This is a genomic window from Curvibacter sp. GW821-FHT09D12 (assembly GCF_059416245.1).
This window is the reverse complement of sequence record NZ_JBWKOU010000013.1, coordinates 1-113074: the sequence shown is the minus strand read 5'-3', so window position 1 is coordinate 113074 and position 113074 is coordinate 1. Positions and strand designations below refer to the sequence as shown.

At 67.9% G+C, this 113074-nt stretch carries 94 protein-coding genes and 2 pseudogenes (1 of these 96 cut by a window edge); 50 read left to right on the top strand and 46 right to left on the bottom strand.

The features are described from left to right. From AC07PT_RS20140 to htpG, 7 genes are all read left to right on the top strand, one after another. Positions 1-213, top strand: partial view of a PilZ domain-containing protein gene (locus AC07PT_RS20140; RefSeq protein ID WP_494657859.1) — the 3' portion only. It extends 138 nt beyond the left edge of the window; only the last 213 of its 351 coding nucleotides appear in the window; its start codon lies beyond the left edge, outside the window; the stop codon is at positions 211-213. A 124-nt stretch (positions 214-337) separates the two neighbouring features. Further along, on the top strand, positions 338-937 hold the full coding sequence (locus AC07PT_RS20135) for a methylamine utilization protein (protein ID WP_492350724.1): 600 nt from the start codon (positions 338-340) through the stop codon (positions 935-937). Beyond that, complete coding sequence (locus AC07PT_RS20130) at positions 937-3291, top strand: putative bifunctional diguanylate cyclase/phosphodiesterase (protein WP_492350736.1); 2355 nt, start codon at positions 937-939, stop codon at positions 3289-3291. The genes AC07PT_RS20135 and AC07PT_RS20130 overlap by 1 nt, the downstream gene beginning before the upstream one ends. Positions 3292-3358: 67 nt before the next feature. Further along, positions 3359-4663 carry a pseudouridine synthase gene (locus tag AC07PT_RS20125; RefSeq protein WP_492380291.1) on the top strand — a complete coding sequence of 435 codons (1305 nt, stop codon included), beginning with the start codon at positions 3359-3361 and terminating at the stop codon, positions 4661-4663. A 130-nt stretch (positions 4664-4793) separates the two neighbouring features. Further along, positions 4794-5726 (top strand): exopolyphosphatase, encoded by a 933-nt coding sequence (locus AC07PT_RS20120; protein ID WP_492350224.1) that lies wholly within the window; start codon positions 4794-4796, stop codon positions 5724-5726. Positions 5727-5795: 69 nt separating this feature from the next. Continuing rightward, a complete protein-coding gene (locus AC07PT_RS20115; RefSeq protein WP_494657857.1) occupies positions 5796-6770 on the top strand; it encodes a 1-phosphofructokinase family hexose kinase in 975 nt (324 codons plus the stop codon). A 161-nt stretch (positions 6771-6931) separates the two neighbouring features. Beyond that, entirely contained in the window at positions 6932-8878 is a 1947-nt protein-coding gene (htpG, locus tag AC07PT_RS20110; protein WP_494657856.1) for a molecular chaperone HtpG, read from the top strand. A gap of 95 nt (positions 8879-8973) precedes the next feature. Here the strand turns inward: htpG and AC07PT_RS20105 are convergent, their stop codons facing one another. From AC07PT_RS20105 to AC07PT_RS20095, 3 genes are all read right to left on the bottom strand, one after another. Beyond that, entirely contained in the window at positions 8974-9603 is a 630-nt protein-coding gene (locus tag AC07PT_RS20105; RefSeq protein WP_494657855.1) for an HVO_A0114 family putative DNA-binding protein, read from the bottom strand. Continuing rightward, a complete protein-coding gene (locus AC07PT_RS20100) occupies positions 9591-9941 on the bottom strand; it encodes a hypothetical protein (protein ID WP_494657854.1) in 351 nt (116 codons plus the stop codon). The genes AC07PT_RS20105 and AC07PT_RS20100 overlap by 13 nt, the downstream gene beginning before the upstream one ends. Before the next feature lie 248 nt (positions 9942-10189). After that, on the bottom strand, positions 10190-16813 hold the full coding sequence (locus AC07PT_RS20095; protein WP_494657853.1) for a type I polyketide synthase: 6624 nt from the start codon (positions 16811-16813) through the stop codon (positions 10190-10192). Between the two features lie 509 nt (positions 16814-17322). On the opposite strand from AC07PT_RS20095, the gene AC07PT_RS20090 reads away from it, so the two are divergent. Further along, a complete protein-coding gene (locus tag AC07PT_RS20090; RefSeq protein ID WP_492350218.1) occupies positions 17323-17865 on the top strand; it encodes a GNAT family N-acetyltransferase in 543 nt (180 codons plus the stop codon). A 12-nt stretch (positions 17866-17877) separates the two neighbouring features. Here AC07PT_RS20090 and AC07PT_RS20085 read toward each other — a convergent pair whose 3' ends face one another. Continuing rightward, positions 17878-18477 carry a GNAT family N-acetyltransferase gene (locus AC07PT_RS20085; RefSeq protein ID WP_494657852.1) on the bottom strand — a complete coding sequence of 200 codons (600 nt, stop codon included), beginning with the start codon at positions 18475-18477 and terminating at the stop codon, positions 17878-17880. Between the two features lie 233 nt (positions 18478-18710). Between AC07PT_RS20085 and AC07PT_RS20080 the strand changes: the two genes are divergently transcribed. The 5 genes and pseudogenes from AC07PT_RS20080 to AC07PT_RS20060 all read left to right on the top strand — a co-directional run bounded on the left by AC07PT_RS20080 (position 18711) and on the right by AC07PT_RS20060 (position 22866). Further along, a complete protein-coding gene (locus tag AC07PT_RS20080; protein ID WP_494657850.1) occupies positions 18711-19667 on the top strand; it encodes a sterol desaturase family protein in 957 nt (318 codons plus the stop codon). After that, a complete protein-coding gene (locus AC07PT_RS20075; protein ID WP_494657849.1) occupies positions 19664-20197 on the top strand; it encodes a phosphotransferase-like protein in 534 nt (177 codons plus the stop codon). The genes AC07PT_RS20080 and AC07PT_RS20075 overlap by 4 nt, the downstream gene beginning before the upstream one ends. 322 nt (positions 20198-20519) lie before the next feature. Then, a pseudogene (locus AC07PT_RS20070) lies at positions 20520-20648 on the top strand (type I restriction-modification system subunit M N-terminal domain-containing protein); the annotation flags it as partial. Between the two features lie 36 nt (positions 20649-20684). Continuing rightward, positions 20685-22400 carry an RNA/DNA-binding domain-containing protein gene (locus AC07PT_RS20065; RefSeq protein WP_494657847.1) on the top strand — a complete coding sequence of 572 codons (1716 nt, stop codon included), beginning with the start codon at positions 20685-20687 and terminating at the stop codon, positions 22398-22400. A gap of 214 nt (positions 22401-22614) precedes the next feature. Further along, positions 22615-22866: a phosphotransferase-like protein gene (locus AC07PT_RS20060; RefSeq protein ID WP_494657846.1), complete on the top strand. Its 252-nt coding sequence runs from the start codon at positions 22615-22617 to the stop codon at positions 22864-22866. A gap of 155 nt (positions 22867-23021) precedes the next feature. Here AC07PT_RS20060 and AC07PT_RS20055 read toward each other — a convergent pair whose 3' ends face one another. Further along, positions 23022-23486: a GNAT family N-acetyltransferase gene (locus AC07PT_RS20055; protein ID WP_494657845.1), complete on the bottom strand. Its 465-nt coding sequence runs from the start codon at positions 23484-23486 to the stop codon at positions 23022-23024. A 146-nt stretch (positions 23487-23632) separates the two neighbouring features. Then, positions 23633-25036: a putative bifunctional diguanylate cyclase/phosphodiesterase gene (locus AC07PT_RS20050; protein ID WP_494657844.1), complete on the bottom strand. Its 1404-nt coding sequence runs from the start codon at positions 25034-25036 to the stop codon at positions 23633-23635. A gap of 213 nt (positions 25037-25249) precedes the next feature. Here AC07PT_RS20050 and AC07PT_RS20045 point away from each other — a divergent pair, with 213 nt between their 5' ends. Continuing rightward, positions 25250-26956 (top strand): Na+/H+ antiporter, encoded by a 1707-nt coding sequence (locus AC07PT_RS20045; protein ID WP_494657842.1) that lies wholly within the window; start codon positions 25250-25252, stop codon positions 26954-26956. Here the strand turns inward: AC07PT_RS20045 and AC07PT_RS20040 are convergent. The 3 genes from AC07PT_RS20040 to AC07PT_RS20030 form a co-directional block, all read right to left on the bottom strand. Next, on the bottom strand, positions 26950-30975 hold the full coding sequence (locus AC07PT_RS20040) for a PAS domain S-box protein (protein ID WP_494657841.1): 4026 nt from the start codon (positions 30973-30975) through the stop codon (positions 26950-26952). The two genes, AC07PT_RS20045 and AC07PT_RS20040, sit on opposite strands and share 7 nt — an antisense overlap. Before the next feature lie 81 nt (positions 30976-31056). After that, positions 31057-32226: a response regulator gene (locus tag AC07PT_RS20035; RefSeq protein WP_492350210.1), complete on the bottom strand. Its 1170-nt coding sequence runs from the start codon at positions 32224-32226 to the stop codon at positions 31057-31059. 244 nt (positions 32227-32470) lie between these two features. Beyond that, positions 32471-33535 (bottom strand): serine/threonine protein kinase, encoded by a 1065-nt coding sequence (locus AC07PT_RS20030; protein WP_494657840.1) that lies wholly within the window; start codon positions 33533-33535, stop codon positions 32471-32473. Between the two features lie 157 nt (positions 33536-33692). Between AC07PT_RS20030 and AC07PT_RS20025 the strand changes: the two genes are divergently transcribed. Continuing rightward, entirely contained in the window at positions 33693-34064 is a 372-nt protein-coding gene (locus AC07PT_RS20025; RefSeq protein WP_492350208.1) for a potassium channel family protein, read from the top strand. 5 nt (positions 34065-34069) lie between these two features. Here AC07PT_RS20025 and AC07PT_RS20020 read toward each other — a convergent pair whose 3' ends face one another. From AC07PT_RS20020 to AC07PT_RS20010, 3 genes are read right to left on the bottom strand one after another with little or no spacing between them, the layout of a single operon-like run. Continuing rightward, a complete protein-coding gene (locus tag AC07PT_RS20020) occupies positions 34070-35044 on the bottom strand; it encodes a Bug family tripartite tricarboxylate transporter substrate binding protein (RefSeq protein ID WP_492350207.1) in 975 nt (324 codons plus the stop codon). 32 nt (positions 35045-35076) lie between these two features. After that, a complete protein-coding gene (locus tag AC07PT_RS20015) occupies positions 35077-35412 on the bottom strand; it encodes an AtuA-related protein (RefSeq protein WP_492350206.1) in 336 nt (111 codons plus the stop codon). 41 nt (positions 35413-35453) lie between these two features. Continuing rightward, a complete protein-coding gene (locus tag AC07PT_RS20010) occupies positions 35454-36824 on the bottom strand; it encodes an acyclic terpene utilization AtuA family protein (RefSeq protein ID WP_494657839.1) in 1371 nt (456 codons plus the stop codon). A 61-nt stretch (positions 36825-36885) separates the two neighbouring features. Here AC07PT_RS20010 and AC07PT_RS20005 point away from each other — a divergent pair, with 61 nt between their 5' ends. From AC07PT_RS20005 to AC07PT_RS19985, 5 genes are all read left to right on the top strand, one after another. Then, the gene (locus AC07PT_RS20005; RefSeq protein ID WP_492350204.1) at positions 36886-37812 is read left to right on the top strand and encodes a LysR family transcriptional regulator; all 927 of its coding nucleotides are present in this window, start codon (positions 36886-36888) and stop codon (positions 37810-37812) included. Positions 37813-37849: 37 nt separating this feature from the next. After that, positions 37850-39583, top strand: coding sequence for a ClcB-like voltage-gated chloride channel protein (locus tag AC07PT_RS20000; protein ID WP_494657838.1), 1734 nt, complete (start codon positions 37850-37852; stop codon positions 39581-39583). A gap of 71 nt (positions 39584-39654) precedes the next feature. Next, on the top strand, positions 39655-40425 hold the full coding sequence (locus AC07PT_RS19995) for a transporter substrate-binding domain-containing protein (RefSeq protein ID WP_492350202.1): 771 nt from the start codon (positions 39655-39657) through the stop codon (positions 40423-40425). Beyond that, the gene (locus AC07PT_RS19990) at positions 40422-41174 is read left to right on the top strand and encodes a substrate-binding periplasmic protein (protein ID WP_494657837.1); all 753 of its coding nucleotides are present in this window, start codon (positions 40422-40424) and stop codon (positions 41172-41174) included. The genes AC07PT_RS19995 and AC07PT_RS19990 overlap by 4 nt, the downstream gene beginning before the upstream one ends. 10 nt (positions 41175-41184) lie before the next feature. Next, a complete protein-coding gene (locus AC07PT_RS19985) occupies positions 41185-42462 on the top strand; it encodes a GGDEF domain-containing protein (RefSeq protein WP_494657836.1) in 1278 nt (425 codons plus the stop codon). 47 nt (positions 42463-42509) lie between these two features. Here AC07PT_RS19985 and AC07PT_RS19980 read toward each other — a convergent pair whose 3' ends face one another. The 4 genes from AC07PT_RS19980 to AC07PT_RS19965 form a co-directional block, all read right to left on the bottom strand. After that, positions 42510-42938 (bottom strand): organic hydroperoxide resistance protein, encoded by a 429-nt coding sequence (locus tag AC07PT_RS19980; protein ID WP_492350201.1) that lies wholly within the window; start codon positions 42936-42938, stop codon positions 42510-42512. A gap of 76 nt (positions 42939-43014) precedes the next feature. Beyond that, a complete protein-coding gene (locus AC07PT_RS19975) occupies positions 43015-43476 on the bottom strand; it encodes a MarR family winged helix-turn-helix transcriptional regulator (RefSeq protein WP_492350200.1) in 462 nt (153 codons plus the stop codon). A gap of 78 nt (positions 43477-43554) precedes the next feature. Continuing rightward, positions 43555-44397 (bottom strand): crotonase/enoyl-CoA hydratase family protein, encoded by an 843-nt coding sequence (locus AC07PT_RS19970; RefSeq protein WP_494657835.1) that lies wholly within the window; start codon positions 44395-44397, stop codon positions 43555-43557. A 98-nt stretch (positions 44398-44495) separates the two neighbouring features. Then, the gene (locus AC07PT_RS19965) at positions 44496-45344 is read right to left on the bottom strand and encodes a 3-hydroxybutyryl-CoA dehydrogenase (RefSeq protein ID WP_494657834.1); all 849 of its coding nucleotides are present in this window, start codon (positions 45342-45344) and stop codon (positions 44496-44498) included. Positions 45345-45694: 350 nt separating this feature from the next. On the opposite strand from AC07PT_RS19965, the gene AC07PT_RS19960 reads away from it, so the two are divergent. The 12 genes from AC07PT_RS19960 to AC07PT_RS19905 all read left to right on the top strand — a co-directional run bounded on the left by AC07PT_RS19960 (position 45695) and on the right by AC07PT_RS19905 (position 62539). Continuing rightward, positions 45695-47599, top strand: coding sequence for a YhgE/Pip family protein (locus AC07PT_RS19960; protein ID WP_494657833.1), 1905 nt, complete (start codon positions 45695-45697; stop codon positions 47597-47599). Positions 47600-47747: 148 nt separating this feature from the next. Next, positions 47748-48626, top strand: coding sequence for an alpha/beta fold hydrolase (locus AC07PT_RS19955; RefSeq protein ID WP_492350196.1), 879 nt, complete (start codon positions 47748-47750; stop codon positions 48624-48626). Positions 48627-49200: 574 nt separating this feature from the next. Further along, a complete protein-coding gene (locus AC07PT_RS19950) occupies positions 49201-50913 on the top strand; it encodes an aldehyde dehydrogenase family protein (protein ID WP_494657832.1) in 1713 nt (570 codons plus the stop codon). 8 nt (positions 50914-50921) lie between these two features. Beyond that, entirely contained in the window at positions 50922-52058 is a 1137-nt protein-coding gene (locus tag AC07PT_RS19945; RefSeq protein ID WP_494657831.1) for a porin, read from the top strand. A gap of 41 nt (positions 52059-52099) precedes the next feature. Further along, a complete protein-coding gene (locus AC07PT_RS19940; protein WP_494657830.1) occupies positions 52100-53539 on the top strand; it encodes a carotenoid oxygenase family protein in 1440 nt (479 codons plus the stop codon). 27 nt (positions 53540-53566) lie between these two features. Continuing rightward, positions 53567-55261 carry a class I adenylate-forming enzyme family protein gene (locus AC07PT_RS19935; protein WP_494657829.1) on the top strand — a complete coding sequence of 565 codons (1695 nt, stop codon included), beginning with the start codon at positions 53567-53569 and terminating at the stop codon, positions 55259-55261. Positions 55262-55271: 10 nt separating this feature from the next. Then, positions 55272-56294: a Bug family tripartite tricarboxylate transporter substrate binding protein gene (locus tag AC07PT_RS19930; RefSeq protein ID WP_494657828.1), complete on the top strand. Its 1023-nt coding sequence runs from the start codon at positions 55272-55274 to the stop codon at positions 56292-56294. A 55-nt stretch (positions 56295-56349) separates the two neighbouring features. Further along, a complete protein-coding gene (locus tag AC07PT_RS19925) occupies positions 56350-57111 on the top strand; it encodes an alpha/beta fold hydrolase (RefSeq protein WP_494657827.1) in 762 nt (253 codons plus the stop codon). Continuing rightward, the gene (locus tag AC07PT_RS19920; protein ID WP_494657826.1) at positions 57111-58076 is read left to right on the top strand and encodes an NAD(P)H-dependent flavin oxidoreductase; all 966 of its coding nucleotides are present in this window, start codon (positions 57111-57113) and stop codon (positions 58074-58076) included. Before AC07PT_RS19925 ends, AC07PT_RS19920 begins: the two co-directional genes overlap by 1 nt. After that, complete coding sequence (locus AC07PT_RS19915) at positions 58073-59293, top strand: acetyl-CoA acetyltransferase (protein WP_494657825.1); 1221 nt, start codon at positions 58073-58075, stop codon at positions 59291-59293. Before AC07PT_RS19920 ends, AC07PT_RS19915 begins: the two co-directional genes overlap by 4 nt. A 1-nt stretch (position 59294) precedes the next feature. Continuing rightward, positions 59295-60605 (top strand): MFS transporter, encoded by a 1311-nt coding sequence (locus AC07PT_RS19910; RefSeq protein ID WP_494657824.1) that lies wholly within the window; start codon positions 59295-59297, stop codon positions 60603-60605. Between the two features lie 365 nt (positions 60606-60970). Further along, positions 60971-62539: an MFS transporter gene (locus AC07PT_RS19905; RefSeq protein WP_494657823.1), complete on the top strand. Its 1569-nt coding sequence runs from the start codon at positions 60971-60973 to the stop codon at positions 62537-62539. Positions 62540-62564: 25 nt separating this feature from the next. On the opposite strand, the gene AC07PT_RS19900 is transcribed toward AC07PT_RS19905, so the two are convergent. Both AC07PT_RS19900 and AC07PT_RS19895 read right to left on the bottom strand, forming a co-directional pair. After that, a complete protein-coding gene (locus tag AC07PT_RS19900) occupies positions 62565-63416 on the bottom strand; it encodes an ABC transporter permease (protein WP_494657822.1) in 852 nt (283 codons plus the stop codon). A gap of 65 nt (positions 63417-63481) precedes the next feature. Beyond that, entirely contained in the window at positions 63482-64405 is a 924-nt protein-coding gene (locus tag AC07PT_RS19895; RefSeq protein WP_492350184.1) for an ATP-binding cassette domain-containing protein, read from the bottom strand. A 107-nt stretch (positions 64406-64512) separates the two neighbouring features. Here AC07PT_RS19895 and asd point away from each other — a divergent pair, with 107 nt between their 5' ends. From asd to AC07PT_RS19880, 3 genes are read left to right on the top strand one after another with little or no spacing between them, the layout of a single operon-like run. Continuing rightward, positions 64513-65373 carry an archaetidylserine decarboxylase gene (gene asd, locus AC07PT_RS19890; RefSeq protein ID WP_494657821.1) on the top strand — a complete coding sequence of 287 codons (861 nt, stop codon included), beginning with the start codon at positions 64513-64515 and terminating at the stop codon, positions 65371-65373. A gap of 59 nt (positions 65374-65432) precedes the next feature. Further along, positions 65433-66650 carry a formate-dependent phosphoribosylglycinamide formyltransferase gene (gene purT / locus AC07PT_RS19885; RefSeq protein ID WP_492350182.1) on the top strand — a complete coding sequence of 406 codons (1218 nt, stop codon included), beginning with the start codon at positions 65433-65435 and terminating at the stop codon, positions 66648-66650. 34 nt (positions 66651-66684) lie between these two features. Beyond that, positions 66685-67389, top strand: a complete 705-nt coding sequence (locus tag AC07PT_RS19880) for a sce7726 family protein (RefSeq protein ID WP_492350181.1) — start codon at positions 66685-66687, stop codon at positions 67387-67389. Here the strand turns inward: AC07PT_RS19880 and AC07PT_RS19875 are convergent. Beyond that, the gene (locus AC07PT_RS19875; RefSeq protein ID WP_492350180.1) at positions 67368-68432 is read right to left on the bottom strand and encodes a beta family protein; all 1065 of its coding nucleotides are present in this window, start codon (positions 68430-68432) and stop codon (positions 67368-67370) included. The genes AC07PT_RS19880 and AC07PT_RS19875 overlap by 22 nt on opposite strands. 116 nt (positions 68433-68548) lie before the next feature. After that, positions 68549-70510 (bottom strand): sigma-54-dependent Fis family transcriptional regulator, encoded by a 1962-nt coding sequence (locus AC07PT_RS19870; RefSeq protein WP_494657820.1) that lies wholly within the window; start codon positions 70508-70510, stop codon positions 68549-68551. Between the two features lie 378 nt (positions 70511-70888). Here AC07PT_RS19870 and adh point away from each other — a divergent pair, with 378 nt between their 5' ends. Beyond that, positions 70889-72409 carry an aldehyde dehydrogenase gene (adh, locus tag AC07PT_RS19865; RefSeq protein ID WP_492350178.1) on the top strand — a complete coding sequence of 507 codons (1521 nt, stop codon included), beginning with the start codon at positions 70889-70891 and terminating at the stop codon, positions 72407-72409. 118 nt (positions 72410-72527) lie between these two features. Further along, on the top strand, positions 72528-72884 hold the full coding sequence (locus tag AC07PT_RS19860) for a DUF779 domain-containing protein (protein WP_492350177.1): 357 nt from the start codon (positions 72528-72530) through the stop codon (positions 72882-72884). 10 nt (positions 72885-72894) lie between these two features. Here the strand turns inward: AC07PT_RS19860 and AC07PT_RS19855 are convergent, their stop codons facing one another. From AC07PT_RS19855 to AC07PT_RS19845, 3 genes are all read right to left on the bottom strand, one after another. Next, the gene (locus AC07PT_RS19855; protein ID WP_494657819.1) at positions 72895-74175 is read right to left on the bottom strand and encodes an MFS transporter; all 1281 of its coding nucleotides are present in this window, start codon (positions 74173-74175) and stop codon (positions 72895-72897) included. Further along, positions 74172-74876: a hypothetical protein gene (locus AC07PT_RS19850; RefSeq protein WP_494657818.1), complete on the bottom strand. Its 705-nt coding sequence runs from the start codon at positions 74874-74876 to the stop codon at positions 74172-74174. The genes AC07PT_RS19855 and AC07PT_RS19850 overlap by 4 nt, the downstream gene beginning before the upstream one ends. A gap of 214 nt (positions 74877-75090) precedes the next feature. Then, entirely contained in the window at positions 75091-75939 is an 849-nt protein-coding gene (locus AC07PT_RS19845; protein ID WP_494657817.1) for a helix-turn-helix domain-containing protein, read from the bottom strand. A 113-nt stretch (positions 75940-76052) separates the two neighbouring features. On the opposite strand from AC07PT_RS19845, the pseudogene AC07PT_RS19840 reads away from it, so the two are divergent. Further along, positions 76053-76250, top strand: a pseudogene (locus AC07PT_RS19840) (DUF1493 family protein); the annotation flags it as partial. 72 nt (positions 76251-76322) lie between these two features. On the opposite strand, the gene AC07PT_RS19835 reads toward AC07PT_RS19840, so the two are convergent. From AC07PT_RS19835 to AC07PT_RS19815, 5 genes are all read right to left on the bottom strand, one after another. Next, positions 76323-77516 carry an HD-GYP domain-containing protein gene (locus tag AC07PT_RS19835; protein WP_494657910.1) on the bottom strand — a complete coding sequence of 398 codons (1194 nt, stop codon included), beginning with the start codon at positions 77514-77516 and terminating at the stop codon, positions 76323-76325. Between the two features lie 129 nt (positions 77517-77645). Continuing rightward, a complete protein-coding gene (locus AC07PT_RS19830) occupies positions 77646-78062 on the bottom strand; it encodes a VOC family protein (protein ID WP_494657816.1) in 417 nt (138 codons plus the stop codon). Positions 78063-78092: 30 nt separating this feature from the next. Then, positions 78093-78566, bottom strand: a complete 474-nt coding sequence (locus AC07PT_RS19825) for a hypothetical protein (protein WP_494657815.1) — start codon at positions 78564-78566, stop codon at positions 78093-78095. Between the two features lie 56 nt (positions 78567-78622). Further along, positions 78623-78985 (bottom strand): TfoX/Sxy family protein, encoded by a 363-nt coding sequence (locus AC07PT_RS19820; protein ID WP_494657814.1) that lies wholly within the window; start codon positions 78983-78985, stop codon positions 78623-78625. A gap of 133 nt (positions 78986-79118) precedes the next feature. After that, entirely contained in the window at positions 79119-80615 is a 1497-nt protein-coding gene (locus AC07PT_RS19815; protein ID WP_492350171.1) for an AMP nucleosidase, read from the bottom strand. A 929-nt stretch (positions 80616-81544) separates the two neighbouring features. Between AC07PT_RS19815 and dbpA the strand changes: the two genes are divergently transcribed. Further along, complete coding sequence (gene dbpA / locus AC07PT_RS19810; protein ID WP_494657813.1) at positions 81545-82960, top strand: ATP-dependent RNA helicase DbpA; 1416 nt, start codon at positions 81545-81547, stop codon at positions 82958-82960. Beyond that, the gene (locus tag AC07PT_RS19805; RefSeq protein WP_494657812.1) at positions 82957-83721 is read left to right on the top strand and encodes an SDR family NAD(P)-dependent oxidoreductase; all 765 of its coding nucleotides are present in this window, start codon (positions 82957-82959) and stop codon (positions 83719-83721) included. The genes dbpA and AC07PT_RS19805 overlap by 4 nt, the downstream gene beginning before the upstream one ends. An 8-nt stretch (positions 83722-83729) precedes the next feature. On the opposite strand, the gene AC07PT_RS19800 is transcribed toward AC07PT_RS19805, so the two are convergent. The 4 genes from AC07PT_RS19800 to AC07PT_RS19785 form a co-directional block, all read right to left on the bottom strand. Beyond that, complete coding sequence (locus AC07PT_RS19800; RefSeq protein WP_494657811.1) at positions 83730-84305, bottom strand: hypothetical protein; 576 nt, start codon at positions 84303-84305, stop codon at positions 83730-83732. Between the two features lie 10 nt (positions 84306-84315). Next, entirely contained in the window at positions 84316-84684 is a 369-nt protein-coding gene (locus AC07PT_RS19795) for a hypothetical protein (protein WP_494657810.1), read from the bottom strand. Between the two features lie 379 nt (positions 84685-85063). After that, positions 85064-86299: a citrate synthase gene (locus tag AC07PT_RS19790; RefSeq protein ID WP_494657809.1), complete on the bottom strand. Its 1236-nt coding sequence runs from the start codon at positions 86297-86299 to the stop codon at positions 85064-85066. Between the two features lie 23 nt (positions 86300-86322). Continuing rightward, on the bottom strand, positions 86323-87717 hold the full coding sequence (locus AC07PT_RS19785) for a CoA transferase (RefSeq protein WP_494657808.1): 1395 nt from the start codon (positions 87715-87717) through the stop codon (positions 86323-86325). Between the two features lie 158 nt (positions 87718-87875). Here AC07PT_RS19785 and AC07PT_RS19780 point away from each other — a divergent pair, with 158 nt between their 5' ends. The 3 genes from AC07PT_RS19780 to AC07PT_RS19770 are packed head-to-tail and all read left to right on the top strand — an operon-like array spanning position 87876 to position 90546. Next, the gene (locus AC07PT_RS19780; protein WP_494657807.1) at positions 87876-88646 is read left to right on the top strand and encodes a GntR family transcriptional regulator; all 771 of its coding nucleotides are present in this window, start codon (positions 87876-87878) and stop codon (positions 88644-88646) included. A gap of 32 nt (positions 88647-88678) precedes the next feature. Beyond that, positions 88679-89683: a tripartite tricarboxylate transporter substrate binding protein gene (locus AC07PT_RS19775; protein WP_494657806.1), complete on the top strand. Its 1005-nt coding sequence runs from the start codon at positions 88679-88681 to the stop codon at positions 89681-89683. Between the two features lie 5 nt (positions 89684-89688). Next, a complete protein-coding gene (locus tag AC07PT_RS19770) occupies positions 89689-90546 on the top strand; it encodes an amidohydrolase family protein (RefSeq protein ID WP_494657805.1) in 858 nt (285 codons plus the stop codon). A 12-nt stretch (positions 90547-90558) separates the two neighbouring features. Here AC07PT_RS19770 and AC07PT_RS19765 read toward each other — a convergent pair whose 3' ends face one another. Further along, a complete protein-coding gene (locus AC07PT_RS19765) occupies positions 90559-91182 on the bottom strand; it encodes an OmpA family protein (protein WP_492350342.1) in 624 nt (207 codons plus the stop codon). Further along, positions 91179-91739, bottom strand: coding sequence for a FecR family protein (locus tag AC07PT_RS19760; RefSeq protein WP_492350341.1), 561 nt, complete (start codon positions 91737-91739; stop codon positions 91179-91181). The genes AC07PT_RS19765 and AC07PT_RS19760 overlap by 4 nt, the downstream gene beginning before the upstream one ends. Before the next feature lie 164 nt (positions 91740-91903). On the opposite strand from AC07PT_RS19760, the gene dtd reads away from it, so the two are divergent. Beyond that, positions 91904-92359, top strand: a complete 456-nt coding sequence (dtd, locus tag AC07PT_RS19755; RefSeq protein WP_492350340.1) for a D-aminoacyl-tRNA deacylase — start codon at positions 91904-91906, stop codon at positions 92357-92359. 1 nt (position 92360) lies between these two features. Here dtd and AC07PT_RS19750 read toward each other — a convergent pair whose 3' ends face one another. The 3 genes from AC07PT_RS19750 to AC07PT_RS19740 form a co-directional block, all read right to left on the bottom strand. Continuing rightward, positions 92361-94046, bottom strand: coding sequence for a SulP family inorganic anion transporter (locus tag AC07PT_RS19750; protein WP_492350339.1), 1686 nt, complete (start codon positions 94044-94046; stop codon positions 92361-92363). A gap of 116 nt (positions 94047-94162) precedes the next feature. Then, on the bottom strand, positions 94163-94615 hold the full coding sequence (ybeY, locus tag AC07PT_RS19745) for an rRNA maturation RNase YbeY (RefSeq protein WP_492350338.1): 453 nt from the start codon (positions 94613-94615) through the stop codon (positions 94163-94165). A gap of 43 nt (positions 94616-94658) precedes the next feature. After that, entirely contained in the window at positions 94659-95621 is a 963-nt protein-coding gene (locus tag AC07PT_RS19740; RefSeq protein WP_492350337.1) for a PhoH family protein, read from the bottom strand. Positions 95622-95670: 49 nt separating this feature from the next. Between AC07PT_RS19740 and ruvA the strand changes: the two genes are divergently transcribed. Beyond that, a complete protein-coding gene (gene ruvA, locus AC07PT_RS19735) occupies positions 95671-96246 on the top strand; it encodes a Holliday junction branch migration protein RuvA (RefSeq protein WP_492350336.1) in 576 nt (191 codons plus the stop codon). Positions 96247-96525: 279 nt separating this feature from the next. On the opposite strand, the gene AC07PT_RS19730 is transcribed toward ruvA, so the two are convergent. The 4 genes from AC07PT_RS19730 to AC07PT_RS19715 all read right to left on the bottom strand — a co-directional run bounded on the left by AC07PT_RS19730 (position 96526) and on the right by AC07PT_RS19715 (position 100787). Further along, the gene (locus AC07PT_RS19730; protein WP_492350335.1) at positions 96526-97305 is read right to left on the bottom strand and encodes a Crp/Fnr family transcriptional regulator; all 780 of its coding nucleotides are present in this window, start codon (positions 97303-97305) and stop codon (positions 96526-96528) included. Positions 97306-97578: 273 nt separating this feature from the next. Beyond that, positions 97579-98010 (bottom strand): MarR family transcriptional regulator, encoded by a 432-nt coding sequence (locus AC07PT_RS19725; protein ID WP_492350334.1) that lies wholly within the window; start codon positions 98008-98010, stop codon positions 97579-97581. A 45-nt stretch (positions 98011-98055) separates the two neighbouring features. Then, the gene (locus tag AC07PT_RS19720; RefSeq protein WP_494657804.1) at positions 98056-100317 is read right to left on the bottom strand and encodes a xanthine dehydrogenase family protein molybdopterin-binding subunit; all 2262 of its coding nucleotides are present in this window, start codon (positions 100315-100317) and stop codon (positions 98056-98058) included. Between the two features lie 8 nt (positions 100318-100325). Beyond that, a complete protein-coding gene (locus AC07PT_RS19715; RefSeq protein WP_494657803.1) occupies positions 100326-100787 on the bottom strand; it encodes a (2Fe-2S)-binding protein in 462 nt (153 codons plus the stop codon). A 294-nt stretch (positions 100788-101081) separates the two neighbouring features. On the opposite strand from AC07PT_RS19715, the gene AC07PT_RS19710 reads away from it, so the two are divergent. Genes AC07PT_RS19710 through AC07PT_RS19700 form a run of 3 tightly spaced genes read left to right on the top strand, consistent with a single transcriptional unit; the run spans position 101082 to position 104007 of the window. Next, on the top strand, positions 101082-102455 hold the full coding sequence (locus tag AC07PT_RS19710) for a cytochrome C (RefSeq protein ID WP_492350331.1): 1374 nt from the start codon (positions 101082-101084) through the stop codon (positions 102453-102455). Between the two features lie 15 nt (positions 102456-102470). Continuing rightward, positions 102471-103100: a c-type cytochrome gene (locus tag AC07PT_RS19705; RefSeq protein WP_492350330.1), complete on the top strand. Its 630-nt coding sequence runs from the start codon at positions 102471-102473 to the stop codon at positions 103098-103100. Between the two features lie 4 nt (positions 103101-103104). Next, positions 103105-104007 carry an ABC transporter substrate-binding protein gene (locus tag AC07PT_RS19700; protein ID WP_492350329.1) on the top strand — a complete coding sequence of 301 codons (903 nt, stop codon included), beginning with the start codon at positions 103105-103107 and terminating at the stop codon, positions 104005-104007. A gap of 61 nt (positions 104008-104068) precedes the next feature. On the opposite strand, the gene phnX is transcribed toward AC07PT_RS19700, so the two are convergent. From phnX to AC07PT_RS19675, 5 genes are all read right to left on the bottom strand, one after another. Next, positions 104069-104896, bottom strand: a complete 828-nt coding sequence (gene phnX / locus AC07PT_RS19695; RefSeq protein WP_492350328.1) for a phosphonoacetaldehyde hydrolase — start codon at positions 104894-104896, stop codon at positions 104069-104071. A gap of 19 nt (positions 104897-104915) precedes the next feature. Further along, on the bottom strand, positions 104916-106040 hold the full coding sequence (locus AC07PT_RS19690) for a TIGR03364 family FAD-dependent oxidoreductase (protein ID WP_494657802.1): 1125 nt from the start codon (positions 106038-106040) through the stop codon (positions 104916-104918). A gap of 177 nt (positions 106041-106217) precedes the next feature. Next, positions 106218-107951 carry a putative 2-aminoethylphosphonate ABC transporter permease subunit gene (locus AC07PT_RS19685; RefSeq protein WP_494657801.1) on the bottom strand — a complete coding sequence of 578 codons (1734 nt, stop codon included), beginning with the start codon at positions 107949-107951 and terminating at the stop codon, positions 106218-106220. After that, complete coding sequence (locus AC07PT_RS19680) at positions 107948-109033, bottom strand: ABC transporter ATP-binding protein (RefSeq protein ID WP_494657800.1); 1086 nt, start codon at positions 109031-109033, stop codon at positions 107948-107950. Before AC07PT_RS19680 ends, AC07PT_RS19685 begins: the two co-directional genes overlap by 4 nt. Before the next feature lie 32 nt (positions 109034-109065). Further along, on the bottom strand, positions 109066-110085 hold the full coding sequence (locus AC07PT_RS19675; protein WP_494657909.1) for a putative 2-aminoethylphosphonate ABC transporter substrate-binding protein: 1020 nt from the start codon (positions 110083-110085) through the stop codon (positions 109066-109068). A 208-nt stretch (positions 110086-110293) separates the two neighbouring features. Between AC07PT_RS19675 and AC07PT_RS19670 the strand changes: the two genes are divergently transcribed. Together AC07PT_RS19670 and AC07PT_RS19665 are read left to right on the top strand one after the other, a co-directional pair. After that, positions 110294-111148 (top strand): LysR substrate-binding domain-containing protein, encoded by an 855-nt coding sequence (locus AC07PT_RS19670; RefSeq protein WP_494657799.1) that lies wholly within the window; start codon positions 110294-110296, stop codon positions 111146-111148. A gap of 135 nt (positions 111149-111283) precedes the next feature. Continuing rightward, the gene (locus AC07PT_RS19665; protein ID WP_494657798.1) at positions 111284-112891 is read left to right on the top strand and encodes a diguanylate cyclase domain-containing protein; all 1608 of its coding nucleotides are present in this window, start codon (positions 111284-111286) and stop codon (positions 112889-112891) included. Positions 112892-113074: the final 183 nt, after the last annotated feature.

The window sequence follows — 113074 nt, the reverse complement described above, 5'->3', positions numbered from 1 at the left end:
GCCTTGAGCAGCCCTTTGAACATCAGGCCCGGCGGCCGTTGCCTGGTTCGCATCGCCCTGCCGGCCCAACCGCCTCAGCCCATGCTCGCCGTGCAGGGCGTGGTCACATACAGCGTGCTGAGCCAGCGCGATGGCGGTTTTCGGGTCGGTGTGCAGTTTCAGGCCCTGCCTCGGGGCGCGCAGGAACGGCTGCAGGCCTTCATGGGTGATTGAGCCTCGGGGGCTTCGCCGATCCACCACCAGCGGGACGGCGCTTGCTTGTAGGATGGAGACCTGTAACAAAGCTGGTGCGCACGCAGGGGCTGCGCGGGGCATTTGGGCTTGGCTGGAGAAGGCAATGAAAAGCGTTTGGGTCGGGGTCGGGGCTTGCTTGGCTGCTGCGGCGTGCGCCGCCGCCAGTGTTCAGGTCGAGTTGCGCGACGAGGCCGGCAAACCCTTGTCCGACGCCGTGGTGTTTCTCGATTCGCCTGAGGCGGCGCGGGCCGTCAAGCCCCTGCAGGGCGCCGAGATGGCGCAGCAGGGCAAAGAGTTCGTGCCCCGGGTGCTGGTGGTGACCAAGGGCACCGAGCTGGCGTTTCCCAACCGTGACAAGGTGCGCCACCACGTCTATTCCTTTTCGCCCGCCAAGAAGTTCGAGCTCAAGCTGTATGCCGGCACCCCGGCCAACCCGGTGCTGTTCGATCAGCCGGGGGTGGTGCTGTTGGGCTGCAACATCCATGACTCGATGGTGGGCTGGGTGCTGGTGGTCAACACCCCGTACCACGGGCTGAGCCAGGCCGGTCGCCTGACGCTGGACAACGTGCCGGCGGGCAACTACCGCCTGCGCAGCTGGCACCCCGGCCTGCCGGTGGGGGCGGCCGCGCTGGACCAGGCCCTGGTGGTGCCGGCCAGCGGCAGCGTCACGGCCAGTGTGCGCATGACGGGGCTGACGCCGTGATTCCGCGTCTCCAGCGCGGTGCTGCCAGCCTGATCACCCGGCTGGTGGGCTTGTCCCTGTTGCTGCTGCTGGTGGTGCAGATCGCCGGCTTTGGCGTGGTGCGCCAGAGCATCGAGGCCAACGCGCGGCGCCAGGTGGCCCGCGAGCTCGACATTGCCGAGCACGTGTGGGAACGCATGCTGGCGCAAAAGGTGGAGCAGTTGCGCGACAGCGCCACCCTGCTGGCTGCCGACTACGGCTTTCGTTCGGCCATCAACTCGGGCGATGTGCAGACCGTGCAATCGGTGCTGGAGAACCATGGCAGCCGCATTGGCGCCACGGTCACGGCTTTCCTGGATCCACAGTTCAAGGTCACGGCCTCCAGCCTGGCCGACGAGCACATGGGCCTGGATCAGCAGCTCATCGCCGATCTGCCGGCCTACCTGAGCCGAAACCCCACCGGAGCCCCGCTGATCGTCATCAAAGGCGTGCCCCACCAGTTCGTCATGGTGCCCATGCGCGCCCCGCTCACCATCGGCTGGGTGCTGATGGGGTTTCCGGTGTCGCAGGACCTGGGCAAGGAAATGGGGCTGCTGCTGCAGGTCGAGGTGGTGCTGGTCACCCAATCCGAAGGCCGGCGCACGCTGGCCTTTTCCACCGCCGCCTCCGAGGTCACCGGGCGGGCCCTGGCCCAGGCGGGTGGGGCGGAACTCAGCGGCAGCGGCGAGCTGGTGCTGACCCGCCACGTGCCCATGAAAAGCCGCAACGGCGAGGTCGAGACGATTCTGCTGCGCTCGGCCGAAGAGGTGCTGGCCCCCTACCGGCGCCTGCAGTGGCTGCTGGCGCTGATCAGTGGCGGCGGCCTGTTGCTGGTGGCGCTGGGCAGCTCGCTGGTGGCGCGGCGCATCACCACCCCGCTGCGCGACCTGCTGCTGGCCACCCAGCGCCTGGCCGTGGGTGAGTACCAGACCCCCATCGCCCACCTGGAGCGGCGCGACGAGATCGGCAACCTGGCGCGCGCCTTCGACCACATGCGTGTCGACATCGATCACCAGCAACGCGAAATTCGCCACCTGGCCTACTGGGACCGACTGACCGGCCTGCCCAACCGCGAGCGTTTCCGCGAGGCGCTGGAGCAAGCCATCCGCGACAGCACCCCGCTGGCCCGTCCGTTGGCCGTGGTGTCGCTGGACCTGGACCGCTTCAAACACGTCAACGATGTGCTGGGCTACGCTTTTGGCGACCGCCTGCTGCAGGCCGTGGCCGGGCGGCTGCAGAACCTGGTCACCCAGCCCGGTGACCTGGTGGCCCGGCGCGGCGGCAACGAATTTGCCGTGCTGCTGCAGGGCAGCGACGCCAAGGCGGCCCTGGAGTTCACCCAGCGCATCGCAGGGGCTTTTGAAGTCCCCCTGGCGTTTGACGATCAGACCATCGACTTGAGCGCCGGCATGGGCGTGGCCTGCTGGCCCGCCGACGCCGACAACGCCGACCTGCTGCTGAGCCGCTCCGAAATCGCCATGTACACCGCCAAGCGCAAGCTCAGCGGGGCCTTGTTGTACGACCCCGCCTTCGATTCGGCCAGCGGCCAGATGCTGTCGCTGCTGACCGAGATGCGCCGCGCGGTAGAGCAAAACGAACTGCGCCTGTTCCTGCAACCCAAGGTCCGGCTGCCCGGTGGCGAGGTGCTGGCGGCCGAGGCCCTGGTACGCTGGCAGCACCCGCAGCGCGGCCTGGTGCCGCCCATGGACTTCATCCCCTTTGCAGAGCAGACCGGCTTTGTGCGCCAGCTCACGCTGTGGATGTTCGAGGCCGCCACCCGCCTGATCGCCGGTCTGCCCGAAGCCCTGTCGGGGCTGCGCGTCTCGATCAACCTGTCCACCCGTGACCTGCTCGACCCCGAACTCAGCACCCGGCTGGGGGCGCTGCTGCAACGCCACGAGGTGCAGCCCGCGCGCTTTTGCCTGGAGATCACCGAGAGCGCCATCATGGACGACCCGCAGCGGGCTGAAACCATGCTCAACCGCCTCTCCGAGCAGGGTTTCAAGCTGTCGATCGATGATTTCGGCACGGGTTATTCGTCGCTCGCCTACCTCAAGCGACTGCCGGTCGACGAGTTGAAGATCGACAAATCTTTCGTCATGGGCATGGAAAAAGACGAAGACGATGCCAAGATCGTGCGCTCGACCATCGACCTCGCGCACAATCTGGGCCTCAGCGTGGTGGCTGAAGGCGTCGAAAGCGCCGCCATCATGGAGCGGCTGGGCCAGCTCCAGTGCGATGAAGCCCAGGGCTATCACATCAGCCGGCCCCTGCCGGCCGAGGCGTTCCTGACCTGGTGCGCACAGCAGACGGCAATGGCAGCCACCGCCGCCTGAGTTTCCCGATTCCAACACGCAGCCATCTGGCCCGAGAGGCAGGTGCTGCGGCTTTCACCTCATCAGCATGTCCGATTCCAAACCCCGACTCACCCTGCGCGCACCGCGCCCCGAAGGCGACAAGGCCGCCAGCCCCCGCAGCGGCGGCGCAGCCCGCCCGCCCTCGGCCGGCCGCCGTGGCCCCGCCCCGGGCGGCAACCGCGACGCGGGCGACCGCCGCGGCCCAGGGGCCGGCCCCCGCAGCGGCCCGGGCGGACGCCCCGGCCCCGGCGGCCCGGGTGGCCCCTTCGGTTCGCGCGGCCCTGGTGGCCCGGGCGGCCCCCGCACCGGCGGCGCGCCCCGCGGCGGCCCGCGCGATGACCGTCGTGACGACCCCCGCGGTGGCCGTCGCGACGACCGCCAGGACAGCGCGGCGCAGGACGACCAACGCTTCAGCACCCGCACCGGCATCCGCACCTACAACGTGCCCGCCGAGCGCACCCCCATCCCGGTCAAGCGCCCGCTGCCGGCCCCCGGCGGCGAGCGCCGCCCCGACCGAGGTGAACGCCCTGACCGGGGTGAGCGCCCCGCCCGCACCGAAGGTGCCCCGCGCACTGAGGGTGGCATCGAAACCGTGCGCCTGAACAAGCGCATGGCCGAACTGCGCCTGTGCTCGCGCCGCGAGGCCGACGACTGGGTCGAAAAAGGCTGGGTGCGGGTGAACGGCGAAGTGGCCGAGATGGGCCAGCAGGTCAAGCACAGCGACCGCATCGAGATCGCCCCCGAGGCCCTGGGCCAGCAAGAGCAGCAGGTGACCATCCTGCTGCACAAGCCCATGGGCTACGTGAGCGGCCAGGCCGAAGACGGGCACGAGCCCGCCGTGGTGCTGGTGCAGGCGGCCAACCACTGGCATGGCGACACGGCCCGCACCCGCTTCAACCACTCGCAATTGCGTGGGCTGGCGCCGGCCGGGCGGCTCGACATCGACTCGGTCGGCCTGCTGGTGCTGACCCAGGACGGGCGTGTGGCCCGCCAACTGATCGGCGAAGACTCGGACACCGAGAAGGAATACCTGGTGCGCGTCACCTACGCCGCCGTCACCGGCGATGTGGCCCTCAATGTGCAGGCCGCCTTCCCGACCGAAAAGCTCGATCTGCTGCGCCACGGCCTGAGCCTGGACGGCGAGGCCCTGCGCCCGGCCCAGGTGGACTGGCAAAACCCCGAACAGCTGCGTTTTGTGCTGAAAGAAGGCAAAAAGCGCCAGATCCGCCGCATGTGCGAGCAGGTGGGCCTGAAGGTGGTGGGGCTGAAACGCATCCGCATCGGCCGCGTGGTGCTGGGCCAACTGCCGGTGGGGCAGTGGCGCTACCTGGCCCCGGGCGAGCAGTTCTGACGCCACAACCCCCGCCCGCCAGGCGGGCGGCGGGCGCATTTTTTGCGCCAGCGCACCGAATCGCTAAATACAGTCTGTAACATGTGGCCTTGACCCGAATCGGGTCCTGAACGATCTGCCGGAGATGCCGATGAGCTCGAACAAATACCGACTTGTGACCCGCAGCGACTTTGACGGCCTGGTGTGCGCCGTGCTGCTCAACGAACTGGATCTGATCGACGAGATCACCTTTGTCCACCCCAAGGACATGCAGGATGGCAAGGTGGCCATCAGCGCGCGCGACATCACCACCAACCTGCCTTATGTGCCCGGCGCCTACCTGGTGTTTGACCACCACGAGTCGGAAACCGTGCGCAACACCGGCGAGCGCGCCAACCACATCATCGAGGCCCATGCCCCTTCGGCGGCCCGTGTGGTCTACAACCACTACGGCGGCAAGGCGGCTTTCCCGCGCATCACCGACGAGATGATGGCCGCCGTCGACCAGGCCGACTCGGCCCAGTACTCGCGCGACGACATCCTCGACCCCCAGGGCTGGGTGCTGCTGAACTACCTGATGGACTCGCGCACCGGCCTGGGCCGCTTCCGCGAGTTCCGCATCAGCAACTACACGCTGATGATGGACCTGATCAAGTACTGCCGCGACCACACCATCGAGCAGATCCTGCAACTGCCCGACGTGCAGGAGCGCGTGACCCTGTACTTTGACCACGCCGCCCGCGCCAAGGAACAGATCCTGCGCTGCGCCACCCAGATCGACAACCTGGTGGTGCTGGACCTGCGCCAGGAGGAAACCATCTGGGCGGTGAACCGCTTCATGATCTACGCACTGTTCCCCACCGCCAACATCTCCATCCACGTGATGTGGGGCCTGCAGAAGCAGAACACCGTGCTGGCCACCGGCAAGTCCATCCTCGACCGCAGCAGCAAGACCCATGTGGGCAACCTGATGCTCGAGTACGGCGGCGGCGGCCACAATGCGGCCGGCACCTGCCAGATCGCCAACGACCGCGCCGACGAGGTGCTCAAGACCCTGGTGCAACGCATCAACGCCGACGGCTGATGCCTGCCTGACGCCAGCCGATCCTGGCCCTCTGGCCCCCTGGCGCTGTTTCGGGGGGGTGGTCGACGCATGCCTGACATCCTTACCCTTACCCTGAACCCCGCGCTCGATGTGCTCAGTGCCATCGACCGGGTCGAACCCACCCACAAGCTGCGCTGCAGCGAGGCCGTGATGCACCCCGGGGGCGGCGGCATCAACGTGGCTCGGGTGCTGCACCGTCTGGGCGCCGACGGCCTCGCCCTGTACACCCAGGGCGGCGTCACCGGCCACGAACTGGCCACCCTGCTGGCCCAGGAGGGCGTGCCCGCCCTTGGCCTGCCGATTGCCGCCGAAACCCGTGAAAGCTTCTCGGTGCACGAAAACAGCACCGGCCTGGACTACCGCTTTGTGCTGCCCGGCCCCCGCCTGCAGCCCACCGAGGTCGAGCAAGCCTTGCAAAGCGTGGCATGCCACGGTGCCGCGGCGCGCTACTGGGTACTGAGCGGCAGCCTGCCGCCCGGCGTGCCCGACGATCTGTACGCCCGCCTGGCGGCCCAGGCCCGTGCACTGGGGGCCCGGCTGGTGCTGGATTCGTCCGGCCCGGCTCTGCGCGCGGCGCTCAGCGCCGGGGTGTTTCTGTTCAAGCCCAGTCTGCGCGAGCTGGCTGAGCTGGTCGGGCAGGCCCTGCCCGGCGAGGCCGAGCAGTTGCACGCGGCCCGCCAGCTCATGGCCGCCGGTCAGGCCCAGGCCGTGGCCCTGACCCTGGGCGAGCAGGGCGCCCTGCTGATCACCCCTGAGCAAGCCTGGCGCGCCCCGCCGCTGACGGTGGCGGTGGCCAGCACCATCGGGGCCGGCGACAGCTTTGTAGGCGGCCTGGTGGCCTCCCTGGCCCGTCAGGCCCATCCGCCTCATCCGGCCCACCGGACCGATCTGATTGACTGGCCCGCAGCCCTGGCCATGGCCATGGCCACCAGTGCCGCGGCCCTGCTGCACCCGGGCACCGCCCTGTGCCAGCCCGACGATGTGCGGCAACTGTTGCCCCAGGTGCAGCTGCAAGCCCTTTGATCGGCGCTTTTCTGCCCCCCGCCGTGCGATCTGGTCACCCCTTTGGGCCCAGGTTTGCCGCTGGCTCTTGAAAGCTGGCGCAACGCCCATAATTCACGCCTGCCGGGGTGGCCTGCCCACCCCCGAAGATCTTCACTGCAACAGTCCACCCTAGAAACACCATGAGCAAACAGACCCTGTCATTCCAGGCCGAAGTGGCCCAACTGCTGCACCTCGTCACGCACTCGCTGTACTCCAACCCCGAGATCTTTCTGCGTGAGCTGATCTCCAACGCCAGCGACGCCTGCGACAAGCTCCGCTTCGAGGCCCTGAACAACAGCGCCCTGTTCGAAGACGCGCCCAACCTCGAAGTGCGCGTGGCCTTCGACAAGAGCGCCCGCACCATCACCATCACCGACAACGGCATCGGCCTGTCGCAGCAAGAGGCCATCGACAACCTGGGCACCATCGCCAAGAGCGGCACCAAGGACTTCGTCAGCAAGCTCAGCGGCGACCAGAAGGCCGACGCCCAGCTCATCGGCCAGTTCGGCGTGGGCTTCTACTCGGGCTTCATCGTGGCCGACAAGATCACCGTCGAGTCGCGCCGTGCCGGCCTGCCGGCCGCAGACGGTGTGCGCTGGATCAGCGGCGGCACCGGTGACTTCGAGGTCGAAGCCATCAACCGCGCCCAGCGCGGCACCAGCATCACCCTGCACCTGCGCGAAGACGCCGAGGAATACCTCAACCTCTGGAAGCTCAAGTCGGTCATCAACAAGTACTCCGACCACATCAGCCTGCCCATCCTGATGGAGAAGGAAGAGTGGAAAGACGGCGAGAACGATCAGCCCGGCGCCATGGTGCCCACCGGCGAGTGGGTGGCCGTGAACAAGGCCAGCGCCCTGTGGACGCGCAACAAGAAAGACATCAGCACCGAGCAGTACAACGAGTTCTACAAGGCCATCAGCCACGACTTTGAAGACCCGCTGACCTGGTCGCACAACCGGGTGGAAGGCAACACCGAGTACACCCAGCTGCTGTACATCCCGGCCAAGGCCCCCATGGACCTGTGGAACCGCGACAAGAAGGCCGGCGTCAAGCTGTATGTCAAGCGCGTCTTCATCATGGACGACGCCGAAGCCCTGATGCCCACCTACCTGCGCTTTGTGAAGGGCGTCATCGACTCGGCCAACCTGCCGCTGAACGTGAGCCGCGAGCTGCTGCAGGAAAGCCGCGACGTGCGCGCCATCCGCGAAGGCTCGACCAAGCGCGTGCTGAGCATGCTCGAAGACCTGGCCAAGCACGACAAGCACGACGCCACGCCTGGTGCCGACGGTGTGACTGACGTGGTCGATGCCGACGACCAGGCCAAAGAGGGCAAGTACAGCCGCTTCTACGCCGAGTTTGGCGCCGTGCTGAAAGAAGGCCTGGGCGAAGACTTCGGCAACACCCAGCGCCTGGCCAAGCTGCTGCGCTACGCCAGCACCCAGAGCGACACCGTCAGCGTGAGCCTGGCCGACTACAAGGCCCGCATGAAGGAAGGCCAAGAGGCCATCTACTACATCACCGCCGACAACCTGGCCGCCGCCAAGAGCAGCCCGCAACTCGAAGTGTTCAAGAAAAAGGGCATCGAAGTGCTGCTGATGACCGACCGCGTGGATGAGTGGTCGCTCAACTACCTGCACGACTTTGACGGCACCCCGCTGCAAAGCGTGGCCAAGGGCGCGGTCGACCTGGGCACGCTGCAGGACGAAGCCGAAAAGAAGGCCGCCGAAGAGGCCGCCGAAGCCTTCAAGCCCCTGCTCGCCAAGCTCAAGGAGGCCCTGAAAGACAAGGCCGAAGACGTGCGCGTGACCACCCGCCTGGTCGATTCGCCAGCCTGCCTGGTGGTGCAAGACGGCGGCATGAGCACCCAACTGGCCCGCATGCTCAAGCAAGCCGGCCAGAGCGCCCCCGAGGCCAAGCCCGTGCTCGAAGTCAACGCCGAACACCCCCTGGTCAAGAAGCTCGACGGCAGCGTGCACTTCAACGACCTGGCCCACATCCTGTTCGACCAGGCCCTGCTGGCCGAAGGCGGCCTGCCGGACGACCCGGCGGCGTATGTGAAACGGGTGAATGCGCTGCTGGCTTGATCGATCGGCTTGATTTTTCCGATCTGCCTGCAACGAGAAGCCGGGGCCCTGACGGGCCCCGGTTTTTTTGTTTGACTGCCTGCCTGTAGGGGCCGTCAGGGGGCGGCTGCAGCCCGTTCCAGCTTCATGGCGGTCGACTCGACCCAACCCCTGACCACTTTTTCCATCTCTGGCAGGTCGCTCATGACACCGCCGCTGGCCCGGCTCTTCAAGGCCCGGGCAAGGCAATAGGCCTGAATCCAGTCCAGGTCTTCGCCTGCAGACGACACCTCGTGCAGCCGCCAGACGGGGCGCTTCGATCGAGCGTCTCTGGCGCTGCCGTCGAAGCTCACCAGACCATAGGCCGCCATCCTGGAAAGCGTGCGGGACACATTGGGTAATTCCCGCCCAAGCGCTGCGGCCAGGTCTGACACCGTCGAAACCTGGCCTCCTTGGATCAGCTGAATCATCTCGTGGTTGTCGGAAATCAGGCGGATCACGGCCATCAGATCATCGATGACGCTGGGCGGGGCCAACGGCTGGCTGGCTTTGTCTTGCTCGGCAATTTCACGCGAAGCGCCCGCGAGAAATTGCTTTTGAAGGCGGTTTCTTGTGCTTGTGGGCTTGCTTGGCAGTGGGTTGGGTCCACGTCCCGACAGAAATGCCAGCACGGAGCTGTCTGGCGTGCTGGAGGTCTTTGCGCTCATGAGAATCTCCTTTCTTGACGGGGTCTTCACAGGCGCCATGCCCGCTTTTGTTCCGAGTCCAGGGCACCTTGCATGCGACGGAAATCTGCTTCTGACAGGTGGCTTTGCATCAATGCTTCTTCTTGGGGCATCTCCAGGCCCAACTCGCTGAGAACCTGCTCCAGGCAATCCACGCAATCCAGCCAGAAGGCCTGCGGCGTTCGGGGTGCCTGCACCAACTGAACGCCAGGACCGGCCACGGGCCACTCTTGGTCGTCAATGATTTTGATTTGCTTCCAATCAGGGGTGTGTCGGTGGGCCCGATGCTTGGATGATTGAGCGTTGATGTTGATTTGCTCCCTGACATGTTTGTCGTCGTTGTTGTCGATGCCTGCCATTCTGTGCCCGCGCAACTTCGGCGGTATGCCCGGGGCCAGCACGGCCCAGGCATAGCCATACCCTTCCGGGCAGGCCTGCGACATCGCTGGGGTCTTTGAGGGGGGCGGCGTGGAGGGTCAGCACAGCCCAACATCTGCCAGGAAGCGCATACACCCCCACCAGCGCTTTCAGCGCTTGCGCACTGCTGGCGTCCCATGGCATCTTGGCAGTGTCCTGATGGTTGTCAAGTGGGTGATAAGCTTTTGCCTCAACCCGCCCGCGCCGCAGCCTCTTCCATGCGGCGCAGCAGGCGCGCCGCCAGGGCGTTCAACCCGCCGCCGCGGGTGAACTCCAGTGCCGGCACCTCGACCCCCAGTGCGGTGGTCACGCGCAGGTTCAGCTCCACGGCCATCAGGGAATCCATGCCCAGTTCGGGCAGCGGCGTCTGCCGGTCCACCGACTCGGCCGGGATGCCCATCACCGAGGCGATGTGCCCGGCCAGCAGCTCGCTCAAGGCCTCCGCACGGGCCTCGGGCGGCAGGGCGGCCAGCTGGGCCATGACCTCGTTGCCGGCCCGGCTGCCGGCCCGCGCCGTGCTGACCAGATCGGCAAAGCGCCGCACCGAGGCCGAGGCGGCATGGGCCCGGCCCCAGCTGTCCCAGTTGATCTCGCAGATCACGGCCTGGGTGGCCTGCAGCGCCAGGGCCGCGTCCAGGTAGTCGCAGGCCCGCGCCATCGGCGTGGTCTGGAAGCCCATCAGCGCCAGGTAGCGCGCCACCTCGTCCGAGGCCTCGGCCATGCCGCCGCCGCTCAAGGCGCCCCAGTTCACGGCCGTGGCGGCCAGGCCCAGCGAGTGGCGGTAGGCGGCCAGGGCGTCCAGCGCGGCATTGGCGGCGGCGTATGCCGTCTGGGGTACGGTGCCCGTGATGGCCGCCACCGACGAGAACAGCACGAAGTGGTCCACCGTGATTCCGGCCTGCAGCAGCCCCCGGTGCAGGTTGAAGGCGCCCTGGGCCTTGGGCGCCAGCACGGCCCGCAGCGCCTGTTCGCTCAAGGCGCTGAAAGGCCCGTCCTGCACCACCCCGGCGGTGTGGAACACGCCCCGCAGCGGTGGCTGGCTGGCCTGCAGGGATTGCAGCAGCGCCAGCACCTCATCGGGGTGGGTGATGTCGAGCTGCCGGCTGATCACCTCCACCCCCTGGGCCTGCAAGGCCGCCACGGCCTGGGTTTGTGCGGGCAGCGTGGCACCGCTGCGCCCCACCAGCACCAGGTGGCGTGCCCCGCGGGCAGCCAGCCAGTGGGCGGTGGCCAGGCCAAAGGCGCCAAAGCCCCCGGTGATCAGGTAGCTGGCCTGGGCTTCGATGCGGGTGTACGGCAGGGCGGGGCGCACCAGGGCGGTCGCGTCGTCAAAGCCCAGCAGCACCCGTCCCACATGCGCCGAGCGCTGCACCTTCTCAAAGGCTTCGGCCATGCGCGACACCGGGATCAGCTCGCCCGGCAGCGGGCGGTAGTGGCCTGCCGCCAGTTGCCCGAACACCTCGGCCTGCAACTGCTGCACCAGCGCGGGCCGGAAGGCCGACATGCGATCGATGTCGATGGCCTGAAAGCTCAGGTTTTTCTCGAACGCGGCCAGGGCCAGCGGCCGGTTGGTGAAGATGTCGAGCTTGCCCACCTCGACCACCCGGCCAAACTCGGCCGCCACCGCCAGGTTGGCACCCAGGATCTCGCCCGGGGCCGAGCTGATCACCACATCGGCGCCGCGTCCGGCGGTCAAGGCCCGCACCTGATCGACAAAGTTGAGCGAGCGTGAATCGAGGGTGTGCTCGGCGCCCATCTGCCTTGCCACCGCCTGCCGCTCGGGCGTGCTGGCGGTGGCGATCACGGTGGCGCCTGCGGCCCGTGCTGCCTGGATGGCCGCCATGCCCACGCCACCGGCGCCCCCGTGCACCAGCACCACCTCGCCGGGCTGCACCCGCGCCGCGTGCACCACGCTGTAATGCGCCGTGAGAAAAGGCACCATGGCCCCCAGCTCAGCGTGGGGCGTGCTGGCCGGCACGGCGAGGAAAAAGCCATGGTCCAGGGCCGTGGTGACATAGCGCTGCGCCATGCCGCGGGTGCCGAACACCACCGTGTCGCCCACCTGCAGCCGCACTACTCCGTCGCTCATCCCATCCGCCACCCCGGCCCCCACCCGGGTCACCACGCCCACCCCGCTCATGCCGATGTTCATGCCGAAATACGTGCCGCCCAGCTCTTTTTCGCTCAGCAGGCCGATCACCTTCATGGCGTCTTTGTAGTTGAGCTCCAGGGCTTCCAGGCGCAGCTCCACCTCGCCCGTCTCGGGGGCGCGGCGGGGCGCTTCGCGCAGGGCCAGGTCGGCCAGCAGCCGCGTGCCAGGCAGCTCGATGGCAAAGTTGGTCTCGGGGTCCGGCAGCCGCCGGCCTTGCTCATAGCCGGCCCGTCGTTGGGCCAGGGTGCGTTGCAGCTGCGGGGCCAGGGCCCGGCCGCCGTGCAGCTTCAGTTCGTCGATCTCGGTGCTGCCCTGGGTCATGGTGTGCCAGGCTGCCAGCACGTCGGCGGGGGTGGCTTGTCGGTCCACGTCCAGCCAGCGCCAGCGCAGGGCTGAGTTCTCGTTGCGCAGCGTGCGGCGCGCGCCGACCAGGGACGCCAGGCTGAGCCCGGGCGGCGCGGCGTCGGGGACTGAGGGCGTCGCTGGGGCGTTGGCGCCCATGGCGCCCATGGCGGCCATGCCTGCGTTTTGTGTCAGCACCAGCCCTTGCACCAGGGGCAGGTGCACCAGGGTTTCTTCGAGTTCGGCCAGCACCTCTTGCACGGCGGTGGCCACCCCAGCCAGCGCGGCCGGGCCGGCCATGGCCTGGCTCAGGTCAAAGCCGTCGGTGGGGCTGCCCGCCGCGGGCGCGGCGCCGGCGGCCGTGGTGGCGCAGATCACCACGGTCACCGCGCCTGAGGCTTCGGCCAGCATGCCGCGCAGCCGGGGCGCCACCGCCTCGGCAATGGCCCCGGGCTCGCAGCCCTGGGCCGTCACCGAGCGGTTGGCCGGGTGGGTGGCCTCCAGGGCGCGCACCCAGCTGCGGCTGTCCGGGCCCAGGCCGACGATGAACAGGGGCGGGGTTGTTGCTGTGACGGCCGTGGCTGTTGCGGCTTCGGCGCTGAGGTCCGCCGTGGGCGGCTGTGCCGGCGCTTCATCCGCTGGGACAGCAGGCGGCCCATCAAGCGGTGCATCAAGCGGGGTGTCCACCCATTCGTACCAGTGCGGCTGCAGCTCGTCGAGCAGAGGCTGGCGCGGCGTGATGGGGCGAAACTGCACGCGGGCCAGTTCCATCACGCAGCGGCCGTCGGGGGCTGACAGCGTGATGTGGGCCACCAGATCGGCCTCGTGCGCCTCGGGGGCCACCCGGGTCACGCTGACCCGCAACTGTTCGGGCAGCGGCCCGAACTGGCGCACCGCCTGCACGGCGGCGGGCACCAGAGGGCCGCTCGCGGCGGCGGCCCCGGCCTCGGCTGACGATGCCGCGGCGCTGGCCCAGGCGGCCATGCACTGCAGGGCGCAGTCGAGCACGGCCGGGTGGGCCTGGTGGCGCTGCTGGCTGAGGCGCCCGTCCACCCAGGCCTCCACCCGGTCGCCGCTCACCGTGGCCCGCTGGATGCGTTGAAACTGCGGGCCGTAGCTCAGCCCGGCCGCCTTGAGCTGTTCATACAGTCGGGGGCCATCGATGGGGTGGGTGTTGTCTTCGGCATCGGGGGCCGGGTTGGGGGGCAGGTCTGGGGCCTTGGCCGGCGGCGGGTTGACCCGGGCGTCCACGATGCGGCCTCGGGCGTGCACCACCCAGTCGCTGTCGTCGTTCAGGCGGCTGCGCACCGTGAAGCGGCGGGTGTCCTCGTCGACCGACAGGCGCAGCACCGGCGCCTCGTGCTCGCCCACGATCAGGGGCGACACAAACACCACGTCTTGCAGCGCCGGGTGCTCGCGCCCCGTGATGGCCATCGCCGCGGCCAGGGCCGCGTCCAGGTAGGCGGCGCCGGGCAGCAGCACCATGCCGGCCACCACGTGCTCGTGCAGCCAGGGCAGGGCGCCCACGCTGATGTCGCACTCCCATTCGGGCTGGCTGGCCCGGGTGCGCAGGCCTGGCAGCACGGGGGCGCCTTCGTCGCCCAGGCGGTCGCGCCGCAGGTCAGGCACTTCGGCCCACAAGGGCACGCGCTGAAACCGATGCACCGGCAGATCGCGGTGCGGCACCGGGCCCAGCAGCCCGCCGGGTGGGGCGGCATCGCTGAGCAGGCCCAGCGCATACAGCTCGGCCAGGGTGGCGCGCAGGCTGGCGTCGTCAGGCTGCTGGCGCACCAGGGTGGGCACGCTGGCGCCGGGCTCGCCGCGCCGGCTCAGAATTTCGCGGATGTTGCCCGACAGCACCGCATGCGGCCCCAGCTCCAGAAAACCGCGGTAGCCGTCGTTGACCAGCGCGTCGAGAGCCGCGGCAAAGCGCACGGGTTGGCGCACGTTGGCGGCCCAGTAGTCGGCATCCCACAGCTCGGGGGCGGTCTCGGTGCTCACCCGTTGGCCGCTCACGGTGGAGTACAGCGGCCGCTGCGGGGCCTGCGGATTCAGCCGGGCCAGGGCATCGCGCAAGGCCGGCAATATCGGATCCATCCGGTGGCTGTGATAAGGCACCTCGACCTGCAGCAGGCGGTTGAACACACCCGCCTGCTCCCACTCGGCGGCCAGTTGCTGCAGGGGTTCGGTGGCACCGGCCAGCGTCACGCCGGTGGGGCTGTTGACGGCGGCGATCTCCACCCCCTGCAGGTGGGTGATGCGGGCCTGCACGGCGGCCTCGGGCAAGCCCACGGCCAGCATGCTGCCCGTACCTGCCTGCTGGGCCTGCAGGCGTGCCCGGTGGTACGACACGGTGACCGCCTCGCGCAGGCTGAGCATGCCCGACAGGTAGGCCGCGCTCACTTCACCCACACTGTGGCCCACCAGGGCCGCCGGGCGGATGCCCAGCGCGGCCAGTTCGGCCGCCAGGCCCACCTGCACCAGAAAATTGCCGGTTTGCGCCACCCGCGTGCTGCCCACCCTGGATTGCGCCTCGTCGCGCAGCAGCTCATCGATCAGCGACCAGCCCGCCAGCGGTCGAAAGATCGCATCGATCTCGCGGGCCACCTGGGCAAACGGCCCCTCAGCGGTCAGCAGCTGGCGCGCCATGCCCCACCACTGCGGGCCCATGCCGCTGAGCACAAACACCAGCTCGGGCTGCGCGCCCTGCTGCGGCAGCACCCGTTGTGGGGCCTTGCCGCGGCCCAGGCCCAGTTCGCGCAGGCGCTCCAGCAGCTCGTCGCGATCGGCGTAGGGCACGGCAAAGCGGCAGGGCTGGTGTTGCCTCCGTGTCCACAGCGCGTCCACCCAGGCATCCACCTCGTCGGTGCTGCTCAGGGCCGCCACCGATTCGGCCAGCGCCTGGGCATAGGCCCGGGCCCCGGCCTCGTTGCGGCCCGACACGGGGCAGAGGCGGGCCAGGGGGGATCGTGCCCGGCGTGGCGCTTGCGCCAACGCCGTGGGGGCGGTGGCGGCCGTGGTGACGGCGTCGGGCGCACCCACCAGCACCGCGTGGGCGTTGGTGCCGCCATAGCCAAAGCCGTTCACCGATGCCGCCGGCTGCGCGTAGCCGGCCGGAAACGGCTCGGCCTGGCGCGGCACCTGCAGGCGGTAGTCCTCAAAGGGGATGGCAGGGTTGAGTTCGTTCAGCCCGGCCTGGGGCGCCACCGTGCGGTGGTGCAGGGTGAGCGCCGCCTTGATCACGCTGGCCACGCCCGCGGCCGCCTCGGTGTGCCCGATGGACGACTTGATCGAGCCCACGCGCAGCGGCACCTGGCGCCCCGCCACCGCGCCCAGCATGCGGCCGATGGCCGCCATCTCGATCGGGTCGCCCACCGAGGTGCCGGTGCCATGCGCCTCGACATAGCCGATCTCGGCCGGTGCCAGGCCGGCCCGCGCGGTGACCTGGGCGATCAGTTCGGCCTGGGCCTGCTCGCTGGGCACCGTGATGCCGGGGGTGCGACCGTCCTGGTTGCAGCCCGTGGCCCGCACCACCGCGTAGATGCGGTCGCCATCGGCCAGGGCGGCTTGCAGCGGGCGCAGCACCACCATGGCCGCACCTTCGCCGCGGGCGTAGCCGTCGGCGGCCTTGTCAAAGGTCTTGCAGCGCCCGTCGGGGGCCAGAAAGTGGCCCTTGCACATCGAGATGAAGGTCTCGGGCCGCAGCATGGCATTGACGCCTCCCACCAGGGCCATCTCGATCTCGTCGCGCTGCAGCGCCGCCACGGCCTGGTGCAGGGCCACCAGCGACGACGAGCAGGCTGTGTCCAGCGTCATGCTGGGCCCGCGCAGGTCGAAGGCAAACGACAGACGGTTGGACAGCATGGTGTAGCTGCTGCTGGTCGGGGTGTGCATCGAGATGGCGCGGCGCGTGGCCTCGTTGTGTCGCGCCGCCATGTTGTCGGCCGTGAACCCGCCCACATACACCCCCACCGCCCGCCCGGCCACCCGGCTGGCGTGGCCCGCGTCGTCGAGCGCCTCTTGGGTCACCTCCAACAGCAGGCGTTGCTGCGGGTCCATGATGGCCGCCTCACGCGGCGAGATGCCAAAGAACTCGGGGTCGAACTCTTCGAGCGAGGCCTGCAGAAAGCCACCGCGCCGGGTGTACAGGCGCCCGGGCACCTCAGGGTCGGGGTCGTAGAAGCGCTCCTGGTTCCAGCGCTCGGGCGGGATGTCGACCATGCCGTCGCCCTGGCTGAGCAGCAGGTTCCACAGGTCTGCCGGGCTGCGCACGCCCCCGGGCAGGTGGCAACCGATTCCGACAATCGCGATCTCACGCATGAAGAACTCCCTTGGTGTGAAAACAAAGCAAAAGGCAAAAGAAACCCCGCCCCGCGGCGGGGGCCGCAGGGTGTACAGAAGAGGGGGGGGGGAGGGAAGACGGGGCGGGGTCACCCGCCAGGCGTCAGCCCGGCGGCACCGCGCGCCGTGGCGCCACCGGTGGCCCGGAGGGTGCCCCTGGCTGCGGCATCGACAGGCTGCTGAAATTGACATGAGTCAACGATTTGCCTGCATTGGCGCGCATCAGGTGGTCAATGGATGTCATCGTTTCACTCTAATGGCCGGCCTGCCGAAACTCGGAGGCCTGGCCCGCCAGTCATCGACTGGGCCAGCCCGGCCAACCGATGGCTGGCTGGGCTCGCTCGCGACTGACCGCTGAGGGGGCTGCACCCAGCCGCTCATGCGCCCCCCCAACCCCGCCGGTGATCGACGCCCACGCCGCCCGGCCCGGTGTGCGCCAACGGCCGCTCGATACTGCCGCAGCATCCCCCTTAGCCCTGCCACTCACCATGCTCCCCACTCCCTCAGACCTGTGCATCTCCGAGCTCGACCTGAGCGCCCCCGAGCGCCTGGCCGTCTATGAAAAAGCCCTGTACCAGGCCTTTCGCAAGCACCCCCCGGGCACCTTCGACACCCTGTGGGCCTTCGATCCCGAACCGCAGCGCGCCCGCATCCTGGTGCCCTATGCCGGCCAGCGCATCGTGGTGGCCGAGGTGGCGGGCGAGCTGATCGGCGCCGTGGCCCTCAACTTCGACATGGGCGTGACCCTGCAGCTTGAGCGCTATGGTTTTTCGGTGCCCAAGGAGCAGGGCCAGACAGCCGAGGGCCTGGTGCTGTTTTCGTCACGCATCATGGTCGGCCGCCGCTTTGTGCTGCCCGCCCTCATCGAGGCGACAGAGCCCCTTTTGCGCGCCAGCGGCATCCGCCTGCTGTGGGCCAGCTGCGACAAAAAGCACCTGCTGGGCTACCTGCAACTGGGCTTTCGCAGCATCGACAAAGTGCAGTTCAACCAGCAGCCCGAGTTTTTGCTGCAGCGCTCCATCGTGGCTTGATGGGGGCATGGCCTACGGCAGGGGTCGGCGCCACATGGCCGTCACCACCGGGCAGCCCGGCACCGGCGCATAAGTTTCAAGGGCCTCAAAACCCAGGCGGCTGTACAGCCCCAGGTTGCGCGGGTGCGTGTTCTCCAGAAACACCGGCAGCCCCTGTGCATCGCACTGCTGCAGCGTGTGGCTGATCAGCTGGTGCCCCAGGCCCTGCCCCTGTTGCCCGGGCAACACCCCTACTGCGAACAGGTACAGGTGCGGCCGCGCCGGCCGCCGGGCCTGCAGCGCCTGGTCCAGCTGCCAGGCGCGCCAACTGTGGCGCGGGTGGGCCCGCCCCAGCAGCCTCAAGCCCAGGCCCAGCGTGGCCGCCAGCGGCAGCTGCTTGTGCCCTCCCGGCGGCAACCACAGCGCCGCGGCCTGCCCATCCCCCAACAGCGTGCAATGCCCGCGCGGCAGGTACACCTGGGCGATCAGCGCCGCAAACGTGTCGACCACCAAGGCCGCCGAGCCCATGGCCCACAGCGACACGGGGTCGTCGGCGAAGGCGCTGCCGATGATGTGGGCCAGGGCGGGCCGGTCGTCGGGGGTGGCGGGGCGGATGGGGCAGGGGGGTGGCATGGCCTGTGGCATGGGGGCAGCCGGGCGCGAGGGGAGTGCATTGGGCCCCGGCCGGTGTTTCAGATTCTTGGGGGCCAGGCCGCGCTGGCGCGGGCCCTTGGGGGGTGGTGGCTGGCCGTTGGTCGGGCTGCTAGGCCATGCTGATGCCGTGAGAGCTTGCGTGACCCCGCAAGCCGTTTGGCGCCCTTGGTGCAAAATCCGCGCACATCCAATGCAACCCAGCAGGAGTGGCCATGACCGCGATGTTGATGGTTCTGAAATTTGCCGTGGTCACCGTGCTGGTGGCTTCGCTGCTTGAGGCCGTGGTCTTGTCGCTGTGGAAGGGACGGGGCCCCTACGACTGGAAGGCCGCCGGCATCTCGCTGATCGATTTTCTGGTGCGCGAGTACTTTTTGCGCTGGGCCTTGCCGCTCAGCTTCTGGTTTGGCGCCATGCAGTGGATCTGGGCGCACCGCCTCTTCACCCTGCCCATGGACCATTGGACCGGCTGGGCCACCTGCTTCATTGGCCAGGAGTTTTGCTACTACTGGTACCACCGCGCCGCCCACCGCATCCGCTGGTTCTGGTGCACCCACGCCATTCACCATTCTTCGAACCAGCTCAACCTGTCGGCGGCCTACCGTTTTGGCTGGACGGGCAAACTCACCGGCACCCTGCTGTTCTTCATGCTCGCCCCCTGGCTGGGCATGCCCCCCAGGGTGATCCTGGTGATGCTGTCCTTGAACCTGCTCTACCAGTTCTGGATACACGCCACCTGGATCCCGCGTCTGGGCCCGCTGGAATGGATTCTGAACACCCCCTCGGCCCACCGCGTGCACCACGCTTCCAACCTGATCTACCTTGATGGCAACTATGGTGGCGTTCTGATCGTGTTTGACCGCCTGTTTGGCACCTACATTCCCGAGCAGCAGGGCGTACCGATCCGCTACGGCCTGGTCAAACCCAGCACGGGCTACAACCTGTTCAAGATCGAGTTTGAGCATTGGCTGTCGCTGTGGCGCGATGTGAAAGCCGCCCCTTCGGCCCGTGCCCTGCTGGGCTACCTGCTGCGGCCCCCGGGCTGGAGGCCGGGCGGCGCTGGGGAGACCACGGAAGAGCTTCGCCAGGCAGCCCAGGCCCAAGGCTTTGCGGCCGAACCCGCTGTGCAGGCTGTGGCCTCGCAGACTGGCAAGCCGGCGGCAGCGGCGTGAGCCGAGGCCATGGCCGCCAACTAGCGCGGAAGCCCTTCGCCATCGTTCTGCACGGCCCCACCAGCGCGGGCAAATCGAGCATCGCTGCGGCCCTGCAAGACAGCGCCCTGGTCCCCTCGTTTCATGTGAGCCTGGACGCCTTTGTCACCATGTCAAGGCGCCGCGACATGCGCAGTGCCCAAGAGCAGGCGCTGGCCTACCGCATCCACTGCGAGAACTTGCGCGCCACGCTTCGCCGCCTGGTCGACTCCGAGTTTGAAATCATCCTGGACACCGTGCTGCGCGATGAGGCCGAGCTGCAGGCCTGCCTTGACGTTTTGTCAGCCCGCCCGCTGTGCCTGGTGGGGGTCCAAGCCCCTCTGGCCACGCTGGAGCAGCGCGAGCGACTTCGTGATGACCGCGCGACGGGCATGGCGCGGGAGCAATTCGGGCATCTGGCGTTTGTTCGTGGCTACGATCTGGTGGTGGATACGTCGACGGGGTCGGCTGCGGAGCTTGCTGCTGAGATTCGGCGGCTTTTGGGTGGTTAGCTAACGTGCCCAGGCCTGATGACGAGATCTACCTTGTGCACTGGCTCCTCCGTGAAGGCTGCCGGGCTTCCCCCCCCCCGCCGGTCCCGCTTGGCCGCTTCAACAAACCGGAAGCCCCGTCAGCTTCTAATTCTTCATGTGTTGCATGAATGTCGAGCAGAGGATCCGGGCCAATTTGGCGACAGGATCAGGCTTGATGATCTTGGGTCACATGCTTCACGATGGTCCTGTAAAGCTGTGTACCATCATCCCGCATCAACGAACAAAAAAACTGCAGGGAGTGTGCCGATCCAATGGATGAGGCGACCCTGGTGACGACCGCATGCTGGAAGACATCAAAAAGACCCTCTGGGCCACCGCCGACAAGCTTTGGGCCAACATGGACGCGGCCGAAAACAAGCACTGGGTGCTGGGCCTCATCGTCGTCAAATGTATCTCTGACAATGGTGCCCCCTGAGGCCGAGTCACAACTTGCCGCGGCCTTGTTATGAGCATTCCTAGCGCCTCCGAGATCGTTCAAATCGTGGATCAGTTGGATCACCACGTGGCCGATGACCTGGAAGGCCAATACCTGGATTTCAAACCTTCACTGGGGCCCAAAGAAGATCTCAGGGTGGCCTGCGAGTACGCCGTGTGCTTCTCCAATGCGGGTGGTGGCGCGGTGGTCTTTGGCGTTGCGGACAAGGTGAAAGGGCGAGCCCAGGCCATTCAGGGTTGTAAGGGGCACGATCTGGATGTTTTTCGACGGGGTATATACGACGGCACGATTCCAGGGATCGACGCCGAAGTGTTTGAGTTACTGGTGCCGGAAGGCACAGGCCGCTTGCTTGTGATGCGTGTGGCAGCGGGGCAAAACAAACCCTATGGTACGGCGGCTGGTCTGTTCAAGCAGCGGATCAGCAAAAACTGCATGCCTCTGGATCCCAGTGCGTTTCAGCACGCACAGGTGAGAACCGCCGCCTTGGATTGGAGTGGTGCGGTGGCACAGGGGTTGACGCTGCAGGACCTAGATCCGCTGCAAATCGAACGGGCGCGGCAGATTTTGCGAACCAAGGCGCCTTCGTCAGGTTTATTGGAGTTGTCTGAGTCCCGCTTTCTGCAGGGCTTGGAGGCCGTGCGGGATGGACGGGTGACACACGCCGGTATGTTGTTGTTTGCCAGGCGTGAAGTGCTGACTGCACATTGCCCCCAAGCCCAGTTTCATTACGTGCTGCACGACAGTGAGACCACTGTGGCACGCAATGACATCGACCGCTTGCCCCTGCTGGAGGCGGTGGAGCGCATGGAGCAGGTGTTTGTCGGGCCGCTGAACCCCGAGCGTGAGGTGGAGTTGGGCCTATTCAAGGTGCGCATTCCACAGTTTCCGGTGGAGGGGGTGCGTGAGGCCGTGTTGAATGCCCTGACGCACCGCGACTATCTGAACCCGGGGGAGATTCTCATTCGGCATTCCTCCAAAGAACTGGTTGTGACCAGCCCGGGTGGTTTTGTTGCGGGCATCACGCCTGAGAATATCCTGCGGCATGAGGCCGTGCCCCGGAATCGGACGCTGGCGAACGCCTTGGTGAAGCTGAGGTTGGTTGAGTCGTCTGGTGTGGGCCGGCGCCGCATCTTCAGATCTGCACTGATCTATGGCAAACGCCGCCCTGTCTATCAAACAGATGGTTTTTCGGTCACCTTGCGCATGTTCAACCGCGAGACCCATGAAGAGTTGGCTCAGTTGGTGGCGCGACTCGATGCGCAAGGGGCCGACGTGTCGCTGGACCACCTTCTGGTTTTGGACACATTGATGGGGCAGTCATTCATTGATGTAGCAGAGGTCGCCGAAGTCTTGCAATTGCAAAAAGACGAGGCCAAGCAGGTTTTGGAGGCCATGTGCCAACCACCCCTCGACCTGATGGAGCGCAAAGGCCATACCTCTGCGGCCACCTACCACCTAGCCAAGGGGGTAGCCAAGGCATTGAAGGGCAAAGCGGCTTACACCCGCACGCGTGGGCTGAACCCGGTCCGGTACGCCGAGATGGTGAAGGTCTATCTGGCGGATCACCAACGCATCGACAACGCGCAGTTGCGCGACCTCCTCGGGCTGGGTGAGTCGCCCTCTGCGTCGGTTGAGGCGTCTCGCTATCTAAAAAAATGGAGTGGTGGTGATGGCTTCCTGGTCAAGCAGGTGGCCCGAGGAAAGCCTTTCTACACTTTGAAATGAGCGTTTAGCAAACTTCTTTCTAACAATCTGGATGAGAAAAAATCTATTTAAATCAATGGGTTATAGGGATTTTTGCTAAACGCTTTGCTAAACGGTCCGGATGCTTCTCGGAAACTTCTCAAAAAAGCGCCGAATTGGGTGCGTGCCAACAGCCATCTGGATTACAAAGGCTGCTTTTCTACGCCTATCAGGGAGAGGCACGACGGAAGCCACCGTGCTGCGCGATGAGGCCGAGCTGCAGGCCTGCCTTGACGTTTTGTCAGCCCGCCCGCTGTGCCTGGTGGGGGTCCAAGCCCCTCTGGCCACGCTGGAGCAGCGCGAGCGACTTCGTGATGACCGCGCGACGGGCATGGCGCGGGAGCAATTCGGGCATCTGGCGTTTGTTCGTGATTACGATCTGGTGGTGGATACGTCGATGGGCTCGCCTGAGGAGGTCGCTGCTGAGATTCGGCGGCTTTTGGGATGAACCGGGCCGCCCATACAGCGGCCTGTGCGACCCGCCCTTTTAGCGCTTCCAAGAGCGGCCCTCGCGGCTCGAAGTGACGCCTCTCCGCCGCACCGGGTGACGTTCGGCAAATGAGGGCACTGTCTTTTCGGGCCTTTCATCCTCATCCCGTTCTCTCATCCCTCGGCACCCATCGGGGCCGGTGGCTTGGCGATGAAGGCCTGCTTTTCATGGCGATCAAAGCCCGCTGACTCATAGAAGCGCAGCGTGGCGGGGTCTTTGCGGCCGGTCATCAGCATGACCTTGTAACAGCCCGCCGACCAGGCCTGTGCGAGCGCATGTTGGAGGATCGCCTGACCGTGACCTTGACCTCGATGTTCGGTATGGGTGACGACGTTCTCGATCACGCCACAGGGTCTGCAGCCCCGGGTGAGGTTGGGAATGAGGGTGAGGTTGCAACTCGCGATCAACTGCTCATTCAGGTAGCCGCCAAAGTACCGATACCGAGGGTGGCTCAGCAACTCGTGCCACACGCTTTGCACGATGTTGGTTTCAGGCAATGGCTCGTCTGTGGTGTGCAGGTGTTTGTACAGTGCCAGCAGGTCGTTCAATTCGCTGGCGTCAATCAGTCGGATCTTCATGTGTTGTGCTCCTGGTGTCTGAAGTCGCCCCGGTTCGGGCCCCTTGAGCCGATTTTGTGGGGCCCCACCCTAGCGCAAGCCGGGCACAAGGGGCCCTTTCAACGGGGCCCAGGCCAGATGCCCCCATGTGCTCGCCCCCTGCGATTTCACTTGGCCAATACCCCGCCACCCACCGCCCCAGGCCACCCGGCGCGCGCTGATCCCTGCCAGGCCTCCAGCTCCCGCACCGGCACAGGCCGGCTGAACAGGTAGCCCTGAAATTGCTGGCAGCCGTTGTCCACCAGAAAGGCGTGTTGCTCTGGGGTTTCGACGCCTTCGGCGATGACCTGCAGGTTCATGGTGCTGCCCAGGGCCAGCACCATGCGCACGATGGCGGCGCTGTTGGCTTCGGTCAGCACGTCGGCCACAAAGGATTGGTCGATCTTGAGTTTGTTCAGCGGCAGGCGTTTGAGGTAGTTCAGGGACGAGTAGCCGGTGCCAAAGTCGTCCAGCGAAAACGTGACACCGTGGCTGGCCAGGGTGAGCATTTTGGTCTTGATGTCGTCGATGTCTTCGACCAGCATGGTTTCGGTCAGCTCCAGTTCCAGTCGGCTGGGGCTGAAGTGGTGGTGCTGCAGCAGTTCCAGCAGTTTGGGCACAAAGTCGGCCTGGCGAAACTGGCGCTGGCTGATGTTCACGGCCAGGCACCACGCGCTGCGCTCGGGGTGTTCCGACCAGGCCTGCAGTTGGGTGCAGGCGGTCTCCAGCACCCATTGGCCGATGGGCACGATCAGGCCGGTCTGTTCGGCCAGGTCGATGAACTGGCCGGGCATGACCAGGCCGCGCGTGGGGTGGCGCCAGCGCAGCAGGGCCTCGGCGCCCAGCACCCGGCCCGTGGTGTCCAGTTGGGGCTGATAGTGCAGCTCGAACTGGTGCTGCACCAGGGCCTGCACCAGGTCGGCCTCCAGCTCGGATCGCTCGGTGGCGTCGGTCAGCAGCACGTTGACCAGCAGGGTGAGCATGGTGGTGGCGGCCAGGGTCTGCAGCCAGGTGCCGGGCACGCGGATGTCGTCGGGCAGGGCGTAGCCAGGCACGAAGTTGGCGGTGGTGGCGGCCAGCACCACAAAGGTGCTGAGGCAAAGCAGGGCCACGCCGTAGCGCAGGCGCGGGTCGTCGTCGCGAAAAGCCACCAGCGCGGCCACACCCAGGCCCAGCAGGTACAGGTGGGTGGATCGCGGGGCCAGGGCACTGGGTGGGTCCAGCAGCACGGCATTGCCGATGACGATGATCAGCAGGCTGCCAAAGATGACCAAGTTGGCGGCCTGGCGCCGGTTCAGGCAGGTCAGGGTCAGGCTGATCAGCCCGAAGAAGAAGAGCATGGCGTCCATGCCCACCACCAGCCACAGGTTCTTGGAGACGAAGAACGCGCCCCACACCAGGCCCATGGTCATCATCATGACGCTGGTCAGCAGGCGCACGCGCCGCTCTCGCCGGTGGTACAGCAGCCCCAGTTCGGGGGCCACCCACAGGTGACGCAGATTGCGCATGAGACGTGCGGCGGCGTTCGGCATCGTTTCCTTCAACCTCCCTTGTTTATTCTGGCAGCAACCGTGGGGCTTGTCTTGCTCTCAGGCAAGACTGGAATGCTGAGCGGGTCTTGGTCTGGGGCGGCCTGTTAATATTTTTGCCCCCGCTTTGCCTGGGCTTCACCCCAAGGGGGTGGGCTTGGCGTCTACAGTCGGGGCCTCCGGTCGCGGGCCGGAGGCGGTTTGTCTGGGTTGTCGATGCAGAGTGTTCTTTCTCTTTTGGCCTTGTTGCTGTTGGTGGCCTGTTCGGGCGTGATGGCGCGCTTCTGGCCGCGGCTGCCGCAGCCGCTGCTGCAGCTGTTGATGGGGGCGATGGCGGCCTGGCCGGCCTCGGGCCTGCGGGTGGAGCTGGACCCCGCCACGTTCATGTTGCTGCTGGTGCCGCCGATGTTGTTTGCCGATGGTTGGCAGATGCCCAAGCGCGAGTTCGGCGCCAACATGTGGCCGATCCTGCTGCTGGCGGTGGGGCTGGTGCTGGTCACGGTGTTGGGGGTGGGGCATGTGATCCACTGGCTGCTGCCGGCCATGCCGCTGTCGGTGGCTTTTGTGCTGGCGGCGGTGTTGTCGCCCACTGATGCCTTGGCCGTGTCGGCGGTGGCGCATCGGCTGCCGATGCCGCCGCGGTTGCAGACCATTCTCGAGGGCGAGTCGCTGATGAACGACGCCTCGGCCCTGGTGGCGGTCAAGTTTGCGGTGGCAGCCACGCTCACCCAGCAGTTCTCGCTGGGGCGTGCCCTGCTCGACATGGTGTGGATGTCGGGCGGCGGGGTGCTGGTGGGGCTGGTGTTCGCGCGGGTGTTTGCCGCCTTGCACGACCGTTTTCTGTTCTGGCGCGAGGGGGCCGAGGCTGCCCCGCCCGTGCTGGTGATTCTGCTGATGCCCTTCGGCCCCTATCTGCTGGCCGAGCATTTCGGCCTGTCGGGGGTACTGGCCGCGGTGGCCGCCGGCATGGCGGCCAGCCAGTTCGATGTGCGCAGCACGCGCTTCAATGCCTTTCATGTGCAGGCCCAGGGCACCTGGGAGGTGATCCGCTTTGCCTTCACCGGCCTGGTGTTCGTGCTGCTGGGCCAGCAATTGCCCGAGCTGCTGCAAAACCTGCAAGAGCCGCTGCAAGACCTGAAAGAGGCCGGAGCCCCGGTGCACCACGGGCATGCGTTGGGGCCGTTGCTGGTGAGCACGGCCGGCATTGCCCTGGCCTTGCTGGCGGTGCGGTTTGTCAGCCTGGCCGTGGGCGCGGCCCTGCCGGCCTGGTTGCCCAGGCGCTGGCGCCGGGGCACGGTGCGGCCGGTGCCGCTGAGCTGGGTGGGGGTGGCTTCGCTGGGCGGCATCCGCGGCGGGATCACGCTGGCGGCGGTGCTGGGCTTGCCGGTCTTGCTCTCCGATGGCACGCCGTTTCCGGCGCGCGAGCTGCTGATTTTTCAGGCGACGATGATCATCGTGATCTCGCTGCTGGGGGGCAGCATCGGCTTGCCCTGGCTGTTGCGGCGCCTGGGCACGGCCAGCGGGCCGGGCAGCCTGCGGCGCAACCGCGAGCTGCGCTGGGCGCGCAAGCGTGCCTCGCGTGCCGCTTTGCTGGCCCTGCGCTCACCGGAGGTCGATGCGGAGGTCGACCGCGTGGCCGACGCGGCGCAAGGCCCTGCCCGCGAGGCCGCCGACGAGGTGCGCCAGCGCGTGCAGCACCTGTACCACCACCGCCTCAATGAAGCGGTGGGCGATGAAGAGTCACGCCTGGTGTCGCAAGGTGTGCTGGCCCTCGAAAAGCACCTGCGCCTGATGGCGCTGCAGGTCGAGCGCGAAGAGCTGGCCGGCCTGCGCGAGCGGCACCAGATCAACGACGAGACCTACCGCGTGCTGATGCGCGAGATCGACCTGGTCGAACTGGTGCTGCGCGGCGCCATTCACTGACGCAACGCGGGCTCGGCGGCCAGCAGGGTGTCGAGCGTGATCAGGGCCTGATCGAGGGCGTAGTCGCCCAGTTGCCGATCCATCTGCTCGGCCGCCTGGGGGTGCAGGGTGCGCAGCTCGTCCGCCAGCGCGGCGTAGGCCGTGGTGGCGCGCACGTCGTCGGTGCGCAGCAGCTCGCGCAGGCTCTGCAGGGGCGCAGCCAGGCTGGCCGGATCGATCGCCGGCCGGGGGGCTCCAGGTGTGGTGGCGGGGGCCGCCAGAGCCCGCAGCCAGGGGGCCAGGGTGTTGAGCTGGGTGGCCAGTTGATTGAGTTCTGCCGGCTCGGTGGGGCAGCCCGGCTGCTTGATCCGGTGCTCCAGGGCTTCAGCGGTGTGCTGCACCGCACTCAGGCCCAGGGTGCCGGCCAGGCCCTTGAGGGTATGGGCCGTGCGCTGGGCGCCTTCTGTGTTGCCGGCCTGCAGCAAGGCCTGCACCGATTGGGCATCGGCACCGTGCTCCAGGCCAAAGCGGTGCAGCAATGCCATCAGCCGCTGCGGGCGGCCCAGCACGTTGCGCAGGGCCTGGCTCAGCGACAGGCCGGGCACGGCGAGCAGGGCAGGGGGCAGGTCGGGCGGCAGGGCCTCGGCTGGGTGGGCTTCAGGCGTGGTGGCGGGTGCCGTGCCGACGGGCTCGGCGGTCGACGGCGCAGGGGTGTCCGCGAGCTTGGGGGGCAGCCATTGCAGCAGGGTGCGGTACAGGCCTTCGGGGTCGACCGGTTTGGCGATGTGGTCGTTCATGCCGGCGGCCTGGCAGGCCTGCCGGTCTTCCTCGAACGCATTGGCGGTCATGGCCAGGATGGGCGTGAGGGCATGGCCGGGCAATTGCCGGATGGCACGGGTGGCCTGAAGGCCATCCAGGTGCGGCATCTGCAGGTCCATCAGGATCAGGTCGTAGGCGGTTTCGCGGGCGCGCTCCAGGGCTTCCTGGCCGTCCTGGGCCAAGTCCACCTGCAGGCCGGCATGGCTCAGCAGGTCCAGGGCCACCTCCTGGTTCAGGGCGTTGTCTTCGGCCAGCAGCAGGCGGGCCTGGCGGTACCGGGCCAGGGCCTGTTCCACGTCGCTGCGGCCCGCCGTCAGGGCCGGGGGGCGGGTGGGGGCGGGCGCGCTGGCCTGGGCTGCGGCGGTGCGCCCCGCGGCCTCGCGTGGGCTGGCGTGCTGGGCCTGGCCAAACGGCGCCTCGATCCAGAAGGTGCTGCCCTGGCCCAAAGTGCTGTCCACGCCCACGGTGCCGCCCATCATGTCGGCCAGGCGGCGCGAGATCACCAGGCCCAGGCCGGTGCCGCCAAAGCGACGTGTGGTGGACACGTCGGCCTGTGCAAACGGCTGGAACAGGCGCTGCTGCTGCTCGGGGCTGAGGCCGATGCCGGTGTCGCGCACTTCAAAGCGCACCCACAGGCGCGGGCCTTCCTCGCGCAGCACACGCCCGTGCAGCAGCACGCGGCCCTGCTGGGTGAACTTGATGGCGTTGCTGGTGAAGTTCAGCAGCACCTGGCCCAGTCGCAGGCCATCGCCGTGCAACTGGGCGGGCAGGGTGGCCATGTCGGTCTGCAGGGCCAGGCCTTTGTCGGCGGCGCTGTCGCCCAGCAGGTTGCACACGTTGCCGATCACATGGGCCACCTCGAAATCGGTCGGGTCCAGCGACATGCGGCCGGCCTCGATCTTCGAGAAGTCCAGGATGTCGTTGATGATGCCCAGCAGGTGGTGGGCGGCGTCGTTCACCTTGTCGAGCCGGCTGCGTTGTTGCGGGCTCACGTTGTCGCGCTGGATCAGGTGGGTGATGCCGATGATGGCGTTCATCGGCGTGCGGATCTCGTGGCTCATGTTGGCCAGGAAGGCGCTCTTGGTCCGGTTGGCGGCTTCGGCGGCCTCTTTGGCTGCGGCCAGTTCGGCGGTGCGCTCGGCCACCATGTCCTGCAACTGGTTCTGGAAGCGCAGCAGGGCGCGCTGGTCTTCCTTCTGGCGGGTGATGTCGGTCCAGATGGCCGAGATGTAGCGCCGGCCCTGGATCTCGATGATGCGCGAGCTGATGGCCAGGTCGAGCAGGCTGCCGTCCTTGCGGCTGCGCTGTACCTCGTCGTGTGCGGCGCCTGCCTCCTGCACGGCGCGCAGGCGCTCCTGCAACTGCCCCCGGCCCTGGGCGGGGGTCACGTCGTAGATCGTCAGGTGGCCGAACTCCTGGCGGGTGTAGCCCAGCAGGGTGCAGGCCGCTTCGTTGAACTCGACGAAGGCCAGGGTCTCCAGTTCGATCAGCACGATGCCGTTGTCCGACTGGCTCATCACGGCTGCGTACATCTGCTCGCGTTGGCGCAGGGCTTCGCCAGCCTGGCGCACCACCGTCATGTCCTGTGCCATGCCGTCGGCCCAGATCACCCGGCCTGAGTCGTCCCGGTTCAATTCGGCGCGCTCGCGGATCCAGCGGGTGACGCCCTGCAGCACCACCCGGTGCTCGATGTCGTAACGCTTGCCCTTGAGGGCCGCGTGCCAGGCCTGGCGCACGGCGTCGCGGTCTTCCGGGTGCACCATCTCCATGAAGCTGGCGGCGGTGATGGGGGTGCCTTTGTCCACCCAGAACAACTCGTAGGTTTCGTCAGACCAGCGGATGCTGCCGTCGCGCATGTGCAACGTCCAGCTGCCGATGCGGGCCAACTGCTGGGTGCGGCGCAGCGTGGCCTCGCTGTCGCGCAGCGCGTGTTCGGCCGAGCGCGCGGCGGTGATGTCGCGCGCCACGCCCAGCACGCCCAACAGGGCACCGTCCTGGTCGTACAGCGGGGCCTTGACGGTCTGCACCAGCTCGCGGTGCTGGTCGCTGGCAAAGGTCAGCCATTCTTCGTTGCTCACGGGATGGCCCGCCAGCACGGCCTGCAGGTCGTTCTGGCGGAACAGGTCGGCCAGGTCGCGCGTCACAAAGTCGTAGTCGGTCTTGCCCAGCAGTTCGGCCTCGGGGTGGCCCATCAGGTCTTCGAAGCGCCGGTTGCATTGCAGAAACACGCCCTCGGCGTTCTTCAACCAGACCAGGTCGGGCATGCCGCGCACCAGGCTCTTGAGGCGGTGGCGTTCGGCGTCCAGGGCCAACTGGGTCTGTTGGCGCGCCTCCAGGGTGCGCACAAAGTTGACCACCGCCTGGGCCAGGTCGCGCACCATGCTGTTGCGCGTGCGGGTCAGGGCCTCGACATGCGACAGGGTGCCCAGGTCCAGGGGCATGGCCGCCTCACCCGCGGGCGATGGGGCGGATCGGGCCGCCTGGCTGAGCTGACCCAGTGCCCCGGCCAGCAGATCGAGCGGGCGCGTCAGCCACCACGAGAGCAACAGCCAGAGCAGGCACACCAGCAACAGACTGGCCGCGGCCAGGCTGGCGGCGGTGTAGACAAAGTCGTGCCGCTGGCCGGCCATGGCGGCCAGCCGGCTGTCGACCTCTTCGGTCAGTTGCGCGGTGAGCTGGGTGGCGTGCCCAACGTAGTGCAGGTAGTGGTTCAAGGCCTCGGCCGCGCGGATCTGACCGAGGTGCGGTGAGCCTGACAGCAGCTCGGTGGCCATCATCATGTAGGCCCGGTACTGTTCGTAGGCCTCCAGGGTTTCGGCGCTCAGGGGGCGCAGGCCCTCGCCCAGGCTGTTCAGGGCCTGGGTCATCTGGTCGCGCTGCTGGTCTTGTGTCGCCAGTTCGTCCACCAGTCGCGTGTTGGCCTGGCGGGCTTGTTCCACTGTCAAACGGCCGGTCTGCGCCTGCTCCAGCAATTGGCTCAGTCGTTGGTGCAGGCCCAGCATCTGGTGCCCCAGCAGGGTGCTGTGGGTCATGGCGGTGGTCACGGCCCGCACCTCGACCTGGCGCTGGTCCTGCTGATCCACGAGGCGTTGCAAGGCCATCAGGTTGACGGCCACGGCCACGCAGGCCGCCAGCACCATGGGCACGAAGAACAACAGCAACAGGCTGGCCCGCTTTTTCATCAGCAGGGGGTCAGGCAGGTAGTCAGGCAGGGTGACCATGGCTTGGCGGTGCTTGGCGGTGCTTGGCGGTGCTTGGCGGTGCTTGGCAGGGCGGAGGGCGTCCGGGCCGGATGGGGCGTGTCAGCCCAGGGCGTGCCGAGGCGGGGTGTCGGCGTAGCGCACGGCCACCTCGACAAAGCGGGGCTGCAGGGACAGGAAGGCATCCACCACTTCGGGGTCGAAGTGCCGCCCGCGGCCTTCGGCGATGATCTGGACCACCTTGTCGATGGGAAAGGGTTCTTTGTAGTGGCGCTTGCAGGTCAGGGCGTCGAACACGTCGGCCAGGGCCATCAGGCGGGCCGACACCGGGATGTTGTCCCCCGCCAGGCCTCTGGGGTAGCCGCTGCCGTCCCATTTCTCGTGGTGGCCCAGGGCGATCTGCTGGGCAATCTGCAGAAACTCGAGTGCCGGGCCAGGGCTGCGTGACAGGTCGGGGCCATGGCCCGCCTGCACGCGCAGGATGGCCTCGTGCAGTGCGTCGGCCCCAATCTGGCTGTGCGTCTTCATCACCTCGAACTCCTCGGGGCTCAGCCGCCCGGGCTTGAGCAGGATGTGGTCCGCGATGCCCACCTTGCCAATGTCGTGCAGCGGCGCGGCTTTGGCGATCAGTCGGTCGTTGGGGGCGCGCAGGGCCTGGGCGAAGCGGGGGTGATCGCGCAGGTGCTCGATCAGCAACTCCACATAGGCCTGGGTGCGGTGCAGGTGGTTGCCGGTTTCGTTGTCGCGCTTTTCGGCCAGCAGGGCCAGCGCGTTGAGGCTCACGTCCTTGATCAGTTCGTTTTCCTCGGTGCGTTGTTGCACCTGCTGTTCCAGGTTCTCGTTTTGCTGGCGCAGGCTGTCGCGGGCCTGCTTGAGTTCGAGGTGGGTGTGCACACGGGCCAGCAGGATGGCGGCGCGGATCGGTTTGGCCACGTAGTCAACGGCACCCTGGCTCAGGCCGCGCTCTTCGTCGTCGTCGCCCGACATGGCAGTGACGAAGATCACCGGGATGTCGCGTGTGGCCGGGTCGGCCTGCAGGCGCTCCAGCACGCTGTAGCCGTCCAGCCCGGGCATCATGATGTCGAGCAGGATCAGGTCGGGGCGAGGAGGGGTGTGCACCGCGGCCAGCGCGCGCTGGCCCGAATTGGCCACGCGAACTCGGTACAAGGGGCTCAGCAACTCGCCCATCACGGCCAGGTTGGCGCTGGTGTCGTCCACCACCAGGATGGTGCTGCGGGCGTCGTCAGCGGTTGCGGTCTGGGCTGGGTCCATGGTGCGGGGCGGGTAACAGGCGCGGCCATCCTGAAGGGCTCAGGCGGGCGTTGCCTCATTTGTGATCATTTTTCGTCGGATCGGGGTGGGCCGATTGATGTACCTCAGGACTTGCGCGCAAATGGGGCCGTGCCGGCCATGCCGCCGGCTGGGGTGTGAATTCGGCCTGGATGAACGCGTGCGACGGTGCCGACTCTGATGTAACCACCTGTTAATTTAACAGACGATCGGGTTTTGGTGATTTTCAGGCCACCAGGGGGTCGGCATCCAGGGCCTCCAACTGGTCGTGCAGCAGGTGGGTCTGGCCGTGCCAGTAGTCGCTGCTGCCAAACCACGGAAAGTTGATCGGAAAAGTGGGGTCGTCCCAGCGGCTGGCCAGCCAGGCGCTGTAGTGGATCAGGCGCAGCGTGCGCAGCGGCTCGATCAGGCTGAGCTGGCGGCGGTCGAATTCGCACACCTGCTCGTAGCCGTCGATCAGGCTGCCGAGCTGGCGGTTCTGCTGTGCCCGGTCGCCCGACAGCAGCATCCACAGGTCTTGCACGGCCGGGCCGGTGCGGGCATCGTCCAGGTCCACGAAGTGCGGGCCGCCGCCTTCGGATTCGGTGGGGGTCCAAAGGATGTTGCCGGGGTGGCAGTCGCCGTGCAGGCGGATCAGCTCGATCTGCCGGCCGTCAAAGCGCCCGTCGGGCAGCACCAGGCGGTGGGCCGCGATGCGCGCCAGCACCTGCTCGCAGGCCTGGCGCCACGGGCCTTCAGCGTCGGCCGGCAACACCCGGCCTTGCAACAGGCCCTCTACTGCGGCGCGGCCAAAGGTGTGCAGATTCAAGGCCGGGCGAAGCTGGAACGGGCGCTGGGCGCCCACCTGGTGCAGCCGGGCCAGAAAGCGGCCGGTCCACTCCAGCACCTCGCCGTCGTCCAGCTCGGGCTGGCGCCCGCCACGCCGGGGCGATACCGAGAACGCAAAGCCTTCGTGCTGGTGCAGGGTGCGGCCCTGCAGGGTCAGCGGCCCCACGGCGGGCACCTCGGCGGCCTGCAGATCGGCCGAGAAGGCGTGCTCTTCGAGGATCTGGCCCTCGCTCCAGCGGCCCGGGCGGTAGAACTTCACCACCACCACGCGGTGGCCCTGCACCGGGTCTTCAAGCTGCACCTGGTAGACGCGGTTCTCGTACGAGGACAAGGCCATCAGGCGGCCGTCGCCGTACAGGCCGATGCCGGCCAAGGCGTCCAGCACGGTGTCGGGCATCAGGCGGGCGTAGGGGTGCAGGGCGTTGTCGGCGGCGGGGCTGCGGGGCGTGGAGTCTTCAGGCATGGCGCCATTGTCCTCCGCCCTGCGGCTTGTGCGGCCGGGCGATCACCCGAGAGGGCCGGCTTGACGAGGGTCAAGGCGTATGCCTGGCCCTGGCGCTCACAATGCAGGCATGGTCACACGCAGGCGTCGTCACGTTCGTTTCATCAGTCGCAGGGGCTTGCTCTATTCGCTGTTGCTGGCTTTTCTGATGATGACCCTGGGGGGCTTGGGCTTCTGGATCGTCGAGCCCGGGGTGCACACCTTCTGGGACGGCCTGTGGCTGGCCTTCACCACCGCGGCCACGGTGGGCTATGGCGACATCGTGCCCACCACCCACTGGTCCAAGGCGTTCGCGGTGGCGGTGGTGCTGCTCGGGCTGGCGGTGCTGTCGCTGGTCACGGCCTCGGTGGCGGCCATGCTGGTCGAGGTGGACGAGCGTGAGATGGATGACGCCGTGCTCAAGGAGATCCGCCACCTGCGCGCCGACCTGCATGCGATGCAGGCCGAACTGAAGGCGCTGCGTCAGGAGACCCGGGCCGACCCGGGCTGATCCCTTTACTCGGGCTCGATGCCCGCCGCCTTGATGATGCGGCCCCACTTCTGTGATTCGACGGCCTGGAACTTGCGCTGCTCCTCAGGTGTGTTCAGGTAGGTCTCGGTGCCGGTGGGCTGGTAGAACGCGGCCTGGGCGCTGCTGTGGGCGGCCTTGTGCAGCAACTCATTGAGCTTGGCCACCACCGGGGCCGGGGTACCGGCCGGGGCGTAAGCGGCAAACCAGTAAGTGGCTTCGTAGCCCTTCACGCCGGCTTCTTCGATGGTGGGCACCTCGGGCGCCAGGGCGCTGCGCTGGCGCGGGGTCACGCCCAGGGCGCGCAGCTTGCCGGCCTTTACCTGGGGCAGGCCGGTGGCCATGTCGGTGAACATCACGTCGATCTGGCCGCCCAGCAGGTCGGTCACGGCCGGTGGGTTGCTGCGGTACGGAATGGCCAGGATGTAGGTGCCGGTGAGTTGCTTGAACATCTCGCCCGCGATGCGGCTCGACGAGCTGCCCGCCCCGAACGACAGCTTGCCGGGCTGGGCCTTGGCCAGCTTGATGAACTCGCCCACGCTGCGCGCCGGGTAGTCGGGGCGCACCACCATCAACTGGCCGCCGCGGCCCAGGGCGGTGACGGGCTCGAAGTCTTTCACCGGGTCGTAGGGCAGCTTCTTGTACAGGTGCTCATTGGCGGCGTGGGTGGTGTTGGTGGCGATCAGCACGGTGTAGCCGTCGGGCTTGGCCTTGGCCACCAGTTGCGCGCCGATGAAGGCATTGGCGCCAGGACGGTTGTCCACGATCACCGGGGTCTTGGTGTCGGCCGTGATGGCGTTGGCCAGGGCGCGGGCCAACTGGTCGGTGGCACTGCCGGCGGTGAAGGGCACCACGAAGGTGATGGCCTTGTCGGGGAATCCATCGGCCAGCACGGGGCCGGCCAGGGTGACGAAGGCGGTGGCCAGCGCGGATTGCAGCAGGGTGCGGCGGGGGATGCTCATCAAAAGTCTCCTTGTCGTTGTGGGGGGGGCGCTCAGGCCTCGGGGGCTTGTATCGGCAGGGTCAGCAGCAGGCCCGACAGGCTTTTGCCGTGGGCATCCAGATTGAGTGCGTCGTTCACGCCGCCCTCCAGAATGTCATGCAGCACAAAGTTCATGGCCTGCAGTTTGGGCAGCAGGTACCTCGTCACCCGCGTGGGCCGGCGGCTGGCAAACAGCGCGGCCACGCGGGCCTCGGTCACCTGTTCGACCAGCAGCGGCCAGTGCTTCGCCTGGTAGGCGATCACGCTGATGCTGGAGGTGTTGCCTTTGTCGCCGGTGCGCCCATGGGCCAGCCGGGCCAGGGGCACAGTGGCGGTGTGGGGCGTCATGGCGTGGGAGGCTGGGTCGGTTGCAATGGGGGCGGATTGTGTCACAGCAGGCTCCAGTGTTCCTTGATCCAGGCCCGGGGCACGAACCACGACTCGCTGGCCAGGCGAGGCGTGATGGCGCTGCGCACGCCGCCACCGCCGGCCGGGCCGCAGGTGTACAGGGCCAGCACTTCGCGGGTCAGCAGCTCGGCCTCGCCGCGCTGGCTGGCGCGGGCGGCCACGCGCAGACGCACGTCCTGCATCAGGCCCGCGGGGGCCAGCTCGGCCTGGCTGTCTGCCCAGGTGCCGGCGTCGTCGGCAAACAGGCTGGCCACGCCGATCAGGTCGCAGCGCACCGGTTGCAGGCCCGGGGCCAGTTCGGCCAGGCGGCTGCGCACCACCTGGGCGGCCAGCCGGGCGCGGGCCACGGCATTGGGGCCGGCATAGGAGATCTCGCCTTCGGCCAGCCAGCCCCCTTCGAAACAGGCGGTGGTCTTGAGGGTGGCGGGGCGGGCATGACCGCGCACGCCACTCACTTGCACCTGGTCGGGCCCCAGGGGCTGCAGCGTGACCTCGCTGAGGTCAGCCACCACATCGGGTGTCAGGTAGGCGGCAGGGTCGTGGATCTCGTACAGCAGTTGCTCTTTGACTGTGCGCTCGTCCACGCAGCCCCCGGTGGCGTCGGCCTTGCCCACCACAAAGCGGCCGTTGGCCTGCACCTCCAGGATCGGAAAGCCCACGTGGGCCAGGTCGGGCACATCTTTCAGGCCCGGGTCGGCAAAGTAGCCGCCGCACACCTGGGCGCCGCACTCCAGCAGGTGGCCCGCGATGGTGCCGGCGGCCAGTCGGTCCCAGTCGTCCTCGGCCCAGCCGAAGTGCGCGAGCAGCGGGCCCAGTGCCAGGGCCGGGTCGGCCACGCGGCCGGTCACCACCACCTGGGCGCCGGCGCGCAGGCAGGCCGCGATGCCCTGGGCCCCCAGGTAGGCGTTGGCGCTGACAGGGGCATCGCTGCGCGGGCCACGCACCTGGGCCAGTTGATCGGGGCTCAGTTGGGCCAGCACGTCGTCGCCTTCAACCACCCCCACGCGCAGCGCACCCAGGCCCAGTTCGATCGCCAGCGCCTGCAGGCAGGCCGCCGCCCCGCGCGGGTTGGCCGCGCCGAAGTTGCCCACAATGGGAATGCCGTGCCGCACGCAGTCGGCCAGCACGGGCCGAATGAACCGCTCCAGCGTGGGCTCGAAGCCCGCGGTCGGGTTCTGGCGGCGCTGCAACTGGGCCAGGGCCAGGGTGCGTTCGGCCAGGGTTTCGAACATCAGCACCGCGGGGCCGCCGCGGGCAACCAGGGTGCGCACCACGGGCACGGCCGCATCCCAGCGGTCGCCCGAGAAGCCGGCGCCGCAGCCGATCAGCAAAGAGGGGGGGAGAGAGGACATGGCCCGCAGTGTGGTGGGCTCAAGTGCATTTGTAAAATGGATTGATTGAATGGATTGATCCATGAAACCACTGAATCCGATCCGCTGGTCTTCGGCCGACCTGGAGGCCTTTGGCGCCTTGGTGCAGACCCGCCATTTCACGCGGGCAGCCGAGCGCTGCCACCTGTCGCAAAGCGCCTTCAGCCAGAAGATCCGCCGGCTTGAGGCCGCGGTGGGCGCGCGCCTGTTCGAGCGGTCCACCCGCCAGGTCAGCCTGACGCCTGAGGGCGAGCTGCTGGCGCAAGAGGTGCTGCGCCTGGAGCAGGAGCTGCAGCAGGCCTTGGGCCGGCTGCAGGCGCTGGCCGGTCTGCAGGCCGGGCGGGTGGCCGTGGCGGCCCTGCCTTCGATGGCCGCGGTGTGGCTGCCCGGGCTGGTGGCCGAGTGGCGTCAGCGCCACCCTCAGGTGCAGCTCACGGTGCACGACACCCTGGCCCAGGGGGCTACCACGCTGTTGCGCGAGGGGCGGGTGGACTTTGCCCTGACAGCGGGGGGTGACCTGCGCGAGTTCGACATCGAACTGCTGCGCACCGAGCCTTATTGGCTGGTCTGCCCGGCGGGGCACCGTCTGGCCGAGCGGGGGGGCATGGGGGCCGGCTGGGACGACCTGGCCGGCGAAGAGTTGATCCACCTGGCCCGCAGCAGCAGCGTGCGCCAGCAGATCGAGCGCCTGAACCTGAGCCCGGGCTGGCGCACCAGTGTGCTGGAGGTGGAGCACCTGGCCACGCTGGCAGCCTTGGTGCGTGCCGGCCTGGGCCTGAGCCTGGTGCCGGAGCTGACGCTGTTCCATTTTCGCGATGCGGGCCTGGTGGCGCTGCCCTTCCAGGAGCCCGCCCTGGCCCGCCCGCTGGTGCTGGCGCGGCGCAAGGGGCAGGCGCTGTCGGTGGCGGCGCAGGCTTTGCGCGGCCTGTTGCTGGCGCGTCTGGCCGGTGACAACCCGGGTCTGGCCTGATCCGGCCCGGGGGCGGCCTCTGCTATCGTCGGGCGCCATGAAGCATCTGGCCTTTCGCTGGCTCACCGTGCGGGCGGGGCTGCAGCGTTTCTTTCGCATTTCCGAGTGGCAATGGATGTTGGGCTGGGCCGTGGTGGCCGGCGTGCTGGGGGCCTTGGCCACCGAGTCCTTCCGCTGGGCCCTGTTGCGCCTGGACCACCACCTGCTGGGGCAGAGCGGCAGCCTGGTCGCGTTGGCGCGCAGTCTGCCGGCCTGGGAGCGGGTGCTGGTGCCCGCGCTGGGCGGCCTGCTGGCCGGGGCCCTGCTGGTGCTGGCGCGCCGCGCCGCCAACCCGCAGGCCCACAGCGACTACATGGAGGCCACGGTCCTGGGGGATGGGCGCATCCCGCTGAAGTCCAGCCTGTTGCGCAGCGCTTCGTCCTTGCTGAGCATTGCCAGTGGGGGCTCGATCGGGCGCGAGGGCTCGATGGTGCAACTGGCGGCACTGAGCGCCTCGCTGCTCGGGCAAGGCCTGCGTTTTCCGGTGCCGAGCCTGCGCCTGCTGGTGGCTTGCGGCGCGGCCGCCGGCATCACCGCCGCCTACAGCGCCCCCATTGCGGGCACATTTTTCGTGGCCGAGATCGTGTTGGGGTCCATGGCCATGGAGAGCCTGGGGCCGATCATGGTGGCGGCTGTGGTGGCCAACATCGTGATGCGCCAGATGCCCGGCTACCAGCCGCCCTATGCCATGCCGCCCTTCCCGGCGGTGGCCGGGGGCGAGGTGCTGTTGTTTGCCCTGATGGGCCTGCTGCTGGGGGCCGGCGCGGCGCTTTTCCTGCGCCTGCTGGGCCAGTCGCGCGCCCTGTTCGGGCGCTTGCCCTTGCCCTTGCCGCTGCGGCTGGCCCTGGGCGGCCTGGTGGTGGGCCTGATCTCGGTGCCTTTGCCCGAGGTGTGGGGCAACGGCTACAGCGTGGTCAATTCGGTGCTGCACTCAGACTGGCCCTGGGCCTTGTTGCTGATGCTGCTGGTGGCCAAGGTGGTGGCCACCTTGTGCACGGTGGGTTCAGGCGCGGTGGGTGGGGTGTTCACGCCGGCCATCTTTTTCGGCTGCATCGTCGGTGCGCTGTTCGGGCAGGGGGCGCAGGCCCTGTGGCCGCAGGCCGCCTCGGCGCCACTGGCCTACGCGATGGTGGGCATGGGCGCATTTCTGGCCGGGGCCACGCAGGCGCCCTTGATGGCCATCCTGATGATCTTTGAGATGACGCTGAGCTACCAGGTGATGCTGCCGTTGATGGTGGCCAGCGTGATCGCTTATTTTGTGGCCCGATCGGCTCATGCCGGCGCCATGTACGACATCACCAGCCGCCGCCAGGTGTGGCAGGCCGAGCAGCAGCGCCTGCGCGCCCTGGGGGTGCGCGAGCTGATCGAGCCGGCGCAGACCGTGGTGGGCCTGGGCGCCGACCTGGACGAGATGAGCCGGCTGTTTCTGCACCATCCGGTGAAGTACCTGTACGTGGTGGACGAGGCGCAGCACTTTCAAGGCGTGGTGCCTTTGAAGCGCCTCAGCCCCGCCGAGCGCCTGCCCGACCTGGAACGCCTGCGGGCCGGTGATCTGATCAGCGCGGAGTTGCTGCCGCTGACCGCCGGCATGGGCCTGTCCGAGGCCTTGCAGCGCTTCATGGACCACCGCGGTGAGCGACTGCCGGTGATCGAGTCCGCTGACGACCCGCGGTTGTTGGGGGTGGTCAACAAGAGCGCGTTGCTGGCCACCTACGCCCGCCTCAGCGGATGAGGCCGCGCCAGGCCCGTCGCGACTTATCATGCTGTCACCGATATTTGCTTATTTCTGTAAGGATGGTTGCCATGCATAAGTTCTCGCGCAAAACGCTTCTGGCCGCCCTGGCGACCGCCTTCTGCGGCATCGCGCAGGCAGGGGGCGTGGATGAGGTGGTGAAGGCCGGTGTGCTCAAGGCCTGCACCCCGGGTGACTACAAACCTTTCAGTTTCGCCCTGCCCGATGGCAGCTACGAAGGCTTGGACGTGGATCTGGTGCAATCGCTGGCGGCTTCGCTGGGGGTCAAGGCCCAGTTCGTCAAGACCACCTGGGCCAAGATGATGGATGACTTCACCGGCGGTGCCTGCGACATCGCGGTGGGCGGCATCTCGGTGACGCTGGAGCGCCAGAAGCGGGCCTGGTTCAGCGCGCCCTACATGGTCAACGGCAAGACGCCGCTGGTGCGTTGCGCCGATGTGGCGCGCTTTCAGACCGTGGCGGCCATCGACCAACCTGGCGTCAAGGTGGTGGCCAACCCGGGCGGCAGCAACGAGCGCTTTGCCCGCGCCAACTTCAAGACAGCCCAGCTCACCATCCACCCCGAGAACCTGACCATCTTCAACGAGGTGCTCAGTGGCCGCGCCGATGTGTTCGTGACCGAGTCGGCCGAAACCCTGGTGCAGCAGAAGCTGCACCCCGGCCTGTGCGCCGTGAACCCCGACAAGCCCCTGCAGTACGGCGAGATGGCCTACCTGTTGCCGCGCGGCGACACGCTCACCAAGGCCTATGTGGACCAATGGCTGCACTTGATCCAGGCTCAGGGCGACTACCAGCGCATGGCGGCCAAGTGGCTGAATTGAGCCCGTTTTCTGGCCTGCGCCGCCGTGGCTGGCTGCTGGCCCTGGCCGCCCTGGCCGGGATGACGGCGGCCCAGGCAGCCGATGAACTGGTGCTGGGGGTGCTCGACAATTCGCCCCCGATGTCGTTCCGGGATGCGCGGGGAGATTACAGTGGCTACAGCATCGACATGGCGCGCGCTGTTTGCAAAGAGTTGGGCCGGCGCTGCCGTTTTGTCTCGGCCACGATCGCCAGCTCAATCGACGACCTGAAGCAGGGGCGCATCGACGTGGCGGCCATGAGCCTCTTGCCCACCCCCGAGCGGCGAGCCCAGATTTTGCTGGCGCGGCCTTACTACACCTCGATTTCGGCGTGGGTGGCGCGCCCGGGTCTGCTGCCAGAGCAGACCGGTGTGCGGGTGGCCGTGGTGCAGGGGTCAGCGCAGGCGCGTTTTGCAGCCCAGCGCCAGTGGCAGCGGGTGGAGGTCTTGTCCAATGCCGATCTGGCCGTGCTGTTGCACCAGGGCAAGGCCGACGGCATGCTGGCCCCGATGATGAGCGTGATCGGTTTGATGAAGGCCCCGGCCCTGCAGGCGATGGACCTGAGTGTGCAGCCGCGTCGTGAACCCGAGCTCACCGGCGCGGCCTCTTTTGGCATCACACCGCTCAAGCCCGAACTGAAAACGCAGGTGGATGCGGCCCTGGAACGGCTGGAGCACGACGGGGTGTATGACCGCATCAACTCGCAGTACCTGTCCATCCGGGTGAACTGAAGGCCTCGCCATGTCCGCCCCGAATCGGGACTTCCGATCGATCTGGTTCTTCTCGCTGCTGGCCGGTTTGTTCATGGTGGTGCTGCTGGGGGCTGCGTGGCTGATCGATCAGCAGCAGCAACAGGTGCAGCAGGCCACCCTGAACGTGCAGCAGCGCATGGGACCGGAGGTCCTGCGTCTGCAGCGGCTGGGCCGCAACTTGCTGCAGATCCACCATGAGGGCGACCGTTTGTTGTTGAGCGACTCCCGGGGCGAGCGGCAAGAGGCCTTGCTGCTGGTCACCCTGGTCAGCCAGCATCCCAGCCTGCAACAAGACCCCCGGGTGGCCCAGCAGGCCGAGCGGGCTACCTTGTTGTTGAGCGAGGCCGCCGCGGATCTGGCCCGGTCGACGCAGGGGCGTGCCGCCTGGCGGGCTCGCTGGGAGCCTTTGGCTGCCGAATTGACGCATACCGCCGATGACCTGATGAGCCAGGCCGCCTACCTGCCTGGGACCGATCTGGCCTCTTTGGCGCAGGTGGCGCGCCAAGCCCGATTCCAGTTGCTGGCCACCATGGTGCTGGCCGGGCTGTTCAGCCTGGTCTTTCTGTGGCTGCTGCATCGACGCGTGCTGCAGCCCCTGGTGGGGGTCCACCAAGCCTTGCTGAAGTTGCAGGCCGGCCAGATGATGCCCCTGCTGCCGCGATCAGCCGTGCGTGAGGTGGTGGTGCTGGGCGAGGCTTTGAACACCCTGGCCGCCACCATGACCGAAAACGAGCTGGTGCGCCATCAGCTGGAGTTTCAGGCCCACCATGACAGCCTGACCGGGCTGCCCAACCGGCGCCATTTCATGGCGCAGGGTTATGAGTTGCTGCATCGCCTGCGGCGCGAGCACCGGCGTGCCCTGGTGGGCATGGCCGATCTTGATTTTTTCAAACGGGTCAATGACGAGCACAGCCATGCCGCAGGCGACGAGGTGCTGCGCCAGTGCGCACGGCTGCTGCGCGAGGCGCTGCGCACCCAGGATCTGGTCTGTCGCTTTGGCGGCGAAGAGTTCGCCTTTGTGCTGGTGGGCTGTGACGCGAGTGACGGCCTGGCCCTGGCCGAGCGCCTGCGCCACAACCTGGAGCGCCATCGCTTCACCTTGCCTGATGGCAAGGTGCTTCCGGGCATGACAGTCAGCATCGGCCTGGCGCCGATGGGCGTGGACGGCCTGGAAAAGGCACTGGGTGAGGCAGACAAGGCGCTTTACCGTGCCAAAGACGAAGGCCGCAACCGCGTGGTGCTCGAAGAGCGCGCGGTGGCGGCCTGAAGGGTCGCCACATCCGGCCAGATCGGATGTGACCAACCGTTGGGCGATCAGACCACGGTCAGGGTCACGTCGATGTTGCCACGGGTGGCGTTCGAGTAGGGGCACACGCCGTGGGCCTTGGCCACCAGGTCTTCGGCCACGGCGCGCTCGATGCCGGGCAAGGTGATGGTCAGGTGCGCTTCGATGCCGAAACCAGCCGGGATCGGGCCGATGCCGACCTTGGCCTGGATGGTGGCGCTGGCCGGGATGGCGATCTTGGCGGCGCCGGCCACGTGCTTGAGGGCGCCCATGAAGCAGGCCGAGTAGCCGGCGGCAAACAGTTGCTCAGGGTTGGTGGCACCGCCGGCACCGCCCAGTTCCTTCGGGGGGCTGAGCTTCACGTTCAGCAGGCCGTCCGAGCTGACGGCGTGGCCGTCGCGGCCACCGGTGGAGGTGACGTCGGCGGTGTACAGAACTTTGTCGAGGTGGGTGGTCATGGTGCTGCTCCTGTGAAATGTCTGCCAGGCAGACGGGTGGGGGTTGGTTGACGAAAACAGAAAAATGAATCGGGACTCAGCCGCCGGCCAGGTGGCCGCGCAGGGTCTTGAGCTGGTCGGTCAGCGCCATCAGTTCGGGCAGGCTGCACTGGCTTTGTTGCAGCACACAGGCCGGAATGCGTTCGGCGGTATCACGCAGGGCGCGGCCAGCCGGTGTCAGGGTGATGCGCACCCGGCGCTCGTCCTGAACATCGCGCAAGCGGCCCAGCAGCCCCGCACCTTCCAGGCGCTTGAGCAGCGGGGTCAGGGTGCCCGAGTCGAGGAAAAGGCGCTCACCCAGGGCCGACACGGTCAGGCCATCCTGCTCCCACAGCACCAGCATCACCAGGTATTGCGGGTAGGTGAGGCCGATCTCGTCGAGCAGGGGCTTGTACAGCTTGGTCATGGCCAGCGAGGCCGAATACAGCGCAAAGCAGACCTGGTTGTCCAGCCGCAGCAGGGCGGGGCTGGGGGTGTCGGGTTGTGCGTTGGTGTCCATGGGTTGAATTATTGCTGGCAATTAAATTGTGCGCAATTTAATTGATTAAAACCCTGCAGGTCGCAGGGAATCCCGGGGTCAGCGACCCGTGAAGCGGGCTGGGCGCTTGTCGATGAAGGACTGCACGCCTTCGCGGGCGTCGTCGCTGCGCGACAGCCGCTGCTGCGTGTCGATGAAGTCGTGCATGGCGAACAGAGGCCCGTGTTCGATGGCCTTGAGCACGTTCTGGCGCGTCGCGACCACGGCCAGGGGGGCCTGCTCGGCGATGGCCTGTGCCAGCGCCAGTGCCGTGGCCAACGCTTGCCCGGCGGGCACCACTTTTTGAACGAAGTTCAGGCGCAGGGCCTCGGCGGCCCCGAACTCGTCACCGGTCAGCAGGTGCAGCAGGGCATTGCCCAGGCCGGCGCGCTCGGCCATGCGCAGGGTGGCGCCGCCGGTGGCCATGATGCCGCGCTTGACTTCGAGCTGGGAGAAGCGGCAGTCGTCGGCTGCCACCACGATGTCGGCGGCCAGCATCAGCTCGATGCCCAGGGTGTAGGTGATGCCTTGCACGGCCACCACCATGGGCTTGGTGCGTCGGCGGTAGCCCGGCATGCCCAGGTCCACCGGGTCGACCAGACCCAGGGGCACGGCTTTTTCGCCGCGTTGCATCAAGGGGGCAATGGTGGGCAGATCCAGCCCGGCGGTGAAGTGGTCGCCAAAGGCGTGCAGCACGCCCACGCGCAGGGCGGGGTCGTCGTCGAGTTGGGTGTAGGCCAGCCCCAGTTCGCGGTACATCTTGGGCGTGAAGCCGTTGCGCTTGTTGGGCCGGTTGATGCCGATCAGCAGCACGCTGCCGCGCACTTCGGTGTCGATGCTGCCTTCGGGGTGAAGGGGCGTGGGGGTGGGGGGATGGTCGTGGGGCTGGAAAGGGGTGTTCATGCCCCCATGCTAGGGGGCCGGGTGTGGCGCCGGCGTTCACCGGCGCGACACTCCAACCCTGGGGAGAACCCGGGGTTGGCGTTGGCTCAGCGCGGTGTTCAGTAGGTGTAGACGCCGCGGCCGGTCTTGCGGCCCAGGTGGCCGGCGGCGACCATTTCCTTGAGCAGCGGGCAAGCGCGGTACTTGCTGTCGCCAAACTCTTCGAGGTAGACCTGCATCACGGCCAGGCACACGTCCAGGCCGATCATGTCGGCCAGGGCCAGCGGGCCGATGGGCTGGTTGCAGCCCAGCTTCATGCCGGCGTCGATGTCTTCGGGGGTGGCGATGCCTTCGGCCAGCACGAAGAAGGCCTCGTTGATCATGGGGACCAGGATGCGGTTGACCACAAAGCCGGGTGAGTTCTTGACCGTGATCGGGCTCTTGCCCAGGGCTTCGGACAAGGCCTTCACGGCATCGTGGGTGGCGTCGCTGGTCTGCAGGCCACGGATGATTTCGACCAGGGCCATCATGGGCACCGGGTTGAAGAAATGCATGCCGATGAAGCGGTCGGGCCGGCTGGTGGCGGCGGCCAACTGGGTGATGGAGATGGACGAGGTGTTGGAGGCCAGGATCACCTCGGGCGCCACCAGGGCATCGATCTGCTTGAGGATCTTGACCTTGAGCTCGTGGTTCTCGGTGGCGGCTTCGATCACGATCTGGGCCTTTTTCAGGTCTTCGTACGAGGTGCTGCCCTGGATGCGGGCCAGGGCGGCCTCCTTGTCGGCCGCGCTGATCTTTTCTTTCTTGATCAGGCGGTCCAGCGAACCGGCCACGGTGGCGATGCCTTTTTGCACGGCGGCGTCCGAGATGTCCACCATCACCACTTGCAGGCCCGACACGGCGCAAGCCTGCGCAATTCCGTTGCCCATGGTGCCCGCGCCAATGATGCCGACGGTTTGAATGCTCATAGTGAATGTTCCTTCAAGTAAAAACGGTTGCCAAGATGGTATCCAGATTCGATCACCCACCTTGGTAAGGCGCGTGACAGTTGTGCGGCCGCCCTGTGCCAGCCTTGATCTGGCGCAGAAATCCGGGGCCCTGCTGCCAAAAGGTCCCGAGCATCCGGTGACACAGATGGCGGTGGATTGACGGGTTGTTGCTCAGGTTCACAGGGGCAGGGCTTGATGCGATGATGGGCGCGATTGGCAGAACCGATGGTTTTGAGGGAGCAATCCGACAGGGAATTCGATCCGTGGTGTACTCCACGCGGTGCGAATCGGCCCGTCTGAGGTTCTGCCGACGCCGTTGATAACCCAAGATGCTCAAGTACCTGAAATCCCTGCTCCACGGCACCGCGGCCATCGCCCGCGCCGAACTGGCCCTGCTGCGCCGCTATCCGCGGGTTTGGCTGGCCATTCTGGCGGTGGGCGTGGTGCCTGCCCTGTACTCGCTGATCTACCTCACCAGCGTGTGGGACCCCAGTGGTCACACGGCCGAGTTGCCCGTGGGCATCGTCAACCACGACCTGGGCCTGCATTACCGCGGGCACGATGCCAATGTGGGCAGCCACCTGACCGATACCTTGCTGGACCGCAAGGCCTTTGGCTTTCGCATGTACGAATCGCTGGAAGATGCCCGCGAGGCCGTGCGCCGTGGCGACTTGGCCTTTGCGCTGCTGATCCCGCCCAATTTCAGTGCCAATGCGGTGCCAGGCACGGCCCGCGGGGCCGGCCAGATGGTGATCTACACCTCGGAGGGCAACAACTACAGCTCGGCCAACCTGGCGCGGCGCTTTGCCTCGGAGCTGGACCACCAGGTCAACGAGATGCTCAACGAGCAGCGCTGGTCCATGGTGCTGGACACAGCCTCGGCGTCCGAAGACCGCCTGACCCAGTTGCGCAACGCCCTGAGCCAGTTGCGCGAGGGGGCAGACACCCTGGCCAAGGGCAGCCACCAGTACCGTGACGCCGCCCACCAGGTGGGCGAGGGCTTCAAGGAGGTCAATGGCGGTATCCGAACCATCGAGTCTCACTGGCCGGCCAGCAACGATCTGCGCGCCCTCAAATCCGGTGCGCAGCAGTTGAGTGCCGGCCAGCGCGAGCTCGGCAGCGGGCTGGCCCAGATCGGCAACGGGCTGGAGCAACTGGAGGGCGGTGCCGGCCAGTTGTTCACTGGCGCCCGCAAGATGCAGACCGAAACCGAGGGCCTGTGGCTGGTGGGCGATCGCATCGCCGCCGGGGCCGGCCAATTGGCTGAAGGGGCCGACAAGCTGCAGCAAGGCTTGAAGCAGGCCCGAGCAGCGAACAAGCAGGCTGTGGCCGGCAACCGCCAATTGATCAGTGGCCAGACCCAGTTGGAGACCGGCGTGGGCCAGCTCACCGACGGGGTGCAGGCCTTGGGCGATGGCGTGCACAAGCTGGCCAGCAAGCTGCCTGCCGACCGCCAACTGGACGAATTCACCGCAGGCGGGGTGCAATTGGCCGACGGGGCCAACCGGCTGCTCACGGGCATCAAGACCATTGAGGCGGCCATCCCGTCCTCGCTGGCCAAGCTGGAGGGCAATGCCTCGGGTCTGGCCGAATCGGTGGCCCTGCGGGTGGAGGTGGCTGCGCCGGTGCCCAACAACGGCACGGCCTTCATCCCCAACATGGTGTCGGTGGCCTTGTGGATCGGCGCCGTGATGGCGGGTTACCTGTTCAACATGAGCCTGGTGCTGCGGGTGCATGGGCATGTGCCGCGCCTGGCCAAGACCCTGGGCAAGATGACCGTGCCGGTGCTGGTGGTGCTGGTGCAGGTGTTGCTGGTCGAGATCACGCTGCTGTTCGTGCTGTCGGTGCAGACGCCGCGGGTGGCCGCCCTGGGGCTGACCATGGTGCTGGCCTCGGTGGTGTTTCTGGCGGTGTTGTCGGCCATGGTGCATGTGTTTGGTGAATTCGGCCGGATCCTGACCGTGCTGCTGCTCACGCTGCAGCTGTCGGCCGGCGGCGGGGTGTTGCCGGTCGAGTTGTCGGCGGGTTTCTTCCGGGCCGTGCATGCGTGGCTGCCCTTCAGTTGGGTGGTGCAGGCCTTCCGCACCGTGTTGTTCGGGGCGTTTGACAACCGCTGGGGCCATGCCTGTGGCATGGTGGCCCTGGCGGGGGTGGTGGCCACCGCGTTGATCGCGTTGTTTGGCCGCTGGGTGCATGTGGAGCCCGACCTTTATCAGCCAGCGGTCAAGGTCTGAGGACGGGTGGGGGCCTTCGGCGAAGGCCCTTGTGGACCAATGTGGCAGGTCCTGTCAGGCGCCCGCCTGACCGGGGCCGACCCGTGGCAGGCCGACATCGGCCTGCTTGTTCCTCCCGACCGCGCCTCCCGACCGAGAAAGGCACCCTATGAACATCACCTCCAATGGCATCCACATCGAAGTGGAAGACCAGGGCCCGCACGACGCGCCCGCCGTCTTGTTGATCATGGGCCTGGGCATGCAGCTGATTGCCTGGCCTCCGTACTTTGTACAACCCTTGCTGGACGCCGGCTACCGTGTGATCCGCTTTGACAACCGCGATGTCGGCCTGTCGCAGCATTTTGACGAGCTGGGCCCGCCCAACCTGCCCTGGGCGCTGGCACGGCTGCCCTTGGGCCTGCCGGTCAAGCCGCCTTACACCGTGCACGACATGGCGCTGGATGCCCTGGGCGTGCTCGATGCCCTGGGCGTGCGCAAGGCGCATGTGGTGGGCGTCAGCATGGGCGGCATGATCGCCCAGCGCGTGGCCTTGGCCGCCCCCCAGCGCCTGCTCAGCCTGACCAGCATCATGAGCAGCAGCGGTGCGGCCGGTCTGCCCCAGGCGGCCCCCGAGGTGTTGGGCGCCCTGGTGAACCCGCCACCCGCCGATCCTGCCAAGGCCCTGGATCACTTCATCAAGCTTTACCAGCTGATCGGCAGCCCGGCCTTCCCGGCCGACGTGGCGCAGATGCGTGAGCGCATTCTGGCGGGCGTGCAGCGTGCCTTTCACCCGGTGGGCACAGCGCGGCAAATGTTGGCTGTGGTGTGCGACAGCGGCCGAGCCGAAGAACTTCGGACCCTCCGCACGCCCACCCTGGTGCTGCATGGCAAGCAAGACCCGCTGGTGCCCTACGCCTGTGGTGAGGACACGCGCCGCCGCATCCGGGGCGCCCAGATGGTCGGCATCGAGGGCATGGGTCACGACCTGCCCCCGGGGGCCGTGGCCCTGCTGCTGGAAGCCTTGCTGCCGCATCTGAAAAGTCATTGAAGCGTTCGCTGAACCCTGTGCATTGCGACAGGTCATGAAAGGGGCTGAAGCCCACGGGCCACCGCCCTGAAGCGGCCCGTGGCCGCTTCTTTCATGCTGGGTGTGCGGTGGCTGCTCGCCACCAGGGGCAGACCGCACCGCACGGCCCTTTCATTGGACCTTTCTTTAAATCCGGTTGTCTGTCTTGAGCAGATGAGTGGCCGATCGGTTCGGGGGCACCGCGGGGATGGCGGGCCGCTGTGAGGGCTCAGAGGGGCTTGCCCCTGTCTGCAACAGGCTTTTGGCCATTCGGATGAAGCATGTTGGGCTGTCGCACCGCTCTGCCGCAGTGGGGCGACAGCCTTTGAGTTCGGGGCGTCTCAGCAGACCACAAAGTGATGTTCGACGGTCTCATCAAGTACCACCCATCGACAGACCGTTCGCTGTGAGCGAGTTCGGGGAAACCCAGGCGAGCCTGAGTGCTTCGCTTCCTAAAGTGGCTCACTTCAGGGAAGCGAACCGAATGAAGACAACGACCCACTTCGTCCCCGAGCCGTGCGACGAAAGCCCCTCTGTCACGGCCACAACAGATGCAGTGTCTGGCGCTGATCTGTACGCACAGCACCTGCATCGATTCGAGGCCGCACAGCGTGCCTGCCGCGAGCGGGGCCACTGGAGCGCCTTTGTGGATCACCCCGAGCTTTACCCCGCGGCCGACGAGGCGCGGCGTTCTGCCTGGGCCTTGCACCAGGGCCAGCTGGGCCAGCGCTTCGAGTTGCCCCAAGCCGGCACCTTGGCCTGGCTGGGCGAGGAGACCTCGCCCTACACCGGGCAGCCCCTGGGCATCACCTACCCGCAAGCTGATGCCGAGGCCCTGTTCACCGCCGCCCAGGCGGCCATGCCGCGCTGGGCCCATGCCGAGGTCGACACCCGCGTGGGGGTGTTGATGGAGGTGGTCGATGTGCTCTACCGCCAGCATCTGTTCGAACTGGCCTATGCCGTGATGCACACCGCAGGGCAAAGCTTCAACATGGCGTTCACCGGCTCGGGTGTGAATGCACTGGACCGGGCCATCGAAGCCCTGGTCCAGGCCCACCAGGCCTTGCAGGCCGTGCCATCGCGGGCCCGTTGGGCCCGCCCCTTCGGTGCCGGTGAGATCTGCCTTGAAAAAACCTACCGGCGGGTACCACGGGGTGTGGCCCTGTGTTTTGCCTGCGCCACCTTTCCCACCTGGAACGCCTGGCCTTCGATGATGGCCAGCCTGGCCACCGGCAACGCCGTGATCGTCAAGCCCCATCCGGGCTGCGTGCTGCCGATGGCGATCTCGGTGCGCGTGTTCCGTCGGGTACTGCAGGCCGCCGGCTTCGATCCCAACCTGGTGACCCTGTGTCTCGACAGCGTGGAGCAACCGCAAGGCAAGTACCTGGTGCAGCATCCGGCGACGGCCATCGTCGATTTCACCGGCAGTGCCCGCTTCGGCCAGTGGGTGGAGCGGCACGCCGGGCAAGCCCTGGTGTTCACGGAAACCTCCGGCTGCAACACCGTGGTGTTGGCCGAAGCCGACGATCTGGACGCGGTGTTGCGCAGCCTGGCCACCAGCCTGTGCCTGTTCAGTGCGCAGATGTGCACCAGCCCGCAGAACATCTACCTGCCACGTGACGGTGTGCTCACGCCCCAGGGGCGCGTACCGGTCCAGACCGTGGGCGAGCGGCTGGTGCACTTCATCGATCAGATTGCCGGTGACCCGCGGCGCGCCGCCATGATGCTGGCCACCCTGCAGTCGGCGCAGACGCAGGCCCTGCTCGAAGAGCTCAGCCGGGAGGGGGCTCGTCGCGGTCAGGTGTTGCGGCAAGCCACGCCTTACGTCCACCCCGAGTTCCCGCAGGCCCGCACCGCATCGCCGCTGCTGATTTGCGTGAACCGCTCTGAGCGAGGCCTGTACGGCGAGGAGCGCTTCGGGCCCGTGGCCTTTCTGATCGTGTGCGAAGACGCCGAGGCGGCCCTGCAGCAGGCCTGTTCCGATGTCTCCGAGTTTGGTGGCCTCACGGCCTTTGTCTATGCAAAAGACCCAGGCTTCATTGCCCGGGCCGAAGAGGCCTATGCCCTGGCCGGCGCTCAGCTCACGATCAACCTCACCGGCCCGATGCCGCTCAACTTTGCTGCCGCCTACAGCGACTACCACGTGACGGGGCTCAACCCGGCCGGCAACGCCTGCCTGACCGACCTGGCCTTTGTGAGCGCGCGCTTTCGCATTGCCCAGGCTCGGCGACCCGCGTCTGCCCTGGCTTTGTCAGGAGATCCATCGTGAAGATCGGCATGAAACCATTCTTGCGTGTGGCCTCGGCCGCCACCCTGGCCTTCAGTGCCGCAGCCCATGGCCAGGCCGAGGGAACCCTGTCCCTGGGCGGACAGATCAAAGTTGGCGTCCAGAGCTTGCACTACGGCGGCGGACAAGGGCCGGCTCAGCCGGGCCCCTTCTCGCAGCACAAAACAATCCTGAGCGACAACTCGTCCTGGTTCTATTTGCGCGGCGAGGAACCTCTGGACGCGCAGACCTCGGTGTTCTTTCACATGGAGCGAGGCTTTCTTCTCAGCAGTGGCGAGATGGGGACCGAGCTTTCGCCCGCGCGTTCCCATGCGGTGGGCTTCAAGAACTCGCAATGGGGCCGATTGCTGGTCGGACGTTGGTCTACCTACCATTCCGCCGACGCTGCGCTGAGCCACAACGGCATCTACGACGCCGGCCCCTATGCCAGCGGGACCCTGAACATGCTGGGTTCGATTGGTCGCAGTCTCTCCTATTTTGCGGGCGGCATCCTGTCGAATCTGGTGCGCTACGACTCGCCACGCTGGTCCCACATCGGCTTCAGTGCGACCTACGGCTTCGATGCTCCGAACCCCCAGCGCCCCAGGAACCACACGCTCAACTTCAACCCCACCTACAACGATGGGCAACTGGTGTTGTACTGGAACACGCTGTACCGTGCCCGCCAGCCGGGAGAGGGGGAATGGCAGCACCTGAGCCACGACCAACATGCCAACCGCCTTGGGGTGGCCTACCAGTTCGACAACGGGTTCAAGGTGGCCTGGTTGTGGGATCGCAACCGGGTGGCCGGCCCATCGATCCCCGAGCGCTCATTGAGTCGAGATGCCTGGGCGATACCGGTGATCTACCGCGAGGGCCCACATCTTTGGCATGTGACCTATGGTGAGGCCCGTCCCTACCAGGCGGACGGTCAGACCCGACCCGACACCGGTGCCCGCATGTTCACGGTGGGCTACGAGTACGCGCTGTCCAAGCGCAGTGCGCTGGCGCTGAGCTATTCCACCGTCAGCAACCAGGCCCATGCGGCCTACGACTTCTGGTACCCCACCAACACCCTGCCCCTGCCCTCCGGCATGGAGGGCTTTCGCTCGCAATCGATCTACGCGGGCATCAAGCACACCTTCTGAGCGCACCAGCAACCCCCATCGACCAAGGAGAACCCATGAACATGAATGACATTCCCGTCCTCCAGGGCGGCTTTGCCCCCATCGACCAGGAACACTCGGTGGAACTGACGGACATCGAAGGCGAGATCCCCAAGGACCTGTCGGGCATGCACGTGCGCAACGGCCCCAACCGCCGTTTTGATGCCCCAGGCCGCTACCACTGGTTTGACGGTGACGGCATGCTGCATGCGGTGCGGTTCGAAGGCGGCAAGGCCCATTACATGAACCGTTGGGTGCAGACCGATGGCCTCCAGGAGGAACTGGCGGCAGGGCAGGCCCTGTGGCAGGGCATCAAGGACCCACCGCGCAAGAGCCGGCCCGACATGCCGATCAAGAACACCTCCAACACCGACGTGAAGTTCTACGCCGGCAAGCTGATCTCGATGTGGTACCTGGGCGGGGCGGTGTACCAGGTCAACCCCCAGGACTTGTCGACCGTGGGGCGCCTGGAGTTCGATCCACGTTTGAAAGGCGTGCCCATTTCAGCGCACTCCAAGGTGGATGAGACCACGGGCGAGTTCCTGTTCTTTGCCTATGGCAAAGAGGCCCCTTACATGCACTACGGGGTGATGGACCGGCATCACCAGCTGACCACCTTCATGCCCATCGAGCTGCCCGGGCCGCGCCTGCCGCATGACATGGCGATCACGCCGAACTACACCATCCTGCACGACTTTCCGCTGTTCTATGACATGGACGCCTTTGCGGCAGGCCGGCACAAACTGAAGTTCCATCACCACCTGCCTTCTCGCTTTGCCGTCGTGCCCCGGCATGGCACACCTGAGCAGATCCGCTGGTTCGAGGCCAGCCCGACCTACATGTACCACGTCTCCAACGCCTGGGAAGAGGCCGACGGCCAGGGCGGCACCGAGATCGTCATGACGGGCACGCCCTTCCGTCTGCCCCGCGACGCCCATGGCGAGATCGATGTGGCGGGCTTCCCCAAGATGCTGGCGCACCTGGAGCACGATTTCATGTTCTACGAGTGGCGCTTCAACCTGCGCACCGGGCAGACCCGCGAACGCATCATTGACGACATCATCAACCAGGAGTTCCCGGTCATCAATTCGGCCATGCAGGGCCTCAAGACACGCTATTCCTGGAACGTGCTCATGGCCCGCCTGCGCCGACCCGAGGAGCCCCGCTTTGCCGGCTTGGTGCGCTATGACCTGGAGCGCAATGTCTGCACTACCTACCACGAGGGCACGGGCCGGTGGTTCAGCGAGGCACCGTTTGCACCCGCAGACAACCCGCAAGCCGAAGACGATGGCTACCTGGTGGGCTTCATGTGGGATGACGACCGACAGGCCTCGTTCGTGGTGGTCTTTGACGCCCGCGACATCAGCCAGGGCCCGGTCGCCCGCATCCGCCTGCCGCACCGCGTACCCCATGGCTTTCATGCCACCTGGGTCAGCGCTGAACGCCTGCGGCGCGGCTATTGATCAACCCCCATTTCAACAGGAGCGAACATGATCTTGGTCCAAGCTGAAAAGATCGCCAAGTGCGTCGAGCAGGGCTGGTGGGGCCACCAGACGCTGTGGGATCTTTTTGAAATACAGCGCCGCGAGCGGCCCGATGCCGAGGCCGTGGTCGATGCCTTCAACCGCAACGACTTCATGGATGGCGCACCGAGGCGCCTCAGCTGGGTGCAGCTGGGGCTGGAGGTTGACTGCTTCTGCCGTCTGCTGATCGACGAAGGTCTGCAGCGTGACGACGTGGTGCTGGTGCAACTGCCCAATTGCGTCGAGCAGCATGTGGTCTACCTGGCCTGCGCCCGCCTGGGGCTGATCATCACCCCGGTGCCGGTGCAGTACCGCGAGCATGAGCTGTCGCAGATCATGCGCACCAGCGGTGCCCGCAGCGTGGTGACCTGCGCCCGCATCGGGCGGGGTGCCAGCGCCCATCGGGCCGCCGCTTTCTTTGATGAGTGGCTGCGGCTCGCGCATCCGGGCACCCGCCTTCTGGCCTGGGGGCCTGACCTGCCTGCCGGCCTCCGTGACATCGGGCCTGCCCTGGCGGTGCCACTCTCCCCGGGTGATCTGGCACGGGTTGAGCAGCGCGCGGCCGACGCGGGCGTGACCGCCAACGATGTGTTCAGCCTCTGCTGGACCTCGGGCACCGAGGCCGCGCCCAAAGCGGTGCCGCGCAGCCACAACGAGTGGCTGGGGCTGCTGCCCGGGGTGATCGAGGTGGCCGAGTTGCGGCCCCACATCCGCATCCTCAACCCCTTCCCCATGATCAACATGGCGGGCCTGGCCACCGCGTTCTGCACGGCGCTTCGGCTCGGGGCGACGATCGTGCAGCACCATCCGTTCAACCTGGAGGTGTTCCTGCGACAGATCCGGGACGAGGCCATCGATTACACCGTGGCACCACCCGCGGTACTCAACATGCTGCTGCAAAACGAGGCCTTGTTGAGCGGGATTGACTTCAAGCGCTTGCGGCGCATCGGGTCAGGGTCGGCCCCTTTGTCCGAGTGGATGGTCAGCACTTTTGCCGAGCGCTACGGCGTTCAGATCATCAACTACTTCGGATCCAACGAGGGCGCCTCGCTGGGCGGTGGCGCGCTCGACATGCCCGACCCGCGGCAGCGGGCCCTGTACTTCCCGCGCGCCGGTGCCGCTCGCCGCGGGGTGCTGACTCGCCTGGTCGATCTGGACACCGAGCGCGACATCACGGAGCCCGGCCAGGTCGGGGAGTTGCGCTACGACGGGCCCACCGTGTTCAGTGGCTACTTCAATGCGCCTGAGTTGACCGCCAAGGCCTTTGACGCACAGGGCTTTTACAAGTCTGGCGACCTGTTCGAGATCGCTGGGGACCAGGGGCAGTTCTACCGTTATGTGGGCCGCAGCAAAGACCTGGTCATCCGCGGTGGGGTCAACATCTCGTCTGAAGAGATCGAAGGGCTGCTGCAGGCCTGCCCGGGGGTCAAGGAGGTGGCTGTCATCGGTGTGCCCTGTGAGACCCTGGGAGAGCGGGTCTGTGCCTGTGTGGCACCCGCGTCGGGGCAGGTCATCACGCTGGAGGTGCTGACCGACTACCTGCGCTCGCAACGCATCGCGGTCTACAAGCTCCCTGAGCATCTGATGCTGATGCCCGAACTGCCCCGCAACCCGGTGGGTAAGTTGCTCAAGCGCGAGTTGCGCCAGCGCTTTGCGACCTGAGGCCACCGCCATGGCACAGACACCTGGGGCCCGCCTGCCTTCCCGTCGCCAATCCTTGGGCTGGCTCTCGGCCCTTCCGGGTCTGGGCCTGCCCGCATGGGCGCAACCGCCATTGAGCGCGGCCCCATCTGCGACAGACCCGCGATTGTTGCGGGTCGTGGTGCCGTTTCCGGCGGGCAACCTCATTGACACGGCATTGCGCCAGGTGGCCGAGGTCTTTCGGGAGTCGGGTGGCGACAGGCTGTTGATCGACAACCGGCCGGGTGGGCTGGGGGGCATTGCGGCCCAGTATGTGGCCCAGGCCGCAGCGGATGGCGGCACCTTGCTGCTGTCAACGCCGGGCATCTTGAGCATCAATCCGCACACGGTGCGCAAGTTGCCCTACGACAGTGAAAAGAGCTTTCGCTCTGTCACGACGCTGCTGTCGAGTTCTCTGGTGCTTGCGGTCTCGTCGCGGGTGCCGGCCCGGCAGCTGACCGAGTTCGCAAGCTGGGCACGGGCTCACCCGCGCGACGCAACCTACGCCTCTTTCACGGCGGGCAATACCTCGCACTTCGCCAGCGTGATCCTGAATCAGCGGCTGGGCCTGACCCTGGTCCACGTGCCCTACAACGGCACGCCTCAGGCGGTCCAGAACCTGGTCGGAGGGCAAGTCGACGCGGCCTTTCTGCCCTTGCTGGCGGTGCTGCCCCATCTGGCTTCGGGGCGACTGCGGGTGCTGGCGGTGACGCGGCCCGACCGGTCGCCTCTGCTGCCTGAGGTGCCGACCTTCAGAGAGTTGGGCTCCCCCGAACTCGAGATCGGCATCTGGGCCGCCATCTCGGCGCCAGCGGCCACACCCGACGCCATGATCGATCAACTCAATGCCCGCTTCGTTGGCGCACTGCGCTCGCCCCAACTCCGAGAACGGTGGGCCTCGCTTGATCTCACGCCCCTGCCCAGCACCCCTGAGGACATGAGCCGCTTTCTGCGAGCGGAGTCCTCGCGCTGGAAAGCCGCGGTGCAGGCCTCTGGTTTCACCCATGAACCGTGATGGTGTGAGCCGTCACGGCGCATGACCCCCTCAACCCTTTGTTTTGAAAGCCGCTGTGAAACCTGTCTTGTTGCTGATTCCGGGCATGCTGAACACCCCCGACATCTGGGCCGATGTCCTGCCTTGGCTGCCCCCCGACCTGGACCTGCGTCTTGCCGAGGTGGCCAGCCAGGCTAGCCTGGCCCAGATGGCAGAACAGGCCTGGTCGTTGCTGCATGACCTGCACCCCGATCAGCCCCTGGTGGTCTGCGGCTACTCGATGGGGGCCTGGGTCGCCTACGAGATGCTGCAGCAGCGCCCTGAGCGGGTGTTCGGTCTGGTTCTGTTGGGGGCCTCGGCCCAAGCGGACACGCCCGAGTTGCTGCAGGCCCGCGAGAAGGCGGTGGCGGCCATCGCGCGCGACTTCGACAAGGTGGTGGCCGGCCTCAGCCGCTATGCCAGCCACCCGCGCTTTCATGGGCAGGAAGCCTGGATGGCGCGCGCACGCGAGCAACTGCGCGCCATTGGACCTGAGGCCGCGGCGCGGCAGCACCGTCTGCTGATGCGACGCAGCGATGCGAGCGCCGTTTTGCGCGGGCTGCGCATGCCCGTTCAGGTGGTGTGCGGCGACGCCGATCAGGTCACGCCCCCCGGCTTGTCGCGTGAATTGGCCGCCTTGATTCCGGGTGCCGAGTTGTCTTGGTTGCCGGAGGTGGGGCACCTGAGCCCGTATGAAGCGCCCCAGGGCGTGGCGGCTGCCGTGCAGGCTTTGCTGTTGCGGGTACGGCAGTTTGATCCCACCCAGGCGCAGCTGGCCGCCGGAACGGAGGCGCTGTGATGACCCGATGGCCTTCGGCGTGGCGGCTGCCCGTGGTGGTGGCCCCGATGTTTCTGGTGTCCGGCCCCGAGATGGTGCTGGCAGCCTGCCGCAGCGGTGTGGTAGGGGCCTTCCCCACCCCCAATGCGCGCCCCATTGCCCAGTTGGGCGAGTGGATGCAGCAGATCACCGAGGGGCTGGCGCGGGCGCGCGATGAGCCGCAACCGCATCCCCTGGGCCCTTGGTGCGCCAACCTGGTGACCCATTCATCGAACACCCGACTGACGCAGGACCTGGAGCTGGTCGCCCGTTTCAAGCCACCGCTGGTGGTCACGGCCCTGGGCAGCCCCGCGCCGGCCATGGCCGTGGTCAAGCGATATGGTGGCTTGGTACTGGCCGATGTGGTCAACCTGCAACTGGCCCGCAAGGCGGTGGCTGCGGGCGCGGATGGCCTGGCCTGCATCTGCAGCGGGGCGGGGGGGCACACAGGCTTCCTGAACCCGTTTGCCTTTGTCAGTGCGGTGCGCGAGTTTTTTGACGGCTTGCTGGTGGTGGGTGGGGCCATCAGCGACGGCCGGGGTGTGGCGGGCGCCCTGGCGGCGGGTGCCGACGCGGTGTACATGGGAACCCGCTTCATCGCTGTCCGTGAAAGCCTGGCCGCCCCCGACTACAAGCGGATGCTGGTCGATGCCCAGCTTGACGACCTTCTCGTCAGTGACGCGATCACCGGCACCCCTGCCAGCTGGCTCAAGCCCTCCTTGCGGGCGCAAGGCCTGGACCCCGATCGCTTGCCGCCGGCCCCCGAGCGTCATTACGACAGCCAAGACAGCGGCAGCCGCCGATGGCGCGATGTCTGGGCCGCCGGCCAGGGTGTGGGGAGCATCCGGGCCATCCAGCCGCTGTCCGAGGTGGTGGACCAGATCGAGCAGGAATACCGACAAGCCTGCGAGCGCTTTCTTCAACGCCAGCCAAGGAGTCCGTCATGACCGAAGCCATCTACATCCTCGGCGGCTATCAAACCGACTTTGCGCGAACTTGGTCGCGCCAGGGGCAGGATCTTTCTGACATGGTGCGTGAAGGCACGCTGGGTGCGCTGCAGAGCAGTGGCGTGGCGGCCGAGCACATCGGCAGCATCCATGTGGGCAACGCCTTTGCCGAACTGCAGCGGCAACAAGGGCACCTGGGTGCCATGGTGGCCCAGGTGGTGCCCGAGCTCTGGGGGGTGCCTGCGATGCGCCATGAGGGCGCCTGTGCCTCGTCCTCTTTGGCGGTGCTGGCCGCGATGGCCGAGATCGAGGCCGGCCGCTATGACTGCGTGCTGGTGCTGGGCGTCGAGGAACTCAAGAACCTGCCCGGTGACCAGGCTTCGCGCAACCAGAATGCAGCCTCCTGGCAAGGGCGGGAGGACATCGAGTGTCGCTTCATGTGGCCGGCGGCCTTTGGCCTGGTGGCCCAGACCTACGCCCAGCGCTACGGGCTGGATCGCCAGTACCTGAACCGCATTGCCGAGCTCAATTACGGGCATGCGCGTCTCAATCCGCTGGCCCAGACCCGGCGTTGGCAGTTTGATCCGCTGAGCTTCACCGATGACGATCAGGCCAACCCGGTGATCGAGCCTGGCAGCCGGCGCCAGGACTGTGCCCAGATCACCGACGGCGCTTGCGCGCTGGTGCTGGCCTCAGGGCGCTTCCTGAAGGCGCAGGGTCGCTCTTGTGCGGGCCTGGCCCGCATCAGTGGCTGGGGCCACCGCAATGCCGGGCTGCGCCTGCGCGACAAGCTTGAGCGCAGCCAGGGCCAGCCCTATGTGTTCGGGCATGTCCGGCAAACCGTCGAAGACGCCTGGCGCCGCGCCGGCATCGAAGGCATCGACGCCGTGCATGGGGTGGAGACGCACGACTGCTTCACCAGCACCGAGTACATGGCCATCGATCACCTGGGCCTCACACCGCCGGGCCAGAGCTGGCAGGCGATTGCGGACGGCAGCATCGAGCGCGGCGGACGCTGCCCTATCAACCTCAGCGGGGGCCTGATTGGCGCGGGCCACCCGGTGGGGGCCACCGGCGCCCGCATGCTGCTGGACGCGGCGCGCCAGGTCACCGGCCTGGCCGGGGCCTGTCAGATCGAGGGGGCCTGGCGCCTGCAGACACTCAACATTGGCGGGTCGCTGGGCACGGTGGTGAGCTTTGTGGTGGAGGTGGACTGACATGGCTGCAGTTGAACCCTTTGACAACGCCCGGGCTGCGGGGGCCGGCGCCATCAACGCAGAGCACTGGAAGGTGCTGAGCCTTTCCACGCTGGGGGGCGCGTTGGAGTTCTATGAGTTTGTGGTCTTTCTGCACATGAGCCCCGTGATCAGCAAGCTGTTCTCGGCCTCGGATGTCGCGCCCTGGCTGGCCCAGCTGCAGGTGCTGGGCATCTACGCGGTGGGCTACCTGGTGCGGCCCCTGGGCGGCACCGTGCTGGCCGCTCTGGGGGACCGCATCGGCCGCAAGCGCCTGTTCGGCATCACCTTGCTGCTGATGGCCCTGGGCACCTTGGGCATCGGGGTGTTGCCCACCTACGCCCAGATCGGTGCCGCCGCGCCCATCCTCCTGCTGCTTTGCCGCACCGGCCAGGGCCTGGCCATGGGCGGTGAATTCCCGGCGGCCGCCTCGTATGTGATGGAGACGGTGCCGGAGAACCGCATCACTTTTGCCATCGGCCTGTTGACCGTCGGCTTCGGCCTGGGGTCGTTGCTGGCGGTGGGCATGATCCTGCTGCTGTCCAGCCAACTGCCGCAGGCCGACTACCTGGCCTGGGGTTGGCGCCTGCCCTTTTTGGTGGGTGGGCTGTTTGGCCTGCTCTCGGTCTACTTGCGGCGCAGTGTCAAAGAGTCGCCGGTGTTCTTGCAGATGGCCCAGGCTGCGCAGTCGGCACAGCGGCTGCCGTTCTCGGCGCTGTTCACGCGTTATCGCCGCGAGTTGCTGGTGGCCACCGGGCTGGCGCTGGTCTCGGGAGGGCTGATCCAGACCGTGCAGCTGTACCCGGTGGCGTACTTCCAGGTCGAGATGCAGTGGCCTCGGGCCTTGATGAGTTCCGCCCAGATGGGGCTGACAGCCAGCGCCATGGTGGTCACGCTGCTGACCACCGCGGCCGCCGACCGTTTTGGCAGCGCGCGCGTCATCACCGTCTTCGCCGTGCTCAACATCGTGGGCATCGCCGGGTTCTATGTCCTGGTCACACCGTCGACGGTGTTCTGGGGCTGGTCTGCCATTGGGGCACTCAATGCCGGCTTGATTCCGGTGGTCCTGGCCCCCATGGCCAGGGTGTTTCCGGCGCCCTTGCGCATCACCGGAATTGCCTCAAGCTACAACCTGGCCCAGGCCATCGCGGGCGGGGCGCTGCCGGTCTTGATGGGCAGCCTGTCGCACCACTGGCCCAGCGCGATGTGGGGCGTGCCTGCCGTGTTGTGCCTCGCCGCCATCGTCTGCGCGCCCATGGCGCAAGCGTTGCAAAAGCCCGTGACCCCTGCATGAGGTGCTGAGCGATGCGGCTTCGCCAGTGGCGCAGCGGTGCCCCTGCTGCTGCTGCTGCCCGGGGGCCCAGGTGCCCCGGCGCGCGGTTCATGCCTTTGTCTCCAGGGCCTGGTGCGGAGTGTGTGTAGTGAGCGGTCGTGTTTTGGTGATGAGTGGTGTTTCCAATCGCAAGTTGATGCTGCAGATGTGGCCTGGTGCACCGGCCGCTCGGGTGTGGGCCTGAGCCGCCTTAAATTGCCCGGGTTCAGCCTGTTTCGTGTTGGCGCTGACCTTGGCAAGGCCCCGATGGCACGCCACGCCGACAACCCAGATTCCGGACCGGGTGCGACCTCGGCCCTACCCCCACCGCACCGTGGTATTCGCTCATGAAGCCTTTGTTAGCACTGCTGCTGCGCGGCCATGCCACGCGCAAGCACCGTTTGATGACCCTGCTGGGTCTGCTGGTGGCGCTGGAGTTTTTTGAGAACGTGATGTTTGTGTTCTCGTCCGCCCACGTGATGGGGGGCTTGGCGGCAGCGCCGGCCGAGTTCGTCGGGGCGCAGGCCGCGTATGCCATTGGCAGTCTGCTGGCCATCGTGCTGCAGCAGCGCCTGGTGCAGCACTGGGGTTATCGGCGCGTGCTGACCGTGTCCTTGGGCCTGTTTGCCTTGGGTTTGCTGGGGTGCTCGACCAGTGGCAGCTTGCAGCAGTTGGCGCTGGCTCGGGCCGTGCAGGGGCTGGGTGGCGGGGCGTTCTTCACCGCGGCCCGGGTCTTGGTGCTGCTGTTGTTTGCGCCGGTGGACCGGCCTCAGGCCATGCGCCGCTTCATGGTGCTGATGCTGTCGGCCAGTGCCCTGGCCCCTGGGTGCGCTGCCAGCCTGATCGAACGCTGGGGCTGGCCCTCGGTGTTTGTGGCGGTGGTGCCGGCGGTGTTGGGGGTGGCCCTGGGCCTGTGGCGTTGGTTGCCCGATCCAGTGGGTCGCCAGCATGAAGGGCTGCCCGGCGACCAAGCCTCGTGGCGGAGCATGGCGGGGCCCTTGCTGTGCTTTGCCTTGGCGGCCCTGTGTCTGCAGTGGGGCTTTTCGGAGGCCCGGCTCGATGTGCTGGCCCACCCGCTGCGCTTGATCTTGCTGGGCCTGAGCGGTGCAGGCTTGTTGCTTGGGTTTTTGTGGCATCAATGGCGGCACCCCACGCCTTTGCTGCACCTGCGCCAGCTCAACAGCCCGGTGTACCTGGTGGGGCTGGGCCTGTACTTTGTGCATTATTTTCTGTCCAACTTTGCGGCCTATCTGTTCCCGATTTATGCCGAGCGGGGCCTGGGCCTGCCCTTGCGCACCACGGGGGCCCTCAACAGCCTGGCCGGGGTGACCAGCCTGGTGGTGGCCTGGGCCTACATCCGCTGGGCGGGCCGGCTGCCGCACAAAAGACCGCTGATGCTGGCGGGCCTGCTGGCGCTGGCCTTGTGCGCCTGGGGCCTGGCCGGCCAGCCGGCCGGGGCGCCTGTGGGTGCTTTGCTGCCCGCCTTGTTGTTGAAGGGCGTTTTCGGGGTGTTGCTGGTCTTGCCTGTGGCGGGGTTGACCTTCCGGGAGCTGGGCGACAAAGGCTTTGCCCATGGCTACCAGGGCAAGAACCTGATGCGCCAGATGGCCAGTTCAGGGGCCAGCGCCGTGGCCGCCGTGATGCTGCAGAACCGCCAGTTTGCGCTGCACGATGAGCTGTTGGTCGGGCTGAGCCCGGAGCGTCCCGGCGTGAGCGCGTGGTTGTCCGGCATGACCGGCGCCTTGCAAGCCCGGGGCTTCAGCCCCGAACAGGCCCACCTGGGGGCCTTGGCCCAGTTGTCGGCCTTGCTCGACAACCAGGCCCTGCTGCTGGCCTGCGAAGACCTGTACCGGCTGTTGGCCGCCATGGCCTTGGTGGCGGCCCTGGTGGTGGCCTGGCAACGGCGCTTGCGGTGACCGGCAGGCCAGCGCGCTGCGTGGGTCAGCCCCTGAAGCGCTTGCGCGTCAGCGCCAGGGCCAGCCAGAAGGCGGCCACGGTGTAGCCGAGCAGCACGGCGCCGTGGCGCAGCGCGTGTTCGGGCCAGCGGTCCATGAACAAGGGGCGCACCAGCTCCACCGCATTGGTCAGCGGCAGCAAGTCGGAGGCCAGGCGCACCAGCTCGGGCAGTTGCTCGCGCGGAAAGAAGATGCCCGACAGAAACATCATCGGCGTCAGCACCAGGGTGAAGTAGTAGGTGAAGAAGTCGTAGCCTTTGGCCAGGGCGTTGAAGATCAGCGCGATGCTCGAGAACATGGCCCCCACGCCCAGCAGCACGCCCCAGGCCAGCAGCAGCTTGGGGCTGTGGCTGATGCCCAGGGCCAGCATCACGCCCATGATGGCCGTGACGGTGAACAAGGCCTTGAAGGCGGCCCACAGCATCTCGGCCAGCACCACGTCATCGAGGCCCACGGGGGCGTTCATGATGCCGTCCCAGGTCTTTTGCACGTGCATGCGCGAAAACGCCGAGTACAGGGCCTCGAACGAGGCGGCGTTCATGGCGCTCATGCAGATCGAGCCGCTGGCCAGGAACAGGATGTAAGGCACCTGGGTGTCGCCGTCGGGGCCGTGCACCGTGATCTGCCCCACCAGCGCCCCCATGCCGTAGCCGAAGGCCACCAGCCACATCAGCGGCTCGGCAATGTTGCCCACCAGGCTGGGGATGGCGAGCTTGCGCCACACCAGCAGGTTGCGCAGGAACACCGGCCACCAGCGGGTGGACAGGCTGGGCGCCCGCCACACCGAAGGCGGGGGTGGGTGGCTGGGGGAGGCTGGATCGGCGGTGGGGCGGGTCATGGTCGGTGGGGGCGTCATCAGGTTCTGGGGGGCGAATGGCGGCGTGAAAGTGCTCGAAGCGGCGTTCAGCCGTCCTGCCGGATCTGCCGGCCGGTGAGCTTGAGGAACAGGTCTTCCAGGTTGGCCGGGCGATGCAGGGTACGCAGGGCGGGCTCGGTGGCCAGGGCGGCCAGCAGGGGCTGGGCCTGGTGGGTGTAGAAAAACACCGTCTCGCCGCTGACCTCGGTGCGGCTGGCCAATGCGGCCAGCGGGCCCTGGGCCACGGCGGTGGCGCCGGCGCCATACACCTCGACCACCTCGGGTTCCAGGTGCTCGGCGATCAGCTGGCGTGGCGCGCCTTCGGCGATCTTGCGGCCATGGTCCAGCACCAGCAGGCGGTGGCACAGGCGCTCGGCCTCGTCCATGAAGTGGGTGGTCAGCAGGATCGACTTGCCCTGTTGCATCAGGCGCTGCAGGCGCTCCCACATCAGGTGGCGGGCCTGCGGGTCGAGCCCGGTGGTGGGTTCGTCCAGGATCAGCAGGCGCGGGTTGTTGACCAGGGCGCGGGCCAGGCTCAGGCGCCGCTTCATGCCGCCCGACAGCTCGCCGGGCTTGGCATCGGCCTTGTGGGCCAGGGCGGCGAACTCGAGTAGCTGCGGCCCGCGCTCCAGCATCGTGCGCCGCGGGATGCCAAAGTAGCGCCCATAGACGATCAGGTTCTCCAGGCAGCTGAAATCGGGGTCCAGGGTGTCGAACTGGGTCACCACGCCGAGCTGGGCCTTGATGGCCAGGGCCTGCGCCGGCATGGCCAGACCGAAGGCGCGGATGCCCCCGGCCTCGGGCGTGGCCTGGCCCAGGCACATGCGGATGGTGGTGGTCTTGCCGGCGCCATTGGGCCCGATCACGCCCAGGCACTCGCCGGGCGCAATGGCAAAGGACAACTGGTCGACCACCGTGGTGTCGCCATAGCGTTTTTGAAGGCCTTGGGCCTCGAACAGGGGCTCTTGCATGGGGGCATTGTGGCCCAGGCAGGGCGCGATGGCGTGTCTGCGCCGTGACCCGTCCTCGGGGCTGAATAAAATGGCAGGTTACGTTCCATCAACTTCCAGGGGCCCCCTTGTCCGACCGTCTCGCGGTGCTGCCGCAGTACCTGATTCCCAAGCTGGCCCTGACCCGGTTTGCCGGCTTTGTCGCCCGCGCCCGGGCCGGCGCCCTGACGCACTGGATCATCCGTCGCTTTGTGGCCCGCTACGGCGTGGACTTGTCCGAGGCCCAGCAGAGCCAGGCCAGCGATTACGCCAGCTTCAATGAGTTCTTCACCCGGCCCTTGCGCGAGGGGGCTCGCCCCCAGGCCGATGCGGCCTACGTGTGCCCGGTCGATGGCGCCATCAGCCAGTTCGGGCGCATCGAGCGTGACCAGATCTTCCAGGCCAAGGGGCATTCCTACAGCACCCAGACCCTGGTGGGTGGCAATGCCGCGCTGGCGCGCCATTTCGACGACGGCGAGTTCGCCACGCTCTACCTGAGCCCGCGCGACTACCACCGCATCCACATGCCCTGCACCGGGCGGCTGCTGCGCATGATCCACGTGCCCGGCGATCTGTTCTCGGTCAATCCCACCACGGCCCGTGGCGTGCCCGGCCTGTTCGCCCGCAACGAGCGCGTGGTCTGCGTGTTCGAGGACGAGGCCCGCCGCCCCTTCGTGCTCACCCTGGTGGGCGCCACCATCGTGGGCAGCATGGCCACGGTGTGGCATGGCGTGGTCAACCCGCCGCGCCCGGGCACGGTGCGCGAATGGCGCTACGACACGCAAGAGGTGGTGATCGCCAAGGGCGCCGAGATGGGCCGCTTCCTGCTGGGCTCCACCGTGGTGATGCTGTTCCCCAAGAACACGCTGTCGTTCAACCCCGACTGGGCCCCGGCCCGCGCCATCCGCATGGGTGAGGCCATGGGCCAAAGCGTGCCTCAACCCGATTGACGCCCCCCTGTTTCTGTTTTTCAACCCCTTGACCTACCGGCGCACTGCGCCCCAGAACCATGACCACTCTCGGCACCCCCCTGTCGGCCTCGGCCACCAAAGTCATGCTGCTCGGCTCCGGCGAGCTTGGCAAAGAAGTCCTGATCGCGCTGCAGCGCCTGGGCGTCGAGACCATTGCTGTGGACCGCTACGAAAACGCCCCGGGCCAGCAGGTGGCCCACCACGCGCGCACCATCACCATGAGTGATCCGGCCCAGCTCAAGGCCCTGATCGAAGCCGAGCGCCCGCACCTGGTGGTGCCGGAGATCGAAGCCATCGCCACCCCCATGCTGGAAGAGCTGGAGGCCGCCGGTGTGGTGCGCGTGATCCCCACCGCCCGTGCCGCCCGCCTGACCATGGACCGCGAGGGCATCCGCCGCCTGGCCGGTGAAACCCTGGGCCTGCCCACCAGCCCCTACCAATTCTGCGACTCGCTGGCCGAGTTGCAGGCGGCCATCGATGGCACGGATGGCCAACCGGGTATTGGTTACCCCTGCATCGTCAAGCCCGTGATGAGCAGCTCGGGCAAGGGCCAGAGCAAGATCGACGGCCCGGCCGACGTGCAAAAGGCCTGGGATTACGCCATGGCCGGTGGCCGCGTGAGCCACGGCCGCGTGATCGTCGAAGGCTTCATCGACTTCGACTACGAAATCACCCAGCTCACCGTGCGCTCGGTGGGCGCCGACGGCCAGATCGTCACCAGCTTCTGCGACCCCATCGGCCACGTGCAGGTCAGCGGCGACTACGTGGAAAGCTGGCAACCCCACCCCATGCACCCGGCCGCACTCGAAAAATCGCGCCAGATCGCCCAGGCCGTCACCGACAACCTCGGCGGCCAGGGCCTGTTCGGCGTGGAACTGTTCGTCAAGGGCGAGCAGGTCTGGTTCAGCGAGGTCAGCCCGCGCCCGCACGACACCGGTCTGGTCACCCTGTGCACCCAACACCAGAGCGAGTTCGAACTGCACGCCCGGGCCATCCTGGGCCTGCCGGTGGACACCAGCCTGCGCAACCCCGGCGCCAGTGCCGTGATCTACGGCGGCGTCGAGGCCCAGGGCATCGTGTTCGATGGCGTGGACGAGGCCCTGGCCATCCCCGGCACCGACCTGCGCCTGTTCGGCAAGCCCGAGAGCTTTGTCAAGCGCCGCATGGGCGTGGCCCTGGCGCGCGGCACCGACACCGACCAGGCCCGCGCCACCGCCAAGCTGGCCGCCTCCAAGGTCAAGCCGCGGGTGGGCTGAGCGGGCGAGGCGGGGCTGAGCGAGGTTGGGCACCATGGCGATGAACGAAGCACAGATCCGTCAGGCGCTGATCGAGCGGCTGCGTCGTCAGCCGCAAGGAGCGTCGGCCAGCCTCATCTCCGAACTGTGCATCGATCGCTTCGAGCGCCGCGTTGACCTGGTTCAGGTCGGGGCCCGCCTGGCGGCTTTCGAAATCAAGAGCGACCGGGACCGGTTGACTCGGCTGCCGGGGCAGCTCGACAGCTATTGCCGTTTTTTTGAGCGCGTCACAGTGGTGTGCACCTTGCGGCACCTGACGGCGGTGCAGGCTCAGACCGCGGCCACGGTCGGGCTCTGGACGGTGGACGCCGAGCGGGGTTTCAAGGTAGTGCGCCCATCCTGCTTGTTGCGGGGGCCGCGGCTCGAAGGCTGGTTGAGCTTTCTGCCCGTGTCCGAGTTGCGTCGCCTGTTGCGATCCCATGATCGACCTGCGCGCGGAACCCGTGAGGACTTGCTCGTCCAGGCCATGACCCTGTCCACGGCGGTGGTGCGGGCTCAGGTACTGGCCAGCCTGCGGGCCCGTGAAGCACGATTGGCACCATGGCGGGCTCAGCAAGGTGCCATGACCGATGTCCTACCGCGGGGCGCGGTGCCGCTCACCCCAGAGGCCCGTCTGCAGGCCTTTCTCAGCCGCGTCGCGATGCCAGAGCGAGCCCTGGCCAGACGGGTTCCACAGCCTTACTCATCCTCGTCTGTTTGATCCTCAGCTTGCAGCAGTCGCTGTGACAAAGCCAACTGCCGGGCCAGATGGAGATTGACCCGAACAGCGATCCACGACACAGGCGCGACACCGTACGGATGGCCCTGAGCCGCTTGCAGAATCATGTCTTCGCCCCAAAGCCCACGTGTGCCCAGACTGAGATCCGAGGCCATGATGGCCTGGGCTGCAGAGATATAGCCCTGGCGGGAGTGGTCTTTCGGGCTGCGAGCGAACTCCCAGCTCAATTCCCCTGGATAGTCAACGCGGGCAGCCCAGCGCATAGCGCTCGATTCGTCGTAGACCACAGAGTGGATCGATCCGTGGTCGCCGTAGGCTGCTACGGCATGGCCACCGATGCGGGCGTGCAATTCACGCTCCAGAATGTCGATGGTTCCTGCGTTTTGGCTGGGGTTGGCAAATGGCAGGACTGAGGCCGGAAAACTGGTGGAGCTGACCACGATCAACAGGTCCGGAAACGCTGATCGGAGCTGGTTGATCGTGAGCAGTGTGGCTTGAACGTACGTGGGCAGCGCCGCGCGGATGAATTGGGCATCGATGAAGACAATCGCGCGTGTTGGATCGTCCATGGCGCTGAGGGCCTGGATGACCAACGGGGGATGATGCTCGAAGTCCGTCATTCGGAACGCCAACTGGCCAGCCTGCTGTTCCAGCCCACGTGCCTGTTGCAGCCAATCACGCAATGAGGCCTCTGGGTGGTTTTGAAGTACCGGCAGGACTTGGGGCCAATCCTTGACGAAGTCTCGCCAAGCCTTAAATCCCTGGCGCGGGCTGCGCAAGCGCTGCTGAAGATCGGGAAGGTGGGTGAGGTCCTGGGTCAGATCCAGGCAGTAGGGCGCTCCGGCCATGACTTGTGCTGCTTTCTCAGCACCCTTGGCGAAGTCGGTGGCTTTGGGCCACCGCCCCAAGGTCAGCAGGGGAAGCATGGCCTGTTTTTGTTCCGAGTGCAGTTGATCAAGGCCCTTGAGCTCTGCCTGCCGTGTCCGGAGCATCGGGAAGTAGGGGTAACGGTCCAGTGGGATCATCGAATTCCTCCGTGAATTCGACGATTGTTGGGTGCTGCCTCGAACCCTGCACGGCCTCTCGATGGTCGGCCGGAGCATTCCGATGACAGCTGTTTTCTGGTGTTACTCAGGCCCCCTCACCCCAGTTTGCGATAAAGCGTCTGCCGGCTGATGCCCAGTTGGCGGGCAGCGGCCGAGAGGTTGCCGCGGGCGTTCTGGATCGCCTGCTGCACGGCGGCGCGGGAGATGTCGGCCAGTTTCTGGTCGGGGCCCATCGTGGGGGCGGTCGTTGTTGATGTCGGGGTTGATGCCGGTACCGCCTGGGCGCCGGCGGCGGGGCGCAGCAGGGCCAGCATGTCGTCGGGCAGGTGGGGCCAGTCGACCGTGGTTTCGCCGGCATCGAGCAGGGCGATGGCGGTGCGCAGCACGCTGGCGTACTGGCGCAGGTTGCCGGGCCAGGGGTAGGCGGCCAGGGCGCGCAGCAGGTCGGGGGCGATGCTCAGCGGCGGTTCGCCGCCCAGTTCATTCAGCAGCTTGCGGGTCAGGGCTTCAAAGTCGCTGCGCTGGCGCAGCGGCGGCAGGATCAGGGTCAGGCCGTTGAGGCGGTAGTACAGGTCGGCCCGGAAGCGGCCGGCCTCGGCCGCCTCGCGCAGGGGCTGGTGGGTGGCGCAGATCAGGGCGAAATCGACGGCCACCGGGGCGCCGCCGCCCAGCGGCATGACCTGGCGCTCCTGCAGCACGCGCAGCAGGCGGGTCTGCAGGGCCAGCGGCATGTCGCCGATCTCATCGAGGAACAGGGTGCCGCCGTCGGCCTCGCGCAGGCGCCCCAGGCTGCCTTCCTTGCGTGCGCCGGTGAAGGCGCCGGGGCTGTAGCCGAACAGCTCGGATTCGATCAGGTGCTCGGGCAGGGCCGCGCAGTTGATGGCCACAAACGGGCGGTGGCGGCGCGGCGAACTGTCGTGCACGGCGCGGGCGAACAGCTCTTTGCCCACGCCCGATTCGCCATGCAGCAACAGGGGGATGGGTTTGCCGCACACGCGGCGGGCTTTGTCGGCGACGGCTCGCCAGGCGCTGTCACCGGTGTCGAGGGCGGCCAGGGCATCCTGCTCGCGGGGGGCCACGTCGACCGGGTTGCGCCGGGGGGCCGGCGCACGCACGACCACGCGTTGGCCGGGCTGGGTGCGCAACTGGGCGTGCAGCACCGAGCCGTCCTTGCGGTGCAGTACCAGGGGGCTGTCGTGCTGGCTGGCGGCACGGGCCAGCAAGGTGTCGATGCGGGTGTCCAGCACGCGGGCGATCGGGGTGGCCCCGATGTCCTGGCGGCTCAGGCCCAGCCAGGCCAGGGCCTGCCGGTTGGCGCCCATGATCCAGCCGTCCTCGGACAGCGCGACCACGCCCTCGGCCAGGGTGCCGATGCCGTGGGCCTGGGGGTGCAGGTGCAGACAGGTGCTTTGGCGGCAGGTGGTGGCGAACAGGCGGTTTTCGATCATGCGCGCCGCCGTGTTGACCAGGCCCAGTGTGTGCGGGTGGTGGCTGCGCTGGTCGCCCGAGATGTCGAGGATGCCCAGCAGTTCGCCGGTGGCCGAGACGATGGGCGAGGCCGCGCAGGTCAGGAAATCGTTGCGCTCCAGGTAGTGCTCAGGGCCGTGGATTTCGATGCCGCAGGCTTCGGCCAGGGCCGTGCCGATGGCGTTGGTGCCGCGCTGGCTTTCGTGCCAGCAGGCGCCGGCCTGCAGGGCCACGCGTTCGGCCTTGCCCAGGAAATCGGCATCGCCCAGGGTGTGCATGAGGGTCCCGTGGCGATCGGCCAGCACCACCATGCTGTGGCTGTGGCGCACCTGTTCGAACAGGTACTCCATCACCGGCTGCGAGTGGTTGATGAGGTCGATGTTGCAGGCCAGCGACTGGCGCAGCTCGCTGCCGCTCAGGTGGTCCACATGGTGCATGCCGCTGGCCGGGGTGAGTCCGGCGGCGAGGCTGCGCTGCCAGGAGCGGGCCACGCGCTCGTCCACCGCCTCCAGCGGCAGGGGGCCACCTTGTTGCAGGCGCAGCCGGGCCTCGCGCAGCACAGGGCCGGGAACGGGGTACGGGGTCGCCATGGTCATGTGTCTCCTGGGCGCTCGCAGCGCGCTCTGGGGCAGAGTTTAGGCGGTGTGACCCTCGGTGTGACACCGGCAGGGTTTGCGCGGGCCGGGTGTTCCATTTTTGGACAGGTGTCTTGCAATGCAACGTCCGCGGGCTGTCCGCCGGTGTCGCCATTTGACGCGTGACAAGGCGGCTCGCGCCGTTTTCAAGGGCTTCGGGTTTGTCCTTAATTGTTGAAAAAAATCCTTGCCAATCAATGGCTTGCGGCGCAGGCCGGCGGGCATTTCCAGGGCCTTGGCCCAGGCTGGGTACGCGGTGGCACAGGTCTTGAGAAGCAGTGACGTCCGCCAGGCATGGGCCGGCGACTTTTCTGACAACAGCTGGAGACACGCATGATTTACGCCGCACCCGGCGCCGCTGGCGCCAAGATCGTCTACAAACCCCGTTACGACAACTTCATCGGTGGCCAATGGGTGCCGCCGGTCAAGGGTCAGTACTTTGACGTGGTCACCCCGATCTCGGGCACCGTCTACACCCAGGCCGCCCGCTCGGGTGCCGAAGACATCGAACTGGCCCTGGACGCTGCCCACGCGGCTGCCGACAAGTGGGGCAAGACGCCCGCCGCCGACCGCGCCAACATCCTGCTCAAGATCGCCGACCGTCTCGAAGCCAACCTCGAGCTGCTGGCCTACGCCGAGACCGTGGACAACGGCAAGCCGATCCGCGAAACCCTGAACGCCGACATTCCGCTGACCGTCGACCACTTCCGCTACTTTGCAGGCTGCGTGCGGGCCCAGGAAGGCGCCCTGAGCGAGATCGACGAGAACACCGTGGCCTATCACCTGCACGAGCCCCTGGGCGTCGTCGGCCAGATCATTCCCTGGAATTTCCCGATCCTGATGGCCGCCTGGAAGCTGGCTCCGGCCCTGGGTGCCGGCAACTGCGTGGTGCTCAAGCCCGCCGAATCCACCCCCATCAGCCTGCTGGTGTTGGTCGAGCTGATCGCCGACCTGCTGCCCCCGGGCGTGCTCAACATCGTCAACGGTTTCGGCCGCGAAGCCGGCATGCCGCTGGCCAGCAGCCGCCGCATCGCCAAGATCGCCTTCACCGGCAGCACCAGCACCGGCCGCGTGATTGCGCAGGCCGCCGCCAACAACCTGATCCCGGCCACCCTGGAGCTGGGCGGCAAGTCGCCCAACGTCTTCTTTGCCGACGTGATGGACCAGGACGACTCCTTCCTCGACAAGGCGATCGAAGGCCTGGTGCTGTTTGCCTTCAACCAGGGCGAGGTCTGCACCTGCCCCTCGCGCGCCCTGATCCAGGAATCGATCTACGAGAAGTTCATGGAGCGTGTGCTCAAGCGCGTGGCCGCCATCGTGCAGGGCAACCCGCTGGACACCGACACCATGATCGGTGCACAGGCCAGCAAGGAGCAGCTCACCAAGATCCTGTCGTACCTGGATCTGGGCAAGCAAGAAGGCGCTGAAGTGCTGGCCGGTGGTGCCCAGTCGCATCAGTCGGGTGACCTGGCCGGTGGCTACTACGTGCAGCCCACGCTGTTCAAGGGCCACAACAAGATGCGCATCTTCCAGGAAGAAATCTTTGGCCCGGTGCTGGCCATCACCACCTTCAAGGACGAAGCCGAAGCCCTGGCCATTGCCAACGACACCCTGTACGGCCTGGGCGCCGGCGTGTGGAGCCGCAATGGCAACGTGGCCTACCGCATGGGCCGCGCCATCAAGGCCGGCCGTGTGTGGACCAACTGCTACCACGCCTACCCGGCCCACGCGGCCTTCGGCGGCTACAAGGAATCGGGCATTGGCCGGGAAACCCACAAGATGATGCTGGACCACTACCAGCAGACCAAGAACCTGTTGGTCAGCTACAGCGAGAACAAGCTGGGCTTCTTCTGATCCGGCAGACGCTGGATTGAAACTTCTCTCTCTTTGACGCGCCCCGTCGCCCGGCCCTGGCCGGGTGCCCGGGCGCTTTTTGCCTTTTGCCTTTTGCTTTTTGATCCGGAGGTGTTCCATGGTCGACAAAGTGATCGCCACGCCCGCGGCGCTGGCGCTGATCGCGCAACTGCGCGCCGAGCACGGCAGCTTCTTCTTTCACCAATCGGGCGGCTGCTGTGACAACAGTGCGGCCAATGCCTACCTGCCCGGCGAACTGACCATTGGCGCGGGCGATGTGTACCTGGGCGACATCGGAGGCATCCCGTTCTACATCGGGGCCAATCAGTACGAGTACTGGAAGCACACCCAACTCATCATCGACGTGATCGACGGCACGGGGGGCACCTTCTCGCTGGAGGGCCCCACGGGCCAGGCGTTTTTGACGCGCTCGCGCGTGTTCACCGACGCCGAGGCCGCCGAACTGGGGCTGTGAGCCCGAGGGCTCAAGTGGCCTCGCGCACCCAGCCCTGCACCCAGCCCTGCAGCAGCACACCCGCCACCAGAGCGCACAGCGCAGCGCCCTGGGCCAGGGCCTCAAAGCCGTGGTGGGTCAGCACCCAGCCCCCGCCGAATGAGCCCAGGCTGACCGCCAGGTAGGTGGTGCAGCTCAGGCAGGCCATGGCCAGTCCGCGCGCTCGTTCGGAGACCCGGGTGACCAGCGTGGCGGTGCCGGTCTGTGCCAGGCCTTGCAGCACCCCCCAGCACAGCATGGTGACCGCCAGGGTGGCTGGGTGGGCGGTGGCAGGGGCCAGGCCCAGCAGCAGGCAGGCCAGCAGCAGCAGGGCCCCGCGCAGCACCTGTGTCTTGCCAAAGCGATCAAGCACGCCGGCATTGAGCGTGCTGGCCATGAGGCCCAACCCATAGCAGGCCACGAAGAGGGCGAAGCCTCCGCTGCCCAACTGCAGCTGGGATTGCACTGTCACCCCTAGAAAGGTGTAGACGCCGTAGAAGCTCAGCATGTCGAAAAAGTTCAGGGCCAGCAGCGGCAGCGCTGCACGGTCCAGCCGCGGGCGCCGGGCCGGCGCGTGCCCCGGTGCCGATGGCGGGCCTGAACGGACCGCGCATGGCGCCCCTTGGGTGGGCGAGGACGGCGGCGATAAGGGCTGAGGCAAGGGCTGAGGCAAGGGCGCGGCCGGCATGCGGCCTACCCGCCAGGCGGCCACGGCCGCCAGCAGCGCCACCGCGACAAAGGCCAGTCGCCAGCCCCACAGCTGGGCGATCAGCCCCCCGACCGGGATGCCCAGGGTCAGGGCCAGCGACCAGCCTGCCATCACCCGGCCCATGGCCCGGGCCCGATCGGCAAAGGCGGTGCAGTCGCCCACATAGGCGTAGCAGGCCGGCAGGAAGGCTCCCGCCGCCGCGCCGCACAGGGCTCGCGCGGCCACCAGCGTGACCAGGCTGTTGGCCAGTGCGCACAGCAGGCCCGCCAGCACGAACAAGCCCAGGGCGGCCCGCAACAGGGTCAGGCGGGGTATCCGGTCGCCCCAAAGGCCCACGATGGGGGCGGCGCCCGCCAGCGCCAGACCATAGGCCGAGACGGCCCAGCCGGCCTGTGCCGGGCTGGCATCAAAGGTGTGGGCCAGATCCCCCAGCACGGGCGAGATGACCAGCCCTTCGACGCCGATGGCGGTCACTCCCAAGGTCAAGCCCAGCAAGGCCCAGGGCTGCAAGGGGGCCGGTGCCCCCTGGGCCTGACGGATGGCGGCGGTGCTGTTGCCGCTCATGGCCTGGCCTCCGCCATGCCGGGGCTTGAGCGCGAGCCCAAGGGCGGATGGGGCACAAAGCAGATCCAGGGCATGGCCAGGTTCGGACGCAGTTCGCGCACCACCTCCAGGCCGAAGTGGGTCGCGCACAAGGCGTTGGTGATGCAGGCCGAGGGCTGGGGGGCGGCCAGCAGCAGACGGCAGGCCTCGGCGTTCGAGTCAGCCTGCCGGGCTTGCACCCAGCACAGGCCCAGTTCGGGCAACAAGGGCGTGACTGCCGCATGGTGGATCAGCTGCTGCAGCCGAGGCGCGATCGGCCCGGTGCAGGTGGCCAGCACCAGGGCGGGAATGGGCATGATGAACACCTGGCTGGCCAGCAGGGCCTCGTCCATGATGAAGGCGTTGAGCCGAGGGTAGGCGGCCGGTACCAGCAGGGCGTCGGCCCGCCCGGTGCGCAGCAGCTCACGGGCGGCCTCGAAGGAGCTGCAGCCGACAGTCTCGCGGGCGCCACCCCAGCGGCGGGCCACGTGCATGCTGCAGGTCAGCTCGGCGCTGTCGTCGCCCAGGGTGGCCAGCCGCTGGTGGAGCGGCCTGGTTCTGGGCGGCCCACTCCCGGCTGTGGTGGCAGGCAGCGCGGCTGGCAAGCAGGCCGCGTTGCTTGCCGGTGGGGGCCGGTGCTGCGGGGCATGGGCCCTGGCAGCGGAGGAAGGTCGGGTGTGCATGGGGTGTCTCCCTGGGCTTGGGTGCCCTGGCCCACCGTGGGCCGGGCGGCTGGGCGGCTGGGCGAGTGTTGCAAGCACCGTTGGCCCGGGTCTTGAACATTCTTGCCAGACTGCCGGCCGGGCGCAGGCGCCCAGGTCAGCGGCATGGCCCATCAAAGGCCCGGCGGTTCAATGCCCGCACGGTCGATGCCCAGGTCGTTCAACGGCCTGGCATTCAAAGGCCTGGCAGTTCAACACTTTGAAAGTGCCGGGGGTAGTGACCCGGTGTCACGCCGCGGAACTTCTTCAGTTCACGCGTCAGATGGGCCTGGTCCGCATAGCCGCAGTGCGCTGCCACCTGGCCCGCCGGCATCGCTTGAAGCAGCAGGTCCTCGGCCTGCTGCAGCCGCATCTGGTTGCGGAAAAACACCGCCCGCATGCCGAAGGTGTGCCGGAACGCCCGGCTGAAGGCGGTCGGGCTCAGTTGCAGGCCCTGGGCCCCCAGGGCCAGGGTGGGTTGGCTTTGGGTGGCTTCCAGCCAGGCGCGCAGCTCGGGTCGTTGCAGTGGGTGGGGGGGCCGGTGGCTGTGCTGTGCCCAGCCTGAGCCGGAGCCCAGCACGGTGCGGGCCATGTGCACGGCGGCGCCCAGGTCCTGCCGGTCCAGCGCCTGGGCCAAGGGCATGGCCAGGGGGTGGGCCGGCAGCACGGGGGCGCCCCGCCAGGCCGACCCGGCTGGGGCTGTGCAGGGTGCCGCAGCTGGGGTGCAGTGCCCAGGCATGGGCTCGGGCCAAAGAGGCACCGACCTCAGGGCGGACTCGGCCAGGTACAGGGCCTGGTATCGGGCGCCTTCGCTGCTCAGCGCCTGGTGGATCTCGAAGGGGGCGATCACCACCAGATCGCCCCGGTGTGCGGTGTAGGCCTGCCCGGCGCACTGAAAGTGGCAGGCCCCCTGGGTGATGGCCGCCACAAAGAACTGCTCGTGGAAATGGGGCTCGAAGCGGTGGGCACCGATGTCCCAGCGCAAGGTCCGGGCGTGGCGGTGCGGGGCGGCGGTGGCGAGGCTGGGGGGCGGGCTGTCGGGCATGGCAGTGTCCTGGGGCGTCGTTGCAGCCTAGCAAAGGACGGGGTGGCTGTGCTGGCGACTGGTAGGTCGATGTGGCCCGGGTGGCATGATGAGCTTCTTGCGAGTTTTTCCAGCCATTCGAAGTTCTGGCGGGAACTTTTGACTACACCCGATATTTCCCATCCGAGGGCTTGCTGTTTTTCAAATGGAAAACCCCCAGCCCGGTGCCACTAACGATCGGTATGTTGGTCCAGGCCGCATGCGATGGTATTTGGGATACTGAAAAAATAGAAATCAGGGCGAGGTCTGCGCCTGCCCCTCGCGCGCCCTGATCCAGGAATCGACCTGCGAGAAGTTCAGGGAGCGTGTGCTCAGGCAAGTGGCCGCCATCGTGCAGCCCATGCTCATACCTTGGGCTCTTCGATGCCTTGGTGGAAGGCCGCTGCGCGCGCCACCAGTTCGGGGCTGGCCGAGGCGTAGCCGAAGAGACGCTCCGGTGCGAGACGGGCGATCAATCGGGGGTCGGCGGGCACCTCAATAATCGCATGTGCGGGCTGAGCGCTGTCCCGGCGCTCGGTCTTGGGCACTGGCCGTCCCTGGCTGTCGGTGATCACCGCCACCCAGGGGGTCTTGGCATGGTTGCTGCGCTGGACCACCAGGCCGTATTCGCCCGAGGCCAGGCGCACGAACTCGCCCGGCGGGTACAGGCCGAAGATCTTCACCACGGCCGTCGAGATCGGCCCACCCTTGTCCTCACGGTAGAGCTGGCGGATCGCCTCCTGCGAACTCAGCGGTGTCCGCAACACCCGCGGGCTGATCTTGGCCATGAAGACGTCGGCCACCCGCAGGGCCACGGCGATGTCGGCCACCTCGGTCAGCTTCTGGGGGTAGCCGCTGCCATCAGCGCGTTCGTGGTGTTGGGCCACGGCGGTCAGCCAGTCTGGGTCGTTGACCCCGGCTTGCGCCAGCAGTGCCAGGGCCTTCTGCGGATGGGTCTGGATGGCGCTGCGCTGGCGTTCGCGCATGGGCACGTCCTGTGTCGCCATCTCGCCCTGCAGATCGTGGATGCCGACGTTCATGGTCAGGGCGGCCTTGGCCAGACTGCGCACACGGGCCTCGGGCCAGCCCAGCTGGCGTCCCAGCAACAGGCAGACGGTGGCGGTGTGGATGGCATGCTGGTAGCCGTAATAGAAAAGTTTCACCCCCTCCTGGCGCAGGCAGCGGTACAAGGCGATCTCGGGGTGGCTGGCCAGCAGGGTCTCAAGGTGATGCAAAAAACGGTCAAGCTGGTCTGGAAACCCGACCTGCACATCCAGCGTGTCGAGCAGGCGCTTGAGCACCAGGGTGGCCTGGTTCCAGAGCTCGAAGAGGTTCGGCGCGGCCAGCACGTCGCGGGCGCGATTGGTCTGGACCTGGGTCAGTGCGGCAGCCTTGATCTCTTCGACATCGACGAAAGCACCGCGCTCCAGCAGGGAATCGAGCTGCAGGTCGGAGGTCACCACATGGCCCTTGCCGAGCAGCAGCCGGCCATGCGCGTCGCGCACATTCCACGGCAGGGGATGCCCCAGTTCGACCTTGGCGCGCGGCAGGGGCAGCATCTTCACGGCAAGGCCTCCTCGTTGTTCGCGATAGGAACATGGCCGTCGAACGGTAATCCTGCCCCGGTGTAGGGTCAAGTAGGGGGATTCCGGGCCAATGGCCCCAGAGGCGCGGAGCGGTCGGGGGCTTCAGCCGCCCGTGGGTACGGCGTCGGTGTTGACCATCCAGGGCACGCCGAAGCGGTCAACCAGCATGCCGAAGCCCGGCGACCAGAAGGTGGCGTTGTAAGGCATGGTCACCTGGCCACCCTCGGAAAGTACCCGGAACAGGCGCTCGCCCTCGGCCGCGTCGCTCACCGGCACGGACAGCACAAAGCCTTTGAAGCCTTCGAAGGCCATGTGGGCCGGCATGTCGGAGCCCATCAGCACCAGGCCGCGGGCCTGCAGGCGGACGTGCATGATGCGGTCGCGGTGCTCGGCCGGCACCGGATCGCCCGTGGGCGAGTCACCGTAGCGCAGTTGCATGAGGATCTGGCCCCCCAGGCAACGGGCATAAAAGGCGAAGGCTTCGGCGCAGCGGCCGTCGAAATTCAGATAGGCTTGCATGCAGGTCTCCTGTCGAGGGGGGGGCGAAGGTCAGGGCAGCAGGGCGGGCAACTGCAGGTCGAGTGTGCGTCGCTGATCGGGGTTCAGTTGCGACTCCAACTGGCGGGCCGAGGCCAAGAGGGCCTCCAGCAGGCCTTGCCGGCGTCGGGCCTCGTTCCAGCGCCGCTCCAGGGCCTGCAGGGCCGCCTCCTCGGTGCTGGCGTAACGGCCGCGCAAGGCCTCAGCGGCCCAGTCGACGGCCCGGTGCTGGAAGTCGTTCCAGGCCGCTTCCTGGACGGCTTCCAGCTGCAATTGCAGGCGCAGTGCCATCAGCTGGTCGGTGAACTGGTTCAGGCGCGAGTTGGGTGCGGCAAAGCCCCCTTCGGCACGCGGGCCACTGCCACCTGTGTTGCCACGTGAGCCGCCCAGGCCGCGCTTGCCGCCGAACTGGGCCTGGGCCGGGGCGGCCAACAGGCACAGGCACAGGCAGAGGCAGGTCAGGAGCTGGGCTTTCAGTGACCTCATGGGGATCGGTCGGCGCTGGGCTGGCCGCAGCTGAGTCTGCCGATGGGTCTGCTTGGTCAAGCCGAACTGTCTGTCAGGCCTCGGCTGGCCCGCGACCGGGCGGGGCGGGGCGGGGGCTCAGGCAGGGCCAGCGCCGTGGTGCGCACCAGGTCGACCAGCCATTCGCGCTCGTCCCAGTGGTCAGGGTCGATGTGGAAGTAGGGCTTGCCGCCAGGGTAGGGGGGCTTTTCGTCGGCGCTTTTGAGCAGCGGGCGCGCCGCCTCGGTGGGTTTGAGGAACAGTTGGTCATCGCAGACCAGGCCCACCGGCTTGCCGGCCAGGTAAAGGCAGTATTCGCCGAACATCTTGCGCACCGACACCGGGCCCGCCGCGGCGAGCTGGTCCAGCAGGTGGTCGATGGTGCTTTGTCTTGTCCCCATGGTGTCCTCCGTGAATGGCCGGATGGGCGCATTGTGACCGCTTTGTCGCGCCCGCAAAACCCCTGATCCGGTGGCGCTTGCGCCAGCGCAAGAAGGCGGCTTCAGGGTCGCAGGGCCCCAGCGGGCAGCCTCATCACTGGAACGCCACCTCGGCAAAACTGCGCAGTTTGCGGCTGTGCAGGCGCGCCATGCCTTCGGCGCGCAGGATCTCCAGGGCGCGGATGCCGATGCGCAGGTGCTGGTCCACCCGCTCGCGGTAGAAGTGGTTGGCCATGCCTGGCAACTTGATCTCGCCGTGCAGCGGCTTGTCGCTCACGCACAGCAAGGTGCCGTAGGGCACGCGAAAACGGAAGCCATTGGCCGCGATGGTGGCGCTTTCCATGTCCAGCGCCACGGCGCGGCTCTGGCTGAAGCGGCGCTGCGGCTGGTTGTCGGGCAGCAGCTCCCAGTTGCGGTTATCGGTGCTGGCCACGGTGCCGGTGCGCATGAAGCGCTTCAGGTCGGGGCCGGCCACCTGGGTGACGTCGCTGACCGCGGCCTCCAGCGCCAGCTGGATTTCGGCCAAGGCCGGGATCGGCACCCACAGCGGCAGTTCTTCGTCCAGCACGTGGTCCTCGCGCACGTAGCCGTGCGCCAGCACGTAGTCGCCCAGTTGCTGGCTGTTGCGCAGTCCGGCGCAGTGGCCCAGCATGATCCAGGCGTGCGGGCGCAGCACGGCGATGTGGTCGGTGATGTTCTTGGCATTGGCCGGGCCCACGCCGATGTTGACCATGGTGATGCCGCTGTGGTCGGCCCGCACCAGGTGGTAGGCCGGCATCTGCGGCAGGCGCGGCGGCGGCGCCCCCAGCTCGTCGCCGGGTTCAGCCCCCAGGCCCACCCGGCGTGTCACCACGTTGCCGGGTTCGATGAAGGCGATGTACTCGCTGCCGGGGTTCTTCATCTCTTCGTGGCCCAGGCGAACGAACTCGTCGATGTAGAACTGGTAGTTGGTGAACAGCACGAAGTTCTGGAACGCGCGTGGCGAGGTACCGGTGTAGTGGCGCAGCCGGTGCAGCGAGTAATCCACCCGCGGCGCGGTGAACAGCGACAGGGGCAGGGCCTCGCCGGGCTTGGGTGTCCAGGTGCCGTTGGCAATGCCGTCGTCCATGGCGGCCAGATCGGGCAGGTCGAACACGTCGCGCATCAACTGGCGGCGCTCGGCGCTCATCTGGCCCTCGACGTGGTCATGCTCGCTGAACGAGAAGTGCACCGGGATGGGCTGGTTGCTGGTGCCCACCTCCAGCTCGACGCCGTGGTTCTGCAGCAGCAGGGTGAACTGCTCCAGGTAGTACTCGTGGTAAAGGTCGGGCCGGGTCAGGGTGGTTTCAAAGTGACCAGGGCCGGCCACAAAGCCATAGGCCAGGTGGGCAATCTCGGGGTTCTGCATGCTGCGCGACACGGTTTCGGTGTGGATGCGCACAAAGGGGTAGCAGGCCCGCACATGGCCCGGCAGGGTTTCGCCCTGCACGAAGCGCTGCATGCTGTCGCGCAGGTGGGCGATCTGCTGGTCGTAGATGGTATGCACCTGTTGCAACGCCGATTCGGCGCTGAGATGGCGGGTCGGGGCGATGAAGGGAGGTAAATACGGCATGAGTGCATTGTGCCGGTGTTGGGTTGGGTGTCGCTGCTTCGCGCTGGTCGTTCTGCACCCTGTTTGAGGGCGGCGGCTGTGGTTGCACTTTGGTTGGTCCACTCCTTGGAGGGCCTGTTGTGCCGCTGCGCTCTGGTAGTTCTGCTCTTTGTTGTAGGGCGGAGGCCGGGATTGCGCCCCGGCGGGCGCCTCACTTTCTTTGTCTCGCCAAAGAAAGTAAGCAAAGAAAGGCGACCCGACGTGCACGCCCTGCTGCGCAGGGTTCGCTGCGCTGCTCAACTTGGGCGGGGTCTCGCTAAACTCGCTGCGCTCAAACAGACGCGAGCCCTTTTTCCGCCCAAGTCTGCGCTGCTCGCCGTGCCCGACGGGAGGGTGGGATCGGGAACCGACGGCTGCTGCTGCGCAGCGACGCCTGTTTGTTTCAATCGGAGGGCGCGGCTGCGTAGCAGCGCGGTGAGGCGTCAATGCTCTGCCCAACAGATCAAACAGCTAAACGCCAGCGCTGCTGGATGCACAAGGTTCGCTGATTTCGCCAGTGCCTTCGCAAGCTCGCCCGCACCCGATCCCGCTTGCCCCGTGGGGCAGGGCCGAGCAGCGCAGTGCCAGGGGGATCAGGCCCCGCGTCTGTTTGAGCGCAGCGAGTTTAGCGGGGACCCCCCTGGCGCGAGCAGCGCAGGGAACCACGAAGTGGCCCTGACTTCGGGTCGCCTTTTTTTGCTTACTTTTTTTGGCGAAGCAAAAAAAGTGAGGCGCCCGCCGGGGCGCAATCCCGGCCTCCGCCCTTCAACGAAGCGCTGAACGAACAGAGCGCAGCGGCAGACCCACCTCATGTTGAGTGCAACAAAGCACAAGCCCCATTCGAGCCCCCAGCCAGGGCGCAATGACCGCCAAATCACCCCCCCCAACCCCATAGCCAGGATAATCCCCCAATGAACAGTTCGAACTCCGCCCCGGTCACCCAGGGCTTCGAGGCCCTGGGCCTCCCCTCCGCCGCCCTGCAGAATCTGGTGCAGCTCGGCTACACCGCCATGACGCCCATCCAGGCCGCCAGCCTGCCCCTGACCCTGGCTGGCCACGACCTGATCGCCCAGGCCAGCACGGGCAGCGGCAAGACGGCCGCCTTCGGTCTGCCCCTGGTGCAGAAGCTCGACGCCGGCCGGCTTGACGTGCAGGCCCTGGTGCTGTGCCCCACGCGCGAACTGGCCGACCAGGTCACGCAGGAGATCCGGCGCCTGGCGCGCTCGGTCGACAACATCAAGGTGGTCACCCTGTGCGGTGGCGTGGCCTTGCGCGGCCAGACGCTCAGCCTGCAGCACGGCGCCCATGTGGTGGTCGGTACGCCCGGCCGCATCATGGACCACCTGGACCGGGGCAGCCTGCTGCTCAACAGCGTCAACACCCTGGTGCTCGACGAAGCCGACCGCATGCTCGACATGGGCTTTTTCGAAGACATCGCCTCGGTGGTGCGTCGCTGCCCGCCGCAGCGCCAGACCCTGCTGTTCTCGGCCACTTATCCAGAGGGCATCGACCAGTTGGCCGCGCAATTCATGCGAGCCCCCAAACAGGTCAAGGTGCAGGCCCAGCACGACAGCAACACCATCCGCCAGCTGTACTTCGAGGCCACCAATGCCCAGCGCCTGCCGGCCGTGGCCCAACTGCTGAACCACTTTCGCCCTGAATCCACCTTGGCCTTCTGCAACACCAAGCAGCAGTGCCGCAACCTGGTCAGCCTGCTGCAAAGCCAGGGCTTCAGCGCCCTGGCCCTGTATGGCGAGTTGGAGCAACGTGAGCGCGACCAGGTGATGATCCAGTTTGCCAACCGCAGTTGCTCGGTGCTGGTGGCCACCGACGTGGCGGCCCGCGGCCTGGATGTGGCCAACCTGCAGGCCGTGATCAATGTCGATGTCAGCCCCGATCCCGAGGTGCATGTGCACCGCATCGGCCGCACCGGGCGTGCCGGCGCCGAGGGCCTGGCCCTCACGCTGGTCAGCATGGACGAGATGGGCTATGTCGGCCGCATCGAGCAGATGCAGGGCCGCGAATCCGAATGGCAGCCGCTGGACAGCCTGACCCCCACCGGCAAGGGCCCGCTCAAGGCCCCCATGGCCACCCTGCAGATCGTGGGCGGGCGCAAGGAGAAGATCCGCGCGGGCGACGTGCTGGGCGCCATGACCGGCGAGGCCGGCTTTGCCAATGAGCAGATCGGCAAGATCAACGTCAACGAGTTCAGCACCTATGTGGCGGTCGATACCGCCATTGCGCGCGAGGCGGTGCGCCGTCTTTCGGCCGGCCGCATCAAGGGCAAGGTGGTGAAGGTGCGCCTGGTCGAAGGCGACGAGGCTTGAGCCCTCCCGCCCCCACCTTGCCTGCGCTGGGCCTGCCGGGCGCTGTTGCCCTGGTGGTGGGTGGGCAAGGCGGCGTGGGCGCGGCCCTGGCTGCGGGCCTGCGCGTGCGCCATCCGCAGGCCGGCGTCAGGGTGTCGGTGCGCCGCTCCAGCGGCGATGGGGCCCCTGCAGACGATCTGCTGATCGACCTGCAGGACGAGGCCAGCCTCGCGGCCGCGGCCCACACCCTGGCTGCCCAGTGCGCCGAGCAGGGCCAGAGCCTGCGCACCCTGGTGGTGGCCAGCGGGTTTCTGCACCAGCAGGGCGCCGGGCCCGAGCGCAGTTGGCGCCAGCTCGACGCGGCCTACCTGCAGCAGGCCTTTGCGGTCAATGCCATCGGCCCGGCCCTGCTGATCAAGCATTTCTTTCCGCTGCTGGCGCGCAGCGGCCCGGTGCTGGCGGCTTTTCTGTCGGCCCGCGTGGGCAGCATCGAAGACAACGCCCTGGGCGGCTGGTACGGCTACCGGGCCTCGAAGGCGGCCCTCAACCAACTGATGCGCACCGCCGCCATCGAGCTGCGACGCCACAACCGCGAGGCCGTGTGCGTGGCCTTGCACCCCGGCACAGTGGACACGGGCCTGTCGCAGCCCTTTGCCAAGCAGGGCCTGCGCGTGCGCCCGCCCGAGCTGGCCGCCGCCGAGATGCTGGACACCCTGGCGGCGCTGGGGCCGGCCGACAACGGCGGCTTTCGGGCCTATGACGGCAGCACGGTGCCCTGGTAGGGGCTGGTTCAGGCGGGGGGCTTGCTGCGCCCCCGGGGGCAATTGGGGACCAATTCCATGCCGAGATAGAGGTAGTAGGCGCGCACGGCCCCGCGCCCTGGGTGACGACCTTCTTCCTGCCATGTGACGTGCAAGCCCTCTGCGCTGGTGCAATACCGGACCTGCACCGGGCGGCCTCCATCTGCCCAGCGGAGCCACAGCGTCGACCCGCGTTGTCGGGCGATGACCGTGCCGACAGGCAGCAGCAAGCCCGCGAATCCCCTGTCGGGTGGGGCGGGCGTGAAGCGGGCTCGCTGTCCAGGCAGCACCTGGTCTTGCTGCATCCAGTCGCTGTCCGTCGATTCAGCGAGTTGTACGCAGCAAGCGAGCTGGGCAGGCGCCCCAGTGAAATCAAGTGCCAGGAAGGCAAACCGTCGTTCCGGGTCGAGGGGCACGCCGCCCGGGGGGATGGCGACGGCTGCCTCCGGCCTGCGCGCATCGAGCAGCCCGATCTGGGACCGCTGCGCCTGCGCCGTGGCGTGTTGAATCAGGCAGCACAGGGCTATCGCCATCAGGGTGCGCGGGCTCTGCATTTTGCTTGCCACGGCGGGATACCTATCGCCCGTCATCAGACCAATGCGGTGGGTCGGAAATCAGTTTGTGAACGCCAAAGCTGGCGCCCAGCCGGTGGAGGTCGGAGTGCGATTTGAGTTCCACGGATTGCTGGTTTGCATTGACAAAGGACTTTTTGAGATAGCCCGTGACCGTCATGTCGATGGCCTTGCCATCCGTGTGTTTGGAGGTCAGTGCAGGCTTGAAGACGATCTCAAACGCCTGCACCATCTGTTCTGCTGCCATCCGTGACTTGAGCGTGTCAATATCGCCGTCAGGTTGCGTATGGCGCCACTGAATATCGACACCTGGCATGTCCGGCACCTTGTCTGGAGACAGATTCTCCCTCGCGATGCGCCAAGCATAGTGCATCAGGTACGCCCGCTCCGGGGGGCGAGTGGTGGCGTTGATTCGAACACGTGCACCACCGTCTTCGAGAGAGGCAATGAACCTCTCGATCCGTGGTCTGAATCCTGGGCCAAGATCCTGGGTGCTTTTGCTGGTTGGGAAACGATTCGCCCACTCTCTGCCACTCAACATGCATCAACCTCCATGATTTCTGTCGCTGCTTCGGTGTCTTTCGGACGCTACCGAATATGGGCTTGAATGGCTTGGCGGCGCACCACCACATGCCCGTCGGCGCATTTGGACTTGCGAGAGGTGATCGTTCGAGACGCGTTTTTTTGGGCAAAACATGTGCCTCTCGTCCCGTGGTGTTGGCAAGGTGAGTACCCGAAGGCACCGGCCTGTTTCAAGGGTGCCAGCGGTTCGGCGGCCGCGGCCTTGGCCGGGTGTCGTCAGGCGCTGACGTTTCGGGCAGCTTGGCCAGGGCCGGCCCCACATAGTGGGCCCGGGGGCGGATCAGCGCGCCCTGCTGCACTTGTTCGATGGCGTGCGCCAGCCAGCCCACGCAACGGCTCAGCGCAAACACGGTGAAGGGGCCGTCGGCCGGCCAGCCGTGTTGCCGGGCCAGGGCGGCCAGGGCGAAGTCGACCGTGGGGTGTTCGCCGGCGCGTTGCAGGGCCAGGGTCTGCAACTCGGCAAAGCCCGGTGGCAGCCGCCCGCCTGAGGCCATCAGGCTCACCAGCAAGGTCTGGGCACGTACATCGCCGTCAGGGTACAGCGGGTGGCCGAAGGCCGGGTACAGGCGGCCGCTTTGCAGCGCGGGCGCCAGAGCCGCCTCGGCCCCTTGCGCCAGGGTGGTGTCCACCAGGGCCTGCACCTGCGCCACGGCGCCGCCATGCAGCGGGCCCGACAGGGTGGCCAGGCCACTCAGCACGCAGGCGCTCAGTGCCGCCCCGGTCGAGGCGGTGACCCGGGTGGCAAAGGTGGAGGCATTCAGCTCGTGGTCGGCCAGCAGCACCAGGGCCTGACGGATGAGCTCGGCCGCCTGGGGGCAGCCCCATTGCTGGGCCAGGCGTTGATGCAGGGGGCAACCCTGGGCTTGGGCCGGCGCATCGTCGATCAGGGCTGCGGCCACCGTCATCAGCACCGAGGCGGCCTGGGGCGCCAGGCTGTCGGCTTGGGCGCCCAGGGTGGCCGGGTCGTGGGCTGCGCGTTCGGCCAAGGCCTGCAGGGCCCGGGTCAGGGCGGGCGCCGCCGGGCTGGGGCGGTGGGGGGCGTTGGCCAGGGGCCACGCCGGGCGGGCCTGCCACAGCAGCTCGGCCACCTCTTCGAGCGTGGCGCTTTTTGACCACGCCACCGCATCGCGCCCCCGAAAGCAAAGCCGCCCCTGGTTCACGGTGGACAAGCGGGTGTCCAGCACCGGGTCGCCCCAGCGGATGGTGGCGGCGGCAATCGCCTGGTCGCGGCGGCGTCCTGCCCGTCGGGCCGCCTGCTGTTGCACGTCCTGCGCGTGGTACAGGCTGCGCCGCGGGTCGGCCGGGTCGGGGCGGCTGCGGATGGCGTGGCGGCTGACCTGGGCATACAGGGTTTGCGGACGCACCTGCAGCACGTGCAGGGCCTGTTCGGCGGTGATCCAGCCCATGGGCTCCTCATGTGTCGATGGTGTCAGCCGCCATCGTGCCAGCGGGCGGGCGAACTGCCCAGGGGGCCCGCGGGCAGGGCCTGTTGCAAGGTCAGTCCGTCGATGCTCAGGGCCGGCCGCAGGCGGCGGGCCGGGCCCCAGGCGGTGGCCTCGGGCGTGGGCAGGAGGTCGGCTTCGGTTTCGGGGGCCAGGGCCGCGGCCGGGTTTGCGCTGGGGCGCTCCTGCAGCAATTGTCCGGTGCGCGCCAGGCTGGCCCACCATTGGCTGCCCTGGCCCTGCTGCAGGCGCCGGGTGAGGCCGCGCAAGGCGGCGCAGGCCAGCAGGTAGCCGGTGGCATGGTCCAGGGCCTGCACCGGCAGCGGCACCGGCGGCGTGTCGTCGTCGCGCGTGGGGCGTCCCGCGTCGGCCACCCCGATGCTCATCTGCACCAGGCTGTCAAAGCCGCGCCGGCGGGCCCAGGGCCCGGTGAAGCCATAGGCATCGAGCGAGACGTCGACCAGTCCGGGGCGGCAGGCCTGGCGCTGTGCCGCCCCCAGCCCCAGGGCCTCCAGCGCATCGCTGCGGTAGCCATGCACCAACACATCGGCCCCCCTCAACAGGTCGTGGAATCGGGCCAGGCCGTCAGGGCTTTTCAGGTCCAGCCGGGCGCAGCGCTTGCCCAGCGTTACCTCGGGGGCCAGCGAGGGCTCGTCCCAGCCGGGCGGGTCGATGCGCAGCACCTCGGCGCCCAGGGCCGCCAGCAGCCGGGTGGCCACCGGCCCGGCCAGGATGCGGGTCAAATCGAGCACCCGCAGGCCTTGCAAGGGGCGGCTGCGCACCGGCTGCCAGCCCGGGGTGGCCGCAGGCAGGCCGGCCTGCCGCTCCAGCAACGGCGTGCTCTGCACGGCCTGCCCCTGCGGGTGGGCCTGCCACTGGCGGGCGCTGCGCAGGGCGGCGGCGCAGCCGCCTTGCGCCACCACGGCGCTTTCCAGCGCTTCGGCGGGCCAGGCCCGCACGGCTGCGGCCACGGCGGCGCGTTCGGCGGGGACGCCCAGCACGGACAAGGCTGCGGCCCGGTGCGCCGGCGCATTGGTGTGCAGCCTGATCCAGCCGTCGGCGCAGCGGTAGTCGCCGGCCACGGCGTCCCAGGCCGGGGGCAGGGCCCAGCCCTGGGGGCGCACCGACAGTGCAAACCACATCGAGGCCAGGCGCCGGTCCACCGTCACGGTCGGCGTGAGGTCCAGCCCGTGCAAGGCCTGTTCGAGGGTGGCCGCGGCCAGGCCGGCCGCCGCCATCGAGGCTGCCGCCAAGGGCGTGACCTCGAAGACCGAGGCCAGGGCGCCCTGGCCCTGGAAGCGGACGTGCGCTAGGGCCGCGGGGTCGCCTTCGACCGCCTGCCAGATCTGTTGCAGAAAGAAGGTGTCGGCGTGGTGTTCCATGAGGGGGTTCAGCAGAGGGGCGATGACTGGCCATTGAGCCCGAGTCCGGCGGGTTTGAACAGATTGATGGCAATCCTCAACAGATGAGCGAAACCCGCAAGAGGCCATTTTTTAAACTCGGTTAGACTTCTGGTCCTCTAGATGAGTTGGAGGCCGAATTGAACAAACAGCACTTGACAGTGGTGCCCCAGGGGGGCGTGGCCAACGCCGCCACGGCGCCGGTGCCGGGGCAGAGTCGCTATGGCGCCCTGGCCGCAGCCCTGCGCAGCCGCGTGGTGGCGGGTGAGTGGCCGCCAGGCAGTGCCTTGCCGGCCGAGCAACTGCTGGCGGCAGAACATGGCGTGGCTCTGGGGACCCTGCGCCGGGCCCTGGAGCTGCTGGCCGAGCAGGGCCTGATCGAGCGCGTGCATGGCAAAGGCACTTTTGTGCGCCAGGGCATTGCGGGGGCCTCGATGCTGCGCTTCTTCCGCTTTGGTGAGCACGCGGGCGTGGTGCCGGCCTCGCGCATCGTGTCGCGTCAGCGGGTGGCGGCCTCGGCAGCGGCCGCGCGGGCCCTGGGGCTGGCTCCGGGCGAGCCGGTGCTGCGCCTGCAACGCCTGCGCCTGATCGACGCCCAGCCCTGCCTGCTGGAAGACCTGTGGCTGCCCATGGACCTGTTTGCCCCCCTGGCCCTGGGTGACAGCGCCGACTGGGACGCTTTGCTCTACCCCATGTACGCCCGGGTGTGCGGCGTGCATGTGCAGCGCGCCGTGGACGACATCGGCTTCGGCCTGCTGGCTGCTGCCCAGGCGCGCCTGCTGGCCTTGCCCGCGGGCCACCCTGCGGCGGTCGTGACCCGCCAGGCCTACGACCTCAGCGGCCGCTGCGTCGAGTGGCGCACCACCCGCGGCGATGCCCATGCCTTTCACTACACCGTGACCCTGACCTGAGCCAGCCCCGCATTCACCCAGGAGACAAGACCATGAACAAAGCCATTTCCCGCATCGATCAACCCCGCCGACGCCTGTGTCTGGGCGCTGCTGCCACGCTGGCCGCCCCCTGGCTGGGCGCACAAGCGGGTCAAACCATTGCCGGCGGCCGCAACATCACCCTGGTGGTGTCCTACCCGGCCGGTGGCGGCGCCGATCTGATGGCGCGCATCGTGGCGCCGCGCCTGGCCGAGGCGCTGGGCCAGACCGTGGTGGTCGACAACAAGCCCGGGGCCAGCGGCCAGTTGGCGGCCAGCCAGGTGGCGCGCGCCACGCCCGACGGCAGCACCCTGCTGCTCGATGCCTCGTCCTTTGCCGTCAACCCTTCGCTGTATCCGCGCTTGCCCTACGACAGCGCCAAGGCCTTCACGCCGCTGGCGGTGCTGGCCACCTTCCCCAATGTGCTGGTGTGCACGCCGGGCTTCGAGGCCCAGTCGGTGCGCGATGTGCTGCGCCTGGCCCGGGCCAAACCCGGTGAACTGGCCTATGCGTCTTCGGGCAACGGCTCGGCCCAGCACCTGGCCGGCGCCTTGTTCGAGGCCCGTGCCGGGGTGCAGCTGGCGCATGTGCCCTACCGGGGCGGTGGCCCGGCCCTGAACGATGTGATGGGCGGGCAGGTGCCGCTGTTCTTTGCCAATGTGGCTTCGTCGCTGGGCCACATCCAGGCCGGCAAGCTGCGCGCCCTGGCTGTGACCAGCCGTGTGCGCACGCGGTCTTTGCCCGAGGTCCCCACCATGGAGCAGGCCGGCGTGGCCGGCTACGAGGTGCTGGAGTGGAACCCGGTGCTGGCCCCCGCCGGCCTGCCCGAACCCACGCGCCTGGCCCTGGTGGCCGGCATCCGACGCGCCCTGGCCGATCCCGAGGTGCTGGGCCGCGTGCGCCAGCTGGGCGGCGACGTGTTTGCCGATGCCTCTCAGGCCAGCGCCGGCCGCTTCATCCGTGAACAGCAGGCGTTGTGGGCCCAGGTGGTGCGCGAGCGCAAGATCTCGGTGGGGTGAGCACGATGAGTCTGGTCATTGCCCCGCCCACGGCACAAGCGCCGCCCGCAGGCTTGCCCGCCCCGGGCTGGGATTGCCATGTCCATGTGTTCGATGCCGAGGTGCCGGTGGCCGCCGGGCATTACCAGCCCGTGCATCGGCCCTTGTCAGACATCGAAGCCCTGGCCCAGGCCCACGGCGTGGGGCACCTGGTGCTGGTACAGCCCAGCGTGTATGCCTGCGACAACCAGGTGCTGCTGCAGGCCCTGGCCCACGAGCCGGGCCGGCACCGGGGCGTGGTGGTGGTCGACGCCTCGGTCACCGACGCCGAACTGGCGCAGATGCAGCAACTGGGTGTGCGTGGCGTGCGCTTCAATCTGGTGTCGCCGGTGGGCAACGGGGCGGACGATCTGGTCGCCCTGGCGCCCCGGCTGAGCGCCCTGGGCTGGCACGTGCAGTGGTATGCGCGGGCGAGCGATCTGCCCGCCATCCTGGCCTGGCACAAGCGCACCGGGCTGCCTTGCGTGCTCGATCACCTGGCCGGCCTGCAGGCAGGTCTGCCGGACGATGATCCTGCATGGCAGACGCTGGCGCTTCTGCTGACCCTGGGGGCCTGGGTCAAGTTGTCCGGCTGGTACCGCTTGGGGGCGCAAGCCCCTTATGCCGCACTGTCGGCGTCGATCCAGCGGGTGGTCAAACTGGCGGCACGCCATGCCGGGCCGGGCCAGGCGCCCCGCCTGGTCTGGGGGTCTGACTGGCCGCACACCTCATTCGCGCCGGAGGCCTTGCCGGCCTACGACAGCGTGTGGCAGCCAGTGCTGCAGTCCGTGGGGCCGGTCATGGCCCAGGCCGTGCGTGAGGCTGGGCCCCGGCTGTACGCCTGAGGCCCCCGGGCATCAGCGCAGCTGAATCTCCACCCGGCGGTTGCGTGGCTCGTCCATTTCGTCGCCGGTCTGCACGGCCAGCTCGCGCTCGCCGCGGCCCACGGCTTCGATGCGGTTGGCGGGCAGGCCTTGCTGCACCAGCAGTTCGCGCACCTGCTGGGCGCGGCGCAGCGACAGGGCGTCGTTGCCGTCGCCGTTGCCCTTGGTGTCGGTGTGACCCACCACCAGGATCTCAACCCCGGGGAAGCGGGCCGTTTCGGCCTGGATGCGTGGCAACTCGGCTTGCGATTCGCCCGTCAGTCGCGTGCCGCCAGGCTGGAAGAACAGCACGTAGCGCACGGGCTTCGGGGGCGCGATCTTGAACAAGGGGTCATAGGTCTGGCGCACCTGTTCGGGGTCGGCCCGGTCGACCACCGGGGCCTGGTTGGCCCGGCTGCTGGCGCGCTGGAAGGGCTCGACCAGCGTCTGGCTGGCGTTGCCCGATTGCACGACCACCCCAGTGGGGCGGCCATCCTCTTGGGGCAGCAGCACCACCTGCACGCGTGGCACCAGGGGCTTGGGGGGCGGCGGCGTAGAGCAACCGGCCAGCGCGGTCAAGGCCAGCAGCGAGCACAGGGCAAGGCGACGGGCGATCATGGCTGTACCTCCTCGCTCACTTCGACAATGAAGTCGGTGCCCAGCACGCCAATGGTGGAGGTCGGCGTGGTGATGCGCACCGACTCAGGGCGGGTCTTGCCAATCAGGCCGGTGATCATGCGCAGTGTGCCTTTGACCACCGAAAGCACCATGTTGCCTTCGTTGGTGGTTGAGTTGAAGCGGAACTCTTTCAGGTCCAGGGCACTGTCGGGGCCCAGCATCAAGGTGCTGCCGTCGCGCAGCACCAGGCTGACCGAGGCCCCCTTGCCGGTCTGCACCCGCTCGCTGGCCGCCACTTCGTCGCCCGAGTTCAGTGGGCGTTCACCTTGCGGGCCTCGGGCCAGTACCTGGCCATTGACCAGCTTGACGGTGGCTGCGCGCTCGCGCGCCGCGGTGGCCGCGGTCGCGCTGGTGGCTGGCGTGGTCGTGCTCGCGGGCGCCGGGGTGTTTTGTGCCCGGGCCTGGCCCATCAGCAGCGCCAAAGGCAGCAGCGCAGGCCATAAAGGCGACAAGGCGGACCATCGGGGTCTGGCGTGGGAGTGGAGGGGCTTGGTCATCGATTCAATCGTTGAGAAAGGCCCGTGCATGCAATGGCACACTGCGGCACTGCCTTGTGAAAGTGTTGAATATTAGAGCGAACAGTAACATTTCAGACGAACGGTATGTTAACAGCGCGTCTTTTTTCAATTTTTGTCAGCTATGAACTTGAAAGGGTGAGCTTTTGATCAGCGTGATTCAACGTGTCAGCGAGGCCTGGGTGGTGGTGGATGGCCAGACGGTGGGCCGGATTGGGCCGGGCCTGCTGGTGCTGGTGTGCGCCGAGCGGGGGGACACCGAGGCGGTGGCCGAGCGCCTGCTGCAGAAAATCCTCAAGCTGCGCATCTTCAGCGACGAGGCCGGCAAGATGAACCGTTCGGTGCAGGACCTGGACGGTCAGGGCCGGCCGGGTGGGCTGCTGGTCGTGAGCCAGTTCACCCTGGCGGCCGATTGCACCGGTGGCAACCGCCCCAGCTTCACCCAGGCGGCGGCCCCCGATGACGGCCGCCGGCTTTATGAGCACCTGGTGCAGCAAGCGCGCACCCAGCACACGGAGGTGGCCACGGGCATCTTTGCGGCGGACATGAAGGTGCACCTGGTCAACGACGGCCCCATCACCATCCCTTTGCGCATGAGTTGATTCAGGCGGGCTGCAGGCGCTGGGCGGCACGCATGGCGTCGTCCACGCTCCAGTACAGCGTCAGGTGGCCGTTGTGACCATCGGCCAGGCCCTGGCGCAGCAGGGCCTCGCGGGGCTTGTCCTTGACCCGGGCCAGCAGCAGCACCCGCTCTGCCTGATGCAGGGCGGCGGCGAATTCGGCCAGGGCCTCCATCACCGTGGTGTCGAAATCGTCGCTCATCTCCAGACTCAGCACCACCACGCGGGCGTTGCGCTGTTCGGCCCGCTGGCGCACCACGCTGAAGACCTGCTCGGCATTGGCAAAAAACAGCGGCTCTTCGGGCCGCATCACCAGAATGCCGGCCTGCACCCGGGTTTCGGGGTGCCGTTCGCAGTCCAGGTAGTCGCGCGTGCCGGGCAGCAGGCCCAACTCGGACACCAGCGGCTGGGCAAAGCGCCGCAGCGCCAGCAGCAGCGACAGGGCCACCGCCAACAGCATGCCGAACAGCACGCCGAAACCCAGCACCCCAGCCCCTGCCACCAAGGCCAGCCAGGCATCGCTGCCCAGGCGCAGGGTGGCGATCATGGCCTTGGGCCACAGGTTGTGCGAAAGAATGCCCGCCACCACCGCAGCCAGCACCGGCACTGGCATCAGGGCCAGCCAGGGCCGGGCCAGCCAAAGCAACAAGGCCAGTGCCAGCGCGGCGCCCAGGCCCGCCCATTGGCTGCGTCCGCCGGCCGAGTGGCTGGCCATGGCGGCCGAGAAGCCCGCACCGACGGGCAGCCCCTGCACCAGGCCGCTCACCAGATTGGCTGCGCCCAGCGCCATCAGTTCACGGTTGGCGCGCACTGTGTGGCCGTGCTGCAGGGCCAGCGAACGCACCGAACCCCAGGATTCGGCGAACAGGATCAGCAGCAGCGCCGGGGCAATTTCGGCCGCCCGCAGCCATTGTTCGGTGCGCAGCTCGGGCCATTGCCAGCCCAGGCCCTGCCAGTCGATGTCGCCGACCAGCTTCACCCCCTGATCGCCCAGACCCAGACCCGCCGACAGCGCGATGCCCAGGCCCAGCACCAGCAGCGACGGCGGCACAAAGACCCAGCGCTGGGCCACCTGGCGCAGCGTCAGCCACAGCGCCAGCGCACCAAAACCCAGGGCCAGGCTGGCCTGGTGCCACTCGGCACGGGCTTGCATCAGCTGCCACAGCAGGGGCAGCGGCAGGCTGCCATGCCCGGCCACGCCGGCCATGTGGGGCAACTGCTTGATCACGATGGTCACGGCCAGGGCCCAGGCAAAGCCACGCAACACCGGCCGCGAAATGAAGGCCCCCAGGAAGCCGGCGCGCAGCAGCCCGGCGGTGAGGAACATCAGTCCGGTCAGCCCCACCAGGGCGTAGCCCATGGCCGGACCACCGATGGCCACGGCCGAGGCAAAGACCGCTGCAGCGGACGAGGTGGGCGCCACGATGGCGAAGCGGCTGCTGCCCAGCAAGGGGTAGACGCAAAGCCCCACCAGCGCGGCGATCAGGGCGTGAAGGGGCTCGACCCCGGCAATGGCGGCATAGGCCACGGCCTCGGGCAGCAGCACGCCGGCCACCGACAGGCCGGCCAGCAGGTCGGCACCGTGGCGGCGCAGCAGCCCCGGGGGGGCCGCCTCGGTGACCGGGTCTGGCGGGGGCAGGGGGGTGCTGGCGGGATCAGAGGTGGACATGGCGGAAAGAGCCGCACCGGCGTGGGCCAGGGGCGGATGGGACGGGGCGGGGCCGACCCGACCCCAGCGCGGGCGTGCGGGCGGCGGGTTCAGGATGGCCTGATGCGCCTTGGGCGTCAATAAGGGTTTGGGAAGCCCAGCGCGCCCAGCAACAGGATCTCGAGCGTTTCCATCTCGAGCGCATCGCGTTCGTTGGTTTCGTGGTCGTAGCCGCAGGCATGCAGGGTGCCATGCACCAGCAGGTGGGCGTAGTGGGCCTGCAGCGGCTTGTTCTGTTCCTGGGCCTCGCGCTCGACCACCGGGGCACACAGCACCAGGTCGGCCATCACCACCGGGCTTTGCGCGTAGTCGAAGGTGAGCACATTGGTGGCGTAGTCCTTGCCCCGGTAGGCCAGGTTGAGCTCGCGCCCTTCCTCACTGCCCACGATGCGCACCGTGATCTCGCCCGGCTGAGGCAGGGCATGGCGGATCCAGCGCGTCACCTGGGCGCGGGGCAGGGCGGCGCGGTGGGCCGCGGCGTCGGGGAAGCGGGCGAATTGCAGCGACAGCGAGAGTTCAGGCAAGGACATGGACGTGGGCGGATGGGGTGTCATCGGAGAGGGCGGGGCAGGCTCAATCGGCATTGCGCCGCGCGGCGGTACCGGGGCGGCCCGCGGCGTCGTAGGCGTCCACGATGCGGGCCACCAGCGGGTGGCGCACCACGTCGGCACTGGTGAAGCGGCTCACCGCAATGCCCTTGACGCGCTTGAGCACGCGCTCGGCATCGATCAGCCCGCTGGGCGCCCCCTTGGGCAGGTCGATCTGGCTCACGTCGCCGGTCACCACGGCCTTGGCGCCGAAGCCGATGCGGGTGAGGAACATCTTCATCTGCTCGGGCGTGGTGTTCTGCGCCTCGTCGAGGATCACGAAGGCGTTGTTCAGCGTGCGCCCACGCATGAAGGCCAGCGGGGCGATTTCGAGCGCGTTGCGCTCAAAGGCCTTTTGTACCTTGTCGTAGCCCATCAGTTCGTACAGCGCGTCGTACAGCGGACGCAGGTAGGGGTCGACCTTCTGCGTCAGATCGCCGGGCAGAAAGCCCAGACGCTCGCCGGCTTCCACGGCCGGGCGGGTCAGCACGATGCGCTGCACGGCGCTGCGCTCCAGTGCGTCCACCGCGCAGGCCACGGCCAGGTAGGTCTTGCCGGTGCCGGCCGGGCCGATGCCGAAGGTGATGTCGTGGGTGGCGATGTTGTCCAGGTACATGGCCTGGGTGGGGGTGCGGGCACGCAGGTCGGCGCGCCGGGTGCTCAGCACCACCTGGCCGCCCGGGGCCTCGGGCAGGGCGGTGTCGCCGGCCAGCATCAGCTGCACGGTCTCGGCTGGGATCGGCCGCTCGGCGATCTCATACAAGGCCTGCAGCACTTCCATGGCCTGGGTGGCGCGGGCCTTGGGGCCGTCCACCTTGAACTGCTCGTGCCGGTGCGCGATGCTGACCTGCAACCCCGCCTCGATGCTGCGCAGGTGCTCGTCCATCGCGCCGCACAGGTGGCCCAGGCGCAGGTTGTTGTGGGGAGTGAAGGTGTGTCTGACGATCAAGCTGATAATTCCGGCCGAAGGGCCCCGAGACGGGGCCGCAAGGACTGCAATGATAGGCAAATTGACCGGAACCCTCGCAGACAAGAACCCACCGCAGCTGTTGGTGGACTGTCATGGCGTGGGTTATGAAGTGGACGTGCCCATGAGCACCTTCTACAACCTGCCCGGCCTGGGCGAGAAAGTGTCGCTGCTGACGCACTTCGTGGTGCGTGAGGACGCGCAGATTCTGTATGGCTTCGGCACGCCCGGCGAGCGCGATGCATTTCGCCAGCTGATCAAGATCAGCGGCGTGGGCCCGCGCACGGCCCTGAGCGTGCTCTCGGGCATGAGCGTGAACGAGCTGGCCCAGGCCATCACCCAGCAGGAGTCGGGGCGCCTGGTCAAGGTGCCCGGCATCGGCAAAAAGACGGCCGAACGCCTGCTGCTCGAGCTCAAGGGCAAACTCGGCGCCGAAATCGACCTGCTGCGCCCCGCCGCCGCCAGCGACGCCCAGGCCGACATCCAGCAAGCCCTGCTGGCGCTCGGCTACAACGACAAGGAGGCCGCCGCCGCCCTCAAGGCCCTGCCCCCCGACGTCGGCGTCAGCGAAGGCATCAAACTGGCCCTCAAGGCTCTGGCAAGGTAAGGCATTGGCCAGAAGCCCTTTGGGCTGACGGCAGCGATGCGTCAGCGAGCGTCTGGGTGTTGAGGCCGCGAGGCCTCCAGCCGGCCAGCAACGAAGAGGTCAGCCCGCCGCCCGGCCGCCCGAAGGCGGGCTGCGGCCCCCCTGGGGGGCAGGGAGTGACACGCAGTGCACGACCGTGGGGGCTAACAGTTCAGCCCGCCGCCGGGCCGCCCCAAGGCGGGCTGCGGCCCCCCTCGGGGGGCAGGGAGTGACACGCAGTGCACGACCGTGGGGGCCACATCAACAGCCTTGTTCCCCGATCCGCTGCAGCATCCGGTGATCCCGCACCAGCAGGCGCCCGGTGGCCACCTGGATGGCATTGAGCTGCTCCAGCCGCTTGAGCTGCTGGTTGATGCGCTGGCGTGAGGCCCCGAGCAGGCTGGCCAGCTCGTGCTGCGCCATGTCCAGCACCACCCGGGCCGGGCCCCCTTCGCCGAGCGGGCCCGCCTGGCCGGCCATCAGCGCCAGTTGCTTGGCCAGGCGCTGGCCCAGGCTGAGTGATTTGAGGTCGTCGGTGCGCTCCATCAGGCGCCGGGTCTGCAAGGCCGACTGGCTCAGCAGCGAAGGGCCGAAGCTGGGGTGGCGCTGCAGCAGGCCGGCCATGGCGGTGCGGGGGATGCGCACCACGGTGGTGTCGCGGTGGGCCACGGCATACACCCCAGGCTCGTCGGGGCCCAGGTCATCGCCGGCCGCATCACCCGCGGGCCCCAGGCTGAACCATTGGCCCGGGCCGGCAAAGTCGAGCGTGTGGGGCAGGTCGCTGAAGGCCTCGCTGCAGATGCGAACGGCGCCTCGCACGCAGCCCATCCAAGGGTGGTGCTGTCCGCCCAGCGGGTCGGCCAGGGGTTGGCCGTCGCGGTAGCGGTCGATCTGCAGCACCCGCAGGATGTCGTGGCGCAGCAGCGGGGTCAGCGAGGCAAACCAGGCATCGCGCTCCAGGGCCTCTCGTTCGTCGCGGTGCAGCCGCGGGGGGTCGTCGGGCAGTTGGAAATGTGCCACCCGCATGGCGTTACTGGACACGGCGTTATCTCCTTGAGGTCATGGCTGACAAGCCGGCCGATTGAACCCGCACAGCGGTGCTCCGTGCGCCGGCGGCCGGATCGGCGGCGTCACTGCCTAGGCCTGCGGCAACGCTCGGTGGGGGGCGGGGCGTTGCCGTCCAAGGCCCGACATCTCCGTGGATGGGCTTTAAATGTCAATCTTGTTGACGAACGTTCGATTCTTCAGCCTCAACCGAGGGCTGTCAATGGATCGGACCTGATCGGCGCTGGGTGTTTACCCGGGGTTGGCCCGTCAGCGCTCGTCGGGGCTCCAGGGCTGGGCTAGCAGTTCGCGCAGGGTTTGCACCGCCGGGGCGCCGATCTGCTGGGCGATCTCGGCTTCGATGGCCTCGATCTCTTCGGCCGCGCTGTCCGACATGGCCCAGCCGCGCTGGGTGAAGCGCAGCAGCTTGACCCGGCCATCGGTCTCGCTGGCCACGAATTCAACCAGATTCAGGGCCGCTGCTTCGCGGGCCAGTTGGTGCACGGCCTGGCGCGACACCCCGAGCCTGCGGGCCAACTCGGACAGCCCGACCGGCCGCCCGCCCAGGTGGGTGAACAGCCGACTCATGGCGGCCGTGACCTCGCCATACCCATTGCGCGCCGCGCGGGCCAGCATGCGCTGCTCGATCCATTCGTAGCGGGTCAGCAGCAGGTGCCGCAGCAGGGTCTTGTGCGCTTTCATGGCGCGATTGTGACCCGGTTCGCTGGCTTTGCTGCTCCGGGTTTGTCAGGTGGTCTTGACTTGTTGGGCCGGTCTCAGCGGCAGCCTGCGCAGGCGTTCACCGCTCAGTGCAAACCAGGCATTGGCCACCGCTGGCGCCAGGGGCGGCGTACCGGGTTCACCCACGCCGCCGGGCGGTGCCTGGCTGGGCAGCAGCACGGTGTCGATGTGCGGCATGTCGGCCAGGCGGATCGCGTCGTAGTCGGGGAAGTTGCGCTGCTGCACGCGCCCGGCCTGCAGGGTGATTTCGCCCATCAGGGCCGCGCTCAGGCCGTAGACGATGGCGCTTTGCAGTTGCGCGGCCACCGTGTCGGGGTTGACCACGGTGCCACAGTCGAGGGCCGCCACCACGCGGTGCACGCGCAGCCGGCCGCCCTCGGCAGCCACCTCGGCCACCTGGGCGCAGACCGAACCGAAGGATTCATGCAGGGCCACGCCGAGCGCACGTCCCGCCGGCCGGGGCTGGCCCCAGCCTGCGCGTTCTGCCGCGGCCTTCAGCACCGCCTGGTGTCGCGGCTGCCGGGCCAGCAGGCTGAGTCGATAGGCCACCGGATCCTGCCGGGCCGCATGGGCCAGTTCGTCGAGAAAGCACTCGGTGAAGAAGGCGTTGTAGCTGTGGCCGACGCTGCGCCAGCTGCCCACCGGCACCGGCGTGGCGCAGCGCATCTGGCGCACCTCCAGGTTGGGCACCGCGTAGGGCAGTTCGAAGGCGCCCTCGATCTGATTCTTGTCGGGCATGTCCATGGCCAGGCTGGGCAGCAGGCGTTGCATGGTCGACAGGCCGATCGAGGGGGCGGCCACGCTGTTGCGCCAGGCCAGGGGGTGGCCCTGTTCATCCAGGGCAGCCTCGAAGCGGGCCATGGCCGCGGGGCGGTACATGTCGTGTTGCAGGTCTTCCTCGCGCGACCAGGTCAGTTTGACCGGCGCGCCCTGCGTGCGCAGGGCCACGGCCACGGCTTGCTCCACCATGTCGGATTCGAGCCGGCGGCCGAAACCGCCGCCCAGGTAAGGCACATGCACGGTGACCTGATCGGTATCGACATCGGCCACCCGGGCGGCCAGCCATTGGGCCAGCGAGGGCGCCTGGGTGCCGCACCACACCGTGACCCGCCCGCCCTTGACCTGGGCGGTGCAGTTCACGGGCTCCAGCGCAGCGTGGGCCAGGAAGGGCACCTCGTACTCGGCCTGCAGACGTTGCGGCGCCGGGGTCTGGGCCAGCACTGCGGCGGCGTCGCCTTGGTGGCGAAAGCGTGTGCCGGGGGTCTGCAGGGCCGCTCGCAGCTGGGCCGACACGGCGGCCGAATCGAGCTGGGCATGGGGGCCTTCGTCCCATTGCAGCGGCAGGGCGTTGACGGCCTGCTGCGCGGTCCAGGTGTTGCCGGCCAGCACCACCACGGCCTGGTCGTTCAGGGTGATCACGTCTTTCACACCGGGCAGGGCCCGTGCGGCCTGCAGGTCGAAGGGGTGCAGACGGCCGCCGAACACCGGGCACTGCCGGATCGCGCCATACAGCAGGCCGGGCAGGCGGGTGTCGATGCCGAAGCGCGCCTGGCCGTTGACCTTGGCCGGGATGTCGATGCGGGGCACGGGCTGGCCGATCAGGCGGCGCGCCGCGGAGGGCTTCATCGCCACGTCTTCGGGGGCCGGCAGGGCCGCGGCAGCCTGGGCCAGTTCGCCGAAGCGCAGGGCCCGGCCGCTGGCGGCATGCCGCACCACGCCTTCTTGCACCGTCAGCTCGGCCAGCGGCACCTGCCAGCGCTGGGCCGCGGCGCCCAGCAGTTGCTGGCGCGCCGTGGCGCCAGCCAGGCGCAGGGGCTCCCAGGCATCGCGGATGCTGGATGAGCCCCCGGTCACCTGCAGGGCCAGCGCATAGCCCACCGTCTGCAACGAGGCCCGGGTCAGGCGGGCCAGCAGGCCGTCATCGTCGGGCAGCAGGGGCGAGACGTTCAGCAGCAAGGCGGTGTTGGCGTACACGCGGGCCAGCGGTGCGGCTTCGACGCTGACCTGCTCCCAACGGGCGTCCAGTTCGTCGGCCAGCAACTGGGCCAGGCCGGTGTGCACACCCTGGCCCATCTCGGAGCGCGGTGCGGCCACGATCACCCGGTCATCGGGCGTGATCTTGACCCAGGCATTCAGGGCCACCTGGCCGTCCACTGGCTCGAAGGTGGCGCCTTCGCCCAGGCGCTGGGCGCTGCAGCCCACCAGCAGGCCGCCACCGAGCGCCGCGCCGGTGAGCAGGAAACGGCGGCGGTTCAGTGTGGGGCTCATGGCGGGGCTCATGCGCGGGCTCCCTGCAGGGCTTGCGCTGCATCGTGGATGGCCGCGCGGATGCGTTGGTAGGTGCCGCAGCGGCACAGGTTGGTGATGGATTGGTCGATGTCGGCATCGCTGGGGGCCGGGTTCTGGCGCAGCAGCGAGGCCGCCGCCAGGATCATGCCGCCCTGGCAGTAGCCGCACTGGGGGGTCTGGTGCCGCACCCAGGCCACCTGCAGCGCCGCCACGATGCGGTCGGGCGGCGCCTCGATGGTGCGCACCGAGCGCCCGACCAGCGCACTGGCCGGAACCACGCACGAACGCATGGCCACGCCATCGACCTCCACCGTGCAGGCCCCGCAGGACGCCACGCCGCAGCCGAACTTGGTACCGACCAGGCCCAGCTCATCGCGCAGCACCCACAGCAGAGGCATGTCGGGTGGCGCTTCGAATTCCGTCTCCTGCTCATTGACCCTCAACTTCATGGTGTCTCCTGCCTTCTTGGGGCGCTGTGTGGTGCTGGCGAGGCCGGTCGCAAAGTCACATTTTGTGCTTTTGGCCCCATTCACGAAACCGTTGTGTGCGCTTTGCGGGTCACCGCCCGCTCCAATTCAGCACGGGCCAGGGGGCGGTGACCCCTCGCTTGGCCTGCGTGGGGGGGCGGGCACCGCCCGGGACGATGAAACGGTTGATTGCAAATGGCGGGCCCGCGGCCGTGTCGCCGCTTGCATCCTCTGCCCTTGCGTCTCGCTGTCGGCGCAGCAACCAGGAGCACCGCCATGTCAAACAGACGCCCCCTAGCCTTGATCCGTCCTCTCGTTGTGACCTGGGGCCTGCTGCTGTGCGCCCTGTTCGCGGCGCCTGCCCAGGCCGTACCCGCCTTTGCCCGCCAGACCGGCGAGAACTGCGTGGCCTGCCACACCGCATTCCCCGAGTTGACCCCCTTCGGGCGCGAGTTCAAACTCAATGGCTACACCTGGGGCGAGCGGGCGGCGGTGCCGCTGGCGGTGATGATGCAGGCCTCGCTGACCCAGATGGCCCAGTCGCAGGATGCGGGCGGCCGCACGCTGATGCCGCACCAGGAGGATCTGCAGTTCGACCGACTCTCGGTGTTTGCGGCCGGCAAGATCAACGACCACCTGGGGGGCTACACCCAGTGGGCCTACAACAACAACCGGGTGCCCGGCCAGGATGGCGGCACGGTGGGGCATGCCGGCATCCATGACTTCGACCTGCGCGCCATCCAGCGCCTCAGGCTCGCGGGCAAAGACCTGGTGCTGGGCTTCAACCTGAACAACAACCCGACCCTGCAGGATGTGTGGAACAGCACGCCGGTGTGGCGGGGAATCCCTTTCACGGGCTCGAACCTGCCTCGGCCCCAGGCCATGGGCAGCATGGTGCTGGACGGCGGCCTGGGTCAGAAAGTGGTGGGCCTGGGGGCCTATGCCTGGTGGGACCGCCAGTGGTATGGCGAATTCAGCAGCTATGGCAGCGCGGTGAACACCTGGCGGGTGCTGAGCACTGGGGTGGCGCTGGACACCCTGAACCGCCTGCGCGGCTACAACAACCCCTACTGGCGCCTGGCCTGGAACCGAGAATGGGGGGCTCATTCGCTGATGCTGGGCCACTACGGCTTGGTGGTCGACAAGTACCCCGATCCTGGCACGCCGCACGGCAGCACGGACCGCTTCACCGATCTGGGCCTGGATGCGCAGTACCAGTACCTCTCCGACCCGTCGATCTTCTCGCTGCAGGGCTCGCTGGGGCATGAGAAGCAAAACCTGAAGGCCACCTTTGGCCGGGGTGGGGCCAGTCATTCCGACAACCACCTGCAGGCCCTGCGGCTCAAGGCTTCGTATCTGTATGAGCGCACCTACGGCGCCTCACTGGCCTATGTGGACGTGCGTGGCAGCCGTGATGCCGGCCTGTATGGCCGGGTGCGCGATGGTGCCACGGGGGCGTTGGTCAGTGATCGCCCCGACACCCGCAGTCTCATCGCCGAGCTGGACTACAACCTGAACCCGCAGATGCGCCTGATGCTGCAGTACACCGGGTACCTGAAGTGGAACGGTGCCAGCGCCAACATCGACGGCCGGGGCCGCAAGCCCTCCGACAACAACACCCTGTTTCTCGGGCTGTGGTTTTTGTACTGAATCGAAGGACATCGCATGAAAAAGCATTTTCTGGCCGCTGGTGTGCTGGCCATGTCCTGCTGGGGCGCCCTGGCCGGCGCGCAATCGGTGCCGGCCCCGCAAGCCCCGGCTTTGGCGAGCCAGGTCTGCGTGACCTGCCATGGACCCGGGGGGCGCACGGATTCGGGCCAGTTTCCCAGCCTGGCGGGGCAGAGCGAGTCCTACCTGCTGGGGCAGCTCAAGGCCTACCGCGATCACAGCCGTGCCAACCTGAACGCCCAGCGCTTCATGTGGGGCGTGGTGTCCTGGCTCCGCGAGTCGGATCTGCAGGCGCTGGCGGCTTATTACGCGGCCCAGCCACCGGCGCCGCCCCGCGCCGAGGCCCGCTCGCCGGCCCAACTGGCCGCACAGGCCCGGGGGCAGGCCTTGTTCCTGGGCGGTGAGCCGGCCCGTGGTGTGCTGGCCTGCGCGGCCTGCCATGGTGCCCAAGCCCAGGGCCTGGGCACCATTCCGCGGCTGGCCGGGCAGAACGCCCGCTACCTGGCCCTGCAACTGGCGGTGTTCAAAGGCCACGACCGGGCCGATGGCGCCGCCATGGCGGCTGAGGCCGGCCCCCTGACGCCGGACCAGGTGCACGACCTGGCCTTGTACCTGCAGTCCCTCTGAGCTCATGAGCACGGTTCTGCACTTGCCGGTGTGCGTGTTTGATGGCGGCTGGAACCTGCCCCTTTGGGCGGCCATCGAGCAAGGCTTTTTCGAGCTTCGGGGCCTGGCGATCGAGCTCACGCTCACGCCCAATTCGCGGGCCATGATGGAGGGCTTTGCGGCGGGCCATTACCCCCTGATCCTGGTCAGTGCCGACAACGTGGTGGCCTACCAGCAGAATCTGGCTGAGGTGCCGGTGCCCGGCGAGCCCGATGCGGTCATCGTGCTGGGGGGCGACGCCGGCTTTCTGAGCCTGGTGGCGGCGCCCGGCATCCGCACGCTGGACGATCTGCGGGGCCGGGTGCTGGCGGTGGACGCCCCCGACACCGGCTTTGCCTTGGTGTTGTACGAGCTGCTGGCCCGGGCCGGCCTGCCGCAGGCTTCGCTGCGCATCGAGCCGCAGGGCAGCACCGAGCAGCGCTACCAGGCCTTGCTGGGGGGGCGTTGTGCCGCCACCCTGCTGCGCACCCCATACGAGCTGCTGGCGGCCCGGCAGGGCTGCCGGGTGCTGGCCCGTTCGGCCGATGCCTTGCCGCACTACCAAGGCACGGTGGGGGCCACCCGCCAGGTCTGGGCCGAAAGGCATCCGGCTGAGCTCAAGGCCTTTTTGCAGGCCTACCGGCAGGGCCTGGCCTGGTGTCGCCGCGAGCCGGCCGCCGCCTGTGCGTTGCTGCAGGCCCATGTGCCAGGCCTGGACCTGGTGCTGGCCCGCGCCGCCTATGGCCTGCTGCTGGACCCGGTTCATGGCCTGACCCCGGATCTGGCGGTGGACCGCCAGGGCATGCAGGCGGTGGCCGCCCTGCGCCGGCGCTACCTGCCGGCCACCCTGGGGCGGCAGGAGCGCATGCAGTACCGCGCCAGCTGGTGACGGCGCTGGCCGTCGGGCCTCCGGGCCGCTGGCGGCCAGGGCGCTGTCAAGCGAGTGGGTGTCAGTCGGGTCGCTCGCCCCGGGCCAGCCGGGCCTCGATGGTCGCCAGCACCGGCAGCAGGTCGGCGACGCTGTCGATCACCTCGTGTGCCCCGCCGGCCAGCAGCTCGGCCCTGGCCTGGGCGCGCAGCCGGTGCTGCTCGGGCTCGGGCGTGGCGCGCCACTGGGCTTCTGTCAGACCCAGGGTGTTGCCGCTGACGGCCAGGCCCACCACCCAGCAACCGATGGCCCGGCCCTCCTGCAGGCCGGGCACGGTGTCGTCCACCTTGACCACCGCGGCCGGGGGCCACACCTGCAGGTCGGACAGGGTGCGCACCATCATCAGCGGGCCGGGGCGGGCACTGTCCATGTCGCCCGCACAGACCAGGTTGTCGGGCATGTAGCCCTGGGCGGCGGCCAGGGGCTGCACCACCTCCATGATGGGGCGGTTGTAACCGGTGGTTGAGCCAATCTTCAGGCCGCGTTCGCGCAGGGCCTGCACGGTGGCCAGGGCGCCCGGGATCAGTTGCGCATGGTCGCGCACGCTGGCTGCGTTCATGGGCGTGAAGACCTCGTACAGCGTGTCGCAGTCGGCGTCGTCAAAAGGGCGGCCGTGCACGCGCAGCCACTCGGCCGCAATGCGGGGGGCATGGCCCAGGGCGTGGATGTGGTCCCACTTGGCCAGGCCCATGGGCACCCGGGCTTCGGCCACGTCGATGCGCACGCCGTAGCGCGCAAACAGTTGCACAAAGGCGTCCATGGGGGCCAGGCTGCCGAAGTCGATCACGGTGCCGGCCCAGTCGAACACGACGGCCTGCAAGGACAGGGGGGAGAGGGGGGTGGGGTTCATCTGTGAGTTCCGCTGGGTTTCACCAGGCGTTGAAGACTTCCTCGGCCAGGCCGAAGGCGGTGCTGGCGCCGGTGCCGCCGGTCACGGTCACCAGGCGGGTCTGGGCGGCGGGCGCCTGCACGATGCAGGGCTCGGTGGCCGACGATGGGTAGGTGCCCACCCAGCGTTCGCTCACCTCGGCCTGGCTCAGGTGCAGGGCTTCGCGCAGGTGGCGCAGGATCAGCTGGTCCACCTCTTCGAGCGCGAACGGCGGCAGCACCGGCCCGTAATGGTGCGAGTCGCCCACCACCAGCGAGCCGTCGGCGCTCTGCACCACGATCAGGTGGATGCCGTGCTGCAGGCTCAGGGCCTCTTCGTGCAGCAGTTGCTCTCGCACGGCCTGGGCTTCAGGCAGTTCGGAGTAACCCTCGTAGCGCACCAGGCTCAGATCGCCCATCACCGAGCCCTGCAGCCTGAAGCCGGGCTGGGGCCGCACGCGCAGCATCTGCAACTGGCACAGGCGGATCTGGTGCGGCGTCCATTGCGGCGCGAACAGGCCGTTGAGTTCGGCATTGGTGCACACCACCACGCGCTCGGCCCGGTAGCGGCCGCGCGAGGTCTCGACCACGGGCGTCTGCACCGCTTGCACGGTTTCGCCGAAGCGGAACTGAACCCCCAGCACCTCGGCCAGCCACTGCGTGAGCTGCGGGATCGCGCTGCGCGACTCCACGCGCAGCTCGTGCGGGCTGTACAGCACCGACTGCAGGCCGTCGGTCTGCAGCGCCGGGTGGCGCCGCGCGGCTTCGGCGGGGCTCAGCAGCTCACAGTGCTCGCCCATCTCGGTGCGCATGAAGGCCTCCAGCACCGCCTGCGAGGCGGGCCGCTGGGCGCGCAGCCACAGGCCCTGGTGCAGCACCTCGATGCCCGCCTGGGGGGCCACTTCGGCCCACACCTGACGCGAGCGCAGGGCGCGGCGCCAATGGGCGCCGGCTTTCTGGCCGCTGACGGTGACGAATCCGAAGTTGCGGATGGAGGCGCCGATGCACTGGGCATCGCGCTCCACCACCACCACCTTGAGGCCGCGCCGCGCGGCCCAGTAGGCGTGGGCCAGGCCGACAATGCCGGCGCCCACCACGAGCAGATCACAGGGTTCGTTGTTGTTCATTGGGGATTGGGAAGGTTGAGGGAGGGGGGCGACAAGGGGCTGGGGCGAGCGCGCCCCTGCCGGCCACTTCGACAGGCCTTGACGGGCCTTGGCGGGCATCGGGGGGCTCAGCGGGGCGTCAGGTCTGGGGCGGGCCGGTGGCCCCGCAGCGGCTGCCGGGGGGATGGCAAGCTGTCATCAGCGGCTTCTCCAGCGCTGCGTTCGCGTCACCAGCAGGCGCTCCAGTGCCCCCAGCAGCGCGCGGCCCATCGCGGCGCTGATGAAGATCAGCGTGGCCATGGCCGCGGCCGGGGCGATGTCGCCCGCGTCGTCCATGGCCAGCACGGCCAGCGAGGCCAGGGTGGTTTCGGGCGAGTAGATGAAGACCACCGCCGACACGGTGGTCATGGCACTCACGAAAAAGTAGCCCGCCACCTGCAGCAGGGCCGGCAGGCACACCGGCAGGTGCACGCGCCACAGCGTTTTCCAGAACGGCACGCCCAGCGATTCGGCCACCAGTTCGTACTCGCGGTCGAGTTGGCGCAAGGCGGTCAGCTGCGTGATGTGGGCCACCGAGAAGCAATGCGCCACGGTGCAGAGGCTCATCAGTGTCAGGCTGCCATACAGGCCATGCAAGGGGTTCCAGCCGGCGTTGAAGAACAGGATGTAGCCCAGGCCCAATGCAAGGCCGGGCACGGCCATGGGCACCGAGGCGATGGCGTTGAGCACCTGGCGGGCCCCGGCAAAGCTGCGTGGTTTCTCGACCAGGTAGGCGGTCAGAAAGCTCAGCGCGCTGCCCAGCACGGCCGTGCCGGCAGCCATGCGCAGCGAGTTGCCATAGCTGGCCCAGCCACCGCCGTCCATCATGTCAAAGTCATAGTTCTTGAACGAAGGTGTGAGGTTGTAGGGCCAGTAATTGGCCAGCGAGGCAAACACGGCCACCGCCAGAACGCCCAGCAAGGCCAGGGCGATCAGGCTGCAGTAGGCGAACAGGGCGCGGTCCAAGCCCGGCTGGGGTTGAGGCTGGTAGGGCACTGAGCGCACCCCCAGGCTGGCGTTCTGGCGTGCGCGCAGGTGGTGTTCGGCGGCAAAGGCCAGGGCCGCCGGCAGCAGCAGGATCAGCGCCACCACCGCCCCCATGGGCAGGTTCTGCTGGCCGATCACCTGCTTGTAGATGTCGGTGGCCAGCACCTGGGTGTTGCCCCCGATGACCTTGGGCACGCCGAAGTCGGTGATCACCAGTACGAACACCACGATCCACGAAATCATCAGACCGTAGCGGCTGCCCGGCAGGGTGACCTGGCAGAACACGCGCCAGCGGTTGGCGCCCAGGGTGGTGGCGGCCTCGATCAGCCGCCCATCGCTGGTGGCCAGGGCGGTGCTGAGAATCAGCAGGGCGTGCGGAAAAGTCCACAGCACCGAGCCTGTGACGATGCCAAAGGGCCCATAGGCCGGCAGCCCCAGCAGTGCGCCCTTGAGCAGGCCCTGGTTGCCGAACAGGTAGATCAGGCTGATGGCCATCAGCAGCGAGGGCGCCAGCAGCGGGATCAGGGCCACGGCACGGAACAGGCGGGCCCCGCGCACGCAGGACTGGGTCAAGGCGTAGGCATAGCCATAGGCCAGCAGCACGCACACGCTGGCGCTCAGGGCCGACAGCCACAGGCTGTTGAACAGCGAGGTCAGCACATTGGGGCTGCGGGCGTAGGCGGCAAAGTGCGCCAGGCCGACGAATTCGCCCGAGCTGCCCCACAGGCTCATGCCCAGCAAGGCCAGCACGGGCAGGGCGATGCCCACGGCCAGCAACAGCAGGGCCCCGCCCAGCAAGGCGGCGAGCCAGGGCCGTTCGGGCGTGACCATGGCGGGGGGTGGGGGCGATGCCGGGGCCATCGGCAGGGGCGTCGTCACGGGGGGCGGCAGAGGCAGGGTGCTCATGCCGCGCGCCTCACCGATTCGGGCAGCGGCAGCAGGTGCAGGGCCGGGGCGGGCAGGCTCAGCACCAGCTCGCCCTGCAGCCAGTCGGGCAGGCGGGCATCGGCCCCGGTGGGCCATTGGGCGTCCAGGGTGGCCTGCAGGCTGTCGCAGTGCAGGCGCAGCAAGGCGGTGGGCCCATGGAACTGGGTTTCCAGCACGCGGGCCCGCACGCCGTTGGCGGGCTGGGCTGGGTCGGCGCCGGGGGCCGCCTGCAGCACCACGGCCTCGGGGCGCAGGCCCAGCAGCACCGGGCTGCCGGTGCGGTAGGCGCTGGTGTCGCAGGCCAGGCGGGTGCTGCCGGCCTCCAGCCAGCCTGCGGCCACGACGCGGGCCGGCAGCAGGTTCATGCGGCCGACAAAGCCTGCCACAAAGCGGGTTTCGGGGCGGGCGTACAGCTGCCGGGGCGAGCCTTGCTGTTCAATCCGGCCCTCGTGCATCACCACCACGCGGTCGGCCATCGACAGGGCCTCGTCCTGGTCGTGCGTGACCATCACGGTGGTGATGCCCAGCTGTTGTTGCAGGCGGCGGATCTCGGCCTGCAGGCTGCCGCGCACCTGGGCGTCGAGTGCGCTCAGGGGTTCGTCGAGCAGCAGCAGTTCGGGCCGTGGCGCCAGGGCACGGGCCAGGGCCACACGTTGCTGCTGCCCACCCGAGAGCTGAGCCGGGACCTTGTGGCCCTGTTCGCCCAGGCCGACCAGGGCCAGCATCTCGGCCACCCGCTCGACCTGCTGGGCACGCGGGGTGTGTTGCAGCCCGAAGGCCACGTTCTGGGCCGCCGTCAGGTTGGGAAACAGGGCGTAGCTCTGGAACACCACCCCAAAGCGGCGCTGCGCGGCCGACCACGCCGTGATGTCCTGCCCACGCAGGGTCAGGTTGCCGGTGTCGGGCGTCTCGATGCCGCACAGGATGCGCAGCAGGGTGGTCTTGCCGCAACCCGAAGGCCCCAGCAGGCTGATGAACTCACCGGCGGCCACGTCCAGCGCGATGCCGCGCAGCACGGGTTGGGCGCGGTAGCGCTTGGTGATGTGTTGGATGGACAGCATGCGGGGCTCGGATCGCTGACAGGCAGGGGGGCTTATTTCTTCTCGGCCTTGGCTTCGTAGCGGCGGGCCCATTCGGTCAGGATGCGGTCGCGGTTGGCGGCGGCCCAGACGAAATCGTTCTTGGCCAGCATCTTTTCCAGGTCAGAGGGCACGAACTCCAGGCGCTCCTGCACCTGCGGCAGGGCCAGCACGGCGAAGTTGGCGGCGTACAGCTCGTTGGCCTTCTTGGTCACCGACCAGTCGGCCAGGGCCTTGGCGGCTTCGAGCTTCTTGGTGGTCTTCATCACGCCGGTGGCTTCCACGTCCCAACCCAGGCCTTCCTTGGGGAAGATGATGTCGATCGGGGCCCCGTCCTTCTTGGTCTTGTTGGCGCGGTATTCGAAGCTCAGGCCCACCGGGAACTCGCCGGCACCGGCCTGGCGGCAGGGCTTGGAGCCGCTGTGGGTGTACACGCCCATGTTCTGGTGCAGCGCATCCATGAAGGCCCAGCCCTTGTCCTCGCCCATCACCTGCAGCCAGGCCGACACCATCAGAAAGCCGGTGCCGCTGGAGGCCGGATGCGGCATGGTCAGCGTGCCCTTGAACTCGGGCTTGGTCAGATCGGCCCAGCTGGTGGGGGTGGGCAGCTTGCGCTTGGCGGCTTCCACGGTGTTGAAGCACACGGCCGAGGACCACAGGTCCATGCCCACCCAGGTGGGGGTGGCGCGCGGGTCACGCATGTTGGCGCGCACGGCCTCCAGGCCCTTGGGGGCGTAGGGCTGCAGCATGTTTTCTTTGTCCAGCAGCATCAGCGAGGTGGCGGCCAGGCCCCACACCACGTCGGCCTGCGGGTTGGCCTTTTCGGCCAGCAGGCGGGCGGTCACGATGCCGGTGCTGTCGCGCACGAACTTCAGTTCGATCTCGGGGTGGTCCTGCTCGAAGGCGCTCTTGTAGGCCTTGATCTGGTCGGCTTCCAGGGCGGTGTAGACCAGCAACTCGGTCTTGGCCAGGGCGGGCGAGGCGGCCAGGGCGGTGGCCAGCACGGTGCCGAACAGGCCCAGTTGAAGGCCCATTCGGCGAGCCCAGGTGGAGAAGGTGGTGCGCATGGTGTGTGTCCTGAAAAGTCGTTGCAGAGTCGTTGCGAGGGGGCGGCGCGAACGTCGCCTGACCGGGGGTGGAGCCCGCCAGCCGGGGCTCTGGCCGCTAATTTAGGCAGCCTGTGTGAAACGCCGGTGTCACGAAGCCGCAAAATCCTGAAGCCACCATTGGCGGATTTGGGTCATGTTCGTCAGCCAACTCAAATCCTTTTTCACCGTGGCCCGCCTGGGCAGCGTGACCCAGGCGGCGCGCCAGCTGGGCCTGAGCCAGCCCACCGTCACCAGCCAGATCAAGGCCCTGGAGGCGCATTACGGGGTGGAGCTGTTCCGCCGCCAGGGTGGGCGCCTGAGCCTGAGCGACGAGGGCGTGCAACTGCTGCCCCATGTGGATCAGTTGCTGCAACAAGAGATCCAGGTGGAGTTCGCGCTGCGAAATTCGGGTGATCAGCCGCGCGGCCACCTGCGCCTGGGGGCCACGGCACCGTACTACGTGCTGGACATCGTGCAGCGCTTTCGCCAGCGCTACCCCCTGGTCGATCTGAGCCTGGGGGCGGGCAATTCGCGCCAGATGGTGGATGCCCTGCTGGCTTTCCAGGTGGACCTGGCCACCTCGTCCCACCTGGAAACCGATGCACGCCTGCATCGGCTCACCCTGGGCACCGACCCCCTGGTGCTGCTGCTGCACCGCAGCCACCCGCTGGCGGCGCGGCGGGCCCTGCGCCTGAGCGACCTGGCCGGCTGCGAGCTGATCGTGCGCGAGCGCGGCTCGACCACCCGCCAGCTCACCGAGGCCACCCTGGCCCGGGCCGGGGTGGCGGTGGGCCGCAGCCTGGAGATCGCCAGCCGCGAAGCCATCCGCGAGGCCGTGATCCGGCGCATGGGGGTGAGTGTGTTTGCTCGCCACGAGGCCAGCGCCCATCCCGAACTGGTGGTGCTGCCGTTTGAGGACGAGGTGCCCAGCCTGGTCGAGTATCTGTATTGCCTGCGCGACAGACGCGGTGCGCGCTTGATTGCCGCCTTCCTGGAAAGCTGCACTTGAGGCCGACGAGCGGTCGTGACTCCGTATACTGACAGCCACTCACTCAGAACGTGTTCAAGGTCTTCCCCGGCCCCTGCGAGATTTTGGACACGCGACGGGATTGCACCGCCGTTAATCCGCAGCAGGAACCTCTGGATGGCTTTTCGCCGATTTGCCAATAGCCTGGCCACCCGTTTGATTGGCATCAGCATCGCCACCGTGGCCTTGGGCCTGATCATGCGCATGACCTTGCTGCCCATGGTGGTGCGTGGCAGTCTGCAAGACGTGGTGATGGGCCAGCAGACCACGTTGGCCAACTACGTGGCCGAAGACGTCGATGCCAAGGTGCGCGCCCGGCGTGCCCTGCTGGAGCGGGTGGCCATCGAGTTGCCGCCGGCCCTGCTCGGGCAGCCCGAGGCTTTGCAGGCCTGGCTGGCGCAGCGCCAGACGCTGGCACCCCTGTTCTCACATGGGTTCATTCTGGTGCGCCCTGATGGGCATGGCGCCTGGGCCGATTTTCCGCCGCGCCCGCGGCAGCGCTCCAGTCCCTTCCATGAAACCGAGTGGTTCAAGCGCCTGGTGCAACAACCTGGCTTTGTCATGGCGCGGCCCCGGGTCTCGGAGGCCTCCGGCGTGGCCGAGCTGTTGATGGCCGTGCCGGTGCAAGACCCGCGCGGGCACCTGCTGGCCGTGCTGGCCGGCGTCACGGAATTGGACGCCCCGGGGTTCCTGGACCTGCTGCAGCGCCCCCGGACCGACAAAGGGGCTGATTTCTGGTTGATTTCTCCGGCTGAGCAGATGGTTGTGGCGGCCTCGGCGCCCGAGTGGCGCCTGCAACGCACCCCCACGGCAGGCGTCGATCCGCTGCACGACCGGGCCATGACGGGCTGGCGTGGCGCAGGCGTGACCACCAACGCCCGCGGTGGCGAAGAGATTGTTGGTGTGGCCAGCGTGCCCTCGGCCGGTTGGTTCGTGGTGGCAGGCATTCCGGCCGAAGTGGCCTTTGAGGCGATGGGGGCCGTGCAGAAGCTGGCTTTGCGCTCCAGCCTGGTGATTGCCTCGGTGGTGGTGGTGGGGCTGGCTTTTGTACTGCGCCGCCAGTTTCTGCCCCTGATCGACAGCGCCCGGCGCATGCACCGCATGGCCGATCGGCTGGAGCCCCTGGCCCCGCTGCCTGTGGTGCGCCGGGACGAGGTGGGCGAAATGGTGGTGGGCTTCAATTACCTGCTGGACAAGCTGCAGGAAAGCGAGCGCCGCATGGAGCACCTGGCTCATCACGATGCACTCACTGGCCTGCCCAACCGGCGCAGCCTGATGGATCGCCTGGCCCAGTTGCTGGCCCTGGCCCAGCGTCAGGATCGGCGCCTGGCCGTGATGTTTCTCGATCTGGATGGATTCAAGCCCGTCAACGACCACCTGGGTCATGAGATGGGGGACCGCCTGCTGCAGGCCATTGCCACCCGCCTGCGCAGTGGCGTGCGCCAGGCCGACATCCTGGCCCGCATCGGGGGCGATGAATTTGTGCTGGTGATGTTCGATGTCGCGAGCCGTGACGTGGCGGCCGAGCTGGCCCGCAAGCTGATCGACCTGCTGGCCCAGCCTTACTCGCTGGGCGACCAGGAGATCCGCATCAGCGCCAGTGCCGGTCTGGCCTTGTTCCCTGAACATGCCCGCGACCGTGACCACCTGCTGGCTCGGGCCGACACCGCCATGTACGCGGCCAAGCGCGCCGGCAGCAATCAGATTCGCTTTGCTGGAGGGTGACTGGCCCCCACGCTCCCTCACTGCGTGTGGTCGCTGCCCCCCGAGGGGGCCCAGCCCGCCTTGGGGCGGCCCGGCGGCGGGCTGATGTGGCCCCCACGGTCGTGCCCTTCGTGTCACTCCCACGTGCGGCCGCGAGACGCGGACGCTCTTCGCCCTGTCCAGCCCTGCGCAGGCAGGCCTGGA

What these genes read in the sequence shown, in the direction of transcription:
- AC07PT_RS20135 (WP_492350724.1), top strand. Translation starts at nt 338, where the DNA reads ATGAAAAGCGTTTGGGTCGGGGTCGGGGCTTGCTTGGCTGCTGCGGCG.
- AC07PT_RS20125 (WP_492380291.1), top strand. Translation starts at nt 3,359, where the DNA reads ATGTCCGATTCCAAACCCCGACTCACCCTGCGCGCACCGCGCCCCGAA.
- AC07PT_RS20120 (WP_492350224.1), top strand. Translation starts at nt 4,794, where the DNA reads ATGAGCTCGAACAAATACCGACTTGTGACCCGCAGCGACTTTGACGGC.
- AC07PT_RS20115 (WP_494657857.1), top strand. Translation starts at nt 5,796, where the DNA reads ATGCCTGACATCCTTACCCTTACCCTGAACCCCGCGCTCGATGTGCTC.
- htpG (WP_494657856.1), top strand. Translation starts at nt 6,932, where the DNA reads ATGAGCAAACAGACCCTGTCATTCCAGGCCGAAGTGGCCCAACTGCTG.
- AC07PT_RS20105 (WP_494657855.1), bottom strand. Translation starts at nt 9,603, where the DNA reads ATGGCGCCTGTGAAGACCCCGTCAAGAAAGGAGATTCTCATGAGCGCA.
- AC07PT_RS20100 (WP_494657854.1), bottom strand. Translation starts at nt 9,941, where the DNA reads ATGGCAGGCATCGACAACAACGACGACAAACATGTCAGGGAGCAAATC.
- AC07PT_RS20095 (WP_494657853.1), bottom strand. Translation starts at nt 16,813, where the DNA reads ATGCGTGAGATCGCGATTGTCGGAATCGGTTGCCACCTGCCCGGGGGC.
- AC07PT_RS20090 (WP_492350218.1), top strand. Translation starts at nt 17,323, where the DNA reads ATGCTCCCCACTCCCTCAGACCTGTGCATCTCCGAGCTCGACCTGAGC.
- AC07PT_RS20085 (WP_494657852.1), bottom strand. Translation starts at nt 18,477, where the DNA reads ATGCCACCCCCCTGCCCCATCCGCCCCGCCACCCCCGACGACCGGCCC.
- AC07PT_RS20080 (WP_494657850.1), top strand. Translation starts at nt 18,711, where the DNA reads ATGACCGCGATGTTGATGGTTCTGAAATTTGCCGTGGTCACCGTGCTG.
- AC07PT_RS20065 (WP_494657847.1), top strand. Translation starts at nt 20,685, where the DNA reads ATGAGCATTCCTAGCGCCTCCGAGATCGTTCAAATCGTGGATCAGTTG.
- AC07PT_RS20055 (WP_494657845.1), bottom strand. Translation starts at nt 23,486, where the DNA reads ATGAAGATCCGACTGATTGACGCCAGCGAATTGAACGACCTGCTGGCA.
- AC07PT_RS20050 (WP_494657844.1), bottom strand. Translation starts at nt 25,036, where the DNA reads ATGCCGAACGCCGCCGCACGTCTCATGCGCAATCTGCGTCACCTGTGG.
- AC07PT_RS20045 (WP_494657842.1), top strand. Translation starts at nt 25,250, where the DNA reads ATGCAGAGTGTTCTTTCTCTTTTGGCCTTGTTGCTGTTGGTGGCCTGT.
- AC07PT_RS20040 (WP_494657841.1), bottom strand. Translation starts at nt 30,975, where the DNA reads ATGGTCACCCTGCCTGACTACCTGCCTGACCCCCTGCTGATGAAAAAG.
- AC07PT_RS20035 (WP_492350210.1), bottom strand. Translation starts at nt 32,226, where the DNA reads ATGGACCCAGCCCAGACCGCAACCGCTGACGACGCCCGCAGCACCATC.
- AC07PT_RS20030 (WP_494657840.1), bottom strand. Translation starts at nt 33,535, where the DNA reads ATGCCTGAAGACTCCACGCCCCGCAGCCCCGCCGCCGACAACGCCCTG.
- AC07PT_RS20020 (WP_492350207.1), bottom strand. Translation starts at nt 35,044, where the DNA reads ATGAGCATCCCCCGCCGCACCCTGCTGCAATCCGCGCTGGCCACCGCC.
- AC07PT_RS20015 (WP_492350206.1), bottom strand. Translation starts at nt 35,412, where the DNA reads ATGACGCCCCACACCGCCACTGTGCCCCTGGCCCGGCTGGCCCATGGG.
- AC07PT_RS20010 (WP_494657839.1), bottom strand. Translation starts at nt 36,824, where the DNA reads ATGTCCTCTCTCCCCCCCTCTTTGCTGATCGGCTGCGGCGCCGGCTTC.
- AC07PT_RS20005 (WP_492350204.1), top strand. Translation starts at nt 36,886, where the DNA reads ATGAAACCACTGAATCCGATCCGCTGGTCTTCGGCCGACCTGGAGGCC.
- AC07PT_RS20000 (WP_494657838.1), top strand. Translation starts at nt 37,850, where the DNA reads ATGAAGCATCTGGCCTTTCGCTGGCTCACCGTGCGGGCGGGGCTGCAG.
- AC07PT_RS19995 (WP_492350202.1), top strand. Translation starts at nt 39,655, where the DNA reads ATGCATAAGTTCTCGCGCAAAACGCTTCTGGCCGCCCTGGCGACCGCC.
- AC07PT_RS19985 (WP_494657836.1), top strand. Translation starts at nt 41,185, where the DNA reads ATGTCCGCCCCGAATCGGGACTTCCGATCGATCTGGTTCTTCTCGCTG.
- AC07PT_RS19980 (WP_492350201.1), bottom strand. Translation starts at nt 42,938, where the DNA reads ATGACCACCCACCTCGACAAAGTTCTGTACACCGCCGACGTCACCTCC.
- AC07PT_RS19975 (WP_492350200.1), bottom strand. Translation starts at nt 43,476, where the DNA reads ATGGACACCAACGCACAACCCGACACCCCCAGCCCCGCCCTGCTGCGG.
- AC07PT_RS19970 (WP_494657835.1), bottom strand. Translation starts at nt 44,397, where the DNA reads ATGAACACCCCTTTCCAGCCCCACGACCATCCCCCCACCCCCACGCCC.
- AC07PT_RS19965 (WP_494657834.1), bottom strand. Translation starts at nt 45,344, where the DNA reads ATGAGCATTCAAACCGTCGGCATCATTGGCGCGGGCACCATGGGCAAC.
- AC07PT_RS19960 (WP_494657833.1), top strand. Translation starts at nt 45,695, where the DNA reads ATGCTCAAGTACCTGAAATCCCTGCTCCACGGCACCGCGGCCATCGCC.
- AC07PT_RS19955 (WP_492350196.1), top strand. Translation starts at nt 47,748, where the DNA reads ATGAACATCACCTCCAATGGCATCCACATCGAAGTGGAAGACCAGGGC.
- AC07PT_RS19945 (WP_494657831.1), top strand. Translation starts at nt 50,922, where the DNA reads ATGAAACCATTCTTGCGTGTGGCCTCGGCCGCCACCCTGGCCTTCAGT.
- AC07PT_RS19940 (WP_494657830.1), top strand. Translation starts at nt 52,100, where the DNA reads ATGAATGACATTCCCGTCCTCCAGGGCGGCTTTGCCCCCATCGACCAG.
- AC07PT_RS19935 (WP_494657829.1), top strand. Translation starts at nt 53,567, where the DNA reads ATGATCTTGGTCCAAGCTGAAAAGATCGCCAAGTGCGTCGAGCAGGGC.
- AC07PT_RS19930 (WP_494657828.1), top strand. Translation starts at nt 55,272, where the DNA reads ATGGCACAGACACCTGGGGCCCGCCTGCCTTCCCGTCGCCAATCCTTG.
- AC07PT_RS19920 (WP_494657826.1), top strand. Translation starts at nt 57,111, where the DNA reads ATGACCCGATGGCCTTCGGCGTGGCGGCTGCCCGTGGTGGTGGCCCCG.
- AC07PT_RS19915 (WP_494657825.1), top strand. Translation starts at nt 58,073, where the DNA reads ATGACCGAAGCCATCTACATCCTCGGCGGCTATCAAACCGACTTTGCG.
- AC07PT_RS19910 (WP_494657824.1), top strand. Translation starts at nt 59,295, where the DNA reads ATGGCTGCAGTTGAACCCTTTGACAACGCCCGGGCTGCGGGGGCCGGC.
- AC07PT_RS19905 (WP_494657823.1), top strand. Translation starts at nt 60,971, where the DNA reads ATGAAGCCTTTGTTAGCACTGCTGCTGCGCGGCCATGCCACGCGCAAG.
- AC07PT_RS19900 (WP_494657822.1), bottom strand. Translation starts at nt 63,416, where the DNA reads ATGACCCGCCCCACCGCCGATCCAGCCTCCCCCAGCCACCCACCCCCG.
- AC07PT_RS19895 (WP_492350184.1), bottom strand. Translation starts at nt 64,405, where the DNA reads ATGCAAGAGCCCCTGTTCGAGGCCCAAGGCCTTCAAAAACGCTATGGC.
- purT (WP_492350182.1), top strand. Translation starts at nt 65,433, where the DNA reads ATGACCACTCTCGGCACCCCCCTGTCGGCCTCGGCCACCAAAGTCATG.
- AC07PT_RS19880 (WP_492350181.1), top strand. Translation starts at nt 66,685, where the DNA reads ATGGCGATGAACGAAGCACAGATCCGTCAGGCGCTGATCGAGCGGCTG.
- AC07PT_RS19875 (WP_492350180.1), bottom strand. Translation starts at nt 68,432, where the DNA reads ATGATCCCACTGGACCGTTACCCCTACTTCCCGATGCTCCGGACACGG.
- AC07PT_RS19870 (WP_494657820.1), bottom strand. Translation starts at nt 70,510, where the DNA reads ATGGCGACCCCGTACCCCGTTCCCGGCCCTGTGCTGCGCGAGGCCCGG.
- adh (WP_492350178.1), top strand. Translation starts at nt 70,889, where the DNA reads ATGATTTACGCCGCACCCGGCGCCGCTGGCGCCAAGATCGTCTACAAA.
- AC07PT_RS19860 (WP_492350177.1), top strand. Translation starts at nt 72,528, where the DNA reads ATGGTCGACAAAGTGATCGCCACGCCCGCGGCGCTGGCGCTGATCGCG.
- AC07PT_RS19855 (WP_494657819.1), bottom strand. Translation starts at nt 74,175, where the DNA reads ATGAGCGGCAACAGCACCGCCGCCATCCGTCAGGCCCAGGGGGCACCG.
- AC07PT_RS19850 (WP_494657818.1), bottom strand. Translation starts at nt 74,876, where the DNA reads ATGCACACCCGACCTTCCTCCGCTGCCAGGGCCCATGCCCCGCAGCAC.
- AC07PT_RS19845 (WP_494657817.1), bottom strand. Translation starts at nt 75,939, where the DNA reads ATGCCCGACAGCCCGCCCCCCAGCCTCGCCACCGCCGCCCCGCACCGC.
- AC07PT_RS19835 (WP_494657910.1), bottom strand. Translation starts at nt 77,516, where the DNA reads ATGCTGCCCCTGCCGCGCGCCAAGGTCGAACTGGGGCATCCCCTGCCG.
- AC07PT_RS19830 (WP_494657816.1), bottom strand. Translation starts at nt 78,062, where the DNA reads ATGCAAGCCTATCTGAATTTCGACGGCCGCTGCGCCGAAGCCTTCGCC.
- AC07PT_RS19825 (WP_494657815.1), bottom strand. Translation starts at nt 78,566, where the DNA reads ATGAGGTCACTGAAAGCCCAGCTCCTGACCTGCCTCTGCCTGTGCCTG.
- AC07PT_RS19820 (WP_494657814.1), bottom strand. Translation starts at nt 78,985, where the DNA reads ATGGGGACAAGACAAAGCACCATCGACCACCTGCTGGACCAGCTCGCC.
- AC07PT_RS19815 (WP_492350171.1), bottom strand. Translation starts at nt 80,615, where the DNA reads ATGCCGTATTTACCTCCCTTCATCGCCCCGACCCGCCATCTCAGCGCC.
- dbpA (WP_494657813.1), top strand. Translation starts at nt 81,545, where the DNA reads ATGAACAGTTCGAACTCCGCCCCGGTCACCCAGGGCTTCGAGGCCCTG.
- AC07PT_RS19795 (WP_494657810.1), bottom strand. Translation starts at nt 84,684, where the DNA reads ATGCACTATGCTTGGCGCATCGCGAGGGAGAATCTGTCTCCAGACAAG.
- AC07PT_RS19790 (WP_494657809.1), bottom strand. Translation starts at nt 86,299, where the DNA reads ATGGGCTGGATCACCGCCGAACAGGCCCTGCACGTGCTGCAGGTGCGT.
- AC07PT_RS19785 (WP_494657808.1), bottom strand. Translation starts at nt 87,717, where the DNA reads ATGGAACACCACGCCGACACCTTCTTTCTGCAACAGATCTGGCAGGCG.
- AC07PT_RS19775 (WP_494657806.1), top strand. Translation starts at nt 88,679, where the DNA reads ATGAACAAAGCCATTTCCCGCATCGATCAACCCCGCCGACGCCTGTGT.
- AC07PT_RS19770 (WP_494657805.1), top strand. Translation starts at nt 89,689, where the DNA reads ATGAGTCTGGTCATTGCCCCGCCCACGGCACAAGCGCCGCCCGCAGGC.
- AC07PT_RS19765 (WP_492350342.1), bottom strand. Translation starts at nt 91,182, where the DNA reads ATGATCGCCCGTCGCCTTGCCCTGTGCTCGCTGCTGGCCTTGACCGCG.
- AC07PT_RS19760 (WP_492350341.1), bottom strand. Translation starts at nt 91,739, where the DNA reads ATGACCAAGCCCCTCCACTCCCACGCCAGACCCCGATGGTCCGCCTTG.
- AC07PT_RS19750 (WP_492350339.1), bottom strand. Translation starts at nt 94,046, where the DNA reads ATGTCCACCTCTGATCCCGCCAGCACCCCCCTGCCCCCGCCAGACCCG.
- ybeY (WP_492350338.1), bottom strand. Translation starts at nt 94,615, where the DNA reads ATGTCCTTGCCTGAACTCTCGCTGTCGCTGCAATTCGCCCGCTTCCCC.
- ruvA (WP_492350336.1), top strand. Translation starts at nt 95,671, where the DNA reads ATGATAGGCAAATTGACCGGAACCCTCGCAGACAAGAACCCACCGCAG.
- AC07PT_RS19725 (WP_492350334.1), bottom strand. Translation starts at nt 98,010, where the DNA reads ATGAAAGCGCACAAGACCCTGCTGCGGCACCTGCTGCTGACCCGCTAC.
- AC07PT_RS19720 (WP_494657804.1), bottom strand. Translation starts at nt 100,317, where the DNA reads ATGAGCCCCACACTGAACCGCCGCCGTTTCCTGCTCACCGGCGCGGCG.
- AC07PT_RS19715 (WP_494657803.1), bottom strand. Translation starts at nt 100,787, where the DNA reads ATGAAGTTGAGGGTCAATGAGCAGGAGACGGAATTCGAAGCGCCACCC.
- AC07PT_RS19710 (WP_492350331.1), top strand. Translation starts at nt 101,082, where the DNA reads ATGTCAAACAGACGCCCCCTAGCCTTGATCCGTCCTCTCGTTGTGACC.
- AC07PT_RS19705 (WP_492350330.1), top strand. Translation starts at nt 102,471, where the DNA reads ATGAAAAAGCATTTTCTGGCCGCTGGTGTGCTGGCCATGTCCTGCTGG.
- AC07PT_RS19700 (WP_492350329.1), top strand. Translation starts at nt 103,105, where the DNA reads ATGAGCACGGTTCTGCACTTGCCGGTGTGCGTGTTTGATGGCGGCTGG.
- phnX (WP_492350328.1), bottom strand. Translation starts at nt 104,896, where the DNA reads ATGAACCCCACCCCCCTCTCCCCCCTGTCCTTGCAGGCCGTCGTGTTC.
- AC07PT_RS19690 (WP_494657802.1), bottom strand. Translation starts at nt 106,040, where the DNA reads ATGAACAACAACGAACCCTGTGATCTGCTCGTGGTGGGCGCCGGCATT.
- AC07PT_RS19685 (WP_494657801.1), bottom strand. Translation starts at nt 107,951, where the DNA reads ATGAGCACCCTGCCTCTGCCGCCCCCCGTGACGACGCCCCTGCCGATG.
- AC07PT_RS19680 (WP_494657800.1), bottom strand. Translation starts at nt 109,033, where the DNA reads ATGCTGTCCATCCAACACATCACCAAGCGCTACCGCGCCCAACCCGTG.
- AC07PT_RS19675 (WP_494657909.1), bottom strand. Translation starts at nt 110,085, where the DNA reads ATGGGCCTTCAACTGGGCCTGTTCGGCACCGTGCTGGCCACCGCCCTG.
- AC07PT_RS19670 (WP_494657799.1), top strand. Translation starts at nt 110,294, where the DNA reads ATGTTCGTCAGCCAACTCAAATCCTTTTTCACCGTGGCCCGCCTGGGC.
- AC07PT_RS19665 (WP_494657798.1), top strand. Translation starts at nt 111,284, where the DNA reads ATGGCTTTTCGCCGATTTGCCAATAGCCTGGCCACCCGTTTGATTGGC.